104 protein-coding genes (1 of these 104 only partly in view) are annotated in these 115,343 nt (G+C 55.4%); 76 read left to right on the top strand and 28 right to left on the bottom strand.

Features of this window, described 5'->3' with window-relative positions; genetic code table 11:
* Window positions 1–64, bottom strand: the 5' end (the start) of a protein-coding gene (smrB, locus tag ACN9MQ_RS15865; RefSeq protein WP_014171047.1) for an endonuclease SmrB. It extends 488 nt beyond the left edge of the window; 64 of the gene's 552 nt are visible here — the first part of the coding sequence; its start codon is at window positions 62–64; its stop codon lies beyond the left edge, outside the window.
* A gap of 145 nt (window positions 65–209) precedes the next feature.
* Between smrB and prmB the strand changes: the two genes are divergently transcribed.
* Genes prmB through ACN9MQ_RS15835 form a run of 6 tightly spaced genes read left to right on the top strand, consistent with a single transcriptional unit; the run spans window position 210 to window position 4,761 of the window.
* Window positions 210–1,142 (top strand): 50S ribosomal protein L3 N(5)-glutamine methyltransferase, encoded by a 933-nt coding sequence (gene prmB / locus ACN9MQ_RS15860; RefSeq protein ID WP_014171046.1) that lies wholly within the window; start codon window positions 210–212, stop codon window positions 1,140–1,142.
* A 60-nt stretch (window positions 1,143–1,202) separates the two neighbouring features.
* Complete coding sequence (gene aroC, locus ACN9MQ_RS15855; protein WP_138014058.1) at window positions 1,203–2,288, top strand: chorismate synthase; 1,086 nt, start codon at window positions 1,203–1,205, stop codon at window positions 2,286–2,288.
* A gap of 2 nt (window positions 2,289–2,290) precedes the next feature.
* Complete coding sequence (mepA, locus tag ACN9MQ_RS15850) at window positions 2,291–3,115, top strand: penicillin-insensitive murein endopeptidase (RefSeq protein WP_014171044.1); 825 nt, start codon at window positions 2,291–2,293, stop codon at window positions 3,113–3,115.
* The gene (locus ACN9MQ_RS15845) at window positions 3,115–3,924 is read left to right on the top strand and encodes a sulfite exporter TauE/SafE family protein (RefSeq protein ID WP_014171043.1); all 810 of its coding nucleotides are present in this window, start codon (window positions 3,115–3,117) and stop codon (window positions 3,922–3,924) included. Before mepA ends, ACN9MQ_RS15845 begins: the two co-directional genes overlap by 1 nt.
* Entirely contained in the window at window positions 3,924–4,469 is a 546-nt protein-coding gene (locus tag ACN9MQ_RS15840; protein WP_151711854.1) for an elongation factor P hydroxylase, read from the top strand. The genes ACN9MQ_RS15845 and ACN9MQ_RS15840 overlap by 1 nt, the downstream gene beginning before the upstream one ends.
* A 13-nt stretch (window positions 4,470–4,482) precedes the next feature.
* Window positions 4,483–4,761 carry a YfcL family protein gene (locus ACN9MQ_RS15835; RefSeq protein WP_020883115.1) on the top strand — a complete coding sequence of 93 codons (279 nt, stop codon included), beginning with the start codon at window positions 4,483–4,485 and terminating at the stop codon, window positions 4,759–4,761.
* A gap of 49 nt (window positions 4,762–4,810) precedes the next feature.
* Here ACN9MQ_RS15835 and mnmC read toward each other — a convergent pair whose 3' ends face one another.
* Window positions 4,811–6,808, bottom strand: coding sequence for a bifunctional tRNA (5-methylaminomethyl-2-thiouridine)(34)-methyltransferase MnmD/FAD-dependent 5-carboxymethylaminomethyl-2-thiouridine(34) oxidoreductase MnmC (gene mnmC / locus ACN9MQ_RS15830; protein ID WP_426021356.1), 1,998 nt, complete (start codon window positions 6,806–6,808; stop codon window positions 4,811–4,813).
* 158 nt (window positions 6,809–6,966) lie between these two features.
* Between mnmC and fabB the strand changes: the two genes are divergently transcribed.
* Window positions 6,967–8,184: a beta-ketoacyl-ACP synthase I gene (gene fabB / locus ACN9MQ_RS15825; RefSeq protein ID WP_014171039.1), complete on the top strand. Its 1,218-nt coding sequence runs from the start codon at window positions 6,967–6,969 to the stop codon at window positions 8,182–8,184.
* A gap of 205 nt (window positions 8,185–8,389) precedes the next feature.
* Window positions 8,390–9,568: an MFS transporter gene (locus ACN9MQ_RS15820; protein WP_078774643.1), complete on the top strand. Its 1,179-nt coding sequence runs from the start codon at window positions 8,390–8,392 to the stop codon at window positions 9,566–9,568.
* 77 nt (window positions 9,569–9,645) lie between these two features.
* Here ACN9MQ_RS15820 and flk read toward each other — a convergent pair whose 3' ends face one another.
* Window positions 9,646–10,650: a flagella biosynthesis regulator Flk gene (flk, locus tag ACN9MQ_RS15815; RefSeq protein WP_426021357.1), complete on the bottom strand. Its 1,005-nt coding sequence runs from the start codon at window positions 10,648–10,650 to the stop codon at window positions 9,646–9,648.
* Window positions 10,651–10,763: 113 nt separating this feature from the next.
* Between flk and pdxB the strand changes: the two genes are divergently transcribed.
* The 15 genes from pdxB to hisP all read left to right on the top strand — a co-directional run bounded on the left by pdxB (window position 10,764) and on the right by hisP (window position 24,833).
* Entirely contained in the window at window positions 10,764–11,900 is a 1,137-nt protein-coding gene (gene pdxB / locus ACN9MQ_RS15810) for a 4-phosphoerythronate dehydrogenase PdxB (protein ID WP_025203570.1), read from the top strand.
* Window positions 11,901–11,967: 67 nt separating this feature from the next.
* Window positions 11,968–12,981 (top strand): aspartate-semialdehyde dehydrogenase, encoded by a 1,014-nt coding sequence (locus tag ACN9MQ_RS15805; RefSeq protein ID WP_426021358.1) that lies wholly within the window; start codon window positions 11,968–11,970, stop codon window positions 12,979–12,981.
* Window positions 12,981–13,793, top strand: coding sequence for a tRNA pseudouridine(38-40) synthase TruA (gene truA, locus ACN9MQ_RS15800; protein WP_025203571.1), 813 nt, complete (start codon window positions 12,981–12,983; stop codon window positions 13,791–13,793). Before ACN9MQ_RS15805 ends, truA begins: the two co-directional genes overlap by 1 nt.
* A 28-nt stretch (window positions 13,794–13,821) precedes the next feature.
* Window positions 13,822–14,481, top strand: a complete 660-nt coding sequence (locus ACN9MQ_RS15795; protein ID WP_020883122.1) for a DedA family protein — start codon at window positions 13,822–13,824, stop codon at window positions 14,479–14,481.
* Window positions 14,482–14,635: 154 nt separating this feature from the next.
* Entirely contained in the window at window positions 14,636–15,541 is a 906-nt protein-coding gene (gene accD, locus ACN9MQ_RS15790; protein WP_020883123.1) for an acetyl-CoA carboxylase, carboxyltransferase subunit beta, read from the top strand.
* A gap of 67 nt (window positions 15,542–15,608) precedes the next feature.
* Window positions 15,609–16,877 (top strand): bifunctional tetrahydrofolate synthase/dihydrofolate synthase, encoded by a 1,269-nt coding sequence (gene folC, locus ACN9MQ_RS15785; RefSeq protein ID WP_040018046.1) that lies wholly within the window; start codon window positions 15,609–15,611, stop codon window positions 16,875–16,877.
* A complete protein-coding gene (gene dedD, locus ACN9MQ_RS15780) occupies window positions 16,867–17,568 on the top strand; it encodes a cell division protein DedD (protein ID WP_014171030.1) in 702 nt (233 codons plus the stop codon). The genes folC and dedD overlap by 11 nt, the downstream gene beginning before the upstream one ends.
* Window positions 17,569–17,779: 211 nt before the next feature.
* Complete coding sequence (gene cvpA, locus ACN9MQ_RS15775; protein ID WP_000262116.1) at window positions 17,780–18,268, top strand: colicin V production protein; 489 nt, start codon at window positions 17,780–17,782, stop codon at window positions 18,266–18,268.
* A 36-nt stretch (window positions 18,269–18,304) separates the two neighbouring features.
* Entirely contained in the window at window positions 18,305–19,822 is a 1,518-nt protein-coding gene (gene purF, locus ACN9MQ_RS15770; RefSeq protein ID WP_014171028.1) for an amidophosphoribosyltransferase, read from the top strand.
* 89 nt (window positions 19,823–19,911) lie between these two features.
* A complete protein-coding gene (locus ACN9MQ_RS15765) occupies window positions 19,912–20,481 on the top strand; it encodes a UbiX family flavin prenyltransferase (RefSeq protein WP_014171027.1) in 570 nt (189 codons plus the stop codon).
* A 290-nt stretch (window positions 20,482–20,771) separates the two neighbouring features.
* A complete protein-coding gene (gene argT, locus ACN9MQ_RS15760) occupies window positions 20,772–21,554 on the top strand; it encodes a lysine/arginine/ornithine ABC transporter substrate-binding protein ArgT (protein ID WP_014171026.1) in 783 nt (260 codons plus the stop codon).
* Window positions 21,555–21,780: 226 nt separating this feature from the next.
* Window positions 21,781–22,563 carry a histidine ABC transporter substrate-binding protein HisJ gene (hisJ, locus tag ACN9MQ_RS15755; protein ID WP_020883126.1) on the top strand — a complete coding sequence of 261 codons (783 nt, stop codon included), beginning with the start codon at window positions 21,781–21,783 and terminating at the stop codon, window positions 22,561–22,563.
* 88 nt (window positions 22,564–22,651) lie between these two features.
* Window positions 22,652–23,338, top strand: coding sequence for a histidine ABC transporter permease HisQ (locus tag ACN9MQ_RS15750; RefSeq protein WP_020883127.1), 687 nt, complete (start codon window positions 22,652–22,654; stop codon window positions 23,336–23,338).
* Window positions 23,335–24,051 carry an ABC transporter permease gene (locus tag ACN9MQ_RS15745; protein WP_008502590.1) on the top strand — a complete coding sequence of 239 codons (717 nt, stop codon included), beginning with the start codon at window positions 23,335–23,337 and terminating at the stop codon, window positions 24,049–24,051. The genes ACN9MQ_RS15750 and ACN9MQ_RS15745 overlap by 4 nt, the downstream gene beginning before the upstream one ends.
* Before the next feature lie 8 nt (window positions 24,052–24,059).
* Window positions 24,060–24,833 (top strand): histidine ABC transporter ATP-binding protein HisP, encoded by a 774-nt coding sequence (hisP, locus tag ACN9MQ_RS15740; protein WP_020883129.1) that lies wholly within the window; start codon window positions 24,060–24,062, stop codon window positions 24,831–24,833.
* 47 nt (window positions 24,834–24,880) lie between these two features.
* Here hisP and ACN9MQ_RS15735 read toward each other — a convergent pair whose 3' ends face one another.
* From ACN9MQ_RS15735 to yfcG, 4 genes are all read right to left on the bottom strand, one after another.
* Window positions 24,881–25,390 carry a GNAT family N-acetyltransferase gene (locus ACN9MQ_RS15735; protein WP_251884742.1) on the bottom strand — a complete coding sequence of 170 codons (510 nt, stop codon included), beginning with the start codon at window positions 25,388–25,390 and terminating at the stop codon, window positions 24,881–24,883.
* Window positions 25,391–25,431: 41 nt separating this feature from the next.
* A complete protein-coding gene (locus ACN9MQ_RS15730; protein WP_014171021.1) occupies window positions 25,432–26,325 on the bottom strand; it encodes a TIGR01777 family oxidoreductase in 894 nt (297 codons plus the stop codon).
* A 13-nt stretch (window positions 26,326–26,338) separates the two neighbouring features.
* The gene (folX, locus tag ACN9MQ_RS15725; RefSeq protein WP_020883131.1) at window positions 26,339–26,707 is read right to left on the bottom strand and encodes a dihydroneopterin triphosphate 2'-epimerase; all 369 of its coding nucleotides are present in this window, start codon (window positions 26,705–26,707) and stop codon (window positions 26,339–26,341) included.
* A 74-nt stretch (window positions 26,708–26,781) separates the two neighbouring features.
* Window positions 26,782–27,411, bottom strand: a complete 630-nt coding sequence (yfcG, locus tag ACN9MQ_RS15720; protein ID WP_020883132.1) for a GSH-dependent disulfide bond oxidoreductase — start codon at window positions 27,409–27,411, stop codon at window positions 26,782–26,784.
* 140 nt (window positions 27,412–27,551) lie between these two features.
* Here yfcG and yfcF point away from each other — a divergent pair, with 140 nt between their 5' ends.
* The 3 genes from yfcF to yfcD are packed head-to-tail and all read left to right on the top strand — an operon-like array spanning window position 27,552 to window position 29,412.
* Window positions 27,552–28,196, top strand: coding sequence for a glutathione transferase (yfcF, locus tag ACN9MQ_RS15715; protein ID WP_044857736.1), 645 nt, complete (start codon window positions 27,552–27,554; stop codon window positions 28,194–28,196).
* Between the two features lie 54 nt (window positions 28,197–28,250).
* Window positions 28,251–28,802, top strand: coding sequence for a phosphodiesterase (gene yfcE, locus ACN9MQ_RS15710; protein ID WP_251884741.1), 552 nt, complete (start codon window positions 28,251–28,253; stop codon window positions 28,800–28,802).
* Window positions 28,803–28,857: 55 nt separating this feature from the next.
* Window positions 28,858–29,412: an NUDIX hydrolase YfcD gene (gene yfcD / locus ACN9MQ_RS15705; protein WP_426021360.1), complete on the top strand. Its 555-nt coding sequence runs from the start codon at window positions 28,858–28,860 to the stop codon at window positions 29,410–29,412.
* A 3-nt stretch (window positions 29,413–29,415) separates the two neighbouring features.
* Here the strand turns inward: yfcD and ACN9MQ_RS15700 are convergent, their stop codons facing one another.
* Window positions 29,416–30,435: a LacI family DNA-binding transcriptional regulator gene (locus ACN9MQ_RS15700; protein ID WP_014171015.1), complete on the bottom strand. Its 1,020-nt coding sequence runs from the start codon at window positions 30,433–30,435 to the stop codon at window positions 29,416–29,418.
* Between the two features lie 238 nt (window positions 30,436–30,673).
* On the opposite strand from ACN9MQ_RS15700, the gene ACN9MQ_RS15695 reads away from it, so the two are divergent.
* The 5 genes from ACN9MQ_RS15695 (at window position 30,674) to ACN9MQ_RS15675 (ending at window position 34,657) form a co-directional block, all read left to right on the top strand.
* On the top strand, window positions 30,674–31,117 hold the full coding sequence (locus ACN9MQ_RS15695) for a PTS sugar transporter subunit IIA (protein WP_047356573.1): 444 nt from the start codon (window positions 30,674–30,676) through the stop codon (window positions 31,115–31,117).
* An 81-nt stretch (window positions 31,118–31,198) separates the two neighbouring features.
* Window positions 31,199–31,471, top strand: coding sequence for a PTS sugar transporter subunit IIB (locus ACN9MQ_RS15690; protein WP_014171013.1), 273 nt, complete (start codon window positions 31,199–31,201; stop codon window positions 31,469–31,471).
* A 21-nt stretch (window positions 31,472–31,492) separates the two neighbouring features.
* Window positions 31,493–32,884, top strand: coding sequence for a PTS ascorbate transporter subunit IIC (locus ACN9MQ_RS15685; protein ID WP_020883137.1), 1,392 nt, complete (start codon window positions 31,493–31,495; stop codon window positions 32,882–32,884).
* Complete coding sequence (locus ACN9MQ_RS15680) at window positions 32,881–33,711, top strand: transketolase (RefSeq protein WP_426021361.1); 831 nt, start codon at window positions 32,881–32,883, stop codon at window positions 33,709–33,711. The genes ACN9MQ_RS15685 and ACN9MQ_RS15680 overlap by 4 nt, the downstream gene beginning before the upstream one ends.
* Complete coding sequence (locus ACN9MQ_RS15675) at window positions 33,704–34,657, top strand: transketolase family protein (protein WP_040018039.1); 954 nt, start codon at window positions 33,704–33,706, stop codon at window positions 34,655–34,657. The genes ACN9MQ_RS15680 and ACN9MQ_RS15675 overlap by 8 nt, the downstream gene beginning before the upstream one ends.
* A gap of 44 nt (window positions 34,658–34,701) precedes the next feature.
* Here ACN9MQ_RS15675 and pta read toward each other — a convergent pair whose 3' ends face one another.
* Window positions 34,702–36,843 carry a phosphate acetyltransferase gene (pta, locus tag ACN9MQ_RS15670; RefSeq protein ID WP_014171009.1) on the bottom strand — a complete coding sequence of 714 codons (2,142 nt, stop codon included), beginning with the start codon at window positions 36,841–36,843 and terminating at the stop codon, window positions 34,702–34,704.
* 76 nt (window positions 36,844–36,919) lie between these two features.
* Window positions 36,920–38,122, bottom strand: a complete 1,203-nt coding sequence (ackA, locus tag ACN9MQ_RS15665; protein ID WP_014171008.1) for an acetate kinase — start codon at window positions 38,120–38,122, stop codon at window positions 36,920–36,922.
* A 337-nt stretch (window positions 38,123–38,459) separates the two neighbouring features.
* Here ackA and yfbV point away from each other — a divergent pair, with 337 nt between their 5' ends.
* From yfbV to ACN9MQ_RS15645, 4 genes are all read left to right on the top strand, one after another.
* Window positions 38,460–38,915, top strand: coding sequence for a terminus macrodomain insulation protein YfbV (yfbV, locus tag ACN9MQ_RS15660; protein ID WP_008502875.1), 456 nt, complete (start codon window positions 38,460–38,462; stop codon window positions 38,913–38,915).
* Window positions 38,916–39,007: 92 nt separating this feature from the next.
* Window positions 39,008–39,502, top strand: a complete 495-nt coding sequence (locus ACN9MQ_RS15655) for a YfbU family protein (protein ID WP_020883140.1) — start codon at window positions 39,008–39,010, stop codon at window positions 39,500–39,502.
* Window positions 39,503–39,513: 11 nt separating this feature from the next.
* A complete protein-coding gene (locus ACN9MQ_RS15650) occupies window positions 39,514–40,173 on the top strand; it encodes a sugar phosphatase (RefSeq protein WP_068794839.1) in 660 nt (219 codons plus the stop codon).
* 75 nt (window positions 40,174–40,248) lie between these two features.
* Window positions 40,249–42,081, top strand: coding sequence for an SLC13 family permease (locus ACN9MQ_RS15645; RefSeq protein ID WP_014171004.1), 1,833 nt, complete (start codon window positions 40,249–40,251; stop codon window positions 42,079–42,081).
* A 40-nt stretch (window positions 42,082–42,121) separates the two neighbouring features.
* Here the strand turns inward: ACN9MQ_RS15645 and yfbR are convergent, their stop codons facing one another.
* Window positions 42,122–42,721, bottom strand: coding sequence for a 5'-deoxynucleotidase (gene yfbR / locus ACN9MQ_RS15640; protein WP_014171003.1), 600 nt, complete (start codon window positions 42,719–42,721; stop codon window positions 42,122–42,124).
* Window positions 42,722–42,815: 94 nt separating this feature from the next.
* Window positions 42,816–44,030 carry an alanine transaminase AlaA gene (gene alaA, locus ACN9MQ_RS15635; RefSeq protein ID WP_014171002.1) on the bottom strand — a complete coding sequence of 405 codons (1,215 nt, stop codon included), beginning with the start codon at window positions 44,028–44,030 and terminating at the stop codon, window positions 42,816–42,818.
* Between the two features lie 941 nt (window positions 44,031–44,971).
* Here alaA and lrhA point away from each other — a divergent pair.
* The 14 genes from lrhA (at window position 44,972) to nuoN (ending at window position 61,482) form a co-directional block, all read left to right on the top strand.
* Window positions 44,972–45,910, top strand: coding sequence for a transcriptional regulator LrhA (gene lrhA, locus ACN9MQ_RS15630; RefSeq protein ID WP_251884739.1), 939 nt, complete (start codon window positions 44,972–44,974; stop codon window positions 45,908–45,910).
* Window positions 45,911–46,540: 630 nt separating this feature from the next.
* Window positions 46,541–46,981, top strand: a complete 441-nt coding sequence (gene nuoA, locus ACN9MQ_RS15625; RefSeq protein ID WP_014171000.1) for an NADH-quinone oxidoreductase subunit NuoA — start codon at window positions 46,541–46,543, stop codon at window positions 46,979–46,981.
* Between the two features lie 15 nt (window positions 46,982–46,996).
* Entirely contained in the window at window positions 46,997–47,671 is a 675-nt protein-coding gene (nuoB, locus tag ACN9MQ_RS15620) for an NADH-quinone oxidoreductase subunit NuoB (protein WP_003861482.1), read from the top strand.
* A gap of 89 nt (window positions 47,672–47,760) precedes the next feature.
* Entirely contained in the window at window positions 47,761–49,563 is a 1,803-nt protein-coding gene (gene nuoC, locus ACN9MQ_RS15615) for an NADH-quinone oxidoreductase subunit C/D (protein WP_014170999.1), read from the top strand.
* Between the two features lie 2 nt (window positions 49,564–49,565).
* Window positions 49,566–50,066 (top strand): NADH-quinone oxidoreductase subunit NuoE, encoded by a 501-nt coding sequence (gene nuoE / locus ACN9MQ_RS15610; RefSeq protein WP_014170998.1) that lies wholly within the window; start codon window positions 49,566–49,568, stop codon window positions 50,064–50,066.
* Complete coding sequence (gene nuoF, locus ACN9MQ_RS15605) at window positions 50,063–51,400, top strand: NADH-quinone oxidoreductase subunit NuoF (protein ID WP_014170996.1); 1,338 nt, start codon at window positions 50,063–50,065, stop codon at window positions 51,398–51,400. The genes nuoE and nuoF overlap by 4 nt, the downstream gene beginning before the upstream one ends.
* A gap of 53 nt (window positions 51,401–51,453) precedes the next feature.
* Window positions 51,454–54,180 (top strand): NADH-quinone oxidoreductase subunit NuoG, encoded by a 2,727-nt coding sequence (nuoG, locus tag ACN9MQ_RS15600; RefSeq protein WP_020883144.1) that lies wholly within the window; start codon window positions 51,454–51,456, stop codon window positions 54,178–54,180.
* Window positions 54,177–55,154 carry an NADH-quinone oxidoreductase subunit NuoH gene (nuoH, locus tag ACN9MQ_RS15595; protein WP_014170994.1) on the top strand — a complete coding sequence of 326 codons (978 nt, stop codon included), beginning with the start codon at window positions 54,177–54,179 and terminating at the stop codon, window positions 55,152–55,154. Before nuoG ends, nuoH begins: the two co-directional genes overlap by 4 nt.
* Window positions 55,155–55,167: 13 nt before the next feature.
* Window positions 55,168–55,710 (top strand): NADH-quinone oxidoreductase subunit NuoI, encoded by a 543-nt coding sequence (gene nuoI, locus ACN9MQ_RS15590; protein ID WP_003861491.1) that lies wholly within the window; start codon window positions 55,168–55,170, stop codon window positions 55,708–55,710.
* 10 nt (window positions 55,711–55,720) lie between these two features.
* A complete protein-coding gene (gene nuoJ / locus ACN9MQ_RS15585) occupies window positions 55,721–56,275 on the top strand; it encodes an NADH-quinone oxidoreductase subunit J (protein WP_014170993.1) in 555 nt (184 codons plus the stop codon).
* A complete protein-coding gene (nuoK, locus tag ACN9MQ_RS15580) occupies window positions 56,272–56,574 on the top strand; it encodes an NADH-quinone oxidoreductase subunit NuoK (protein ID WP_003861496.1) in 303 nt (100 codons plus the stop codon). Before nuoJ ends, nuoK begins: the two co-directional genes overlap by 4 nt.
* Entirely contained in the window at window positions 56,571–58,412 is a 1,842-nt protein-coding gene (gene nuoL / locus ACN9MQ_RS15575; RefSeq protein WP_014170992.1) for an NADH-quinone oxidoreductase subunit L, read from the top strand. The genes nuoK and nuoL overlap by 4 nt, the downstream gene beginning before the upstream one ends.
* Before the next feature lie 76 nt (window positions 58,413–58,488).
* Window positions 58,489–60,018, top strand: coding sequence for an NADH-quinone oxidoreductase subunit M (nuoM, locus tag ACN9MQ_RS15570; RefSeq protein ID WP_014170991.1), 1,530 nt, complete (start codon window positions 58,489–58,491; stop codon window positions 60,016–60,018).
* 6 nt (window positions 60,019–60,024) lie between these two features.
* Window positions 60,025–61,482 (top strand): NADH-quinone oxidoreductase subunit NuoN, encoded by a 1,458-nt coding sequence (gene nuoN, locus ACN9MQ_RS15565; protein WP_014170990.1) that lies wholly within the window; start codon window positions 60,025–60,027, stop codon window positions 61,480–61,482.
* Window positions 61,483–61,584: 102 nt separating this feature from the next.
* Here nuoN and ACN9MQ_RS15560 read toward each other — a convergent pair whose 3' ends face one another.
* Both ACN9MQ_RS15560 and rbn read right to left on the bottom strand, forming a co-directional pair.
* On the bottom strand, window positions 61,585–62,589 hold the full coding sequence (locus tag ACN9MQ_RS15560) for a chemotaxis protein (RefSeq protein WP_014170989.1): 1,005 nt from the start codon (window positions 62,587–62,589) through the stop codon (window positions 61,585–61,587).
* A 64-nt stretch (window positions 62,590–62,653) separates the two neighbouring features.
* Window positions 62,654–63,571, bottom strand: coding sequence for a ribonuclease BN (gene rbn / locus ACN9MQ_RS15555; protein WP_113656092.1), 918 nt, complete (start codon window positions 63,569–63,571; stop codon window positions 62,654–62,656).
* A gap of 70 nt (window positions 63,572–63,641) precedes the next feature.
* Here rbn and ACN9MQ_RS15550 point away from each other — a divergent pair, with 70 nt between their 5' ends.
* The 8 genes from ACN9MQ_RS15550 (at window position 63,642) to menE (ending at window position 71,562) form a co-directional block, all read left to right on the top strand.
* Window positions 63,642–64,103, top strand: coding sequence for a GNAT family N-acetyltransferase (locus tag ACN9MQ_RS15550; RefSeq protein ID WP_014170987.1), 462 nt, complete (start codon window positions 63,642–63,644; stop codon window positions 64,101–64,103).
* Window positions 64,104–64,156: 53 nt separating this feature from the next.
* Window positions 64,157–64,462, top strand: a complete 306-nt coding sequence (gene elaB, locus ACN9MQ_RS15545) for a stress response protein ElaB (protein WP_020883147.1) — start codon at window positions 64,157–64,159, stop codon at window positions 64,460–64,462.
* 95 nt (window positions 64,463–64,557) lie between these two features.
* On the top strand, window positions 64,558–65,853 hold the full coding sequence (gene menF, locus ACN9MQ_RS15540) for an isochorismate synthase MenF (protein WP_020883148.1): 1,296 nt from the start codon (window positions 64,558–64,560) through the stop codon (window positions 65,851–65,853).
* Between the two features lie 88 nt (window positions 65,854–65,941).
* On the top strand, window positions 65,942–67,612 hold the full coding sequence (gene menD / locus ACN9MQ_RS15535; protein ID WP_426021363.1) for a 2-succinyl-5-enolpyruvyl-6-hydroxy-3-cyclohexene-1-carboxylic-acid synthase: 1,671 nt from the start codon (window positions 65,942–65,944) through the stop codon (window positions 67,610–67,612).
* Complete coding sequence (gene menH, locus ACN9MQ_RS15530; protein WP_426021364.1) at window positions 67,609–68,385, top strand: 2-succinyl-6-hydroxy-2,4-cyclohexadiene-1-carboxylate synthase; 777 nt, start codon at window positions 67,609–67,611, stop codon at window positions 68,383–68,385. Before menD ends, menH begins: the two co-directional genes overlap by 4 nt.
* The gene (gene menB, locus ACN9MQ_RS15525) at window positions 68,382–69,239 is read left to right on the top strand and encodes a 1,4-dihydroxy-2-naphthoyl-CoA synthase (protein ID WP_014170982.1); all 858 of its coding nucleotides are present in this window, start codon (window positions 68,382–68,384) and stop codon (window positions 69,237–69,239) included. The genes menH and menB overlap by 4 nt, the downstream gene beginning before the upstream one ends.
* A complete protein-coding gene (gene menC / locus ACN9MQ_RS15520; RefSeq protein ID WP_020883151.1) occupies window positions 69,239–70,204 on the top strand; it encodes an o-succinylbenzoate synthase in 966 nt (321 codons plus the stop codon). The genes menB and menC overlap by 1 nt, the downstream gene beginning before the upstream one ends.
* Complete coding sequence (menE, locus tag ACN9MQ_RS15515) at window positions 70,201–71,562, top strand: o-succinylbenzoate--CoA ligase (protein WP_020883152.1); 1,362 nt, start codon at window positions 70,201–70,203, stop codon at window positions 71,560–71,562. The genes menC and menE overlap by 4 nt, the downstream gene beginning before the upstream one ends.
* On the opposite strand, the gene ACN9MQ_RS15510 is transcribed toward menE, so the two are convergent.
* From ACN9MQ_RS15510 to ACN9MQ_RS15500, 3 genes are read right to left on the bottom strand one after another with little or no spacing between them, the layout of a single operon-like run.
* The gene (locus ACN9MQ_RS15510; protein WP_426262651.1) at window positions 71,563–73,077 is read right to left on the bottom strand and encodes a tripartite tricarboxylate transporter permease; all 1,515 of its coding nucleotides are present in this window, start codon (window positions 73,075–73,077) and stop codon (window positions 71,563–71,565) included.
* Between the two features lie 11 nt (window positions 73,078–73,088).
* Window positions 73,089–73,520, bottom strand: a complete 432-nt coding sequence (locus ACN9MQ_RS15505; RefSeq protein WP_020883153.1) for a tripartite tricarboxylate transporter TctB family protein — start codon at window positions 73,518–73,520, stop codon at window positions 73,089–73,091.
* A gap of 11 nt (window positions 73,521–73,531) precedes the next feature.
* The gene (locus tag ACN9MQ_RS15500; RefSeq protein ID WP_426262650.1) at window positions 73,532–74,512 is read right to left on the bottom strand and encodes a Bug family tripartite tricarboxylate transporter substrate binding protein; all 981 of its coding nucleotides are present in this window, start codon (window positions 74,510–74,512) and stop codon (window positions 73,532–73,534) included.
* Window positions 74,513–74,662: 150 nt separating this feature from the next.
* On the opposite strand from ACN9MQ_RS15500, the gene tctD reads away from it, so the two are divergent.
* The 4 genes from tctD (at window position 74,663) to ACN9MQ_RS15480 (ending at window position 78,696) form a co-directional block, all read left to right on the top strand.
* A complete protein-coding gene (tctD, locus tag ACN9MQ_RS15495; protein WP_014170976.1) occupies window positions 74,663–75,337 on the top strand; it encodes a transcriptional regulator TctD in 675 nt (224 codons plus the stop codon).
* Window positions 75,324–76,733 (top strand): sensor histidine kinase, encoded by a 1,410-nt coding sequence (locus ACN9MQ_RS15490; RefSeq protein ID WP_426021365.1) that lies wholly within the window; start codon window positions 75,324–75,326, stop codon window positions 76,731–76,733. Before tctD ends, ACN9MQ_RS15490 begins: the two co-directional genes overlap by 14 nt.
* A gap of 129 nt (window positions 76,734–76,862) precedes the next feature.
* The gene (locus ACN9MQ_RS15485; RefSeq protein ID WP_020883156.1) at window positions 76,863–77,402 is read left to right on the top strand and encodes a YfaZ family outer membrane protein; all 540 of its coding nucleotides are present in this window, start codon (window positions 76,863–76,865) and stop codon (window positions 77,400–77,402) included.
* 94 nt (window positions 77,403–77,496) lie between these two features.
* The gene (locus ACN9MQ_RS15480; RefSeq protein ID WP_025203597.1) at window positions 77,497–78,696 is read left to right on the top strand and encodes a nicotinamide mononucleotide deamidase-related protein YfaY; all 1,200 of its coding nucleotides are present in this window, start codon (window positions 77,497–77,499) and stop codon (window positions 78,694–78,696) included.
* 33 nt (window positions 78,697–78,729) lie between these two features.
* Here the strand turns inward: ACN9MQ_RS15480 and glpC are convergent, their stop codons facing one another.
* The 3 genes from glpC to glpA are packed head-to-tail and all read right to left on the bottom strand — an operon-like array spanning window position 78,730 to window position 82,752.
* Window positions 78,730–79,920, bottom strand: a complete 1,191-nt coding sequence (gene glpC, locus ACN9MQ_RS15475) for an anaerobic glycerol-3-phosphate dehydrogenase subunit GlpC (RefSeq protein ID WP_426021366.1) — start codon at window positions 79,918–79,920, stop codon at window positions 78,730–78,732.
* Window positions 79,917–81,134 (bottom strand): glycerol-3-phosphate dehydrogenase subunit GlpB, encoded by a 1,218-nt coding sequence (glpB, locus tag ACN9MQ_RS15470; protein WP_426262649.1) that lies wholly within the window; start codon window positions 81,132–81,134, stop codon window positions 79,917–79,919. The genes glpC and glpB overlap by 4 nt, the downstream gene beginning before the upstream one ends.
* Window positions 81,124–82,752: an anaerobic glycerol-3-phosphate dehydrogenase subunit A gene (glpA, locus tag ACN9MQ_RS15465; RefSeq protein WP_032678599.1), complete on the bottom strand. Its 1,629-nt coding sequence runs from the start codon at window positions 82,750–82,752 to the stop codon at window positions 81,124–81,126. Before glpA ends, glpB begins: the two co-directional genes overlap by 11 nt.
* A 255-nt stretch (window positions 82,753–83,007) precedes the next feature.
* On the opposite strand from glpA, the gene glpT reads away from it, so the two are divergent.
* Window positions 83,008–84,360 carry a glycerol-3-phosphate transporter gene (glpT, locus tag ACN9MQ_RS15460; protein WP_025203601.1) on the top strand — a complete coding sequence of 451 codons (1,353 nt, stop codon included), beginning with the start codon at window positions 83,008–83,010 and terminating at the stop codon, window positions 84,358–84,360.
* Window positions 84,361–84,371: 11 nt separating this feature from the next.
* Window positions 84,372–85,424 (top strand): glycerophosphodiester phosphodiesterase, encoded by a 1,053-nt coding sequence (glpQ, locus tag ACN9MQ_RS15455; protein WP_032678598.1) that lies wholly within the window; start codon window positions 84,372–84,374, stop codon window positions 85,422–85,424.
* Window positions 85,425–85,472: 48 nt separating this feature from the next.
* On the opposite strand, the gene yfaE is transcribed toward glpQ, so the two are convergent.
* The 4 genes from yfaE to ubiG all read right to left on the bottom strand — a co-directional run bounded on the left by yfaE (window position 85,473) and on the right by ubiG (window position 90,270).
* Window positions 85,473–85,727 carry a class I ribonucleotide reductase maintenance protein YfaE gene (gene yfaE / locus ACN9MQ_RS15450; protein WP_014170967.1) on the bottom strand — a complete coding sequence of 85 codons (255 nt, stop codon included), beginning with the start codon at window positions 85,725–85,727 and terminating at the stop codon, window positions 85,473–85,475.
* Window positions 85,727–86,857: a class Ia ribonucleoside-diphosphate reductase subunit beta gene (gene nrdB / locus ACN9MQ_RS15445; protein ID WP_014170966.1), complete on the bottom strand. Its 1,131-nt coding sequence runs from the start codon at window positions 86,855–86,857 to the stop codon at window positions 85,727–85,729. The genes yfaE and nrdB overlap by 1 nt, the downstream gene beginning before the upstream one ends.
* Window positions 86,858–86,908: 51 nt before the next feature.
* Window positions 86,909–89,194, bottom strand: a complete 2,286-nt coding sequence (gene nrdA, locus ACN9MQ_RS15440) for a class 1a ribonucleoside-diphosphate reductase subunit alpha (protein ID WP_020883162.1) — start codon at window positions 89,192–89,194, stop codon at window positions 86,909–86,911.
* A 347-nt stretch (window positions 89,195–89,541) separates the two neighbouring features.
* Window positions 89,542–90,270, bottom strand: a complete 729-nt coding sequence (gene ubiG / locus ACN9MQ_RS15435) for a bifunctional 2-polyprenyl-6-hydroxyphenol methylase/3-demethylubiquinol 3-O-methyltransferase UbiG (protein WP_014170964.1) — start codon at window positions 90,268–90,270, stop codon at window positions 89,542–89,544.
* Window positions 90,271–90,416: 146 nt separating this feature from the next.
* On the opposite strand from ubiG, the gene gyrA reads away from it, so the two are divergent.
* Together gyrA and rcsC are read left to right on the top strand one after the other, a co-directional pair.
* The gene (gyrA, locus tag ACN9MQ_RS15430) at window positions 90,417–93,053 is read left to right on the top strand and encodes a DNA topoisomerase (ATP-hydrolyzing) subunit A (protein ID WP_014170963.1); all 2,637 of its coding nucleotides are present in this window, start codon (window positions 90,417–90,419) and stop codon (window positions 93,051–93,053) included.
* 135 nt (window positions 93,054–93,188) lie between these two features.
* Window positions 93,189–96,035: a two-component system sensor histidine kinase RcsC gene (gene rcsC, locus ACN9MQ_RS15425; protein ID WP_014170962.1), complete on the top strand. Its 2,847-nt coding sequence runs from the start codon at window positions 93,189–93,191 to the stop codon at window positions 96,033–96,035.
* Between the two features lie 88 nt (window positions 96,036–96,123).
* On the opposite strand, the gene rcsB is transcribed toward rcsC, so the two are convergent.
* Window positions 96,124–96,774, bottom strand: coding sequence for a response regulator transcription factor RcsB (gene rcsB / locus ACN9MQ_RS15420; protein WP_006176468.1), 651 nt, complete (start codon window positions 96,772–96,774; stop codon window positions 96,124–96,126).
* Window positions 96,775–96,790: 16 nt separating this feature from the next.
* Window positions 96,791–99,463: a phosphotransferase RcsD gene (rcsD, locus tag ACN9MQ_RS15415; RefSeq protein ID WP_020883163.1), complete on the bottom strand. Its 2,673-nt coding sequence runs from the start codon at window positions 99,461–99,463 to the stop codon at window positions 96,791–96,793.
* A gap of 743 nt (window positions 99,464–100,206) precedes the next feature.
* On the opposite strand from rcsD, the gene ACN9MQ_RS15410 reads away from it, so the two are divergent.
* The 6 genes from ACN9MQ_RS15410 (at window position 100,207) to mgtE (ending at window position 107,575) form a co-directional block, all read left to right on the top strand.
* Window positions 100,207–101,322 carry a porin OmpC gene (locus tag ACN9MQ_RS15410; RefSeq protein ID WP_014170959.1) on the top strand — a complete coding sequence of 372 codons (1,116 nt, stop codon included), beginning with the start codon at window positions 100,207–100,209 and terminating at the stop codon, window positions 101,320–101,322.
* Window positions 101,323–101,435: 113 nt separating this feature from the next.
* The gene (gene apbE / locus ACN9MQ_RS15405; RefSeq protein ID WP_032678595.1) at window positions 101,436–102,491 is read left to right on the top strand and encodes an FAD:protein FMN transferase ApbE; all 1,056 of its coding nucleotides are present in this window, start codon (window positions 101,436–101,438) and stop codon (window positions 102,489–102,491) included.
* A 72-nt stretch (window positions 102,492–102,563) separates the two neighbouring features.
* The gene (ada, locus tag ACN9MQ_RS15400) at window positions 102,564–103,622 is read left to right on the top strand and encodes a bifunctional DNA-binding transcriptional regulator/O6-methylguanine-DNA methyltransferase Ada (RefSeq protein ID WP_063858288.1); all 1,059 of its coding nucleotides are present in this window, start codon (window positions 102,564–102,566) and stop codon (window positions 103,620–103,622) included.
* Entirely contained in the window at window positions 103,622–104,272 is a 651-nt protein-coding gene (alkB, locus tag ACN9MQ_RS15395; protein ID WP_020883168.1) for a DNA oxidative demethylase AlkB, read from the top strand. Before ada ends, alkB begins: the two co-directional genes overlap by 1 nt.
* Before the next feature lie 75 nt (window positions 104,273–104,347).
* Window positions 104,348–105,991, top strand: coding sequence for a multidrug ABC transporter permease/ATP-binding protein (locus ACN9MQ_RS15390; protein WP_047742945.1), 1,644 nt, complete (start codon window positions 104,348–104,350; stop codon window positions 105,989–105,991).
* A gap of 147 nt (window positions 105,992–106,138) precedes the next feature.
* Window positions 106,139–107,575, top strand: coding sequence for a magnesium transporter (mgtE, locus tag ACN9MQ_RS15385; protein ID WP_244047356.1), 1,437 nt, complete (start codon window positions 106,139–106,141; stop codon window positions 107,573–107,575).
* Here the strand turns inward: mgtE and ACN9MQ_RS15380 are convergent.
* Entirely contained in the window at window positions 107,538–108,827 is a 1,290-nt protein-coding gene (locus ACN9MQ_RS15380) for a SulP family inorganic anion transporter (RefSeq protein ID WP_244048013.1), read from the bottom strand. The two genes, mgtE and ACN9MQ_RS15380, sit on opposite strands and share 38 nt — an antisense overlap.
* A gap of 187 nt (window positions 108,828–109,014) precedes the next feature.
* On the opposite strand from ACN9MQ_RS15380, the gene mqo reads away from it, so the two are divergent.
* Window positions 109,015–110,667, top strand: a complete 1,653-nt coding sequence (mqo, locus tag ACN9MQ_RS15375; protein WP_014170951.1) for a malate dehydrogenase (quinone) — start codon at window positions 109,015–109,017, stop codon at window positions 110,665–110,667.
* Between the two features lie 93 nt (window positions 110,668–110,760).
* Here mqo and eco read toward each other — a convergent pair whose 3' ends face one another.
* Entirely contained in the window at window positions 110,761–111,264 is a 504-nt protein-coding gene (eco, locus tag ACN9MQ_RS15370) for a serine protease inhibitor ecotin (protein ID WP_025203609.1), read from the bottom strand.
* A 209-nt stretch (window positions 111,265–111,473) separates the two neighbouring features.
* Between eco and ACN9MQ_RS15365 the strand changes: the two genes are divergently transcribed.
* From ACN9MQ_RS15365 to ACN9MQ_RS15350, 4 genes are all read left to right on the top strand, one after another.
* Window positions 111,474–111,734, top strand: a complete 261-nt coding sequence (locus tag ACN9MQ_RS15365) for a DUF2534 family protein (protein ID WP_426262648.1) — start codon at window positions 111,474–111,476, stop codon at window positions 111,732–111,734.
* 135 nt (window positions 111,735–111,869) lie between these two features.
* Entirely contained in the window at window positions 111,870–113,057 is a 1,188-nt protein-coding gene (locus tag ACN9MQ_RS15360) for an MFS transporter (RefSeq protein ID WP_032680578.1), read from the top strand.
* Between the two features lie 624 nt (window positions 113,058–113,681).
* Window positions 113,682–114,641 (top strand): hypothetical protein, encoded by a 960-nt coding sequence (locus ACN9MQ_RS15355; RefSeq protein ID WP_047742938.1) that lies wholly within the window; start codon window positions 113,682–113,684, stop codon window positions 114,639–114,641.
* A 118-nt stretch (window positions 114,642–114,759) separates the two neighbouring features.
* Window positions 114,760–115,110 (top strand): hypothetical protein, encoded by a 351-nt coding sequence (locus ACN9MQ_RS15350; RefSeq protein WP_228176546.1) that lies wholly within the window; start codon window positions 114,760–114,762, stop codon window positions 115,108–115,110.
* The last annotated feature ends 233 nt before the right edge of the window (window positions 115,111–115,343 follow it).

Genomic DNA, 115,343 nt, shown 5'->3' with positions numbered 1-115,343 from the left:
TCCCGGTCATCAGCTGACGGAAGAGCGCCTGATCCTCCTCGCTAAGGGATGTTTTCTTTTTCATGGGTCATTCTCATCTCGTATTTCCGACAGTGTACCCGACTAAACGCATTTTTTAACCTCAAGCGCGACGCGTCATTGCTGATTTATCGCCGTCTTCATGGCAAACTAGCCGCCGAAAATTATGCGAGCATGCCCTGGAGGAAAGAGTGGATAAAATTTTTGTCGATGAAGCAGTAAACGAGCTGCATACCATACAGGACATGTTGCGCTGGTCGGTTAGCCGCTTCAGCGCCGCAAATATCTGGTACGGGCACGGTACCGATAATCCGTGGGATGAGGCCGTTCAACTGGTGCTGCCGTCCCTCTACCTGCCGCTCGATATTCCGGAAGACATGCGTACCGCACGCCTGACCTCCAGCGAAAAGCACCGTATCGTGGAGCGTGTTATCCGCCGCGTTAACGAGCGCATTCCGGTTGCCTATCTGACCAACAAAGCCTGGTTCTGTGGTCACGAGTTCTATGTTGATGAACGCGTTCTGGTGCCGCGCTCGCCGATTGGCGAACTGATCAACAACCACTTTGAAGGCCTGATTAACCATCAGCCAGAGCATATTCTTGATATGTGTACCGGCAGCGGCTGTATCGCGATTGCCTGTGCGTACGCCTTCCCGGAAGCGGAAGTGGATGCCGTGGATATCTCCACCGATGCGCTGGCTGTGACCGAGCACAATATTGAAGAGCACGGTCTGATCCATCACGTTACGCCAATCCGCTCCGATCTGTTCCGCGATCTGCCAACGCTGCAGTACGATCTGATCGTCACCAACCCGCCGTATGTTGATGCGGAAGACATGTCCGATCTGCCAAACGAATATCGCCACGAGCCGGAGCTGGGTCTGGCGTCAGGCTCTGATGGCCTGAAGCTTACCCGTCGCATTCTGGCCTGCGCGCCGGATTATCTGACCGACGACGGTGTTCTGATTTGTGAAGTGGGCAACAGCATGGTACATCTGATAGAGCAGTACCCGGATGTGCCGTTCACCTGGCTCGAGTTCGATAACGGCGGTGACGGCGTCTTTATGCTGACCAAAGCGCAGCTGCTTGACGCGCGCGAATACTTCAGCATTTACAAAGATTAATCCAGCGGGCTTCGGCCCGTTTCACAACGCTCAAACACAAATAACGACATCGGAGCCGTGATGGCAGGAAACAGTATTGGACAATTATTCCGGGTGACCACCTTTGGTGAATCGCACGGGCTGGCACTGGGCTGTATCGTTGACGGCGTACCGCCAGGCATCGAACTGACCGAAGCTGATTTACAGCACGACCTCGACCGTCGTCGTCCGGGGACTTCTCGCTACACCACGCAGCGTCGCGAGCCGGACCAGGTCAAAATTCTTTCCGGCATTTTCGAAGGCCGCACCACCGGCACCAGCATCGGGCTGCTGATTGAAAATACCGATCAGCGCTCGCAGGATTACGGCGCCATCAAAGATGTGTTCCGTCCTGGACACGCCGATTACACCTACGAACAAAAGTATGGCTTCCGTGATTATCGCGGCGGCGGACGTTCGTCTGCCCGCGAAACCGCGATGCGCGTTGCGGCAGGGGCTATCGCCAAAAAATACCTGCAGCAGAAATTTGGCATTGTGATCCGCGGCTGTCTGACCCAGATGGGCGATATTCCACTGGCTATCAAAGACTGGGATCTGGTCGAGCAAAATCCGTTCTTCTGTGCTGATGCAGATAAACTGGAAGCGCTGGACGAACTGATGCGTGGCCTGAAAAAAGAGGGCGACTCCATTGGTGCCAAAGTCACCGTCGTGGCTGATGGCGTACCGCCAGGCTGGGGTGAACCGGTATTTGACCGTCTGGATGCGGACATCGCTCACGCACTGATGAGCATCAACGCGGTGAAGGGCGTAGAAATTGGCGACGGTTTTGACGTCGTTGCGCTGCGGGGCAGCCAGAACCGCGACGAAATCACCAAAGACGGTTTCCAGAGCAACCACGCGGGCGGCATCCTCGGCGGTATCAGCAGCGGTCAGCAGATTATTGCCAATATTGCGCTGAAACCGACCTCCAGCATTACCGTGCCAGGCCACACGATTAACCGCTCTGGCGAAGAAGTTGAGATGATCACTAAAGGACGTCACGATCCCTGTGTGGGGATCCGTGCGGTGCCGATCGCAGAAGCGATGCTGGCGATTGTACTGATGGATCACTTCCTGCGCCAGCGCGCGCAGAATGCGGATGTGACGACCACCATTCCACGCTGGTAAACATGAAAAAAACCGTCATTGCTCTGCTGGCACTGCTTGCCAGTGGAGCCAGTCTGGCCGCGACGCCATGGCAGAAAATTACCCATCCTGTGGCGGGCAGCGCGCAGTCAATTGGCGCGTTCTCGAACGGCTGTATCGTTGGGGCACAGGAACTTCCGCTGCAGTCCGATACCTATCAGGTGATGCGTACCGACCAGCGTCGTTATTTTGGCCACCCGGATCTGGTGCTGTTTATCCAGCGTCTGGGAAACCAGGTGCATAACCTGGGGCTGGGCACGATGCTGATTGGCGATATGGGGATGCCTGCCGGCGGTCGGTTCAACGGCGGACACGCCAGTCACCAGACCGGTCTCGATGTCGATATCTTCCTGCAACTGCCGAAAGCGCGCTGGAGTTCAGCCCAGTTGCTGAAACCGCAGGCGCTGGATCTGGTGGCGCGCGACGGTAAAAACGTCGTGCCATCGTTGTGGACGCAGGACGTCTTCAGCATGATTAAGCTGGCGGCGAAAGATAACGATGTCACGCGGATTTTCGTGAACCCGGCCATCAAGCAGCAGCTCTGCCTGGATGCCGGCACCGATCGCGACTGGCTGCGTAAAGTGCGCCCGTGGTTCCAGCATCGTGCACATATGCACGTTCGTCTGCGCTGCCCGGCAAACAGCCTGGAATGTGAAGATCAGCCGTTACCCCCGCCAGGCGATGGCTGTGGTGCGGAACTGCAGAGCTGGTTTGAGCCGGCAAAACCTGGAACCTCTAAGCCTGAGAAGAAGACACCGCCTCCGTTGCCGCCTTCCTGCCAGGCGCTACTGGATGAGCATGTACTTTAATGGATAATTTCGTCGAACTGTTTATGGTGTCGCCGCTTCTGCTGGTGGTGCTTTTCTTTGTGGCGATGCTGGCCGGGTTTATTGATGCTCTGGCGGGCGGCGGTGGTTTGTTAACCGTACCGGCGCTGCTGGCCGCGGGCATGAGCCCGGCACAGGCGCTCGCCACTAACAAGCTTCAGGCGTGCGGCGGCTCGCTCTCCGCGTCGCTCTATTTTATTCGCCGTAAGGTCGTCAGTCTGGCTGACCAGAAGCTCAATATCCTGATGACCTTTATTGGTTCGACCTCGGGTGCACTGCTGGTTCAGCATGTACAGTCCGATATTCTGCGCCAGATCCTCCCCATTCTGGTTATCTGCATCGGTCTCTACTTTTTGTTGATGCCAAAGCTCGGGGAAGAAGACCGGCAGCGACGTCTGCATGGCCTGCCGTTCGCTCTTATCGCGGGTGGCTGCGTCGGGTTTTACGATGGCTTCTTTGGCCCCGGAGCAGGCTCGTTCTATGCCCTTGCGTTCGTGACGCTGGCCGGCTTTAATCTCGCTAAATCCACCGCCCACGCCAAAGTGCTCAATGCGACGTCAAACGTCGGCGGCCTGCTGCTGTTTATCATTGGTGGCAAAGTTATCTGGGCAACCGGATTTGTGATGATGGCAGGGCAGTTTTTAGGCGCACGTGCGGGCTCGCGTCTGGTATTAAGCAAAGGACAGAAGCTCATTCGCCCGATGATTGTTGTCGTCTCAGCGGTCATGAGTGCCAAACTGCTTTATGACAGCCATGGACAAGAGATCCTCACGTGGCTGGGAATGAATTAATGAACACAACCCATAAATACGAACAGCTGATTGAGATTTTTGATGGCTGTTTTGCTGATGATTTTAATACCCGTCTGATTAAAGGCGACGACGAACCGATCTATCTTCCTGCTGATGCGGACGTGCCGTATAACCGTATCGTGTTCGCGCATGGCTTTTACGCCAGCGGGTTACACGAGATTTCTCACTGGTGTATAGCGGGGAAAGCGCGTCGTGAGCAGGTGGACTTCGGCTACTGGTATTGTCCGGACGGCCGTGACGCCACCACGCAGAGCCAGTTTGAAGATGTGGAGGTGAAACCGCAGGCGCTGGAATGGTTATTCTGTGTGGCGGCAGGTTTCCCGTTCAACGTCAGCTGTGACAACCTCGAAGGAGAGGTCGAGCCAGACCGTATTGTCTTCCAGCGCCGCGTTCATGCGCAGGTGATGGAGTATCTTGAGAAAGGCATCCCGGAACGTCCGGCACGTCTGATCGAGGCCTTACAGAATTATTACCACACGCCGGAGATCACGGCGGAATGCTTCCCTTGGCCGGAAGATCTTTAACAGAGGAAAGAAGATGATCGCAGAATTTGAATCACGCATTCTGGCGTTAATTGATGACATGGTGGAACACGCCAGTGATGATGAGCTGTTCGCCAGCGGTTATCTGCGTGGTCACCTGACGCTGGCTGTCGCTGAGCTGGAAGCAGGGGACGATCACTCTGCCGAGGCCATTCATGATGAAGTGAGCCGCAGCCTGGAGAAAGCGATCCAGGCAGGGGAACTCTCTCCGCGTGACCAGTCATTAGTGCTGGGTATGTGGGACACCCTGTTCCAGCAGGCAAAAGCCAGGTAGTCATTTTCCTCCCTCTCCCGGTGGGAGAGGGAGGACATCGGCCCGCACGTTACTTCACCCTTTTTCCTTTCAGTAACTTCCGTACCCACAAACGGTTGGGATTGAGCCCCGCAAGCGTAACGCTGTCCAGCGGAACGGGCTCATCACTCATCTGTGCCGCCAGCACTTCGGCCAGCAACGGCGCTGAGCACAATCCCCGTGAACCGAGTCCCCCGAGCATAAACAGCTGCGGATAAACTGGCGCACTCACCGCGGTATCACGGTTTTCAGCAAGATCCTGATAGGCCTCAAGCGTTGCTTCATAGTCAGGCACATTTCCCGCCATCGGCAGATGGTCCCGGGTGGCGCAGCGTACGCCACAGCGCGCGTCACCGGCGCTGATATCAACCTCTTTTGCCCAGTCGGCCTGCGGGAAGCAGTTGAGCAGGCGCTGGCGATTTTGCTGCTGATCGTCTTCGCTGTAGCGCATGTCGGTCTCACCGCGATGGTAGCTGGCACCAATGCAGTGGTGGCCGTTGGACGGATTTTGTGGCGTCAGATAGCCGTCGTAGCAGAGTACCTGCTGCAGTTTTTCCAGCGCTGGCGAGGTGGGGATATGGCTGACCTGGCCGCCGACAGGGTAAAGCGGCAGCTTTTCCGTCTGGTTGAACTGGCTGATAGGGTGACCGTTGGCCAGCACTACGCAGGTATGCTGCGCCTCTTCGCCGGTGGTGAAATGCAGGTTCCAGTGCTCCGTGTGGTGAAGTGAGGCGACCTGGCGGGAATAGTGCACCGTCAACCCGCGCGACTGCGCCAGCGCAATGGCTGCCGTCGTCAGATCTGCCGGACACAGCCAGCCACCGAGCGGATAGTGGATACCGTCGCAGCCCGTATCGACGCCCGCGGTTTCGGTTATCTGCTGCGCATTCACCGCCCGGGCAATTTCGAGCGGCAGACCCAGCGACAACATGTGCGCGATTTTTTGCTGGCTCTTCTCATCCCAGCCCAGTTGCGTAACGCCACACCAGTCGTGGTCAAACGCCACAGGCAGGGCATCATACAGGCGCCGGGCAAAGGTAAAGGCTACCGGGAAAAACTGGCTCAGCGCCGGATCGTGAGCGCTTAACAGTGGGTAGAGCGCCCCCTGGCGGTTGCCGGAAGCGCCCTTTGCCGGCGCGTCGTCGGCGCAGTAGAGCGTTACCTGCCAGCCACGGTGTAAAAGCGCGAGCGAAAGCAGGGCGCTGGCAATCCCGCCGCCGACAATTGCTACCTCTCGTGATGTGCTGGCGCTGCGTGAAAACCAGGGCGTCTGAGCGGGGATCTCCAGCGTCTGATCCATTCTTCCGACCAGCATGTCGCGCTTGCGACCAAAACCTTTGGTCTTTTGCATGGTAAAGCCGGCCACCTGCAATCCGCGGCGGACAAAGCCTGCCGAGGTGAAGGTCGCGAGCGTTGCGCCAGGACGCGCCAGGCGTGCCATTGCGTTAAACAGATGCTGGCTCCACATGTCCGGATTCTTGGCGGGGGCAAAACCATCGAGGAACCATGCGTCCACTTTCTGGTTCATCGAATCATCAAGCTTATCGGTCAGATCATTGATGTCGCCGAGCCACAGATCCAGCGTGACGCGCCCGCCGTCCAGCAGCAGACGATGGCAACCGCCGAGGTGCGGCGGCCACTGCGCCTGAAGCTGCTCCGCCCATGGCGCAAGTTCCGGCCAGTGTTGATGGGCGAGACGAAGGTCATGCGCGGTGAGCGGAAATTTTTCAAAACTGATGAAATGTAATCTTTGCAGTGTAGCGTCAGGGTGAGCAGCGTGAAACTGATCGAACATCTGCCAGAGGGTGAGAAAATTCAGACCGGTACCAAACCCGCTCTCAGCGACCACGAACAGACTGCGCGGATGCGTGGGGAAACGGGCGTTTAACTGATTTCCGTCGAGGAAAACATAGCGGGTTTCTTCCAGTCCGTTATCATTAGAAAAGTAGACGTCATCAAAATCTCGGGAAACAGGTGTACCCTCAGCGTTGAATTCGAGGTTGGCGGGTTGTATAGCGTTTTGTTTCACGTAAGTTACTCGTCTGACAGGCAGTGACACGATCTTAACGATGTGCGTCCATCGGTGCAAATTTCCGCAGAAAATGTCTGATCGGACTTGTTCGGCGTACAAGTGTACGCTATTGTGCGACTCGAAACTTAATATAGTGCGACTTACAGAGGTATTGAATGAAACGTGCAGTGATTACTGGCCTGGGCATCGTTTCCAGCATCGGTAATAACCAGCAGGAAGTCCTGGCATCTCTGCGTGAAGGACGCTCCGGGATCACTTTCTCTGAAGAGTTTAAAGATTCAGGTATGCGTAGCCACGTATGGGGTAACGTCAAACTGGACACCACCGGTTTGATTGACCGTAAAGTGGTTCGTTTCATGAACGATGCCTCAATTTATGCTTATCTCTCCATGCAGGAAGCGATTGCGGATGCGGGTCTGAGCGCGGAAGTTTACCAGAACAACCCACGCGTAGGTCTGATCGCCGGTTCCGGTGGCTCATCTAAAGCGCAGGTCTTTGGTGCCGACGCAATGCGTAGCCCACGTGGTCTGAAAGCGGTAGGTCCTTATGTTGTGACTAAAGCCATGGGTTCAGCGGTTTCCGCTTGCCTGGCGACCCCGTTCAAAATCCACGGCGTTAACTACTCCATCAGCTCTGCCTGTGCGACCTCCGCACACTGCATCGGTAATGCGGTTGAGCAGATCCAGCTGGGTAAACAGGACATCGTGTTTGCTGGCGGCGGCGAAGAACTGGGTTGGGAAATGGCCTGTGAATTCGACGCAATGGGGGCACTGTCCACCAAATATAACGAAACTCCAGATAAAGCATCCCGTACCTATGATGCGCACCGTGACGGTTTCGTTATCGCAGGCGGCGGCGGTATGGTTGTGGTTGAAGAGCTGGAGCACGCGCTGGCGCGTGGTGCGCACATCTACGCTGAGATCGTGGGCTACGGTGCAACGTCTGACGGCGCTGACATGGTGGCTCCATCCGGTGAAGGCGCAGTGCGCTGCATGAAGATGGCGATGCACGGCGTTGACACACCAATCGACTACCTGAACTCCCACGGTACCTCTACTCCGGTAGGCGACGTGAAAGAGCTGGGTGCGATCCGTGAAGTGTTCGGCGACAACAGCCCGGCTATCTCCGCGACCAAAGCCATGACCGGTCACTCTCTGGGTGCTGCTGGCGTTCAGGAAGCGATCTACTCTCTGCTGATGCTGGAAAATGGCTTTATCGCCCCAAGCATCAACATTGACGAGATGGACGAGCAGGCCGCAGGTCTGAACATCGTGACCCAGCCAAAAGAAGCGACACTGACTACCGTCATGTCCAACAGCTTCGGTTTCGGCGGTACTAACGCCACGCTGGTGATGCGTAAGTACAACGCATAAGTTCTGACTGATTCAAAAGGGGAGCCTGACGGCTCCTTTTTTTATGCATTGACAAGCGGCTGATCTCGCAGGCAAACTTCCTACCTCAACATTATCCTCACGATAATGCGTAAGCGTTCAACGTCAACCAACGCACCTAAATCCTGGTTATCAGGAAGAGGGGGCGTGGTTTTTCCCCGCCTTACTCTTCATTTCGGAGTAAAGCATGACTGCAGTCACTCAAACAGAAACAACCTCTTCAGCGAACGTCTCGCTGTTTCGCATCGCGTTTGCGGTGTTCCTGACCTATATGACCGTCGGCCTGCCGCTGCCGGTGATCCCGCTGTTTGTTCATCAGGAGCTGGGCTATGGCAACACCATGGTCGGCGTCGCCGTGGGTATTCAGTTCCTGGCTACGGTATTAACCCGCGGTTACGCCGGACGTCTGGCGGATCAGCACGGGGCAAAACGCTCGGCGTTACAGGGCATGTTTGCCTGTGGTCTGGCGGGAGGTGCATGGCTGCTGGCCGCTCTCCTGCCGGTTGATGCTGCGTATAAATTTGCGCTGCTGATCGTGGGGCGTTTAATCCTGGGCTTTGGTGAAAGCCAGCTCCTGACCGGTACGCTGACATGGGGTATGGGACTGGTGGGGCCTGCACGCTCCGGCAAAGTCATGTCCTGGAATGGTATGGCCATTTATGGCGCGCTTGCCGCAGGCGCCCCGCTCGGGTTGCTTATCCACAGCCACTTTGGCTTTGCCGCGCTGGCAGCGACTACCCTGATGCTGCCTCTGCTGGCATGGGCATTCAACGGTCCGGTACGTAAAGTCCCTGCCCATAAAGGGGAGCGCCCGTCTTTGTGGAGCGTGGTGGGCCAAATCTGGCAGCCGGGCCTTGGCCTGGCCCTGCAGGGCGTCGGTTTTGCGGTAATCGGTACGTTCGTCTCGCTCTACTTTATGAGCCGCGGCTGGGCGATGGCAGGTTTTACGCTGACCGCCTTTGGTGGCGCATTTGTCTTAATGCGCGTGCTGTTCGGCTGGATGCCGGATCGTTTTGGTGGCGTGAAGGTTGCAGTGGCATCACTGGTGATTGAAACCCTGGGTTTGCTATTACTGTGGAGTGCACCCGTTGCGTCCGTAGCGTTGTTAGGCGCGGCGTTGACCGGCTGCGGATGTTCGCTTATTTTCCCGGCGCTGGGTGTGGAGGTGGTAAAACGTGTCGCCCCGCAGGTGCGTGGCACGGCGCTTGGCGGCTATGCGGCGTTTCAGGATATCTCATACGGGGTAACCGGGCCGCTGGCAGGTCTGTTAGCGACGTCGTTCGGGTATCCGTCTGTTTTCCTGGCGGGCGCGGTTGCAGCGGTTGTGGGCATTGTGGTGACGCTGGTGGCTTTTCGGCAGTCTTAGCTAGTTAAGTGCCGGGGCGACATGCCTTCCCCGGTGTGCTGTCGGCCCGGCAGGCGTAGCGCCACCGGGCGAAACCGTTATGCGACCAGCCAGAAAATCGCCAGTGCAATCATTAACGCAATAAACATCAACCCTGGACGGGCAGAGAGGGTTCTGAACGTTTCCACCACCGGCGCAAACAGCGGATTGTAGATTGGCTGAATGTTTCGTGCTTCCGGCACGCCCCCTTCGCGTTCGGCGCGGCGAACGAAAATCTGATTGAGCACATCCTGCACCTGCGCGGTGGTCAGTACCGTTTGCGGTGTGGCCTGCCAGGTTTGCTGGGCGTAATCACGAATGGCGTCAAATTCGTTCGGCTCCAGCGGCTGCTTAAGTGCCGCCTGAACCGTGTGCAGGGTTGGAGCGGTCTGGGTGCTGAGCGTCTGACGCGCCTGTAGCCAGGTCACCAGATGCGTAAACTGTTTCGCCGGGATCAGCTCGCCCGCTTTTACGCCGGAGAGTTCCAGCATTGATTGCCAGATAAGCTTCGTTGGTTCGCCGGTGGCGGCGGCCAGCTTGGTCACCATCTGCTTGAGCGTGTTGTGCTCGGCAGGCAGCAGCGGACGCTCGGTCGCAGGGCGTTGCTGAGGCTGTGGAATTGACAGCTGATTGGTTTGCAGCAGCGTCAGTACGGTTTTGAGCTGTTCCGGGGTCAGCTGGCTCAGGGCGGTCTGACCAAACTGCTGGCGAATAAAATCACTCACCGCCTGGCGGTTATTTCCCTGGCCCAACAGCTCGGTCAGCTGCGAGACAATCTGGCGTATGCTGTGATTCTGCTGTGCAGTATCAATCCGCTGGTTCAGGTTTTGCTCGGCAGCAGGGAAATGGCGCGACTGCAAAGGTGCGTCGTTCCTGACACCTAAATCGTGCTTTACCCCAGCCCAGACTTCCGCGTTTTGCTGCGACGTCAGCGCGATCAGACGCGTGATCAGTCGCTCCAGCACGGTGCGCTGTTGTGTGGATAGCGGTTGTTCGCCTGCAACGTTTGGCGTGACAGGGCCTTCACCCGGAGGGCGCGGCGGCGTACCTGAAATGGGCTGCATCGTCAAAAATCCTTAAAGTCAAAACTCAGCGTAAACCTGGCAGACGTATATGCCTGGCGGCCAGATTATGGCACACTTGACGGGTTTTCTTCCTCTCAAACAGGTACTCAGACGTGAAAATCCTCGTTGATGAAAATATGCCTTATGCCCGCGAGCTCTTTAGCCGCCTCGGCAACGTTAAGGCTGTCCCGGGTCGGCCGATCCCGGTAAACGAGCTGGATGATGCAGACGCGCTGATGGTGCGCTCGGTAACCAAAGTAAATGAGGCGTTGCTCTCCGGCAAAGCGGTGAAATTTGTCGGGACCGCAACGGCAGGGACGGATCATGTGGATGATAAATGGCTTAAGCAGGCGGGGATCGGTTTTTCAGCCGCGCCGGGCTGCAACGCCATTGCGGTCGTGGAATATGTCTTCTCCTCCCTGCTGATGCTGGCAGAGCGCGACGGTTTTGCGTTGCAGGACCGTACCGTCGGGATTGTTGGTGTGGGCAACGTGGGCGGGCGCCTGCATAAACGTCTTGAGGCGTTAGGCATTCGCACCCTGCTGTGCGATCCGCCGCGTAAAGACAACGGTGATGAAGGCGACTTCCGTTCGCTGGATGAACTGGTTGCACAGTGCGATGTGATCACTTTCCATACGCCACTGTTTAAAGAGGGGCCTTATAAGTCGCTGCACCTTGCTGACGAAGCCCTGATCCGTCGTCTGAAGCCTGGCACTATTCTGATAAATGCCTGCCGGGGCCCGGTGGTCGATAACCTTGCGTTGCTGAAATGTCTGGACGAGGGGCAAGCGCTTAGCGTGGTGCTGGACGTCTGGGAGCCGGAGCCTGAGCTTAACGTTGCGCTGCTTAACAAGGTGGACGTCGCAACGGCGCATATTGCCGGTTATACCCTTGAAGGAAAAGCCCGCGGCACGACGCAGGTCTTTGAGGCCTATAGCGCCTTTATCGGCCATCCACAGCAGGTGGCGCTGGATACCTTACTGCCTGCGCCTGAATTTGGCCGCATTACCCTGCACGGACCACTCGATCAGGCAACGCTGAAACGACTGGTCCATTTGGTGTATGATGTGCGCCGCGATGACGCGCTGCTGCGTAAAGTGGCGGGTATTCCGGGTGAGTTTGATAAGCTGCGCAAGAACTATGTTGAGCGCCGCGAGTGGTCTTCCCTGTATGTGATCTGCGACGACGCAACGGCTGCGACGCAGCTGCATAAACTGGGTTTTAACGCCGTTCATCACCCGGCACATTAATGTCTTCTTAATGCTCCCTGTTGGATACTCCGACAGGGACGCTTTTTTATTTCTGGAGTAAACCACCATGTCTGAAGGCTGGAACATTGCCATTTTAGGTGCCACGGGTGCCGTGGGTGAAGCCCTGCTCGAAACCCTTGCTGAGCGTCAGTTCCCGGTGGGTGATATCTATGCGCTGGCGCGTACAGATAGCGCGGGTGAACATCTGCGTTTTGGCGGTAAATCTGTCATGGTTCAGGATGCGGCCGGGTTCGACTGGACTCAGGCGCAGCTGGCGTTTTTTGCAGCCGGTGCTGAGGCTACGGCGTCTTACATTGAAGAGGCCACCAACTCGGGTTGTCTGGTGATTGATTTAAGCGGTCTGTTCGCGCTTGAGCCGGATGTGCCGCTGGTGGTGCCGGATGTGAACCCGTTTGTGCTGGCAGACTACCGTAACCGCAACGTTATCGCCGTACCGAACAGCCTGACCAGTCAGCTGCTTACCGCGCTGAAACCGCTGATCGATGAAGGCGGCCTGTCGCGTATCTTCGTCACCAGCCTGCTGTCTGCGTCTGCCAACGGCAAGCAAGCGGTTAACGCGCTGGCCGGGCAGAGCGCGAAATTGCTGAGCGGCGTTCCGATTGATGAAGACGACTATTTTGGTCGCCAGCTGGCGTTTAACATGCTGCCACTGCTGCCGGATCGCGAAGGCAGCGTGCGCGAAGATCGCCGTATTGTCGATGAAGTCCGCAAAATCCTGCAGGATGACGGCCTGATGATCTCTGCCAGCTGCGTGCAGTCTCCTGTCTTCTACGGCCACGCGCAGATGGTCGGTTTTGAAGCGCTGCGCCCGCTCGCCGCAGAAGAAGCGCGTGACGCGTTTGGTCGCGGTGAGGATATCGCCCTCTCCGAAGAGAGTGAGTTCCCGACGCAGGTTGGTGATGCGACCGGTAGTGCACATCTGTCTATTGGCTGCGTGCGTAACGATTACGGAATGCCTGAGCAGATCCAGTTCTGGTCAGTTGCCGATAACGTTCGCTTTGGCGGCGCGCTGATGGCGGTGAAAATTGCGGAGAAACTCGTGCAGGAGTACCTGTACTGATGTCAGAAGTGGATCACAAGCCCGTTCATAAAATTGCCCTCGGTATTGAGTACGATGGCAGTAAGTATTATGGCTGGCAGCGTCAAAATGAGGTGCGCAGCGTCCAGGAAAAACTGGAAAAAGCGCTCTCTCAGGTGGCGAACGAACCGATAAGCGTTTTCTGTGCCGGGCGTACGGATGCCGGCGTTCACGGCACGGGGCAGGTGGTTCATTTTGAAACCACCGCTGTGCGAAAGGACGCTGCATGGACGCTGGGGGTGAATGCGAATTTACCTGGAGACATTGCGGTTCGTTGGGTTAAAGATGTTCCCGATGATTTTCATGCGCGTTTCAGCGCCACCGCGCGCCGTTACCGCTATGTCATCTACAATCAGCGTCTGCGTCCGGCGGTGTTAAGCCAGGGCGTGACGCATTTTTATGAACCGCTTGATGCTGAACGTATGCATCGTGCGGCGCAGTGTCTGATTGGTGAAAATGACTTTACCTCGTTCCGTGCGGTGCAGTGCCAGTCCCGTACGCCGTGGCGTAATGTCATGCACATAAACGTCAGCCGTTATGGCGCGTATGTGGTGGTGGATATCAAAGCCAATGCCTTTGTACATCATATGGTGCGGAATATTGTGGGCAGCCTGATGGAAGTGGGTGCCGGACACCAGCCGGAGAGCTGGATTGCAGAACTGCTGGCAGCGAAGGACAGAACGCTTGCGGCAGCCACGGCGAAAGCGGAAGGGCTGTATCTGGTCTCGGTAGACTATCCGGATCGGTTTGACCTGCCGAAACCGCCAATGGGCCCGCTGTTTTTAGCGGACTAATCAAAGGTGCAATTAAGGCTTAGACAAAATGGACGTAATACGTTTTTTGATTGATTTCATCCTGCATATTGATGTTCACCTGGCGGAGCTGGTCGCGCAGTACGGCGTCTGGGTTTACGCTATTCTGTTCCTCATTCTGTTCTGTGAAACCGGTCTGGTTGTCACCCCGTTCCTGCCGGGGGATTCACTGCTGTTCGTGGCCGGCGCGTTATCCGCGTTACCGACTAACGATTTGAATGTGCATCTGATGGTTGTGTTGATGGTTATCGCCGCGATTATTGGTGATGCGGTGAACTACACGATTGGGCGGGTGTTTGGTGAGCGGCTTTTCAGCAATCCGGACTCGAAAATTTTCCGTCGCAGCTATCTCGATAAAACCCATGCGTTCTATGAACGCCATGGCGGCAAAACCATTATCCTTGCCCGTTTTGTGCCTATTGTGCGTACATTTGCACCGTTTGTGGCGGGAATGGGGCATATGTCCTATCGTCACTTTGCGGCATATAACGTTGTTGGCGCGCTGCTGTGGGTGCTGCTGTTTACCTATGCCGGCTACCTGTTTGGCGATCTCCCGGTGGTCCAGGAAAACCTTAAGTTACTGATTGTAGCGATTATTGTGCTTTCGGTACTGCCTGGGGTTATTGAGATTATTCGTCACCGACGTGCGGCAGCAAAGCAAGCGAAGTAAATGCATACTGGCGGTTCGACCACTTTTTTATCCAAAGTTTCGGGCTGTTATGTTTTAATGTGCAACATTCATGGTCTGTTGGAGGCAAAAATGGCATTATTCGCCTCTTATAGCAAAACTGGCATACGACCAGGTTCAGGCAGAAAGGTTATCAATGAGCTGGATTGAACGAATTAAAAGCAACATAACCCCGACTCGTAAAGCGAGCATTCCTGAAGGGGTATGGACGAAGTGTGATAGCTGCGGCCAGGTTCTGTACCGCGCAGAGCTGGAACGCAATCTTGAGGTGTGTCCGAAATGTGACCACCACATGCGTATGACGGCGCGTAATCGCCTGCATAGCCTGCTGGACGAAGGTTCTCTGGTAGAACTGGGTAGCGAGCTTGAGCCAAAAGACGTGCTGAAGTTCCGTGATTCCAAAAAATACAAAGACCGTCTGGCCTCTGCACAGAAAGAGACCGGCGAGAAAGACGCGCTGATCGTCATGAAAGGCACCCTGCACACGATGCCGGTGGTGGCTGCCGCGTTTGAGTTTTCCTTTATGGGTGGCTCAATGGGCTCTGTCGTGGGTGCGCGCTTCGTGCGTGCCGTTGAGCAGGCGCTGGAAGACAACTGCCCGCTGATCTGCTTCTCCGCCTCCGGTGGTGCACGTATGCAGGAAGCGCTGATGTCGCTGATGCAGATGGCGAAAACCTCTGCTGCGCTGGCGAAAATGCAGGAGCGCGGTTTGCCGTACATCTCCGTGCTGACCGACCCGACGATGGGTGGCGTTTCCGCAAGCTTTGCCATGCTGGGCGATCTGAACATCGCTGAGCCGAAAGCGCTGATCGGTTTTGCGGGTCCACGCGTTATCGAACAGACCGTACGTGAAAAACTGCCGCCGGGCTTCCAGCGCAGTGAGTTCCTCATCGAGAAAGGCGCTATCGACATGATCGTCCGCCGTCCGGAGATGCGCCTGAAACTGGCAAGCATCCTGGCGAAGCTGATGAATCTGCCAGCGCCGAACCCGGATGAGCCGCGCGAAGGCGTGGTGGTGCCGGATCAGGAACCCGAGGCCTGATAACTGAAAAGGGCAGGGCCGTATGGCGCTGCCCTTTTGCTTTCTCAACTGTTAATGACCGGGCATCATGGAAAATAAAAGCATTCCCCAAGCCACGTCGCCCCTGGCCGCGTGGCTTTCTTATCTGGAAAACCTGCACAGTAAAACCATCGATATGGGGCTTGAGCGCGTAAGCCAGGTTGCCGCGCGTCTCGACGTACTGAAACCAGCGCCGTTTGTGTTCACCGTTGCCGGAACGAACGGAAAAGGCACGACGTGCCGCACGCTGGAATCTGTCCTGATGGCAGCAGGCTATAAGGTTGGTGTTTACAGCTCTCCACACCTCGTGCGGTATACCGAGCGGGTGCGTGTGCAAAACCGCGAGCTGCCGGAATCAGCACATACTGCCTCTTTCGCGGAAATTGAAGCCGCGCGCGGTGAAATTTCATTAACCTATTTTGAATACGGCACCCTGTCGGCACTGTGGTTGTTTAAGCAGGCGCAGCTGGACGTGGTGATTCTGGAAGTCGGCCTCGGCGGGCGTCTTGATGCCACCAACATGGTGGATGCGGATGTGGCCGTCGTGACCAGCATTGCGCTGGATCATACCGACTGGCTGGGGCCGGATCGCGAAAGCATTGGTCGCGAGAAAGCCGGGATTTTCCGGGCGAATAAACCTGGCGTGGTCGGCGAGCCGGATATGCCGCACACCATTGCAGAGGTGGCGAATGAGACGGGTGCGCGTCTGCTGCGCCGTGGCGTAGACTGGCAGTATGAGGTTCAGGCAGACGGCTGGCGCTTTAGCGATGCGCAGGGCGCACTGGACAACCTGCCATTGCCGCAGGTGCCGCAGCCTAACGCGGCAACCGCGCTGGCGGCACTGCGCGCAAGCGGTCTGGCGGTGAGCGAGCAGGCGATTCGCGAGGGCATTGAGCGGGCGATCCTGCCCGGGCGTTTCCAGATTGTCAGCGAGTCACCGCGCCTGATCCTCGATGTGGCGCACAACCCGCATGCCGCGGCGTATCTCGCGGGACGTCTCAAATCGTTACCAAAAACCGGGCGCGTGCTGGCGGTTATCGGTATGCTTCATGATAAAGATATTGGCGGTACGCTGGCCTGCATGGAGAGTGTGGTCGATAGCTGGTATTGTGCTCCTCTGGAGGGGCCACGCGGGGCGACCGCTGAGCAGTTGATGGAACATCTCGGCAAAGGCGCAATCTATAATAGCGTGGCTCAGGCCTGGCATGCCGCGATGGCGGATGCTAAACCAGAAGATACCGTGCTGGTGTGTGGTTCGTTCCACACGGTGGCACATGTCATGGAAGTGATGGACGCGGGGAGAACCGGTGGCGAGTAAGTTTCAGAACCGTTTAGCAGGAACAATAGTGCTGGTGGCGCTGGGAGTCATTATTCTCCCGGGCCTGCTCGACGGGCAGAAAAAGCACTATCAGGATGAGTTTGCAGCCATTCCTCTGGTACCGAAACCGGGCGATCGCGACGAGCCGGATATGCTGCCTGCGGCGACACAGGCCCTTCCTGCTCAGCCGCCGGAAGGCGCAGCGGAAGAGGTTCGCGCGGGCGATGCGGCTGCGCCGTCTCTTGATCCGTCTCGTCTGGCGGCGAGCAACACCAACGATATCGATCCTGTACCGGTTCCGGTCGTGCAGCCTAAACCGGCTGAGAAACCGAAGCCGGTCGAAAAAACGCAGCCGAAACCGCAGCGTGATAAAACGAGCGAACAGCTTGCCGCAGCGACTGAGACACCGCCTCCGGCGAAACCGGCTCAGCAGGAAGCCGCACCGACGGGCAAAGCCTACGTCGTGCAGCTGGGTGCGCTGAAAAATGCCGATAAGGTCAATGAGGTGGTGGGTAAACTGCGCAGTGCGGGATATCGTGTTTACACTTCACCTTCCACGCCGGTACAGGGTAAAATTACCCGTATTCTCGTGGGGCCAGAAGCGTCCAAAGATAAGCTTAAAGGATCGCTGGGTGAGCTGAAGCAGATCTCCGGCCTGAGCGGTGTGGTGATGAGCTACAGCGCGAACTAACCCCTCCCTCACCCTTATCCTTTCTGCGAGGAGAGGGTGGGGGGAAGAGTGACGGCAGACGTCCACAGAGACGTAAAAAGCCACGGCGTTGAACATTTTTTCAGCGCCTTTTTTATTTACGCGCGGGAAGGAAATCCCTACGCAAACGTTTTCTTTTTCTGTTAGAATTCGCCCCGAACTGGATGACAGGGCGTTAAATCGTGGGACACATATGGTCTGGATTGATTACGCCATCATTGCGGTGATTGGTTTTTCCTGTCTGGTTAGCCTGATCCGTGGCTTTGTTCGTGAAGCGTTATCGCTGGTAACCTGGGGTTGTGCTTTCTTTGTTGCCAGTCATTACTACACTTACCTGTCTGTCTGGTTCACGGGCTTTGAAGATGAACTGGTCCGAAATGGAATCGCTATCGCGGTGCTGTTTATCGCGACGCTGATTGTCGGCGCTATCGTAAATTACGTGATAGGTCAGCTGGTCGAGAAAACCGGTCTGTCAGGAACAGACAGGGTACTCGGGATCTGTTTCGGCGCATTACGAGGCGTGCTGATTGTGGCCGCGATCCTGTTCTTCCTGGATACCTTTACCGGGTTCTCCAAAAGTGAAGACTGGCAAAAATCGCAGCTCATTCCAGAGTTCAGTTTCATCATCAGATGGTTCTTTGACTATCTGCAAAGCTCGTCGAGTTTCTTGCCCAGAGCGTAATGCGCTCTGAGATGTGGCTTAACGAGGAAAAGACGAATGTGCGGTATTGTCGGTATCGCCGGTTTCATGCCGGTAAACCAGTCGATTTATGACGCGTTAACGGTGCTTCAGCACCGTGGGCAGGATGCTGCGGGTATCATCACCATTGATGCAAACAACTGCTTCCGTTTACGTAAGGCGAATGGTCTGGTAAATGATGTGTTTGAAGCCCGCCATATGCAGCGTCTGCAAGGTAATATGGGGATCGGTCACGTTCGTTATCCTACTGCTGGCAGTTCCAGCGCCTCTGAGGCTCAGCCTTTCTACGTCAACTCACCGTATGGCATCACGCTTGCCCACAATGGCAACCTGACCAACGCGCACGAGCTGCGTAAGAAGTTGTTCGAAGAGAAACGTCGCCACATTAACACCACCTCTGATTCTGAAATTCTGCTCAATATCTTTGCCAGCGAGCTGGATAACTTCCGTCACTACCCGCTGGAAGCAGACAACATTTTTGCCGCCGTTGCCGCGACTAACCGCCAGATCCGTGGTGCGTATGCCTGCGTGGCGATGATTATCGGCCACGGGATGGTTGCCTTCCGCGATCCAAACGGCATCCGCCCGCTGGTACTCGGTAAGCGCGATCTCGGTGATGGTCGTACCGAATACATGGTTGCCTCTGAAAGCGTGGCGCTGGATACCCTGGGCTTCGAGTTCCTGCGTGATGTTGCGCCTGGCGAAGCGGTCTATATCACTGAGAAGGGCCAGCTGTTCACCCGCCAGTGTGCTGACAACCCGGTGAGCAATCCGTGCCTGTTTGAATATGTTTACTTCGCCCGTCCGGATTCGTTTATCGACAAGATTTCCGTTTACAGCGCGCGCGTGAACATGGGGACAAAACTTGGCGAGAAGATTGCCCGCGAATGGGACGATCTGGATATCGACGTCGTTATTCCTATTCCGGAAACGTCCTGCGATATCGCTCTGGAAATCGCCCGCATTCTGGACAAGCCATACCGTCAGGGGTTTGTGAAAAACCGCTACGTTGGTCGTACCTTTATCATGCCGGGTCAGCAGCTGCGCCGTAAGTCCGTGCGTCGTAAACTGAACGCAAACCGCGCTGAGTTCCGCGACAAAAACGTCCTGCTGGTGGATGACTCCATCGTTCGCGGCACCACCTCAGAACAGATTATTGAGATGGCGCGCGAAGCGGGTGCGAAGAAAGTGTATCTGGCCTCAGCCGCACCGGAAATTCGTTTCCCGAACGTGTACGGCATCGATATGCCAACCGCCAATGAGCTGATCGCTCACGGTCGTGAAGTGGACGAAATTCGTCAGATCATCGGTGCCGACGGCCTGATTTTCCAGGATCTGAACGATCTTATCGACGCAGTACGCGCTGAGAATCCGGATATTCAGCAGTTCGAATGCTCCGTGTTTAATGGCGTCTACGTGACGAAAGACGTTGACCAGCAGTACCTCGACTACCTTGATTCGCTGCGCAACGACGATGCGAAAGCCGTCCAGCTGCAAAACGATCTCGAAAGTTTAGAGATGCACAACGAAGGTTGATGTCTGTGCAAGTGAGGGCATTTGCCCTCACTTGCAACTCCCCGCAAAATCCTGCACAGTCTGCCCTGAAATCAGTTAGGGCGAAAATCATGAAACGACTCATTGTTGGGCTCAGTGGTGCCAGTGGCGCGATTTACGGCGTACGTCTGTTACAGGTGCTGCGCGACGTGGCAGAAGTGGAAACGCATCTGGTCATGAGCCAGGCGGCACGTCAGACCCTCTCTCTTGAAACCGACCTCTCACTGCGTGATGTCCAGGCGCTGGCGGATGTGGTTCACGATGCCCGCGATATCGCCGCCAGCATCTCCTCTGGCTCGTTTAAAACGGCCGGCATGGTTATCCTGCCATGTTCCATTAAAACGCTCTCCGGCATTGTAAACAGCTATACCGACACGCTGGTGACCCGCGCCGCGGACGTGGTGCTGAAGGAGCGTCGTCCTCTGGTTCTCTGCGTGCGGGAAACGCCGCTGCACCTGGGACATCTGCGTTTAATGACTCAGGCTGCTGAACTCGGCGCGGTGATCATGCCACCGGTACCGGCGTTCTATCACCGACCCGTTTCACTGGATGATGTGATTAATCAGACGGTTAACCGCGTTCTCGATCAGTTTGATATCGACCTGCCTGAAGACCTTTTCACCCGTTGGCAGGGTGCCTGAATCTGTGCACCCACAGCGTGCATGAAAAGATAACGTGCCCTGTTTCAGGGCAATTATGCAACGGCGATCATATCCTCGACATTTAATTCGCTTTTTCCCTTTTTCTCTTTCCGGTTCGTTCGGCAGACCTGCTATCTTTCACCATTAAGGCAATATCGCAACGTTTTATTAACATATTTAACGTCGAACTTTTCACCAGACGGCAATGTGGCATAAGACCTGCAAGAGAAGCCTGCAACACAACACACAACACAATACATAATAAAATCACGGTACTTGAGGGTAAATGTATGAAGAAGACGGTTCTGGCTCTGTCTTTGCTGGTGGGGTTAAGTGCGGCAGCAGGTAGCTACGCAGCGCTTCCACAGACAGTTCGTATCGGTACAGACGCAACCTACGCGCCATTCTCTTCCAAGGATGCGAAAGGCGATTTCGTTGGGTTTGATATCGATCTGGGAAATGAAATGTGCAAACGCATTGCGGTGAAATGCACATGGGTGGGCAGCGACTTTGATGCGTTAATCCCGTCGCTGAAAGCCAAGAAAATCGACGCCATTATCTCTTCTCTCTCTATCACCGAAAAACGTCAGCAGGAGATTGCCTTCTCTGACAAGCTTTACGCTGCAGATTCACGTCTGATTGCCGCTAAAGGCTCCCCGATTCAACCCACCATCGACTCGCTGAAAGGCAAGCATGTCGGCGTGCTTCAGGGCTCAACGCAGGAAGGGTTTGCCAATGCGAACTGGCGTGAAAAGGGCGTCGACGTGGTGGCGTACCAGAACCAGGATCTGATCTACTCTGACCTGGCGGCAGGCCGTCTGGATGCGGCATTCCAGGATGAAGTCGCCGCGAGCGAAGGCTTCCTGAAACAGCCTGCGGGCAAAGAGTACGCTTTTGCTGGCCCGTCCGTGAAAGACAAAAAGTACTTTGGTGACGGTACGGGTATCGGCCTGCGTAAGGACGATACCGAGCTGAAAGCCGCCTTCGACAAAGCGTTTGCTGAGCTGCGTAAAGACGGTACCTACGACAAACTGGCGAAGAAATACTTCGACTTCAACGTCTACGGTGACTAATACCTGACGACAATGCACTGCTGAGGTGCATTGTCGGGCGGGATGATCCAATATGGTGCAATTGATGCACTGTATTGGATCGCTGTGTGCATACTTACGCATTTATAATGCAAAAAATCCCGGCTCAAAGGCATTATTCTTTGCCTGACGGAGGGGATTGATGGCACATTAGCACCACCCCGTCGTCGTAAAAATCCCGTATGTAGACAGTTTGTTGAGGACAGATATGAAAAAACTAGTATTGTCACTTTCACTGGTGTTGGCCTTTTCCAGCGCCACCGCGGCATTCGCAGCAATTCCGCAGAAAATTCGAATCGGTACCGATCCTACCTATGCACCGTTCGAATCGAAGAATTCTAAAGGTGAATTGGTTGGTTTTGACATCGATCTGGCCAACGAACTGTGCAAACGCATCAAAGCGCAGTGTACCTACGTTGAGAACCCACTGGACGCGCTGATCCCGTCGCTGAAAGCGAAAAAAATCGACGTGATTATGTCCTCGCTCTCCATCACTGAAAAACGCCAGCAGGAGATTGCTTTCACGGACAAACTCTACGCGGCAGATTCACGTCTGGTTGTCGCCAAATCTTCCGACATTCAGCCCACTCTCGAGTCGCTGAAAGGCAAACGCGTGGGCGTGCTGCAGGGGACCACTCAGGAAACCTACGGTAACGAACACTGGGCACCGAAAGGGATTGAAATCGTCTCTTATCAGGGCCAGGAAAATATCTACGCTGACCTGACGGCAGGTCGCATTGACGCAGCGTTCCAGGATGAAGTCGCGGCGAGCGAAGGCTTCCTGAAGCAGCCGGTCGGCAAAGACTATAAGTTTGGCGGTCCATCCATCAAGGATGTGAAGTTGTTTGGTGTAGGCACCGGTATGGGCCTGCGCAAGGAAGACAACGAACTGCGTGAAGCGCTGAACAAAGCGTTTGCCGAAATGCGCGCTGACGGCACGTACGAGAAAATTGCGAAAAAATACTTCGATTTCAATGTTTACGGCGGCTAATCGCCCCGTCAAATAACGTGCAGCCCCTCCCACTGTGGGAGGGGAAAAGACACGGTTCCACCACTCACGATACGACAGGGCTCGCGGTATGCTGTACGGATTTTCTGGCGTTATTTTACAGGGCGCGCTTGTCACCCTTGAGCTGGCTCTCAGCTCCGTGGTGCTGGCGGTGCTGATAGGTCTGGCGGGCGCGGGGGCGAAGCTTTCGGCTAACAAGCCGCTGGCGCTGATTTTTGAAGGCTATACGACGCTGATTCGCGGTGTTCCCGATCTGGTGCTGATGCTTCTGATCTTTTACGGTCTGCAGATTGCGCTTAACAGCGTGACGGACGCAATGGGTATGGGACAAATCGATATCGACCCGATGGTGGCCGGTATTATTACGCTCGGTTTTATCTACGGGGCCTACTTCACCGAAACCTTCCGCGGCGCGTATATGGCTGTGCCGAAAGGCCACATTGAAGCGGCAACTGCATTCGGTTTCACCTCCTCACAGACGTTTCGTCGAATCATGTTCCCGGCCATGATGCGCTATGCGCTTCCAGGTATCGGTAACAACTGGCAGGTTATTCTTAAGGCAACCGCGCTGGTCTCTCTGCTTGGCCTGGAAGATGTGGTGAAAGCGACCCAGCTTGCCGGCAAAAGCACCTGGGAGCCGTTCTACTTTGCGGTGGTATGTGGCGTAATCTATCTGGTCTTTACGACCGCCTCCAATGGTGTGCTGCTTCTGCTCGAACGTCGCTACTCCGTGGGTGTGAAGAGGGCTGATCTGTGATTGAGATTATTCAGGAATACTGGAAATCGCTGCTGTGGACAGATGGCTATCGCTTCACCGGCGTCGCCATTACGCTCTGGCTTCTGATCTCCTCTGTGGTGATGGGCGGCATTCTGGCGGTATTTCTCGCCATTGGTCGTGTGTCGAACAATAAATTTATCCAGTTCCCAATCTGGCTGTTTACCTATGTGTTTCGCGGTACGCCGCTATACGTGCAGCTGCTGGTGTTCTATTCGGGGATGTACACGCTTGAGATCGTAAAAGGCACTGAAATGCTCAATGCGTTCTTCCGCAGCGGTCTGAACTGTACGGTGCTGGCATTGACGCTCAATACCTGCGCCTATACCACCGAGATTTTCGCAGGGGCGATTCGCTCTGTCCCGTACGGTGAGATTGAAGCGGCGCGTGCGTACGGCTTCTCCTCCGTGAAGCTTTACCGTTGCATCATTCTGCCATCGGCGCTGCGTATTGCGTTACCGGCGTACAGTAACGAAGTGATTCTGATGCTGCACTCCACGGCGCTGGCCTTTACCGCCACGGTGCCGGACTTACTGAAGATTGCCCGGGATATTAACTCGGCAACCTATCAGCCGTTTACCGCATTCGGTATTGCGGCAGTGCTTTATTTGATAATTTCATACGTCCTGATTAGCCTGTTCCGTAAGGCAGAAAAACGCTGGTTGCAGCATATAAAACCTTCTTCGACGCACTGAGAATGATGATGGCTGAGAACAAATTAAACGTTATTGATCTGCACAAACGCTACGGCGAACATGAAGTGCTGAAAGGGGTGTCGCTGCAGGCAAACGCGGGCGATGTCATCAGTATTATCGGCTCATCCGGCTCCGGTAAAAGTACTTTCCTGCGCTGCATTAACTTCCTCGAAAAACCGAGCGAAGGCTCAATTGTGGTGAGCGGGCAGAACATCAATCTGGTGCGTGACAAAGACGGCCAGCTGAAGGTGGCGGATAAAAATCAGCTACGTCTGTTGCGTACGCGCCTGACGATGGTTTTCCAGCACTTTAATCTCTGGAGCCATATGACGGTACTGGAGAACGTAATGGAAGCGCCAATCCAGGTGCTGGGTCTCAGCAAACAGGACGCCCGCGACCGTGCGGTGAAATACCTGGCGAAAGTGGGTATTGATGAGCGCCAGCAGATGAAGTACCCGGTACATCTGTCCGGCGGGCAGCAGCAGCGTGTATCCATTGCCCGCGCGCTGGCGATGGAGCCGGAAGTCTTGCTGTTCGACGAACCGACCTCCGCGCTGGACCCGGAACTCGTTGGCGAAGTGCTGCGCATCATGCAGAAGCTCGCCGAAGAGGGCAAAACGATGGTGGTGGTGACGCACGAGATGGGCTTTGCCCGGAACGTCTCTAACCACGTCATCTTCCTGCATCAGGGTAAAATCGAAGAGCAGGGGCATCCCGATGAGGTGTTAGCGAACCCGCAAAGCCCGCGTCTGCAGCAGTTCCTGAAGGGGTCTTTGAAGTAGGTTTTGCCTTTCCCCTCTCCCGGTGGGAGAGGGCCGGAGTGTGGGCATCAGACCGCACCACACTCCAGTCGATACACCCAGTCGTCATACCGCACACCGTTAATCTCATACGCTTTTTCCAGCACCTGCGTGCGCACAAAACCCGCTTTCTCCAGTACCCGGACTGACCCGCCGTTGTCTGCCAGCACATATGCGTTAATCGCCTTTACGCCCGTCTGGTTAAATGCGTAGTTACACACCGCGCGCAGTGCCTCACTGGCGATGCCCTGGCCCTGCGCGGCAGGCACGACCGTATAGCCGATATCCGCCTCTTCACGATTTTCAGCGCTAATTTGCAGGCCGATATCGCCCAGTGGGGTCTCTTCATCGCGTAAGCGGATAACGAACACATGCGCTGCCGTCAGACGTGCGGCAAACAGGCGTCGGGTCTCTTTTTCCGGGGCGATAGCGGCCATATACTGCATGATGGCGCGATCCTCGCGCAGGGCACGGAAAAAAGGCCAGTCAGTGGGTTCGAAGGGCGTGAGGTGGAGCCGGGGAGTGGTAATGGTTGCCATAGATATGCCATTTCGTCGGAACATGGCATATCACTGTAACATTATCTCACCACATCCCCCAGCGCCTCTTCTAAGTCATACCAGCGGAACGCAAACCCGGCCGCTTCCAGCCGTTTTGGCAGGGCCCGTTGCCCGCCTAATACCAGCACGGACGCTTCACCCATCATCAGGCGGATCACCGTAGCAGGCACGCGCAAAATCGCCGGGCGATGCAGGGCATGTCCGAGAGCATGGGCAAACTGTTCATTTCGTACCGGGTAGGGCGCAACCATATTAAACGGCCCGCGCAGATCGTTATCCAGCAGCCAGAGAATACCGTTGACCATATCGTCGATATGGATCCACGCCAGATACTGACGGCCATTGCCGATTGGCCCGCCAAGACCGAGCCTGAAAGGGGGGAGCATCTTCGCCAGAATGCCGCCTTTCGGGGCAAGGACCACACCGGTGCGTAGCAGGCAGACGCGGGTATGATCGCTTTGCGCAGCACAGGCGATACGCTCCCACTGGGCGCAAAGTTTATGGGTGAACTCGTTGTGCGGCGGCTCTTCTTCCGTTACCACCACCTCGCCGAGATCGCCGTAATACCCTACGGCAGAACCCGAAATGAGAACCGACGGCGGGGTATGACTGTTGCGGATAAGCTCAACCAGCTTCTCGGTAAGGGTCCACCGGCTGCTGCACAGGAGCTGTTTTTGTTCTTCCGTCCAGCGCTTATCGGCGATCGGTTCGCCTGCCAGGTTGATGACGGCGTCAAACCCGTCCAGATTCTGCTGCTCGGCCAGATTTCTCCAGATGTCGATACCTGCGCCCAGCACCTGGCGCGCTTTCTCTGGACTGCGCGTCACCACGGTAATGTCGTGATGCAACGCCTGCAGACGCGCAATGAGATGGCGACCAATCAGGCCGGTACCGCCGGTCAGCAAAATCTTCATACAACCTCCAGGGTTACGCCTGGCGTTGCCAGCTTAACGTCATCGAGACGGAATCGGCGTAACGCAGGGCGTGAAGTTTATCGATCTCTACTTCAGCATAAGTGACCCAGTGATGATCGCGTGCGATGTCGAGCACATCCTGAGTTAATTTTTCCAGTAAAGAGAAGCGGTTGTTTTCCACGTACTGGATGATTTTTTTGGTTATCGTGCGGTAGTTCAGCGCATCATTAATATCTTCGCTGGCCCGCGCTTTCTCAGCCGGGTAGTGGATAACCACATTAATCACGATATCCTGACGGTTGGCGATCTCTTCCTCTTTGATTCCGATGAAGGTGCGTAGGCGTAAATTTTTTATACGAATAATAGCGTCATGCTGTGACATTGCAGGTCTTCTCCGTGTCAGAATTTCCTTCACATAATACATGAGAGCCTCTCCGGCACACACCAGCCACCGGCTTAAATTTGCTGGATTTTTTGCATGGCGCGTTCGGTGGCCGGACGCGTGCGGATTCGTTCAAACCAGTTGTTCACCGCCGGGTAAGACGCCAGGTCAATGCGGTGCTTTTCATGGGTATTCACCCAGGGCCAGCAGGCAATGTCGGCGATGCTGTAATGATCCCCGCCGAGCCACGGTGCTTTCTCCAGCCGACGGTTCAGAACGCCGTATAACCGCTGGGTTTCCACCTGATAGCGTTCGATAGCATAAGGAATCGGCTGCGGCGCGTAGGCAGTAAAATGGTGGTTTTGTCCGAGCATCGGCCCCAGACCGCTTGTCTGCCAGAAAAGCCACTGCAGCGTGTGGTGACGCTCGCGCAGCTCTCCGCTCAGCAATTTGCCAGTCTTCTCTGCCAGATAGAGCAATATTTCTCCGGATTCAAACAGGCTCAACGGCTTGCCCCCATCGGCAGGATGGTTATCAATAATGGCCGGGATTTTATTGTTTGGCGATATAGCCAGAAAGAGAGGACTGAACTGATCGCCTTTGCTGATATCCACGCGAATGATCCTGTAATCCAGTTCGGCTTCCTCAAGAAAGAGGGTGATCTTATGGCCGTTCGGGGTGGGGGCATAATAAAGGTCGATCATTCTCAACTCCTGTCAGTGAAAATAGTGACGCCATGAAAAATGAGTATAGGTGGTTGTTGTAAATCGTGAGTTTTCATCAAGTGACAGCGAGGCAAAGAGATTATATGTTGAATGAAAACCGATCAGCCGATGAGGATGTTATGAACCAGCCCGTAATCACGTTATGGTCCGATGCAGATTTCTTTTCTCCCTATGTTCTGAGCGCGTATGTGGCGCTGGCCGAAAAAGGACTGTCATTTACGCTAAAGACGGTGGATCTGGACGGCGGTGAACATCTGAAACCACAGTGGCAGGGCTACGCCCTGACCCGTCGCGTGCCGGTGCTGGACATTGATGGCTTCGCGCTGAGTGAATCGTCGGCGATCGATGAGTATCTGGAAGATCGGTTCGCACCACCTGAGTGGGAGCGCATCTACCCTCACGACCTGCAAAAACGTGCCCGCGCACGTCAGATCCAGGCGTGGCTGCGCAGCGATCTGGTGCCGATTCGCGTGGAACGCTCCACGGATGTGGTGTTTGCCGGGGTGAAAAAACCGGCGCTGAGTAAAGACGGTGCGGCCAGTGCCCAAAAACTGATCGATACCGCGACTTCTCTGCTGGCTCATGGTAATCCGAATTTATTCGGCGAGTGGTGTATTGCCGATACCGATCTGGCGCTTATGCTGAACCGTCTGATCCTCAATGGGGATGAGGTGCCTCAGCTGCTGGTGGATTATGCCGCGTTTCAGTGGCAACGCGCCTCAGTGCAGCGCTATGTGGCACTCTCCGCTAAGCGGGCGGGCTGATATAGCCTGACGCTTCAGGTATGATAGGGCAGTCTGATTTCCAGGGAGTGACTGATGAAACTGATGTTTGCGTCTGATATCCATGGTTCGCTGCCCGCGACCGAGCGTGTTCTTTCTCTGTTTGCTCAAAGCGGGGCGCAATGGCTGGTGATTCTGGGGGATGTGTTAAATCATGGTCCGCGCAATGCGCTGCCGGAAGGCTATGCACCGGCGCAGGTAGCGGAAAAACTCAACCAGTATGCTTCGCGCATTATCGCCGTTCGCGGTAACTGCGACAGTGAAGTGGACCAGATGTTGCTGGATTTTCCCATCACTGCCCCCTGGCAACAGGTGCTGATGGAAAATAGCCGTCTGTTCCTGACCCATGGTCATCTTTTTAGCCCGGAAAATCTCCCGGCACTGGCGGCTGGCGATGTCCTGGTTTACGGTCATACTCATATTCCGGTGGCAGAAAAACGCGGCGAGATATATCACTTTAACCCCGGTTCGGTCAGCATACCGAAAGGTGGAAATTCAGCAAGCTATGGCATGCTCGATGAGAATACGTTAAGCGTAATCGCACTTAATGATCAGCAAGTTATTGCGCAAATAGCGATTAATCCGTAAGTTACACCTCAACTGCAAACGCGCCGAAAGAGCGCTTAGACGAGAAGGTTTCCCGATGGTGGAGCAGAGTCATTTGGCAAGTACAGAGTGGGTTGACATTGTCAACGAAGAGAATGAAGTGATCGCGCAGGCCAGCCGCGAACAAATGCGCGCGGAGCGTCTGCGTCACCGTGCGACATACATCGTTGTGCATGACGGGATGGGCAAAATTCTGGTTCAGCGCCGCACGGACACCAAAGATTTTCTCCCTGGTATGCTGGATGCAACTGCAGGCGGCGTTGTTCAGGCGGATGAAGTTCTGCTGGACTCCGCGCGTCGTGAAGCGGAAGAAGAGTTAGGGATTGCCGGTGTGCCGTTTGCCGAGCATGGTCAGTTCTATTTCGAGGACGAGCATTGCCGCGTCTGGGGCGGGCTGTTTAGCTGCGTTTCCCATGGCCCGTTCGCCCTGCAGGAAGAAGAAGTGAGCGAAGTGAACTGGATGACGCCGGAAGAAATTACCGCGCGTTGCGACGAGTTCACCCCGGATTCGTTAAAAGCGCTGGCGCTGTGGATGACCCGCAACGCTAAAAACGAATCCATGAAAGCGGAAAAAGAGGAAGAGGCGGAGTAAGCCTCAACAGCTCTCCCGCAGACACAGGCTGGACGCGATGGGTTTATGATCGCGCCAGTCTCCATCATTCAGACGTTCCAGTAACGCGCGTCCCGCTTCAATCCCAATCTTACGATGTGGCACAGCCATGGTCGTCAGCGGTGGCTGACAGACCCGGCTGACGTCGCTATCGCCAAAACCCACCACGGCCAGATCGTCCGGTACTTTTATGCGCCGACGCTGGCATTCATAAAGTGCCCCGCAGGCCAGTTCATCCGACACGCACACCAGTGCATCCAGCTCTGGCCACGCCAGCAGGAACTCCGGCAGTTGCGCCGCACCCGTGGAAAAACTCGGTGGCATGGCGGCGTTAATCACCCGGTTTGGTGACATATGGTGGCGAAGCATCGCTTTGTACCAGCCCTGTAAATGCTGCTGGAAAATCCACTGCTCCTGGTTAGCGCACAGCAGGCCAATATTCTGGTAGCCACGCTTAATAACCATCTCCGTGAGTTCGTACATCGCCGCGACGTTATCAATCCCGATATTCATATCAATAGGATCGGCGCGCATGGCCCCCATTTCCATGACCGGAATGGAGGCGTTTTTCAGCCAGTGGCGGACAGTATCGGAGTGTTCAACGCTGAGCAAAATCGCAGCGGCAATGTTCGAGGCCAGCAGCGTCTCCAGCAATTTTTCTTCCTGCTCGAGTCGATGCTGTGATTCGGCCAACATGATCTGGTAGCCGGCAGGCTGCAGCACCTGCTGAAGCCCGGCGAACATCTCCGAGCAACCGGATTCGGAGAGATTAGGAACGACCATCGCAATCGTCCATGACGATGCCGAGGCCAGCGCGCTGGCAGCGAGATTAGGCATGTAACCCAATTCCTGTACAGCGGCTTCTATTTTTTCTCGCAGTTTATCGGAAACCTGTTCAGGCGTGCGGAGTGCACGGGACACGGTCATCGTGCCCACCCCGGCAAGCTGTGCGACATCGGCGAGTGTCACTTTACCGGTACTGCGCCGTTTTCGGGTTAGAGACATACACCTTCCTGCTGACCAGACGCGTTTTTATTATCATCCTTCGTTTCACGTGAAACGCAGTATACGCCTTAAATCCCTTTTTTTGCTGTGAATTCACACCATGATTACAATTTGATAGCGCTATCACACTTCTGAATGTTAGCGATTGGTAGCGCTATCTTTGTGATCCCGATCGCAGTCAATATAGGATGTGTTGAATAAAGTTTGCTCATCTTTTGCATTGTGGCGGGACGGAGAAATGCTGAAAAAGTGGATATATGATACAACCATCACGCTGCAGGAGAGCGTGGAAAGCTGGCCGCAGGCGCTGGAAATATGTGCGAAACCGTTGCTGGATCTGCAGGTGATTGGCCCGGAATACGTGACGGCCATCGTTGAGCAGCATCATGCATTAGGACCTTATTATGTGCTGGCACCAGGGCTGGCCATGCCGCATGCGCGGCCGGAAGAGGGGGCCAAAGGATTAGGCCTCTCATTATTAAAACTGAAAAAGGGAGTCTCTTTTGGTGCCGGTGAGTTCGATCCCGTGGATGTTATTATTATGCTCGCGGCGCCGGATAAACACAGTCACATCGACATGATCTCTGCCCTCGCTGAATTATTTTCCAGCGACGACGATATGGCTGAATTGCATCAGGCGAATACCCTGGAGGATATTAAAACGATTATTGACCGCTTCTGATTTAATTCTCTCATCCGATTTATCACAACATTACGTTTAGCGTGATGGGGCGTGCTCTACTCAAAAAAAAAGGTGACAACAATGAAAATTATGGCTATTTGCGGTTCAGGCCTGGGCAGTAGTTTTATGGTCGAAATGAATATTAAAAAGGTGCTCAAGAAGCTGGCCATTGACGCCGACGTTGAACACTCCGATCTCTCCTCGGCAACGCCGGGTGCCGCCGATCTTTTCGTGATGGCGAAGGACATTGCCGCCAGTGCCAGCGTGCCGGAAAGCCAGCTGGTGGTGATCAACAACATCATTGATATCAACGAACTCGAAGCGCAGCTCCGCGCCTGGTTCGACAGACAATAATCCTGATAAGGCGAGGTGGATATGTTTATCCTTGAAACGCTGAATTTCGTTGTTGATATATTAAAAGTCCCGTCGGTTCTGGTGGGCTTAATAGCCTTAATTGGCCTGGTCGCTCAAAAGAAATCTTTTTCTGATGTGGTGAAAGGGACCATTAAAACCATACTCGGTTTTATTGTGCTCGGCGGCGGGGCTACGGTGCTGGTTGGGTCATTAAATCCGTTAGGCGGAATGTTTGAACACGCCTTTAATATTCAGGGCATTATTCCCAATAACGAGGCAATTGTTTCCATTGCGCTGGAGAAATACGGTGCCTCTACCGCGCTGATTATGGCATTCGGTATGGTGGCAAATATCATTGTCGCCCGCTTTACGCGTCTGAAGTATATCTTCCTGACCGGGCATCATACCTTCTACATGGCATGCATGATTGGGGTCATCCTCACCGTGGCGGGCTTTGAGGGCGTTGGTCTGGTCTTTACCGGGTCGCTGATCCTCGGTCTGGTGATGGCCTTCTTCCCGGCGCTGGCGCAGCGTTACATGAAGCGCATTACCGGCAACGATGACATCGCTTTTGGTCACTTCGGTACCCTGGGCTATGTTCTCTCCGGCTGGATTGGCAGCAAGTTCGGCAAAGGCTCTCGCTCGACTGAAGAGATGAACCTGCCGAAGAACCTGAGCTTCCTGCGCGACAGCTCTATCTCCATCTCGCTGACCATGATGATCATCTACCTGATCATGGCGGTGAGCGCCGGGCGTGACTACGTTGAGGCGACCTTTAGCGGCGGTCAGAACTACCTGGTCTATGCCATCATCATGGCCATCACATTCGCCGCGGGGGTGTTCATCATCCTGCAGGGTGTGCGCCTGATTCTGGCGGAAATCGTCCCGGCCTTTACCGGCTTTTCTGAAAAACTGGTGCCGAATGCACGTCCGGCTCTGGACTGCCCGGTAGTCTATCCGTATGCGCCAAATGCAGTGCTGATTGGCTTCCTGTTCAGCTTCCTTGGCGGGCTGGTGGGGCTGTTTATCTGTGGGCAATTCAGCTGGGTGCTGATTCTGCCTGGTGTGGTGCCGCACTTCTTCACCGGCGCCACCGCGGGCGTGTTTGGTAACGCCACCGGGGGACGTCGTGGAGCGATGATTGGTGCATTTGCCAACGGCCTGCTGATCACCTTCCTGCCGGTTCTGCTGCTGCCGGTGCTGGGGGCAATTGGATTTGCCAATACCACGTTCTCAGACGCTGACTTTGGCGCTGTCGGGATCGTGCTGGGTAACCTGGCGCGCTTCCTGTCGCCGCTTGCCATCACCGGCCTTGTTGTGGCGTTGTTCGCACTGCTGGTGGCCTACAACGTGTTCGCTAAAAACAAATCTGCGGGCGATAACGCGCAGGAAAACACCGGAGCCAAATCATGAATGAGAATGAGATAACCCATCTGGCGCGTCAGATCCGCCTTGAAACGCTGAAAATGCTGACCCAGCTGGGCTTTGGTCACTACGGCGGCAGTATGTCGGTTGTTGAAACCCTGGCCGTGTTGTACGGCGCAGTGATGAAAATTGATCCAGCCGACCCGGACTGGCCAGAGCGTGACTACTTTGTCTTGTCAAAAGGACATGCTGGCCCGGCGCTGTACAGCACCCTGGCGATCAAAGGCTACTTCCCGATGGAAGAGCTGAGCACGCTGAACCAGAACGGTACGCGTCTGCCGAGCCATCCGGACCGGCTAAAAACGCGCGGGGTGGATGCCACCACCGGCTCGCTGGGGCAGGGGATTTCCATCGCCGGTGGAATGGCGCTGTCGCATAAGCTGGCGGGACGCCCCAACCGGGTTTTCTGTATCGTCGGCGACGGCGAGCTGAACGAAGGGCAGTGCTGGGAAGCGTTCCAGTTTATTGCACACCATCGCCTGAATAACCTGACGATATTCGTTGACTGGAACAAACAGCAGCTTGATGGCGAACTCGACGACATTATCTGTGCGTTCGATCTGGAAGGAAAATTCCGTGCCTTCGGGTTTGACGTGGTGACGGTGAAAGGAGATGACATTCCGGCACTGCTGGAGGTGACATCGCTGGTTCCGGCGGCGGATGCTCGCCCGCTGGTGGTGATCCTCGACAGTATCAAAGGGCAGGGCGTGCCGTATCTGGAGCAACTGAGTAACTCGCACCATCTGCGATTAACCGCCGAGAGCAAGGCGGCCCTCAACGAGACGATTCGCCAACTGGAGGCTTCACATGATTAAGGTTGCACCTGCAGGTCAGAAAGACGCCGTTGAGATGCGTAAAGTCTACGCGGGGTTTGTGGCACAGCAGATTGAAGCCGGGAGCGACATTATCGCCCTCGAGGCGGATCTGATGAGTTCAATGGCGATGGATGGCGTGGCGCGTGATTATCCGCAGCATGTGATTAACTGCGGCATCATGGAAGCGAACGTTATGGGGACGGCGGCGGGGCTGTCGCTGACCGGACGCAAGCCGTTCGTGCATACCTTTACCGCCTTCGCCAGCCGTCGCTGTTTCGACCAGCTGTTTATGTCCCTGGACTACCAGCGTAACAATGTGAAGGTCATTGCCTCAGATGCCGGCGTGACGGCCTGTCATAACGGCGGCACGCATATGTCGTTTGAAGATATGGGCATCGTGCGGGGGCTGGCCCATTCGGTGGTGCTGGAAGTGACGGATGCGGTGATGTTTGAAGATGTACTGCGCCAGCTTATTGACCTCGACGGTTTCTACTGGGTGCGTACCATCCGTAAGCAGGCTCCGAGCGTGTATGCGCCGGGTTCGACATTTACGCTTGGCAAGGGCAACGTACTGCGCGAAGGCAGTGATATCACCCTGATTGCCAACGGCATTATGGTGGCGGAAGCGCTTGAAGCGGCGCGTCAGCTCGAACAGGAGGGCGTCAGCGCCGCGGTGATCGACATGTTTACCCTTAAGCCGATTGACCGGATGCTGGTGAAAAACTACGCCGAGAAAACCGGACGTATCGTGACCTGCGAAAACCACAGCATTCATAACGGGCTGGGATCGGCAGTGGCGGAAGTGCTGGTGGAAACCTGTCCGGTGCCGATGCGTCGGGTGGGCGTGAAGGAGCGTTACGGCCAGGTGGGGACACAGGACTTCCTGCAGAAGGAGTATGGCCTGACGGCACACGACATTGTGTCGGCGGCGAGGGAGTTGTTGTAAATAAAAAAGGCGACCCTCGGGTCGCCTTTTTAGTCAGTAACGTATTACTGCTGTTGTGAAGACTGGATCGCGGTCAGAGCGATGGTGTAGACGATATCGTCAACCAGCGCGCCCCGGGACAGGTCGTTCACAGGTTTGCGCATACCCTGCAGCATTGGCCCGATGGAGATCAGGTCTGCAGAACGCTGCACCGCTTTGTAGGTGGTGTTACCGGTGTTCAGATCCGGGAAGATGAACACGGTAGCGCGACCCGCAACCGGTGAGTTCGGTGCTTTGGATTTCGCAACGTCAGCCATAACCGCGGCATCATACTGCAGCGGACCGTCGATCATCAGGTCAGGACGTTTTTCCTGTGCCAGACGTGTCGCTTCACGGACTTTCTCTACATCGCTACCTGCACCAGAAGTACCGGTGGAGTAGGAGAGCATTGCCACGCGAGGTTCAATACCGAAGGCAATCGCGGAATCGGCAGACTGAATAGCAATCTCAGCCAGCTGCTCTGCAGTTGGATCCGGGTTGATCGCACAGTCACCGTAAACGTAAACCTGTTCAGGCAGCAGCATGAAGAACACGGAAGACACCAGAGAACTGCCTGGCGCCGTTTTGATCAGCTGCAGCGGTGGACGGATGGTGTTCGCCGTGGTGTGAACCGCACCGGAAACCAGACCGTCAACTTCGTCCTGCTCCAGCATCAGCGTGCCCAGCACAACGTTGTCTTCAAGCTGCTCACGCGCTACGGCTTCGGTCATGCCCTTGCTCTTACGCAGCTCAACCAGGCGCGCAACATAGCTTTCGCGAACCACTTCCGGGTCGACGATTTCAATACCTGCACCCAGCTCAACGCCCTGAGAGGCAGCAACGCGGTTAATTTCATCCGGGTTACCCAGCAGCACACAGGTCGCGATGCCGCGCTCTGCACAGATGGCAGCCGCTTTAACGGTACGTGGTTCGTCGCCTTCTGGCAGAACAACACGTTTGCCTGCTTTACGCGCCAGCTCGGTCAGCTGGTAACGGAAGGCCGGAGGAGACAGACGACGGCTGCGCTCGGAGGTTGCCGTCAGGGATTCAATCCAGTCTGCGTTGATGTAGCCCGCAACGTATTCCTGCACTTTCTCGATACGCTCATGGTCATCAACCGGCACTTCCAGGTTGAAGCTCTGCAGGCTCAGAGAGGTCTGCCAGGTGTTGGTGTTCACCATAAAGACTGGCAGGCCAGTGGCGAACGCACGTTCGCACAGCTTGCTTACGCGTGGATCCATCTCGTAAGCACCGGTCAGCAGAATGGCACCGATTTCCACCCCGTTCATCGCGGCCAGGCACGCAGCAACCAGCACGTCAGGACGGTCAGCGGAGGTCACGAGCAGGGAGCCTGCGCGGAAGTGTTCCAGCATGTGCGGAATGCTACGCGCACAGAAGGTCACAGACTTCACGCGGCGGGTGTTGATGTCGCCTTCGTTAATCACGGTAGCGTTCAGGTGACGCGCCATGTCGATTGCACGGGTAGCAATCAGGTCGAAGCTCCATGGCACCACGCCCAGTACTGGCAGCGGGCTGGAATCCTGCAGGGTAGCCGGATCAACTTTAACCACTTTCGCTTTAGAAGAGTCATCGAAGATTTCGGACAGGTCAGGACGGGTACGACCTTGTTCATCAACCGGTGCGTTCAGTTTGTTAACGATAACGCCAGTGATGTTGGTATTTTTCGCGCCGCCGAAGCTGCTGCGGGTCAGTTCGATACGCTCTTTCAGCTGTTCCTGGTTATCGGTACCCTGGGACATGACGAACACGATTTCCGCATTCAGCGTTTTCGCGATTTCGAAGTTCAGAGACTGTGCGAACTGGTGTTTGCGGGTCGGGACCAGGCCTTCAACCAGCACCACTTCCGCATCTTGCGTGTTAGCGTGGTAGTTGGCGATGATCTCTTCCATCAGCACGTCTTTCTGGTTGCTGGACAGCAGAGATTCAACGTGGCTCATCTTCAGCGGTTCAGCCGCTGGCAGATTGGAGTTCTTACGCACGATGGTGGTGGTCTGGTCTGGCGCATCGCCACCGGCACGAGGCTGGGCGATAGGCTTAAAGACGCTCAGACGAACGCCTTTGCGTTCCATAGCACGGATAACGCCAAGGCTGACGCTGGTCAGACCGACGCTGGTTCCGGTAGGGATCAGCATAATAGTACGGGACACGGTTTATCCTCTTTCGTTACCGCCGACAGGGGGCGGGCTACAAAACAGCACCGCCAGCATTGCTGGCGGTGTGGAATCAGGCAGTCAGGCGGTGCGCGTCTTGCGCGATGACCAGCTCTTCGTTAGTTGGGATAACGATAGCCGGACGGGTGCCTTCTTTGTTGATGAAGCCAGACTTGCCGAAGCGGGCAGCCAGGTTACGCTCGTGGTCAACTTCGAAGCCCAGAACACCCAGTTTACCCAGGGACAGTTCACGAACCATTGCCGCGTTCTCACCGATACCACCGGTGAAGATAACCGCGTCCAGACGACCGTCCATCAGCGCAGTGTAAGAGCCGATGTACTTCGCCAGACGGTGGCAGTAAACGTCCATTGCACGTTTAGCGTCTGCTTTTTCTGCGTAGTTGTCTTCAACATAACGGCAGTCGCTGGTGACTTCGGTCAGACCCAGCAGGCCAGACTCTTTGGTCAGCATTTTGTTGATCTGATCAACGCTCATGCCCAGGGTGTCGTGCAGGTGGAAGATGATCGCCGGGTCGATGTCACCGGAACGGGTACCCATCACCAGACCTTCCAGCGGGGTCAGACCCATGGATGTATCAACACATTTACCGTTGCGGATAGCAGAAACAGAACCACCGTTGCCCAGGTGGCAGGTGATGATGTTAACTTCTTCAACCGGCTTGTTCAGCACTTTAGCGGCTTCCTGAGTCACATAGAAGTGGCTGGTGCCGTGCGCGCCGTAGCGACGAACGCCGTGCTCTTTGTAGAGGCTGTACGGCAGGGCATAGAGGTAAGATTCTTCCGGCATGGTCTGGTGGAACGCAGTGTCGAACACAGCCACGTTTTTGTCTTTCAGCTGCGGGAAGGATTTCAGCGCTTCAGCGATACCGATCAGGTGAGCTGGGTTGTGCAGCGGTGCGAAAGAGGCAGAGTCTTTAATGCCCTGGATAACCGTTTCGTCGATAACGACGGAACGGGTGTATTTTTCGCCGCCGTGGACGATACGGTGACCAATCGCAGTCAGCTGAGCAGACAGTTCTGGTTTTTGTGCCAGAATAGTGTTAACGATAAAGTTCAGCGCTTCACTGTGAGCGGCGCCTGCACCTAAAGCCGCTTCCTGTTTGCTGCCGTCCATCTTCCACTTGATACGTGCTTCAGGCAGATGGAAACATTCGGCCAAACCAGAGAGGTATTCGTCACCGTTGAGCGCATCGATGATGGCGAATTTCAGTGAGGAGCTACCGCAGTTCAGAACCAGTACTAACTTACTCGACATGGAAGTACCTATTATTGATACGTGGCTAAAAAAACGTCAGGGAGTCTAAAAGCGTAACGCATAATGACTCAGACATTTATGATTAACATCATGCCAAACGAACATTGTGGCATGATGGAAGAAATACATATGATTTTATGCCATTTTGAACATTTTTCAGCCAATGGCATAATATGCGATAATTTGACGAGTTAATGGTTCTCGTCTAAGGGCCTATCAGGCTGGCACAGAATACCCGATACGGGGTGCTGATGACAAAATATTTTGAACGTTGTCATAGCCTGTTGTGGTTTTGCACGAAAATTTTAATTTTTATATGTGAAGTTGAGGTACAGCCATGTCGACACCAGAGAACCCGTCCGTGAATTTTTTCAGTCTGTTTCGTCGGGGACAGCATTACGCAAAGACGTGGCCAATGGAAAAGCGCCTTGCGCCCATGTTTATTGAGAATCGCACGATCCGCGCCACGCGCTATGCGATTCGCTTTATGCCACCTGTCGCCATCTTTACGCTCTGCTGGCAAATCGCGCTGGGCGGGCAGCTTGGCCCGGCCGTTGCGACGGCACTTTTCGCGTTAAGTCTGCCGATGCAGGGTCTGTGGTGGTTAGGTAAACGTTCTATCACGCCACTCCCGCCTTCTATTTTACACTGGTTTTATGAAGTTCGCGGGAAACTGGAGGAAGCCGGGCAGGCGCTTGCCCCGGTCGAAGGCAAGCCCGATTACCAGGCGCTGGCTGACACGCTCAAGCGTGCTTTTAAGCAACTCGACAAAACATTCCTCGATGACTTGTGATTGATCATCGAAACGACGAATAAAAGAAGGCACAGTAACTCACCGTTACCGTGTCTTTTTTTTACAGTGCAATGCGCTACAGGAGTCGAAAGATGGAAATGACCCATGCTCAACGTCTGATTTTGTCCAACCAGTACAAAATGATGACTATGCTTGATCCCGATAACGCTGAGCGCTACAGCCGCCTGCAGACAATCGTCGAACGTGGCTTTGGTTTGCAGATGCGTGAACTGGACCGTGAGTTTGGTGAGATGAAAGAAGAAACCTGCCGCACCGTGATCGACATTATGGAGATGTATCACGCCCTGCATGTTTCCTGGACCAATCTCAAAGATCAGCAGTCCATTGACGAACGTCGCGTCACCTTCCTGGGCTTTGATGCCGCAACGGAAGCGCGTTATCTGAGCTATGTGCGTTTTATGGTGAACACGGAAGGGCGCTATACCCATTTTGACGCGGGCACACACGGCTTCAATGCGCAGACCCCAATGTGGGAAAAATATCAGCGCATGCTGAGCGTCTGGCACGCCTGCCCGCGCCAGTACCATTTAAGTAACAATGAGATTCAACAAATTATTAATGCCTGACGGAGGTGCTTGTGCAGTGTAGAGGTTTTCTGTTTGATTTGGACGGTACGCTGGTGGATTCGCTGCCGGTTGTGGAGCGTTCATGGTGCCATTGGGCGGACAGACATGGCATTGACCATCAGGAAGTACTGAATTTTATCCATGGCAAACAGGCCATAACCTCATTGCGGCACTTCTTAGCAGGACGTTCTGAGGAAGAGATTCAGGCGGAGTTCAGCTATCTTGAGCACATTGAAGCCACCGACACGGATGGCATCACAGCGCTGCCGGGGGCGCTTGAACTGCTTGAACATCTGAACGAAGCCCAAATCCCGTGGGCGATCGTCACCTCCGGCTCGGTGCCCGTTGCCCATGCCCGCCACAAGGCCGCAGGGTTACCGACGCCCGAAGTGTTTATCACGGCAGAGCGCGTGAAGCGCGGCAAGCCTGAACCGGATGCCTTTTTACTCGGTGCCGAACTGCTTGGCCTTGCACCAGCCGATTGTGTGGTGGTGGAGGATGCGGCAGCAGGCGTCCTGGCGGGGTTGAACGCCGGAAGCCACGTCATCGCCGTTAATGTTCCGGCGGGTTCACCCCGCCTGAACGAGGCGGATCTGGTGCTTAACACGCTGATGGCCATTAACGTTGCGAAGGCACCGGACGGAGTTGTAACCGTCTCGCTTAAAATGTAATCCCATGATATAGCCCCACATTGTTGGGGCTTTTTTATGGCAAAATTTTGTCTCCTCCACTGACAAGGATATGTTGTGAACGGTGAACTGATTTGGGTCCTGAGCCTGCTTTTAATCGCCATCCTTCTCTTTGCCTCAGGCAAGGTGCGCATGGATGCCATCGCCTTGTTTGTCATCGTTGCCTTTGTGCTGAGCGGTACGCTGACGCTGCCGGAGGCTTTCTCCGGATTTAGTGATCCCAACGTTATCCTGATTGCCGCCCTGTTTATTATTGGCGACGGGCTGGTGCGCACCGGCGTGGCGACCATTATGGGGTCGTGGCTGGTCAAGGTGGCCGGCAACAGCGAAACCAAAATGTTGATCTACCTGATGCTGACGGTTGCCGGGCTGGGGGCGTTTATGAGCTCCACGGGCGTCGTCGCCATCTTTATCCCGGTGGTGCTGAGCGTCTCCATGCGGATGCAAACCTCGCCGTCGCGCCTGATGATGCCTCTGAGCTTTGCCGGTCTTATTAGCGGGATGATGACGCTGGTGGCGACCCCACCGAACCTGGTCGTCAACAGTGAGCTAATCCGCGAAGGGTTTGAAGGCTTTAGCTTTTTCAGCGTGACCCCACTTGGACTGGTGATTCTGGTGCTGGGCGTGGTCTACATGCTGTTAACCCGTTTTGCTCTGAAGGGGGAAAAACAGGATAAAAGCAAAGACGGCTGGAAACGACGGACCTTCCGCGATCTGATCAAAGAGTACCGTCTGACCGGGCGGGCGCGCCGTCTGGCTATCCGCCCCGGCTCGCCCCTCATTGGCCAGCGTCTTGACGACCTGAAGCTGCGCGAGCGCTATGGCGCGAACGTGATCGGCGTAGAGCGCTGGCGTCGTTTTCGGCGGGTGATTGTTAACGTCAACGGGGTGTCGGAATTCCGTGCACGCGACGTTTTGCTGATTGATATGTCCACCGCCGATGTCGATTTGCGCGAGTTTTGCAGTGAACAGTTGCTGGAACCCATGGTGCTACGTGGGGAGTATTTCTCAGACCAGGCGCTGGATGTCGGCATGGCCGAAGTGTCGCTGATCCCGGAATCAGAATTACTGGGTAAAACCGTGCGCGAAATCGGCTTCAGGACCCGCTATGGGCTAAACGTGGTGGGCTTAAAGCGTGATGGCGTGGCGATGGAAGGGGCGGTAGTGGATGAGCCTATCCTGCTCGGTGATATCTTCCTCGTCGTCGGCAACTGGAAACTGATCGGTCAGCTCGGGCAGAAAGGCCGCGACTTTGTGGTACTTAATATGCCGGTTGAAGAGAGCGATGCTTCTCCGGCGCACAGCCAGGCACCGCATGCGATTTTTTGCCTGGTGTTGATGGTCGCACTGATGCTGACTGACGAAATTCCAAACCCTATTGCGGCCATTATCGCCTGTCTTCTGATGGGGAAATTCCGCTGTATTGATGCCGAAAGTGCCTACAAAGCCATTCACTGGCCGAGCATCATTCTGATTGTCGGGATGATGCCCTTTGCCCTGGCGTTACAAAAAACCGGTGGGGTGGATTTGATCGTCAAGGGACTCATGGACGCAGGCGGTGGATACGGGCCTTACATGATGCTGGTCTGCCTGTTTATCATGTGCGCCACGATAGGCCTGTTTATCTCCAATACGGCCACGGCCGTCCTGATGGCACCTATTGCACTGGCGATGGCGAAATCAATGGGGGTTTCGCCGTACCCGTTTGCCATGATCGTCGCTATGGCGGCATCTGCAGCGTTTATGACTCCGGTCTCGTCACCGGTCAATACGCTGGTGCTTGGCCCGGGAAATTACAAATTCAGTGATTTTGTGAAGATAGGCGTGCCCTTCACCGTGCTGGTGATGGTGGTGTGCGTGATACTGATTCCCGTGCTGTTCCCGTTTTAAACCCTGAAGCCGGGTGGCGACGTCGCGACCCGGCATACCGTCAGAGAGGGGAGTCCTGACTGATCTCGTCCAGCGACAAATGGAAGCTCGGCACAAACACCTGCATGAAATAATCCATCTCTTCGCTGCGGCGTGATTCCAGCGTTTTTTCCAGACGCGTTTTCGCCAGCAGAAATTCGTTATTCCCCGCGGACAGCTCTTCCAGACATTTCAGGTAAGCGCATAGCGCATCCGCCTGCTTAACCAGCAATTTTTCCTCTTCCGTGTACTGATGCTCATCAATCAGCGGCTCAAAAATATCGCGCAGCTCGTCCGGCACCATGTCGATCAGTTTCTGCTGAGCAATCTTCTCAATGGCCTTATATTCCTGGGCTATCTGCGAGTTGAAATATTTCACGGGTGTCGGTAAATCCCCGGTCAGCACTTCCGAGGCATCGTGATACATCGCCAGCAGGGCAATACGTTCAGCGTTAACCTGCCCATTGAATTTCCGGTTTTTAATGGCAGCCAGAGCGTGAGCGACCATCGCAACCTGCAGACTGTGCTCCGACACATTCTCGGTGCGGACATTGCGCATCAGCGGCCAGCGGTTGATCAGTTTAAGGCGGGAGAGGTGGGCAAAGAAATGACTCTGACTCATAGGTTACCTTTTGTCTTCACTGCGACAGACTTCATTGTGCGGGGAGGGGAGGCAAGATGCAAATCAGGCTACCGGAAGTAGCCTGATTTTAAGATTACTGGTGGTAACCTGAGAGGAAACGTCCAAAGCGGCTGATGGCCATCTCGAGGTCATCTTCACGCGGCAGGGTAACGATACGCACGTGATCCGGCCACGGCCAGTTAAAGGCGGTACCCTGAACCAGCAGCACTTTTTCCTGCAGCAGGAAATCGAGCACCATCTTCTGGTCGTCATGAATATTAAAGCGTTTCGCGTCGATTTTCGGGAACATGTAGAGCGCGCCGTTCGGCTTCACGCAGGAGACGCCTGGAATATCGTTGATAAGCTCCCACGCGCGGTTACGCTGCTCATATAAACGCCCGCCCGGCACGATAAACTCGCTGATGCTCTGATAGCCGCCGAGTGCGGTCTGGATAGCATGCTGCGCCGGCACGTTGGCACATAAACGCATAGAGGCGAGCATTTCCAGCCCTTCAATATAGCCTTTCGCATGTTTTTTCGGGCCGTTTAAGACCATCCAGCCCTGACGGAAACCGGCCACACGGTAGGTTTTAGACAGGCCGTTAAAAGTCACGGTCAGCAGGTCCGGAGCCAGTGCGGCGATAGAGTGGTGCTGCGCCGCGTCATACAGGATCTTGTCGTAAATTTCGTCGGCAAAGATGATCAGGTTGTGCTGGCGGGCGATCTCCACGATCTCCATCAGCAGCTCTTTTGAGTAGACCGCGCCCGTTGGGTTGTTCGGGTTAATAATGACGATGCCGCGCGTGCGTGGGGTAATTTTCGCGCGAATATCATCGAGATCCGGGAACCAGTCAGAAGACTCATCGCAAAGATAGTGCACGGCTTTACCGCTGGACAGGGATACGGCCGCCGTCCACAGCGGATAATCCGGCGCGGGAACCAGCATTTCGTCGCCACTGTTCAGCAGCGCCTGCATGGCCTGCACGATCAGCTCAGAGACGCCGTTGCCGATATAGATATCTTCAACGGTAACATCACGCATATCGCGCGCCTGGTAGTGCTGCATGATGGCTTTTCGTGCGGAGTAAAGTCCTTTTGAATCGCAATAGCCTTGCGCAGTGGGCAGGTTGCGGATCACATCAACCAGAATCTCATCCGGCGCTTCAAAACCAAATGGCGCAGGGTTACCAATGTTGAGTTTCAGAACCTTATTGCCTTCTTCTTCAAGGCGTTTAGCCTCTTTCAGAACCGGGCCACGGATGTCGTAACAGACGTTATCTAGCTTGCTGGATTTTTCGATAGGGGACATGAACCTTTAACCTTTTCGCGATTGTTGCCACTCCCTGCCGTGGAAGTCAGCACGGAATAATGTACTCCCCCCTCGCTTCGTTTTGAAGGGCGGGCAGGAGAATATTTTGTGGAGTGAATGAAAATGGAGTGAATCTTTTTCGCTATCAGCGAACAATTTAACTGACGTAAAGTAAGGTTAATGGTGTGAAAGTAGGTTTATTGTGCTGTTAAATAATATAAATGTTGTATATTGTTCTGATAAAAATAAATAATATCCGCAACCTGCGTGGCAGTTACGCTGAGTGACCTTTCGTAAAACCTGAATGCTTCGTTACGTGGCGTTGTAATAGTGTGCATTGGCTAAAAGTTACTCATGTGAAATTAATGTTAAGTGTTATTAATGAATGGCCTTAATCTAAATTAAAATTTATTTATTATTAACCAACAAAATGCAACTTTAGTTAATTTTAATAAAATTAGTTGAGAAGCTTAACAACCCTCATAAATCCTCAATATTGCAATAAGACTTATAAATAAAGTGGATTTGGGTTAAGATGTCTTTCAGGAAAGCTGGGCACAGATACATATGTATTGTATTTGTGGAACAGGTTTTCTGAATTAATTGATTGTTATTGTTAGAGTTATCTCTGGCCGGAATGGGTTAAACATCTCCTGCTACGTTGACAGCACTGCGAGAAAGATGGCAGAAAGGGTGTATCACCCTTAATGGAATTTACATAAACCTGCAAACATCTAAATATCCTGAACGTTTAAGAGAATAAAAATAACGTCATGAAACGTGCTTTCTGACTGTTGATATTAAAACAGCACAATAACTATCTGTCAGGCAGTCTGCCGGGCCGGGATGCGAGGGAAAACCTTCAGAGGGAATTGCTTAACTGTTACACACACAGCTTCAACCCGGGCAGCTCCGCACGAGCAACCTGAAAGTGAAAAGATATGATAAATGCAAATCGTCCGATAATGAATCTCGACCTCGATCTGCTGAGAACGTTTGTTGCGGTCGCCGATCTCAACACTTTTGCAGCTGCTGCTGCCGCCGTTTGCCGAACCCAGTCCGCCGTTAGCCAGCAAATGCAACGGCTGGAACAACTGGTTGGTAAAGAGCTCTTTGCCCGTCACGGGCGTAATAAGCTCTTAACGGAACACGGTATTCAGCTTCTGGGTTATGCCAGGAAAATACTTCGCTTTAATGACGAAGCATGTATGTCATTAATGTATAGCAACCTGCAAGGGGTGCTAACGTTAGGTGCGTCTGATGAGTCAGCAGACACAATATTGCCATTTCTTCTCAATCGAATTAGTTCGGTTTATCCGAAGCTTGCGCTGGACGTTAGCGTAAAACGAAATGCTTTTATGATTGAGATGCTAAATGAGAATAAGGTCGATCTGGTGGTGACCACGCACCGTCCAGGGCAATTTAATTGCCTGACGTTGCGCACGTCTCCGACGCATTGGTATTGCGCCGCTGAATATGTGCTGCAAAAAGGTGAGCCAATTCCATTGGTATTACTGGATGATCCGAGTCCGTTCCGCGATATGGTGTTGTCGGCGCTCAATGAGGCCAGCATTCCATGGCGTCTGGCTTATGTGGCTTCCACATTGCCAGCGGTTCGTGCTGCCGTGAAAGCGGGGCTTGGGGTAACGGCCCGTCCGGTCGAAATGATGAGCCCGGATCTGCGCGTACTGGGTAAATCAGATGGTCTTCCTGCTTTGCCTGATACGGAGTATCTGCTCTGCCACAATACGTCCAGCAATAACGAACTGGCGAAAGTCGTGTTCGAGGCGATGGAAAACTACCATAATCCATGGCAGTTCGAACATGTTACCTCCGAAGGGGGGGATGATTCCCTGATCGTTGAAGGGGACTTTGAGTGATCGACAGCTCAAAATTCTGGTAACAATTTGTAAATGTAAAAAAAAGCCACTCACGCGATTTTCGCCTGCAGTGGCTTTTTTTTGGCAGTAATACCCGCGATCACCGCGTGGATTTTTAGGATAGTGTCTATTTATCAGTGAGATAAATGCTTTTGTTCAAATGTTGTGCGTTTCCCGTTCAGTCTCCCTCCAGCTCGCCTCAATGTTAATAAAACAGGAAATATGTTGCTGGTTTTTTGGGTGAATTAACAAAAGCGTGTCTCAGATCAAGAAAATACTCCTATTTGGGGGGAGGAATCGTTGGCAAATCCTGTCAAAATAGGAGGGTTATTTTTTTTACTTCCAAAACGGACACGATTCAACAACATGCATTTGACGTAAACTCAGGTACCCACCAGGGTTAAAGGGCACCAAATGTTAATGAGAATCGCTCGATGTAATTTAATGTGAAGAAACCTTTGTTAAAGTTGACAAAAGGTTATAGAAAGGAGTAAAAAACCCCATCATTTTGCTGTCTACGTCTCATTTCTGACAGTTAGTGTAAGGTTTTTCGTTCCTCCCCATGAATCGATGTGATGCCCATCTGCCAGCAAGAGCAGTGTCGTAGGTATCACTTTTGATGAGTAAGCAATGAGTATGTCAACATCCACAGAAGTCATCGCTCATCACTGGGCATTCGCAATCTTTCTTATTGTAGCCATTGGCCTGTGCTGCCTGATGTTAGTCGGCGGCTGGTTCCTGGGCGGTCGCGCCCGTGCAAGGCACAAGAACACACCTTTCGAATCAGGTATTGATTCAGTAGGTTCCGCTCGCTTACGCCTGTCTGCCAAGTTCTATCTGGTAGCCATGTTCTTCGTCATCTTTGACGTGGAAGCGCTTTACCTTTTCGCATGGTCAACTTCCATCCGCGAAAGTGGTTGGGTGGGCTTTGTCGAGGCCGCAATTTTCATTTTAGTGTTACTGGCCGGTCTGGTTTATCTGGTGCGTATTGGCGCGCTTGACTGGACGCCTGCGCGTTCACGTCGTGAACACATCAACCCGGAAAACAGTATCTCTAATCGTCAGCAGTAACAGCGAGGCAATAAGATGGATTATACGCTCACCCGCATAGATCCTAACGGTGAGAATGACCGTTACCCCCTGCAAAAACAGGAGATCGTAACCGACCCCCTGGAGCAAGAAGTCAATAAAAGCGTGTACATGGGCAAACTCGAGCATGCCATGCACGATATGGTCAACTGGGGTCGTAAGAACTCCATCTGGCCTTACAACTTTGGCCTTTCTTGCTGCTACGTTGAAATGGTGACGTCATTCACTGCGGTGCATGACGTTGCGCGTTTTGGGGCAGAGGTACTGCGTGCTTCCCCACGTCAGGCTGACCTGATGGTGGTGGCAGGTACATGCTTTACCAAGATGGCACCTGTTATTCAGCGTCTGTATGACCAGATGCTGGAGCCAAAATGGGTTATTTCCATGGGCGCATGTGCAAACTCTGGCGGTATGTACGACATTTATTCCGTCGTACAGGGCGTAGATAAGTTTATTCCAGTGGATGTTTACATCCCGGGTTGTCCGCCGCGTCCGGAAGCTTACATGCAGGCGCTGATGCTGCTGCAGGAGTCTATCGGTAAAGAACGTCGTCCGCTCTCTTGGGTGGTTGGCGATCAGGGTGTTTACCGCGCCAACATGCAGTCTGAGCGCGAGCGTAAACGCGGCGAACGTATTGCAGTAACCAATCTGCGTACGCCTGACGAAATTTAATTTGCGCCTGTGGGCATGGAGTAAACCTTCGCATATCACTACTCAAATAGCGCGAAGCCACGCCCTACAGTCACCACGGACCATTTGCAATGGTGAACAATATGACCGACTTAACCGCGCAAGAAGCCGCCTGGCAAACACGGGATCATCTGGATGACCCTGTCATTGGCGAACTGCGCAACCGTTTTGGGCCGGATGCCTTTACTGTTCAGGCGACCCGCACCGGGGTACCCGTTGTTTGGGTGAAGCGTGAGCAATTACTGGAAGTGGTCGATTTCCTCAAGAAATTGCCAAAACCTTACGTCATGCTGTTTGACTTACACGGCATGGATGAACGTCTGCGTACGCACCGCCAGGGTCTCCCTGCTGCGGATTTTTCCGTTTTCTACCACCTGATCTCAATAGACCGTAATACGGATATCATGCTCAAGGTGGCATTGTCTGAAAACGACATGCATCTGCCTACGATCACTAAACTTTTCCCGAACGCTAACTGGTATGAGCGTGAAACCTGGGAAATGTTCGGGATGACCTTCGACGGCCACCCGCATCTGACGCGCATCATGATGCCGCAGACGTGGACCGGCCACCCGCTGCGTAAAGACTACCCGGCACGTGCAACTGAATTCGACCCGTTTGAGCTGACGAAAGCCAAGCAGGATCTGGAGATGGAAGCGCTGACCTTCAAGCCGGAAGACTGGGGCATGAAACGCGGGACGGAAAACGAGGACTTCATGTTCCTCAACCTCGGTCCAAACCACCCCTCTGCGCACGGTGCTTTCCGTATTATTCTTCAGCTTGATGGCGAAGAGATTGTCGACTGCGTACCGGACATCGGTTACCACCACCGTGGTGCTGAGAAGATGGGCGAGCGTCAGTCCTGGCACAGCTACATTCCGTATACCGACCGTATCGAGTACCTCGGCGGTTGCGTAAACGAAATGCCTTACGTGCTGGCCGTTGAGAAACTGGCAGGTATCACCGTACCGGATCGCGTTAACGTCATCCGCGTGATGCTCTCCGAACTGTTCCGTATCAACAGCCACCTGCTGTATATCTCCACGTTCATTCAGGACGTTGGCGCGATGACACCGGTCTTCTTTGCCTTTACCGATCGTCAGAAAATCTACGATCTGGTAGAAGCCATCACCGGTTTCCGTATGCACCCGGCCTGGTTCCGTATCGGCGGTGTGGCACACGATCTGCCGCGCGGCTGGGAGCGTCTGCTGCGTGAATTCCTCGACTGGATGCCAAAACGTCTGGCTTCTTACGAGAAAGCCGCACTGCGTAATACCATCCTGAAAGGCCGTTCCCAGGGCGTTGCAGCCTACGGTGCGAAAGAAGCGCTGGAGTGGGGTACGACAGGTGCGGGTCTGCGCGCAACCGGTATTGATTTCGACGTGCGTAAAGCCCGTCCTTACTCTGGCTATGAGAACTTCGACTTCGAAGTCCCGGTTGGCGGCGGTGTTTCCGACTGCTACACCCGCGTGATGCTGAAAGTTGAAGAGTTGCGCCAGAGTCTGCGCATCCTTGAGCAGTGCCTCAACAACATGCCGGAAGGCCCGTTCAAGGCGGATCACCCGCTGACGACGCCGCCGCCGAAAGAGCGCACGCTGCAACATATCGAAACCCTGATCACCCACTTCCTGCAGGTTTCCTGGGGTCCGGTCATGCCGGCGCAAGAATCCTTCCAGATGATTGAAGCGACCAAGGGTATTAACAGTTACTACCTGACCAGTGACGGCAGCACCATGAGCTACCGTACCCGCGTGCGTACACCAAGCTTTGCGCACCTGCAGCAGATCCCGTCCGCCATCCGCGGCAGTCTGGTCTCCGACCTGATTGTGTATCTGGGTAGTATCGATTTTGTTATGTCAGATGTGGACCGCTAATTATGCACGAGAATCAACAACCACAAACCGAGGCTTTTGAGCTGAGTGAAGCAGAACGTGCCGCTATTGAGCACGAGATGCACCACTACGAAGACCCGCGTGCGGCGTCCATTGAAGCGCTGAAAATCGTACAGAAACAGCGTGGTTGGGTGCCGGATGGGGCGATCTATGAGATCGCAAAAGTGCTGGGCATTCCGGCAAGTGACGTAGAAGGCGTAGCCACGTTCTACAGCCAGATCTTCCGTCAGCCGGTCGGTCGCCATGTGATCCGCTACTGTGACAGCGTGGTTTGTCACATTACCGGTTATCAGGGCATTCAGGCAGCGATTGAGAAAAAGCTCAATATCAAGCCAGGCCAGACCACGTTCGATGGCCGCTTTACGCTGCTGCCAACCTGCTGCCTGGGGAACTGCGACAAGGGGCCGACCATGATGATTGATGAGGATACTCACAGTTATCTGACGCCGGAAGCCATTCCTGACCTGCTGGAGCAGTACAAATGAAAACTGTAATTCGTACTGCTGAAACTCATCCACTGACCTGGCGTCTGCGTGATGACAAACAGCCGGTATGGCTCGACGAATACCAGAGCAAAAACGGCTATGCCGGTGCGCGTAAAGCCCTGGGCGGCATGGCGCCGGACGACATCGTCAGTGCGGTCAAAGACGCCGGCCTGAAAGGGCGCGGCGGCGCAGGCTTTTCCACCGGTCTGAAGTGGAGCCTGATGCCAAAAGACGAATCCATGAACATCCGTTACCTGCTGTGTAACGCTGATGAAATGGAACCGGGCACCTATAAAGACCGCCTGCTGATGGAACAGCTGCCGCACCTGCTGGTGGAAGGCATGCTGATCTCCGCGTTCGCGCTGAAAGCGTACCGGGGTTACATCTTCCTGCGCGGTGAATACATCGAAGCGGCTGAAAACCTGCGTCGCGCGATTGCCGAAGCCACTGAAGCGGGCCTGCTGGGTAAAAACATCCTTGGCACCGGTTTTGACTTCGAGCTGTTCGTGCACACCGGGGCAGGGCGTTATATCTGTGGTGAAGAGACCGCACTGATTAACTCCCTGGAAGGCCGCCGTGCGAACCCACGTTCCAAGCCACCGTTCCCGGCAAGCTCTGGCGTCTGGGGTAAACCGACCTGTGTAAACAACGTCGAAACCCTGTGTAACGTCCCGGCAATCCTCGCCAATGGCGTGGAGTGGTATCAGGGCATCTCGAACAGTAAAGATGCCGGTACCAAGCTGATGGGCTTCTCCGGTCGCGTGAAAAACCCTGGCGTCTGGGAACTGCCGTTTGGCACCACTGCACGTGAAATTCTTGAAGACTACGCTGGCGGCATGCGTGATGGCCTGAAATTCAAAGCCTGGCAGCCAGGCGGTGCAGGGACCGACTTCCTGACCGAGGCCCATCTTGATCTGCCAATGGAATTCGAAAGCATTGGTAAAGCAGGCAGTCGTCTGGGTACGGCGCTGGCGATGGCCGTCGACCATGAGATCGGCATGGTATCGCTGGTGCGTAACCTCGAAGAGTTCTTTGCCCGCGAGTCCTGCGGCTGGTGTACACCGTGCCGTGATGGTCTGCCGTGGAGCGTGAAGATCCTGCGTGCTATCGAACGTGGCGAAGGCCAGCCTGGCGATATCGAGACACTTGAGCAACTGTGTCGATTCCTGGGCCCAGGGAAAACCTTCTGTGCCCACGCACCAGGCGCCGTTGAGCCACTGCAGAGCGCGATTAAATATTTCCGCGACGAATTCGAAGCAGGCATCAAGCAGCCGTTCAGCAATACCCATGCCATCAATGGGATTCAGCCGAACCTGCTGAAAGCGCGCTGGTAAAACAGAATTTTGATTAACGCTCAGTTACGACTGAGCCAACTGGAAGCATGCTAATGGCTACGATTCATGTAGACGGCAAAGAGTATGAGGTCAACGGGGCGGACAACCTGCTGGAAGCTTGTCTGTCGCTCGGCCTTGATATTCCGTATTTTTGCTGGCATCCGGCGCTGGGCAGCGTCGGTGCTTGCCGCCAGTGTGCGGTGAAGCAATATCAAAACGCGGAAGACACGCGTGGTCGCCTGGTGATGTCCTGTATGACGCCAGCCACCGAAGGCACTTTTATTTCGATTGATGACGAAGAAGCCAAACAGTTCCGTGAAAGCGTTGTGGAATGGTTGATGACCAACCACCCGCACGATTGCCCGGTCTGTGAAGAGGGCGGTAACTGCCACCTTCAGGATATGACCGTAATGACCGGTCACAGCTTCCGTCGCTATCGCTTTACCAAACGTACCCACCGCAATCAGGACCTGGGGCCGTTCATCTCTCACGAAATGAACCGCTGCATCGCCTGCTACCGCTGCGTGCGTTACTACAAAGATTACGCAGACGGACAAGATCTGGGCGTGTATGGCGCGCATGACAACGTCTACTTCGGTCGTCCGGAAGACGGTACGCTGGAAAGCGAATTCTCCGGTAACCTGGTCGAGATTTGTCCAACCGGCGTCTTCACCGATAAAACCCACTCCGAGCGTTACAACCGTAAGTGGGACATGCAGTTTGCACCAAGCATCTGCCAGCAGTGTTCGCTGGGCTGTAACACCAGCCCGGGTGAGCGCTATGGCGAACTGCGTCGTATTGAAAACCGTTATAACGGTACCGTTAACCATTACTTCCTGTGCGACCGCGGTCGTTTCGGCTACGGCTACGTGAACCTGAAAGACCGTCCACGTCAGCCCGTTCAACGCCGTGGTGATGACTTCATCACCCTGAACGCTGAACAGGCGATGCAGGGCGCGGCAGATATTCTGCGTCAGTCGAAGAAAGTGATCGGTATCGGCTCCCCGCGCGCCAGCATCGAAAGTAACTTCGCGCTGCGTGAGCTGGTTGGGGCGGAAAACTTCTACACCGGTATCGCTCAGGGCGAGCAGGAACGTCTGCAGCTGGTACTGAAAGTGCTGCGTGAAGGCGGTATTCATACCCCAGCGCTGCGTGAAATTGAATCTTATGATGCGGTTCTGGTGCTGGGTGAAGATTTGACGCAGACCGGCGCTCGCGCTGCCCTGGCGGTTCGTCAGGCGGTCAAAGGTAAAGCTCGTGAAATGGCGGCGGCTCAAAAAGTGGCTGACTGGCAGATTGCGGCAATCCTCAACATCGGTCAGCGTGCGAAGCATCCTCTGTTTGTGACCAACGTCGACAGCACGCGTCTGGACGATATCGCGGCATGGACCTACTGCGCGCCGGTTGAAGACCAGGCCCGTCTTGGCTTTGCGATTGCTCATGCGCTGGACAGCAATTCTCCGGCCGTTGAAGGTCTCGATCGCGACCTGCAGAACAAGGTTGATGTGATTGTTCAGGCCCTGGCGGGTGCGAAGAAACCCCTGATTGTTTCCGGGACTAACGCCGGTAGCGCAGAGATCATTCAGGCTGCCGCGAACGTGGCTAAAGCGCTGAAAGGCCGTGGTGCAGACGTTGGCGTGACCATGATTGCTCGTGCGGTGAACAGCATCGGTCTGGGAATGATTGGCGGTGGCTCTCTGGAAGCTGCGTTAAGCGAACTGGAATCCGGTGCTGCTGACGCCGTTGTGGTGCTGGAAAACGACCTGCATCGTCATGCTTCTGCCGCACGCGTTGACGCAGCGCTCTCCAAAGCGCCGCTTGTGATGGTTATTGACCATCAGCGCACCGCGATCATGGACAAAGCGCACCTGGTGCTCTCTGCGGCAAGCTTCGCGGAAAGCGACGGTACGGTTATCAACAACGAAGGCCGCGCACAGCGTTTCTTCCAGGTGTATGACCCGGCGTACTACGACAGCAACACCATAATGCTGGAAAGCTGGCGCTGGCTGCACTCTCTGCACAGCACCGTTCAGAGCCGTGAAGTGGACTGGACGCAGCTCGACCATGTTATCGACGCGGTCGTGGAAAAACTGCCTCAGCTGGCTGGCATCAAAGATGCGGCTCCTGACGCAAGCTTCCGTATTCGTGGCCAGAAACTGGCGCGTGAACCGCACCGTTACAGCGGTCGTACCGCGATGCGTGCCAACATCAGCGTTCACGAACCTCGTCAGCCGCAGGATAAAGACACGATGTTTGCCTTCTCAATGGAAGGGAACAACCAGCCGTCTGCACCGCGCTCTCAGGTTCCGTTCGCATGGGCACCAGGCTGGAACTCCCCGCAGGCATGGAACAAATTCCAGGCTGAAGTGGGCGGCTCTCTGCGCCACGGTGACCCGGGCGTGCGTCTGATTGAAGCTTCCGACACCGGTCTGGACTTCTTCACCACCGTGCCGGCGAGCTTCCAGGCGCAGGAAGGGAACTGGCGTATTGCGCCGTACTACCATCTGTTCGGCAGTGACGAATTGTCCCAGCGTTCTCCGGTATTCCAGAGCCGCATGCCGCAACCGTACATCAAGCTTAACCCGGCAGATGCCGCGAAGCTTGGCGTTAACGCGGGTGCGAACATCGCCTTTAGCTATGATGGCCAGACAATCAGCTTGCCGCTGATTATCTCTGAAAGTCTGACAGCAGGGCAGGTGGGTCTGCCGATGGGTATGCCTGGCATCGCGCCGGTACTGGCGGGTGCGCGTCTTGATAATCTGCAGGAGGCAAAAGCATGAGTTGGTTAACGCCGGATCTTATCGACATCCTGCTGAGCATTCTGAAAGCGATAGTTATCCTGCTGGTGGTCGTCACCTGTGGCGCGTTCATGAGCTTTGGTGAACGTCGTCTGCTCGGTCTGTTCCAGAACCGTTACGGACCGAACCGCGTGGGCTGGGGTGGTTCACTCCAGCTGGTAGCGGACATGATCAAGATGTTCTTTAAAGAGGACTGGATCCCGCGCTTCTCTGACCGCGTGATCTTTACTCTGGCACCGATGATCGCCTTTACCTCGCTGCTGCTGGCGTTCGCGATTGTTCCTGTCAGCCCGACCTGGGTGGTGGCTGACCTGAACATCGGCATTCTGTTCTTCCTGATGATGGCAGGCCTCGCCGTGTATGCGGTGCTGTTCGCGGGCTGGTCCAGTAACAACAAATACTCCCTGCTGGGTGCGATGCGTGCTTCTGCGCAGACGCTGAGCTACGAAGTATTCCTGGGGCTTTCCCTGATGGGCGTGGTGGCGCAAGCTGGTTCATTCAACATGACCGACATCGTCAACAACCAGGCTGACATCTGGAACGTTATCCCGCAGTTCTTTGGTTTTATTACCTTTGCTATCGCGGGCGTGGCGGTGTGTCACCGTCACCCGTTTGACCAGCCAGAAGCCGAACAGGAACTGGCCGACGGTTACCACATCGAATATTCCGGTATGAAATTCGGTTTGTTCTTCGTGGGCGAGTACATCGGTATTGTCACCATTTCCGCGTTGATGGTAACGCTGTTCTTTGGTGGCTGGCATGGCCCGTTCTTACCGCCGTTCATCTGGTTCGCGCTGAAAACCGCGTTCTTCATGATGATGTTCATTTTGATTCGCGCAGCGTTACCGCGTCCGCGTTATGACCAGGTAATGTCCTTCGGCTGGAAAGTGTGCCTGCCGCTGACGCTCATCAACTTGCTGGTAACGGCGGCTGTCATTCTCTGGCAGCAGCCATAAGGGGCTATAGACCATGACCTTAAAAGAATTATTGGTAGGTTTCGGCACTCAGGTACGCAGTATCTGGATGATCGGCCTGCACGCGTTTGCCAAACGCGAAACCCGGATGTACCCGGAAGAGCCGGTATATCTGCCGCCGCGCTACCGTGGCCGTATCGTGCTGACGCGCGATCCGGACGGTTCAGAGCGCTGCGTTGCCTGTAACCTGTGTGCGGTAGCGTGTCCGGTGGGCTGTATCTCTCTGCAGAAAGCAGAGACGGTAGATGGCCGCTGGTATCCTGAGTTCTTCCGCATCAACTTCTCACGCTGCATTTTCTGCGGTCTGTGTGAAGAAGCGTGCCCAACCACGGCGATTCAGCTGACCCCGGACTTCGAACTGGGTGAGTATAAGCGTCAGGACCTGGTGTACGAGAAAGAGGATCTGCTGATTTCCGGTCCGGGCAAATACCCGGAATATAACTTCTACCGGATGGCGGGTATGGCAATCGACGGCAAAGATAAGGGCGAAGCAGAGAACGAAGCTAAGCCTATCGACGTCAAGAGCCTGTTACCGTAAGGAGAGGGCAATGGAATTCGCTTTTTATATCTGTGGCCTTATCGCCATCCTGGCTACGCTGCGAGTGATTACGCACACCAATCCGGTGCATGCGCTGCTGTACTTAATTATCTCGCTGCTGGCTATTTCCGGGGTGTTCTTTGCGCTGGGCGCGCACTTTGCTGGTGCGCTGGAGATCATCGTCTACGCCGGGGCCATCATGGTGCTGTTCGTCTTCGTGGTGATGATGCTGAACCTGGGCGGCTCTGAAATTGAGCAGGAACGTCAGTGGTTAAAACCGCAGGTCTGGATTGGCCCGGCGATCCTGTCGGCCATCATGCTGGTGGTCATTGTTTACGCCATTCTGGGTGTGAATGATCAGGGCATCGACGGCACGCCAATCGGCGCTAAAGAGGTGGGTATTACGCTGTTTGGCCCATACGTCCTGGCGGTTGAACTGGCCTCTATGCTGCTGCTGGCGGGCCTGGTTGTTGCCTTCCACGTTGGCCGCGAAGAGCGTGCTGGTGAGTTGCTGAGCAACCGCACTGACGACCGCGCGAAAAGAAAAACGGAGGAACGCGCATGATCCCCTTAACACATGGACTGATCCTCGCTGCGATTTTATTCGTTCTGGGCTTAACCGGTCTGGTTATCCGCCGCAATCTGCTGTTTATGCTGATCGGTCTGGAAATCATGATTAACGCCTCCGCGCTGGCCTTCGTGGTCGCCGGAAGCTACTGGGGCCAGACCGATGGTCAGGTGATGTACATTCTCGCCATCAGCCTCGCGGCTGCCGAAGCGAGTATTGGCCTGGCGCTGTTACTGCAGCTCCATCGTCGCCGCCAGAACCTGAACATCGATTCAGTAAGTGAGTTGCGTGGATGAACATGCTTGCCTTAACCATTATTTTTCCGCTGATTGGCTTCGTGCTGCTGGCGTTTTCTCGTGGCCGCTGGTCTGAGAATCTGTCCGCCACCGTCGGCATGGGCTCTGTGGGTCTGGCTGCGCTGGTGACAGCGTATGCGGGTATCGACTTCTTTAATAACGGGCGTCAGGCCTTCAGCGTACCGCTGTGGACCTGGATGTCGGTCGGTGATTTCAACATCGGTTTCAACCTGGTGCTGGATGGTCTCTCTCTGACCATGCTCTCCGTGGTAACCGGCGTGGGCTTCCTGATCCACATGTTTGCCTCCTGGTATATGCGCGGTGAAGAGGGTTACTCCCGCTTCTTCGCCTACACCAACCTGTTTATCGCGAGCATGGTTGTTCTGGTGCTGGCCGATAACCTGCTGTTGATGTATCTCGGCTGGGAAGGCGTGGGTCTCTGCTCTTATCTGCTGATCGGCTTCTACTATACCGATCCGAAGAATGGCGCAGCGGCCATGAAAGCGTTTGTCGTGACCCGTGTGGGTGACGTATTCCTCGCCTTCGCGCTGTTCATTCTCTACAACGAACTGGGCACGCTGAATTTCCGCGAAATGGTGGAACTGGCGCCAGCGCATTTCGCTGCCGGCAATGACATGCTGTGGTGGGCAACGCTGATGCTGCTGGGTGGTGCCGTGGGTAAATCCGCGCAGCTGCCGTTGCAGACATGGCTGGCCGACGCGATGGCAGGTCCAACGCCTGTCTCCGCGCTGATCCACGCCGCAACCATGGTTACCGCTGGGGTCTACCTGATTGCGCGTACGCATGGTCTGTTCCTGATGACGCCGGAAATTCTGCATCTGGTGGGTATCGTTGGTGCGGTAACGCTGGTGCTGGCAGGCTTTGCCGCGCTGGTGCAAACCGACATCAAACGCGTTCTCGCGTACTCCACCATGAGCCAGATTGGTTATATGTTCCTGGCACTGGGTGTTCAGGCATGGGACGCAGCTATTTTCCACCTGATGACGCACGCGTTCTTTAAAGCGCTGCTGTTCCTCTCATCCGGTTCCGTGATTCTGGCCTGCCACCACGAGCAGAACATCTTCAAGATGGGCGGACTGCGTAAGTCCATTCCGCTGGTTTATGTCTGCTTCCTGGTGGGCGGCGCGGCGCTGGCGGCACTGCCGCTGATTACCGCGGGCTTCTTCAGTAAGGACGAAATCCTTGCCGGTGCCATGGCGAATGGTCATATCAATCTGATGGTTGCGGGTCTGGTCGGTGCGTTCATGACCTCCCTGTATACCTTCCGTATGATTTTCATCGTATTCCACGGTAAAGAACAAATTCACGCTCACGCAGGGAAGGGGATTACTCATCACCTGCCGCTGATTGTGCTGCTGGTACTCTCCACCTTCGTTGGCGCACTGATTGTGCCACCGCTGCAGGGCGTACTGCCGGACACCACCGAGCTTGAGCACGGTCGCGTTCTGACGCTTGAAATCACCTCGGGTGTGGTCGCTATCGCGGGCATCCTGATCGCAGCATGGCTGTGGCTGGGCAAACGTACGCTGGTGACTGCCGTTGCCAACAGTGCGCCAGGCCGCCTGCTGGGGACCTGGTGGTACAACGCGTGGGGCTTCGACTGGCTGTACGACATGATCTTCGTCAAGCCGTTCCTGGGCATTGCGTGGCTGCTAAAACGCGATCCGCTGAACTCCCTGATGAATATCCCGGCGATCCTTTCCCGCTTTGCAGGTAAAGGCCTGCTGTTCAGCGAGAACGGTTACCTGCGCTGGTATGTGGCGTCCATGAGCATCGGTGCGGTTGTCGTGCTGGCGCTGCTGATGGTGTTGCGTTGATCGTTAAGTGAATTTTATTCGAATTCGTTGAAAATCAGGCCCCTGCTGGGGGCCTTAAAAAGGAATGTAAATCGCCATGTTACTACCCTGGCTAATATTAATTCCCTTCATCGGCGGCTTCCTGTGCTGGCAGACTGAACGCTTTGGCGTGAAGATGCCGCGCTGGATCGCGCTGATCACCATGGGATTGACGCTCGCGCTTGGTCTGCAACTGTGGTTGCAGGGTGGCTACTCTCTGACGCAGTCTGCGGGGATTCCGCAGTGGCAGTCTGAATTTATTCTGCCGTGGATCCCGCGTTTTGGGATAACCATTCACCTGGCTATCGACGGTCTGTCGCTGCTGATGGTGGTGCTGACGGGTCTGCTCGGCGTTCTGGCGGTACTGTGCTCCTGGCGAGAAATTGAAAAATACCAGGGCTTCTTCCACCTGAACCTGATGTGGATCCTGGGCGGCGTTATCGGCGTGTTCCTTGCCATCGACATGTTCCTGTTCTTCTTCTTCTGGGAGATGATGCTGGTGCCGATGTACTTCCTGATCGCGCTGTGGGGCCATAAGGCGTCCGACGGTAAAACGCGTATCACGGCGGCAACCAAGTTCTTCATCTATACCCAGGCGAGCGGTCTGGTGATGTTGATTGCGATTCTGGCGCTGGTGTTTGTTCACCACACGGCGACCGGTATCTGGACCTTCAACTATGAAGACCTGCTGAAGACCCCGATGTCTCACGGTGTGGAATACCTGCTGATGCTGGGCTTCTTCATTGCCTTCGCGGTGAAAATGCCGGTGGTTCCCCTGCACGGCTGGCTGCCAGACGCGCACTCACAGGCGCCAACGGCGGGTTCCGTTGACCTGGCGGGGATCTTGCTGAAAACCGCGGCCTACGGTCTGCTGCGTTTCGCTCTGCCGCTGTTCCCGAATGCGTCCGCTGAGTTCGCGCCAATTGCGATGTGGCTTGGTGTGATCGGTATCTTCTACGGTGCCTGGATGGCCTTCACGCAGTACGACATTAAACGTCTGATTGCGTACACCTCCGTTTCTCACATGGGCTTTGTACTGATTGCCATCTACACCGGCAGCCAGCTGGCTTACCAGGGTGCGGTTATCCAGATGATTGCGCACGGTCTGTCCGCAGCCGGTCTATTCATCCTGTGTGGTCAGCTGTACGAACGTCTTCACACCCGTGACATGCGTATGATGGGCGGTCTGTGGAGCAAAATTAAATGGCTGCCAGCGCTCTCTATGTTCTTCGCGGTGGCCACGCTGGGTATGCCAGGCACCGGTAACTTCGTCGGCGAATTTATGATTCTGTTCGGCAGCTTCAAAGTGGTGCCGGTCATTACCGTGATCTCCACCTTTGGTCTGGTGTTCGCTTCCGTTTACTCGCTGGCGATGCTGCACCGCGCTTACTTCGGTAAAGCGAAGAGCGAAATTGCTGCAAAAGAACTGCCGGGGATGTCGCTGCGTGAGCTGTTCATCATCCTGCTGCTGGTCGTACTGCTGGTGCTGTTGGGCTTCTTCCCGCAGCCAATTCTGGATACCTCGCACTCCGCGATGGGGAATATCCAGCAGTGGTTTGTTAATTCTGCTTCTACTACAAGGCCGTAATTCGCCATGACAATAACTCCACAACAACTGATCGCGCTGCTACCGCTGCTGATCGTCGGATTGACGGTGGTGGTTGTGATGCTCTCCATTGCGTGGCGACGCAATCACTTCCTGAATGCCACGCTGTCGGTCATCGGTCTGAACGCCGCATTAGTCTCTCTCTGGTTTGTTGGCCAGGGCGGGGCGATGGACGTCACTCCACTGATGCGCGTTGACGGCTATGCCATGCTGTACTCGGGTCTGGTTCTGCTGGCGAGCCTGGCAACCTGTACGTTTGCGTACCCATGGCTGGAAGGCTACAACGACAACAAAGAAGAGTTTTACCTGCTGGTACTGATTGCCGCGCTGGGCGGTATTCTGCTGGCGAATGCGAACCATCTGGCTGCGCTGTTCCTCGGTATTGAGCTTATCTCTCTGCCGCTGTTCGGTCTGATTGGTTACGCTTTCCGTCAGAAACGTTCTCTGGAAGCGAGCATCAAGTACACCATTCTGTCTGCTGCCGCGTCGTCTTTCCTGCTGTTTGGTATCGCGCTGCTGTACGCACAGTCCGGAAACCTCTCTTTCATGGCGCTCGGCAAGAGCCTCGGCGACGGTATGCTGCACGAACCGCTGCTGCTGGCGGGTCTGGGCATGATGATTGTTGGCCTTGGCTTTAAGCTCTCTCTGGTTCCGTTCCACCTGTGGACGCCAGACGTCTACCAGGGCGCGCCTGCTCCAGTCTCAACCTTCCTGGCGACGGCGAGCAAAATCGCTATCTTCGGAGTGGTGATGCGTCTGTTCCTGTACGCGCCGGTGGGTGACAGCGAAGCGGTTCGCGTGGTGCTGGGTATCATCGCGTTTGCTTCCATCATCTTCGGTAACCTGATGGCGCTGAGCCAGACCAACATTAAACGTCTGCTGGGCTACTCATCTATCTCCCATCTGGGCTACCTGATGGTGGCACTGATTGCGCTGCAGAGCGGTGAGATGTCGATGGAGACCGTCGGTGTTTACCTGGCCGGTTACCTGTTCAGCAGCCTCGGCGCGTTCGGCGTGGTGAGCCTGATGTCCAGCCCGTACCGTGGTCCGGATGCAGATTCCCTGTTCTCCTACCGTGGTCTGTTCTGGCACCGTCCGATTCTGTCCGCCGTTATGACCGTAATGATGCTCTCTCTGGCCGGTATTCCGATGACGCTGGGCTTTATCGGTAAGTTCTACGTGCTGGCAGTGGGTGTGCAGGCACACCTGTGGTGGCTGACGGCGGGCGTGGTTATCGGCTCTGCAATCGGTCTCTACTACTACCTGCGTGTGGCCGTGAGTCTGTATCTGAGTGCACCTCAGCAGCTGAACCGCGATGCGCCGCGTAACTGGCAGTACAGCGCCGGTGGTATCGTGGTACTGATCTCCGCGCTGCTGGTACTGATCTTCGGTATCTATCCACAGCCGCTGATCACCATCGTGCAGCACGCGATGCCGCTGATGTAATCACGTTGCTGTTTGACCGCAGTGAATAAAAAAACCCGCCTCGGCGGGTTTTTTGTTGGCTTGCGGCCTTGCCCTGTCGGGAAGGCGTGAGCCTGCTGAAAGTTAAGCCAGCTGTTTACGGCTAATCAGCGGACCGTCAATCTTCTTCATTGACCGATCCAGAACTTCTTCAATGACTGACGACAGTTCATTGAGTTCAAACTTTGCCACGTAACCGTCGGCTTTCACCTTGCGAATATGATCTTCGTTAGCATTGCCGGAGAGGGAAGAGTGGATCACCACCGGAATATCTTTCAACAGTGGGTCGGTTTTGATTTTACGCGTCAGGGTAAAGCCGTCCATCTCCGGCATTTCCAGGTCGGTCAGCACCAGTGCAATCTTATCGGTAATCGGCACACCTTCAGCCTGAGCCTGTGCCGCCAGCACGCTAATTTTCTCCCACGCGTCTTTGCCGGTGATATGCAGCTGCGCCGGGATCTCCATCGCCTGCAGACCTTTTTCCAGCATCGAGCGTGCCACTTTAGAGTCTTCGGCGACAATCGCGACGGCACCGGGCTTGATGTGGAATTTCGTGGTCTTCAGATCCGTGGCATGCAGGTCGTGGTTGGCCGGGGTGATGTCATACAGGATCTGCTCAACGTCGAGCACCATCGCCAGCTCATTGGTATCGGTCTTCTCATCCAGACAGGCGATACTGGTGATGTACCGCCCGCTGACGGCAGTTTCCGCCGCGTGCACCTGCTTCCAGTCAAGACGCATGATGTTCTCAACGGATTCCACCGCAAAAGCCTGCACGCTGCGGGCATATTCCGTGATCAGCAGGATGTTCAGCCCGGTGGTTGGCTTACAGCCCGCCACGGCAGCCAGGTCGATTACCGGGATAACCTGATCGCGAATATTCACCATGCCCATCAGCGGTGATTTCATCCCGGCGGGTTTCGTGAACTCTGGCATCGGCACAATTTCACGCAGCTTAAAGACGTTAATGCCAAACAGCTCGGATTTATTTGCGTTCAGAGAGGTGCCAAGACGGAACAGCAACAGTTCAAAACGGTTCGACAGGGTGAGATTCGCCCTGTCATCAATATCTTTCTGGAAATTATCCATTCTACCCTCGAGAGAAATGCTGACCTTTTAATCGTTATCGGCACTCTGAGAGAAAAATGAAGGACTAAACGCTGACCTTAGCGAAATCTTCGGCCAGCTCACATTCCTGGAACCGTTCACGGCACTCTGCCAGCAGGCGTTCACAGCCCCGGGCATCGTAGCGCGAGCTGACATGGGTGACGATCAGTTTCCCGACGCCCGCGTCACGCGCAAGCTGCGCCGCCTGGTGCGTAGAGCTATGGCCCCGGCTGTTGGCTTTCTCTTCCATCGCCGCCTCGAGGGTGGCTTCATGCACCATGAGATCCACACCCTGTGCCAGCAGCAACGCCGCCGGGCACGGGGCCGTGTCGCCAAAAATCGCCAGTTTTTTCCCGGGCTGCGGGGCGGCGAGGTAATCCTGCCCGTTGATGACGCGCCCGTCTTCCAGCGTCACGGTTTCGCCCTGCTTCAGACGCTGGAACAGCGGCCCGGGTTTTATTCCGTCGGCCTGTAACGCCGACGCATTGAGCGCGCCGGGTTTATCCTGCTCCTCAATGCGATAACCATAGCACTCCACCGGATGGCTCAGGGGTTGGGCTGTCACCCGATAAACCCCGTCATCCAGCACCAGACCGGCGGTTATCTCCACCACCTCCAGGGGATAATCTGTCCATGAGCCGCTCAGGCGCAGCGTGGTGTCGACAAATTCCCGAATACCCGCAGGCCCGTAAATCGTCAGCGGGTTGGCATTGCCCGCCATTGAGCGGCTGCACAGCAGGCCAGGCAGGCCAAACAGATGGTCGCCATGCAGATGGGTAATGAAAATGTTATCCAGTTTGCCGGGATGATACGGGGTATGTAACAGCTGATGCTGTGTCCCTTCACCGCAGTCAAAAAGCCATAATCCACCCCGCGTCGGGTGCTGCAAATCCAGCAGAATCGCGGTCACATTTCGTGATCGGGTTGGCACTCCAGCGGACGTACCGAGAAAAATCAGTTCCATAACGTAATCAGCCCTTTGCCGAACGGGGAGGGGTTTAGTATAACGTGATGAACCCAGGAAGGAGACTGACATGATCCAGTGGCAAGATTTACACCATAGTGAGCTCACGGTAACGTCACTTTACGCGCTGCTTAAACTGCGTTGCGAAGTGTTTGTTGTTGAACAAACCTGTCCGTATCAGGATATCGATGGCGATGATCTTATTGGCGAGAATCGCCATATTCTTGGCTGGCGGGACAACGCGCTGGTGGCGTATGCGAGGATTCTGAAAAGCGAAGATGATTTTGAGCCTGTCGTGATTGGTCGCGTGATTATCAGCGGCAACGCGCGTGGTGAAAAACTGGGCTATCAGCTGATGGAAAAAACGCTGGAAGCGTGCCAAAAACAGTGGCCGGACAAGGCGTTATATCTGGGCGCGCAGGCGCACCTGCAACCGTTCTATGGGCATTTTGGGTTTACCCCCGTGACGGACGTGTACGATGAGGACGGTATTCCACACATCGGCATGGCGCGGGAAGCGAAACAGGCGTAATGGCGAGTCGTTGGCTATAGTTAGCGGACTGGTGTACTAACATGGAGAAAAATATGTCATTTCAATCCTGGGATACCCGTATCGATGACGACCTGGCCTTGCTGAGCGAAACGCTGGAAGAGGTGTTACGTTCGTCGGGCGACCCTGCCGATCAGAAATATATTGAGTTGAAAGCCCGTGCCGAAAAAGCACTGGATGATGTTAAAAATCGCGTCAGCCATGCTTCGGACAATTACTACTACCGCGCGAAAAAGGCGGTATACCGTGCCGATGATTACGTCCATGAAAAACCATGGCAAGGCATCGGGGTAGGGGCAGCTGTCGGACTGGTGCTGGGGCTGCTTTTAGCCCGCCGTTAACGTTCCTTATACGGTTAACCACTCCCTATACGTGGGTACTGCTATTTATGGTCAGTACCCCGTATAATATGCGGTTTTAACAGGGAGAGGTTCGCGTGAATTCGATTTCCACCGCGCTGGAGCATCTGCGTAGCCAGCTTACGCAAGCGTTACCCACTGCACCCGGTTTACATCACTTCGACGTCTCTTTCCCGTTAAACGACGCCTTCGATCCCCTGGCCTGGCTGGGCGTTCAGCATTGCTATCCTCAGTTTTACTGGCAACAGCGTAACGGTGATGAAGAACTTGCTGCGCTTGGTGCCGTCGCGCATTTCTCCTCTCTGGCATTTGCCTCACAGTTTTTGCAGGCGCATGATGCGGCCCGCGACACGCGTATCTGCGGCCTGAATGCGTTTAATCCCGAGCAGGGCAGTCTGTTTTTACCGCGTCTGCTGTGGCGACGTACCGCCGGACAGGCCACGTTACGCCTGCAGCTGTGGAGCGACAGTTCACTTCACGATGATGCCCGCGCCGCGCTGGATTTTCTCCAGCAACTCGGTGAGGCGAGACCCATTCGTCCACTGTCCGTTGAGGTTGTGCAGGAAAAGCATCATCCGGAACAACCCGAATGGCTGCGCCTTATCCGCAAGGCAACCCAGACCATCGCTCGCGGTGATTTTGAAAAGGTGGTGCTCGCCCGGGCAACCGACCTGCAGTTTAAGCACTCTGTTAACCCTGTCGCACTGATGGCTGCCAGCCGCGCCCTGAACCTGAACTGCTACCATTTCTGCATGGTGTTCGATGCCAGCAACGCGTTTCTCGGCTCGACCCCCGAGCGCCTGTGGCGCAGACGCGGCAAGCTGCTGCGCACGGAAGCGCTGGCAGGCACCGTCGCCAGCCATACCGATGATAAACAGGCCAAACGGCTGGGCGACTGGCTGATGAACGACGACAAAAATCAGCGTGAAAATATGCTGGTGGTGGAAGATATTTGCCAGCGGCTCCAGCACCATACCCAGACGCTGGAGGTGCTGCCCGCCCAGGTTGTTCGGCTGCGTAAAGTACAGCATCTGCGTCGCTGTATCTGGACCGAGCTCAAACACGCTGACGATGCACAATGCCTGCATGTTCTGCAGCCCACGGCGGCCGTCGCCGGTCTGCCGCGTCAGGCGGCGCGCGACTTTATCCACCACAACGAGCCGTTCGACCGCGAGTGGTACGCCGGTTCTGCCGGGTATTTATCCCCTGAACAAAGCGAGTTCTGCGTGGCGTTGCGTTCTGCCCGTGTTTACGAAGACGCCCTGCGGCTGTACGCCGGGGCGGGAATTGTCAGCGGCTCTGACCCGGAGCAGGAGTGGCAGGAGATAGAAAACAAAGCGGCCGGACTGCGCTCTCTGCTCCTAAGGGATTAAGACTGATTCGCGCAATCCCGATTCATATCAAAATTCCAATTTTTTCTATTATTTATACTGTGTCGTATTCTTGATACCGGACAATCTCATGTCAGTAAGTTCTTTTAACCGACGCTGGGCGGCGGTGATCCTTGAAGCCCTGACTCGCCATGGCGTCAGGCACGTGTGTATTGCACCGGGTTCTCGTTCAACCCCGCTGACGCTGGCGGCCGCTGAAAACCGGGCATTTATTCACCACACTCATTTTGATGAACGCGGTCTTGGCCATCTGGCGCTGGGGCTTGCGAAAGTCAGCAACGAGCCTGTGGCGGTGATTGTGACCTCCGGTACCGCGGTGGCAAACCTCTATCCGGCGCTGATCGAAGCCGGATTAACCGGGGAGAAACTGATCCTGCTGACCGCGGATCGTCCCCCCGAGCTTATCGACTGTGGCGCCAACCAGGCTATTCGTCAGCCGGGCATCTTTGCCTCGCATCCTTCACAGGCAATCGCGCTACCGCGTCCTACTCAGGATATTCCGGCAAGCTGGCTGGTCTCGACAATCGATCATGCCATCGGGACACTGCGCGGCGGGGCGCTGCATATTAACTGTCCGTTTGCCGAACCGCTGTATGGCGAAATGGATGACACCGGTCTTGAATGGCAGCGCACCCTGGGTGAGTGGTGGCAAAGTGAAAAGCCGTGGCTGCGTGCACAACCGCATCCTGAAAGCGCCAGACAACGTGACTGGTTCTTCTGGCGGCAGAAGCGTGGCGTGGTGGTTGCCGGGCGCATGAGCGCCGCGCAAGGCAAGCTGGTTGCGGAATGGGCGCAAACCCTTGGCTGGCCGCTGATTGGCGACGTGCTTTCCCAGACCGGTCAGCCGCTGCCGTGTGCCGATCTCTGGCTGGGGAATGCGAAGGCGGTCACCGAGCTTTCGCAGGCGCAGATTATTGTCCAGCTCGGCTCAAGCCTGACCGGTAAACGGTTACTGCAGTGGCAGGCAACCTGTGATCCAGAAGAGTACTGGCTGGTGGACTCGCTGGAAGGGCGGCTCGACCCGGCACACCATCGTGGTCGTCGTCTGGTCAGTGAGATTGACGCCTGGCTTGCACTCCATCCGGCTGAAAAACGCAAGCCCTGGGCCGTTGCGATCCCGGCGCTTTCGGAACAGGCCTGGGCGTTAACCCGGGCGAGCTGCGAAGCGTTCAGTGAGGCCGGGCTGGCACACCGTATTCGTCAGTATCTGCCCGAGCAGGGGCAGCTCTTTGTCGGCAACAGTCTGGTGGTTCGCCTGATAGATGCCTTTTCAAAGCTGCCAGCCGGTTACCCGGTCTACAGTAACCGGGGGGCCAGCGGCATTGACGGGTTGATCTCCACGGCGGCGGGCGTACAGCGTGCCAGCGCGAAGTCTACGCTGGCAATCGTCGGCGATCTCTCCGCGCTGTACGACCTCAATGCCCTGGCGCTGCTGCGTCAGGTTTCGGCACCGTTTGTGCTGATTGTGGTTAACAACAACGGTGGACAGATTTTCTCCCTGCTGCCCACCCCGCAGAGCGAACGTGAGCGTTTCTATCTGATGCCCCAGAACGTGCAGTTTGAACACGCCGCGGCAATGTTCAGCCTGAAATACCATCGCCCGGAAAGCTGGGAGGCGCTTGATGCGGCCCTGAGCAGCGCCTGGCGACAGCCCGGTGCGACGCTGATCGAACTGGTGGTGAACGATGCTGACGGCGGGCAGAAACTGCAAAGCCTGCTGGCCCAGGTAAGCCACCTGTGATCCTTACGGGCGTGCAGCAGGCTGGAAAGCCAGGTTATCCCTGGCTGGTCTTTTTGCACGGTTTTTCCGGGGATTGCCGCGAGTGGCAGACGGTCGGGGCGGCGCTGGGCGATTACCCGCGGCTGTATCTCGACCTGCCGGGGCACGGTGGTTCCGGCAATACTGGCGTGACCGGGTTCGAGGAGATGAGCGATTTTCTGACCCGGACTCTGCTTAGTTACAACATACTGAATTTCTGGCTGGTGGGGTACTCCCTCGGCGGCCGCATTGCGATGTTCCATGCCTGTCAGCAGCCAGAAGGGCTGAAGGGCATTATTGTGGAAGGCGGCCATCCCGGGCTACAGGATGTCGGTGAGCGGAGTGCGCGGCTGGCATCCGATCGCCGCTGGGCGCGGCGCTTTCGTACCGAGGCGCTCGACGTGGTTTTCACCGACTGGTACCGACAACCCGTATTTGCTTCCCTGACGGACGTTCAGCGGCAGGCGCTTATTCGCCTGCGTAGCCAGAACAATGGCGCGACTCTGGCGATGATGCTCGAGGCCACTTCGCTGGCCGTGCAGCCTGATTTGCGTGCGGGACTGAGCGCCTGCAACGTCGCTTTTGATTATTTATATGGTGAACGTGATGAGAAGTTCAAAGCCCTTGCGGCTGAACTGCACGCCGTACGCCATGCGATCCCCCATGCCGGACACAACGCCCACCGGGAAAATCCCGCTGCGGTTGCTGCGAGTCTGGCTCAGATACTGCGTCTTCGAATAAAGGACTCTCTATGATCTATCCTGATGAACACATGCTCTATGCGCCGGTTGAATGGCAAGACTGCTCCGAAGGTTACTCCGACATTCGTTACCACAAATCCGCAGACGGCATTGCCAAAATCACCATCAACCGCCCGCAGGTGCGTAACGCGTTCCGTCCGCTGACCGTCAAAGAGATGATTCAGGCGCTGGCAGACGCGCGCTATGACGACAACATCGGTGTTATCGTCCTGACCGGCGAAGGTGAAAAAGCGTTCTGTGCCGGTGGCGATCAGAAAGTGCGCGGCGATTACGGCGGATACCAGGATGACTCTGGCGTTCACCACCTGAACGTGCTCGATTTCCAGCGCCAGATCCGCACCTGTCCAAAACCGGTGGTGGCGATGGTGGCAGGCTACTCCATCGGCGGCGGCCATGTGCTTCACATGATGTGTGACCTGACCATTGCCGCAGAGAACGCCATCTTTGGCCAGACGGGCCCGAAAGTGGGTTCGTTCGATGGTGGCTGGGGGGCTTCCTACATGGCTCGCATTGTCGGTCAGAAAAAAGCCCGCGAAATCTGGTTCCTGTGCCGTCAGTACACTGCTCAGGAAGCGCTGGATATGGGTCTGGTGAACACCGTGGTGCCAATTGCCGACCTCGAGAAAGAGACCGTGCGCTGGTGTCGTGAAATGCTGCAAAACAGCCCAATGGCGCTGCGCTGCCTGAAAGCGGCCCTGAATGCCGACTGTGACGGTCAGGCAGGTCTGCAGGAGCTGGCAGGTAACGCCACCATGCTGTTCTACATGACCGAAGAAGGGCAGGAAGGTCGCAACGCCTTTAACGAAAAACGCCAGCCTGACTTCAGCAAATATAAACGGAATCCGTAATGCGTCGCGCGCAGGTTTACCGCTGGCAGATACCGATGGACGCGGGCGTGGTGCTGCGTGAACGGCGGTTAAAAACCCGTGATGGCATGCTGGTGCATCTGCAGCAGGGCGAGCAGGAAGGCTGGGGCGAGATTTCGCCGCTGCCGGGCTTTAGCCTTGAATCGCTGGAGGACGCGCAGGCGGTATTGCTGGCGTGGGCCAGTGAGTGGCGTGAGGGCGCGAACCCGGCGTTGCCGGAGGTGCCTTCCGCGGCTTTTGGTATTAGCTGCGCGCTGGCGGAGCTGGACGGTAGCTTGCCTGCAGAGACTAATTACCGCGCGGCACCGCTCTGTACGGGCGATCCGGATGAGCTGTTTGCGCTGCTCGCCGCCATGCCGGGCGAGAAAGTGGCGAAAATCAAAGTCGGTCTCTATGAAGCGGTGCGCGATGGGATGGTCGCTAACCTCTTACTGGAAGCATTGCCCGACCTGCATCTGCGTCTGGATGCTAACCGCGCCTGGACGCCGCTGAAGGCGCAGCAGTTCGCGAAGTACGTAAACCCGGCGTACCGCAGTCGCATCGCGTTTCTGGAAGAACCGTGTAAAACCCGCGACGATTCCCGGGCGTTTGCCCGTGAAACCGGCATTGCCATCGCGTGGGATGAAAGCCTGCGTGAAGACGGCTTTGCGTTTGTCGCCGAACCGGGTGTCCGCGCGGTGGTCATTAAACCGACGTTGACCGGCAGCCTTGCTAAGGTACGCGAACAGGTCGCGGCGGCCCATGCCGCCGGGCTGACGGCAGTCATCAGCTCTTCGATTGAGTCCAGCCTGGGGCTAACCCAACTGGCGCGCATTGCCGCCTGGTTAACGCCAGACACTGTCCCCGGTCTCGATACGCTGAACCTGATGCAAAATCAGCTTATCCGTCCGTGGCCAGACAGCACGCTGCCGCTCCTTGACGTTGAGGGGCTGGAGCCGTTGCTATGAGTTTTACCGACTGGCCGTGGCGACACTGGTGCGCGCAGTATGCTGATAAACCGGCCCTGAGGCTGAACGATGAGACGCTCAGCTGGCAACAGCTGTGTGCGCGCATCGACAGACTGGCCGCGGGCTTTCAGTTGCAGGGTGTACAGGAGGGCGACGGCGTACTGCTGCTGGCGCATAATCACCCGCAAACCCTGATGGCGTGGCTGGCATTGCTTCAGTGCGGGGCACGTATTCTTCCCGTTAACCCGCAGCTGCCGCATCCGCTGCTGGACGTGTTGCTCCCGCAGATGACGCTGCGCTTTGCCCTGGTGCTGGACGGCGTCTACGACGGGCTGGTGGCACTCAGCATGCGCGAGGCGCCGGGCGGGTGTCGCGTGGCGTGGCAACCGTCGCGGCTGGCTTCCATGACGCTGACATCCGGTTCAACCGGTTTACCCAAGGCGGCGGTCCATACCTGTGCCGCCCATCTTGCCAGTGCGCGCGGCGTGCTTTCGCTGATGCCCTACGACGATGAAGACGACTGGCTGCTCTCCCTGCCGCTGTTTCATGTCTCCGGGCAGGGGATTTTGTGGCGCTGGCTGCAGGTTGGCGCGCGCTTAACCGTCCGCGAGAAGCAGCCGCTGGCGCAGGCCCTGCAGGGCTGTACGCATGCCTCACTGGTACCGACGCAGCTCTGGCGTCTGCTTAATGCACACCAGCCTGTCGCGCTGAAAGCCGTACTGCTTGGCGGGGCCGCGATCCCCGTTGATCTGACTCAGCAGGCGAGCCAGCGGGGGATCCGCACTTTCTGTGGCTACGGTCTGACGGAGTTTGCCTCAACGGTTTGTGCCAAAGAGGCAGACGGTGAACCGGACGTCGGCGCTGCGTTGCCGGGCAGAGAGGTGCGGGTGGTTGACGGTGAAGTGTGGATCAAAGCGCAAAGTATGGCCGCAGGTTACTGGCGGGACGGTGCATTGATTCCGCTGACCAATGCTCAGGGCTGGTTTGCCACCCGCGATCGCGGGGAATGGCATGACGGGCGCCTGACGATCCTTGGCCGAATGGACAACCTCTTTTTCAGCGGGGGCGAAGGGATCCAGCCGGAAAGCCTTGAGCGGGTTATTGCCCGTCATCCGCAGATAAACCAGGCGTTTATCGTCCCACTCGATGACGCCGAGTTCGGTCAGCGTCCGGTGGCGGTGGTGGAGTGTGAACCGGGAACCGATATCACCGGCTTCCCGGCATGGGTGCAGGGTAAACTGGCGCGCTTTGAGCAGCCGGTGCACTGGCTGATGCTGCCGGCAGAGCTTAAAAATGGCGGGATTAAGATCTCCCGCCAGGCATTAAAACAGTGGGTCACCCGTCTGTTGAAAGGATAATCAACCGATATCCGGTGCCGGTTTGCGCTGGCGGCGACGCAGCAGACGCAATACCGGCGGAACCACAATCACCAGGATGGCCATCGCTAACAGCACCTTCGTCACGCTGCTGTCCCACAGAATAGACATATTGCCGTTGCTGATGGACAAGGCGCGGCGCAGGTTCTGCTCCAGCATCTCTCCCAGCACAAAGCCTAAAATCAGCGGTGACATCGGGAAGTGCATCTTACGCAGGATGTAGCCCAGTACGCCAAGCAGCACCATCAGCACCAGATCGAAAGTGGTGCTGTGTACCGCATACACCCCCACCGCAGAGACGGCCGCGATAGCCGGCACCAGGAACCACAGGGGAATTGTCAGCATCCGGGTGAACAGACCAATCAGCGGAATGTTCATGACCAGCAGCATCACGTTGGCGATCAGCAGCGCTGCAATCAACCCCCAGACAATATCCGGCTGCTCGGTAAACATGGCCGGTCCAGGCGTAATGTTATAGAGCGTCAGCGCGCCCATCATCACCGCCGTGGTGCCCGAGCCCGGTACGCCAAGGGTCAGCATCGGGATAAACGAACCGCAGGCCGAGGCGTTATTCGCAGCCTCTGGGGCCGCTACCCCACGAATGTCCCCCTTGCCGAAGCTGTCACTGTTGCCGCTGAGCTTTTTCTCGGTCATGTAAGTGATGGCGCTGGCGATGGTGGCCCCGGCCCCCGGCAGAATGCCGACGAAGAAGCCAATCACCGACGAACGCAGCGTCGCGCCGATACACTGTGCGCCCTCTTTGGCACTGAAAAGCATGCGGCCCGTTTTATGCACCAGCGTCTGTCCGCTGCTGGTATGTTCCAGCATCAATAAAATTTCAGAGACCGAGAACAGGCCAATCACGACTACGATAAACTGCACGCCGTCGGAAAGGTGCACGCTGTCAAAGGTAAAGCGATAAACCCCGGTGTTGGCATCCACGCCGACGGTGGCTAACCCTAAGCCAATCAGCGCGGACAAAAACGATTTCAGCGGATTCTGCGCCATCATGCTGCCGAGACAGGCGATGGCAAAGACCATCAGCGCAAAATACTCTGCCGGACCAAACGCCAGCGACCACTGGGCCAGCGCAGGGGCAAACAGAATGATACCGCCGATGGCAATCAGCGAACCACAAAACGAACTGACTGCGGAGATGGACAGCGCCACGCCACCGCGACCCTGCCGTGCCATCGGGTAGCCATCCAGCGCGGTCATAATGGCCGCCGCATCGCCGGGCACGTTCAGCAGGATGGACGAAATACGCCCGCCATATTCACAGCCGATATACACCGTCGCCAGCAGGATCAGCGCCGATTCCGCAGGCAGATGCAGGGCAAACGCCAGCGGGAGTAAAATGGCAACGCCGTTAATCGGCCCAAGGCCGGGCAGCAGACCCACAATGGTCCCGACAAAGCAGCCGATCAGGGCTATCACCAGGTTTTCCGGGGTCATCGCCACGGCGAACCCCTGCGAGAGATAAATCCAGGTATCCATAGCGTGCTCCGTTAATTAAACCATGCGCCGAGCGGTAAGGTCACATCCAGCAGGCGGTCAAAGGCAAACCACAGCAAGATCCCCATTACCGCGCCGGAAATCCCCGCCGCCGGGAGGGTGGCGTTAAACAGCATGCCGATCACCATCGTCAGGATGGCGGTTGCCACCGGAAAACCGAGCCACTCAAAACCCCAGGCGTACATCAGCAGAACAATGACCATCACCAGTAGACGCTGCAGAATACGGCGCGGTGGCCACTCTACGGTATCCGGATGACGGAGCAGCAGGGCCACTGAGCAGAGCAGCATCAGTCCAACAATGCCCATCGGGAAAGGGCGCGGCCCCACCGGTTCATAGCTGTATTCGCTGTGGATCTGCCAGGCGACGAACATCCCACCGACGCAGAGCAGCAGCCAAATCCCGGCAAAAATACGATCGCTCATACCGCCTCCGGTTATTTGGCAAGGCCAAAGGCTTTCGCCTGTTCGCGATAGTCATTGACCTGTTTTTTGACGTACTCATCCAGCGGCTTGCCGCTCAGGTTGAACTCAAACAGCCCGCGCAGATCGCGCTGCTTTTTAAACGCTTCGGTCTGCTGGAGTTTATTGAAGGTTTCGACCCACCACTGATATTCGGCATCGGTCACTTTTGGCCCGACGAAGAAACCGCGGATAATCGGCCAGACCAGGTCATAACCCTGTTCTTTTGCGGTAGGGACGTTCGCCAGCTGGCCCGGCATGCGGTTCTCAGAGAAGACCGCCAGCACGCGGATTTTATCGCCGTTCAGGTAGGGCACCATTTCACTGAGATCGCCGGATACCGCCTGAACGTGATTTCCCATCAGCGCCGTCACCGGTTCGCCGCCCCCTTCAAACGCCACGTAGCGCATCTTGTGAGGATCAACCTTCGCCTGCTGTGCCAGCAGGGCGGCTTTCATCCAGTCCTGGCTGCCGATGGAGGCACCGGCGCCAATCACCACGCTGTTCGGATCTTTTTCCATGGCGGTCAGCAGGTCTTTCAGGGATTTCCACGGTGAATCCGCGCGCACGGCAATCATGCCGTAGTCGGTACCGACGGTTGCCAGCCAGCGCACGTCATCCACGCCGTAGCGGCCAAACTTCCCCTGAGACAAGTTCAACAGCGAGCCACCGGAGAAAGCCACCACCGTGCCGGCTTCCGCAGGGCGTTGCGCGACAATCGCGTTGTACGCAACGGCACCCACGCCGCCGGGCATATAGGTCACGCGCATGGGTTTTGCGATAGCGCCGGTCTCCAGCATGCTGACCTGAATGAGTTTGCAGGTGAGATCGAAACCGCCGCCGGGTTTCGCCGGCGCGATGCACTCGGTGCGGGACGGGGCATCCTGCGCCTGAACGACAGAGGCACTTATCATCAATACGCTTGCAGCAAGAGTCGAAAGTAGTTGTTTTTTCATCGTTTATCCTCACGCCGGAGTTCCGGGAGTACGGGTACGGGGCTTTTTTCTGATTATGTGAACCACCTTGTAGCGGTTCCGTTGCGTGATTGTTAAAACAATAACCTTTCATTTCCCTTTCAATGCGACACCAACTTTACAGGATGTGATATGCGTCTCTTACTCGCGGAAGATAATCGTGAGCTGGCTCACTGGCTGGAGAAAGCGCTGGTGCAGGAGGGCTTTGCCGTGGACTGCGTTTCTGACGGGCGCGCTGCCGACCATCTGCTGCAGGGAGAAAGCTATGCGGTTGCCATTCTGGACATCGGAATGCCCGGCTTTGACGGTCTGGAGGTCGTGCATCGTCTGCGTAAACGCGGTCAGACGCTGCCCGTCCTGTTTCTCACCGCGCGCAGCAACGTGGCGGACCGGGTGAAAGGGCTCAACGCCGGGGCGGATGATTATCTGCCGAAACCGTTTGAGCTGGAGGAGCTTGACGCGCGGCTGCGCGCCCTGTTGCGCAGAAGCGAAGGGCGAACGCAGGAGCGTCAGCGCCTTGGGGAGCTGGAATATGACGACGAAGGCTTTTTCCTGCTGCGCGACGAGCCTCTGTCGCTCACGCCGCGTGAACTGTCGCTGCTGAAGGTGTTGATGCATCGCCGGACCCGCCCCGTTTCCCGGCAGCAGCTGTTCGATCAGGTGTTTAGCCTGAATGACGACGTCAGCCCGGAGAGTATCGATCTCTATATTCATCGTCTGCGCAAAAAGCTCAGCGGTAGCGGCGTGAGGGTCACCACCCTTCGCGGACTAGGTTATGTGCTGGAGTGCGGCGATGAGGTGGGTTAAGCCGCAGTCGCTTTACCTGCAACTGCTGCTGTTTCTTGGGCTTCCGTTGTTGTTGCTGTGGGGGTTGTCGGCATTTAACAGCTATGTCAGCGCATTGCAGGCGGCCACGCAGGCTTACGACCGCACGCTGTTATCCTCTGCCCGAACAATATCGGAGCGGCTGGAGGTTCACGACGGCAGGCTGGGCGTGAATGTACCCTGGGTGGTGCTCGACAGCTTTGAACTCAATATGAACGACCGGCTCTATTATAAAGTGGTCGATCCCGACGGGCGGGTGATCTCCGGTTATGACGATCTGCCCCGGATGCCCCCGGCAACATCCCGCACCACGCTCTATCCGGCGCTGGCCTGGTTTTATCACACCGAATACCGCGGGCAGGCGATCCGTGTCGCGCGTCTGCTGCAGCCCGTCAATGAAGGGAATATCGTCGGCATGGCGGAGATTTATGTCGCGGAGACGCTCCAGTCCCGCCGCTATCTCGCCAGTCAGTTGCTCTTTTCATCATGGGTCTCTCAGGGATTGCTGGTGCTGCTGACCCTGGTGTTGACCGCGTGGTTGCTGCGTCGCGTACTGCGCCCAATGCGCCAGCTCTCTTCGCTGATGGTGCGCCGTGATCCAGGCCTGCTCGCGCCGCTGCCGGAGTTGTTGCCCTGGTCTGAGACCCGGCTGCTGATTGTGGCGTTCAACCGCTATATCGACAGGCTGCGCGGCGTGCTGTCGCGTCAGGAACGCTTCAACGCGGATGCCTCGCATCAACTCAAAACCCCGCTGGCGGTGCTTAAAACCCAGGTCTCCGTGGCCCTGATGCGTCAGGATCCCGCCCTCTGGCAGGAGAGCCTGCGGGCAATGAATGCGACCCTGGATGACACCATTGTACTGACCGAACGGCTGCTGCAGCTTTCCGCGGTGAAGCGTAAGGAGCAGGGGGAGGGCCAGTTTGCACCGGTGGATTTGGTTCAGGTGGTGCAAAACTGCTGCTTCTCCCGGCTGGCGCAGGCGCGCAGTAAAGCGATTGACCTGGGCTATGACGGTCGGCAGCAGCCGGTCATGATCGAAGGCGATGACGTGCTGCTGGGGGAGTTGTGCGCCAACCTGCTGGAGAATGCGATCAAATATACCCCTGCAGAAGGGACAGTGACCGTGTTCCTGCGAACAGATCAGGGCGCCGTTGAGCTGAGCGTGGAGGACAGTGGTCCGGGCATTGAAGAGGACCAGATCCAGCAGGCGATGCTGCCTTTCCACCGGCTGGAAAACGTCGGAGATGCCGCCGGGTCAGGGATCGGGCTGGCGCTGGCCGCTGATATTGCCCGTCTGCACCGAAGTCCTTTGCAGCTGACGCGCAGCGAAACGCTGGGTGGCCTGAGCGTTAAAATGCGTTTTCTGCTGCTCACGTAAAAAAACACCGGGTATCAAATCGTTACAAACTACTTGTCTGCCGCACGCAGAGTGCTTGATCCCCGGGCGACTCAGGTTAAAATCTCGCGGTTTTGGGACTTCTCTATAAAATTGTGCGGGATCACGACAATGAAAAAAGTGGCATTAGTGGGCTTAGGCCTGATGGTTGTTTCTTCGGCGGCGAACGCCATCAGCTTCAACGGCTCGGCGGGTCAGGATTATACTCACCTCGGCTTTGGCCTTGGGACCGAGACCTCCGGTCTGGCGATGACCGGCGGCTGGACACATAACGATGACGATGGCGATGCGGCAAGCCTCGGTCTGGGTCTGAACATTCCGCTTGGCCCGTTCCTGGCCACCGTGGGCGGTAAGGGGATTTACACTAACCCGAACGACGGTGATGAAGGTTACGCGGCGGCGGTAGGCGGCGGCCTGCAGTGGAAAATTGGTGATAGCTTCGGCCTGTTCGGCGAGTATTACTACTCACCGGATTCGCTCTCCAGCGGTATCGACAGCTATGAAGAAGCCAACGCGGGCGCGCGCTGGACCATCATGCGTCCGATTACGATTGAAGCAGGCTATCGCTATCTGAACCTGGCGGGTAAAGACGGCAACCGCGACAACGCACTGGCTGACGGCCCGTACGTGGGGGTCAGCGCAGGGTTCTAATCACGCCGGCGCGGCATTCTGTCGCGCCAGTTTCTCTCTTCTCCCGACATCCATTTGCGCTATAGTGTTTTGACCATATAAGCGGGAGAACACAATGATTAACGTGGAGATGTTATCCACCGGCGACGAAGTGCTGCATGGACAAATTATTGATACCAATGCTGCCTGGCTTGCCGATCTTTTCTTTGAGCAAGGATTACCGTTAACGCGCCGCAATACGGTGGGCGACAATCTTGAGTCACTGGTGAATGTGCTGCGCGAGCGTAGCGAACACGCCGACGTGTTGATTGTGAACGGCGGGCTCGGTCCCACCAGCGACGATCTCAGCGCCCTGGCCGCCGCGACCGCAAAAGGTGAAGGGCTGGTGCTGCATGAAGAGTGGCTGGCGCAGATGGAGCGTTTCTTCTCCGAACGTGGCCGTGTTATGGCACCCAGCAACCGCAAGCAGGCGGAAATTCCCGCCAGCGCCGAACTGGTCGATAACCCCGTGGGTACCGCGTGTGGGTTTGCCATTACGCTGAACCGCTGCCTGATGTTCTTCACGCCGGGCGTACCGTCAGAATTTAAAGTGATGGTCGAGCAGCAGATCCTGCCGCGCCTTCGCGAACGTTTTACCCTGCCTGAGCCTCCGCTCTGCCTGCGTCTGACCACGTTTGGCCGCTCCGAAAGCGATCTGGCCCAGAGTCTTGATCATCTCTCCCTGCCACCCGGTGTCTCAATGGGCTACCGCTCCTCCATGCCCATCATTGAACTCAAGCTGACAGGGCCGGCCTCAGAGAAGGCGGCGATGCTGGCGCTCTGGCCGGAGGTGCAGCGCGTGGCCGGTGAAAGCCTGATCTTTGAAGGCACCGAGGGGCTGCCGGCGCAGATTGCGTCACATCTGCAGTCTCGGCAGCTGAGCGTGACCTTAAGCGAACAGTTCACCGGCGGCCTGCTGGCGCTACAGCTGTCGCGCGCCAGTGCGCCGCTGTTGGCCAGTGAAGTGGTGCCGTTCCAGCAGGAAACGCTGGCGCAGACCGCGCGCTGGGCTTCGGAAAGAAGAGTGAAACATTTTGCTGGCCTGGCGCTGTTTGTGGGGGGGCTGGATGAGGAACATCTCAACTTTGCGCTGGCGACGCCGGAAGGCACGTATGCTTTGCGGGTTAAAATGAGCATTACCCGCCACAGTCTGGCGGTACGTCAGGAGGTCTGCGCTATGATGGCGCTGAACATGCTGCGCCGCTGGCTGATGGGTAAAGAGGTAGCCAGCGAACACGGCTGGATTAATGTTGTCGAATCGCTGTTTGTTGAGTAATGCCTTTGCCGGGGCGTTTTGCCCCGGCACGGTTTAGCCCAGCGCCTTCGCCAGCAGAGTGATCGGATGCTCGCAGCGCTTGCTGGTAGACATCTCTATCTGCCACTTGCAGGTTTCGCAGTCGGTGACCACGATATCTGCGCCGCTCTCTTCAATCTGGCGAAACAGCGGGGCGCCGATCGCCTGTGACGTTTCGTAGTTTTCTCGCTTAAAGCCGTAAGTGCCCGCGATGCCGCAGCACCGCGAGTCCAGCACCGTCAACTCCAGCCCCGGAATGAGCCGCAACAGCTCAAGCGTATAGAGCGACCAGCCCATTTTCTCCATATGACACGGTGTGTGATACACCACTTTCAGCGGTAGTTCCCGCAGCGGCAGCGTCTGCCCGCTGTCCAGTTTGCGCCACAGGAAACGCGTCGCCAGCTCAATGTGCTCGCGCAGACCGGTGTTATCCACGTCCAGCAGGTGCGGATACTCATCACGCAGGGTGAAGGTACAGGTGGACGAGGTGGCCAGTACCGGAATTCCTTTATCAACGATGGCCTCGCGCAGGGATGTGACGTTGCTTTTGGCCTGTCTGCGCGCCTTATCGGTAAAACCGTTGGCAATCAACGGCACACCGCAGCACTTCTCTTTCTTCAGGAGCTGCACGCCGGTCCCCATCGCGTTGAGTACCTTCAGCAGATCTTTTCCCAGTTGCGGGTGGTTGTAGTTGACATAGCAGCCGTGGAAGAACGCGACCTGATCGGTGTACTGCGCCTGTTCCGCTGCCACGAATGTATACCAGCGCCGAAAGGTACCGTGAGAGTATTTTGGCAGGCTGCGGTGGTGGTCTATCTTCAGCGTCGCATCCAGCAGTTTTCGCACCGGCTTGAGAGACGTTGCAGCATTCACCAGCGGGGCAAAAGGCGTGGAGACACTGCCCATCAGGTCGGTGTGACTCAGGATCGCATCGCGCAGGGACGGCTTTTGCGTGCTGTAACGCGCGCGGGCTCGCTGGATGATATCGCCGATCTTCACGTCCGACGGACAGGCCACTTCGCAACGTTTACAGTTGATGCAGTATTTCAGCGCCTCATCGTACAGCGCACCGTCTTTAAGACGCAGGCGCTCGCCGTCAGGTCCGGCCTGTTTCGGGCCCGGGTAGCGCGGATTCACACCGCTGACCGGGCAGACGGTGGTACAAACTGTGCATTTGATGCAGCTTTCAAACCGGGTATCGTTCATTGCTCAGCCTCCATGCGCTGGCCAATTTGCTCTGCCACATACAGCGCCGTGATGGCGCAGACCCCGCCGCCGCAACCCTGAGCGATGGGATCGTATCCCCCCAGAAGAGAGCCAATGGCATAGAGATTACTGACCGGCTGACTAGAAAGTTGCGGGTGCAGTTGCTTATCGACAATCACGCCGAACTGCTGCCAGGGTTGTGGGGTGAAGAAATCACTCTGATACCAGTCCGCGCGGGAGGGCGTTTGCCGGACATCCAGCCCCATAATGGCCTCCTGGATGCCGTCCCGACGGCTCAGCAGCCCGTTGCTGAAGAAACTGCCGCTTGCCAGCACCGTATAACGCGCGCGAAGCGGAATATCAGCGTGATTACGCGTCCAGACTTCGCTCACCGAGCCATCCGTCAGGGTGATTTTTTTCACCTCGTCACCCGCCATCCACACGCCACCCTGAGCGATAAACCGACGCTGAAGCTGGGTATGCAGGCGAATGCCGGGGACAGAAGGGGGAAGCGTCGGCAGCAGGCCAAGCGAGCAGGGCAGGCGATCCGAGAGCCAGCGCCAGAGCCGGTTGTCGCTTAAGCCAAAGCAGGCGGGCATAAACAGCGTGTCGCAACCTTCGGCAAGCGGCCGGAGCGCGGCATACAGTAGCGGCCATTTATCGTCGTTATCGAGAAAACGGGCAATATTCACCGCGCGAAACTCGCTCGGGTTGTCGCGCAGGACGTCAAGCTCAGGAAGCTCTATCTCAGCCGTGTGTGCGTTCACGCCCTGGCGACAGAGCGATGCCGCAGCGAGGTGGGGCTGGAAATCAAGAAAACCGCTAATACCCACGACCAGGACCCGTCCTGCGTTGAAGGGGGCAACAGGCACCTCTTCCGGGCTGAGCCAGGCAGAGCGCAGGGTGCCGAGCGGGGTAACCCGATGATGATTTTTCCGGGCGTTACCCTGCAGCCGTGCGCCACACTCGGCCAGAAGGGTTTCGGCTTCATGGGCGAAGCGGTCGACGGTGTCTCTGCCCGTCAGGTTATAGGGATGCTCTGGCGGCAGGGCATCGCGATATGCCTCATCCAGCAGATCCAGCGAACCCGACGAGAAGTGCAGTGCGCTCTGGCCCCGGGTGATGATGGCGCAGCGCAGCCCCTGCTTCGTTAGCCTGATACCACAGAGCAGACCCGCCAGCCCACCACCGACAATCACGGTATCAAATTTCATCCTGTTGCTCCTTCTCAAGACCGCACAGCCCCTGGTAGACCCAGCGGGTAAACTCGCTTTCACGCAGGGCATCACCCCAGGCGACAGGCTGAATGCCTTTCCAGCGTTCGTTCAGGAAATCACTGAGTTGTGCCAGCGACTGGGTGGCAGTGGTGGTATGAAAACGTTGTAACAACCCGGCGGCACGGCAGGCGCACAGCTCACCCTGGCAGGTGCCCATGCCCACGCGGGTGCGCCGACGTAAATCAAGCAGGCTGTTGACGGTCAGATTCTCCACGGCGTATTGCACTTCACCCGCCGTGACGGCTTCGCATTCACACACCAGGCTACGGCTCAGCCGTCCTTCCCCCAGCCAGACCGGCGTGCGGTCTCCGTGGCGATAGATGGCGGAACCGCGCAGGGGGGCGGAAAGGGAGATGATTTTTTGCAGCGTTTTCTCGGTGGACTGACGCGAGCCGGGCAGAGGTTGCTCTGCGGTCACACACCGTTCGCTATTACCCAGCTTGCGGCAGACGGCATCGGTTGCCCACTCGGCCATCAGGCGGTAGGTCATCAGCTTGCCGCCGGTGATGGTGATAAACCCGTCCAGGCCATCGCGCGCGGCGTGGTCGAGCAGCACGATGCCACGGCTGACGTTGCGCCCGCTCGGGTCGTTATCGCTCGCCACCAGAGGGCGCACGCCGGCATAGGCGCGAAGAATTCGGGTCTGCGCCATCACAGGGGCCAGCTTTTCCCCTTCGCGCAGCAGGATATCCACCTCGTCGGCGGTCACGCGGTTGTAATCAATCTCGCTATAGTCCACGTGGGTTGAGGTGGTGCCGATAAGCGAAATGGTATCGCCCGGCACCAGGATGTCGGCATCAGAAGGTTTGCGGCAGCGGTTGATCACGTGGTTGTTAATGCGGTGGTCGAGGATCAGCAGCGAGCCTTTTGCCGGGAACATGCGCACAGACAGCTCGGCGTACTCCGCGATGCGTTGCCCCCAGATCCCCGCCGCGTTGACCACCACGGCGGCGTACAGTTCGCCATGCTCCTTATACTGCGTATCAAAAACACGTACGCCGCAGACGCGGTTCCCTTCCCGGATAAGCCCGGTCACTTCCTGCCCGGTCAGAACCTGTGCGCCGTGTTCACGGGCGTCCAGCATGTTCGCGGCGGTCAGGCGGAAAGGGTCAACCGTACCGTCCGGGACCTTCACCGCGCCGATAAGGGCCGGGTTGACAGACGGTTCCAGGCGACGCGCGAGTTCGGGGTCGATGACGTCAGCCTCAATCCCTGCAGCGCGGCAGGCGGTCACAAAGGTTGGCTGAAATGAGAGATCGTCTTCGGGAAGCGTAATGAACAGACCGTTGGTCGGTTCAATGCAGTGGCGGGCAATGCGTCTGAGGATCTGGTTTTCAGCAATGCATTCCCGCGCGGATTCGGGGTCGGTCACCGCGTAACGGGCACCACTGTGTAGCAGACCATGATTGCGCCCGGTTGCGCCCGTCGCAATGTCATGGCGCTCCAGAAGCGTGACGCTCAGCCCACGCAGGGCGCAGTCGCGTGCGATGCCGGCGCCGGTCGCGCCACCGCCAATGATAATCACATCGCTGTAGCGAGGATCGTGAATTGTCATTGTTATCCCTCTGTGTTCGTTTTTTACCATTTAGCCACATCAAAACTGTGGTTTGTTTGATTTCGAACATAAACGAACGAAATTCGAAAGTGAAACGTGATTCCATGCGCTTTTCTGCGCACATTGTCATATTTCTGTAACAATTTGTGCGTTGATTCACAGTAACAATCACCGTGATTTCTTAACATCGCCGCCTCTCTGGAGTGTGGGGCAGTTAAACCCCTGTAAATTCAATACCTGGCCACGGAGGCTGTCATGCTCAGTATCTTCAAACCTGCGCCGCATCGGGCGCGTCTGCCAGAGGCAGAAATTGATCCGCTATACCGTCGTCTGCGTTGGCAAATCTTCCTGGGGATCTTCTTCGGGTACGCGGCGTACTACCTGGTACGTAAAAACTTTGCGCTCGCCATGCCGTATCTGGTGGAGCAGGGCTTTTCTCGTGGCGATCTGGGGTTCGCGTTGTCGGGGATCTCTATCGCCTACGGTTTTTCCAAATTCATCATGGGTTCAGTGTCCGATCGCTCGAATCCACGCGTGTTCCTGCCTGCGGGTCTGATCCTGGCGGCAGCGGTGATGCTGTTCATGGGCTTTGTGCCATGGGCAACCTCCAGCATCGCCGTGATGTTCGTGCTGCTGTTCCTCTGTGGCTGGTTCCAGGGAATGGGGTGGCCGCCGTGCGGGCGCACCATGGTGCACTGGTGGTCGCAGAAAGAGCGTGGCGGCATCGTGTCGGTGTGGAACTGCGCGCATAACGTCGGTGGCGGTATTCCACCTCTGCTGTTCCTGCTGGGGATGGCGTGGTTTAACGACTGGAAAGCCGCGCTTTATATGCCTGCCTTTGGTGCCATTCTGGTGGCGGTTATCGCTTTCGCCCTGATGCGTGACACGCCGCAGTCCTGTGGCCTGCCGCCGATTGAAGAGTACAAAAACGACTATCCGGATGATTACAGCGAGCAGCATGAAGAAGAGCTGACGGCCAAACAGATCTTCATGAAGTACGTCCTGCCCAACAAACTGCTGTGGTATATCGCGGTGGCCAACGTCTTCGTGTACCTGCTGCGTTACGGCATCCTCGACTGGTCACCTACCTATCTGAAAGAGGTGAAGCATTTCGCGCTGGATAAATCCTCCTGGGCTTACTTCCTCTATGAGTACGCCGGGATCCCGGGGACGCTGATTTGCGGCTGGATGTCGGACAAAGTGTTCCGGGGTAACCGTGGTGCGACGGGCGTCTTCTTTATGACGCTGGTGACCATTGCCACCGTGGTTTACTGGCTCAACCCGCCGGGTAACCCGTCAATCGATATGGCCTGTATGATCGTCATCGGCTTCCTGATTTACGGCCCGGTGATGCTGATTGGTCTGCATGCCCTGGAGCTGGCGCCGAAGAAAGCGGCAGGTACGGCGGCCGGCTTTACCGGTCTGTTCGGTTACCTTGGCGGTTCGGTCGCGGCGAGCGCCATTGTGGGCTACACCGTTGACTTCTTCGGCTGGGACGGCGGCTTTATGGTGATGATTGGCGGTAGCGTGCTGGCGGTGCTGCTGTTGATTGTGGTGATGATTGGTGAAAAACGTCATCACGCCGAAATGCAGGCGCGTCGTCAATAAGGAGAAGGCTGATGAAATTAACTTACGTAGCAACGGGCCTGCTGCTGGCGGGCCTGATGACAGGCTCAGCGCTGGCTAACGAGAAAATGGTTATCGCCCATCGCGGCGCAAGCGGCTATCTGCCAGAGCACACGCTCCCGGCAAAAGCGATGGCCTATGCGCAGGGGGCAGATTATCTCGAGCAGGATCTGGTGATGACCCGTGACGACCAGCTGGTCGTCCTTCATGACCACTATCTTGACCGCGTGACGGACGTGGCTGAGCGTTTCCCGGCCCGCGCCCGCAAAGATGGTCGCTACTACGCCATTGACTTTACGCTGGATGAGATTCGTTCGCTGAAGTTTACCGAGGGTTTCGAGGTTGAAAACGGCAAGAAGGTGCAGGTCTATCCGGGACGTTTCCCGATGGGTAAATCTGATTTTCGCATTCATACCTTCGAAGAAGAGATTGAGTTTGTTCAGGGACTGAACCACTCAACCGGGAAAAACATCGGCATCTACCCGGAGATAAAAGCGCCGTGGTTCCACCATCAGGAAGGGAAGGACATTGCCGCGAAGACGCTGGACGTGCTGAAAAAGTACGGCTACACCAGCAAGCGCGACAAAGTCTATCTGCAGTGTTTTGACGCCGCTGAGCTGAAGCGCATCAAAACCGAGCTGGCGCCAAAGAGAGGGATGGATCTCAATCTGGTACAGCTGATTGCCTACACCGACTGGAATGAAACTCAGGAGAAACAGCCCGACGGCACGTGGGTGAATTACAACTACGACTGGATGTTTAAGCCGGGCGCAATGAAACAGATCGCGCAGTACGCCGACGGTATCGGACCGGATTACCATATGCTGGTGGCGGAAGGCTCAACGCCAGGCCACGTCAAGCTGACGGCAATGGTGAAAGAGGCGCACGCCAGTCATATGCAGGTTCATCCGTATACGGTGCGTGCGGACCAGCTACCGGCTTATGCGACGGACGTAAACCAGCTGTACGACGTGCTGTATAACCAGGCCGGGGTGGACGGGCTGTTCACCGATTTCCCCGATAAAGCCGTGCAGTTTTTGAAGTAAAAGAAAAAGGGCCGTAAGGCCCTTTTTTATGTCGCCCGGAGGGGCGGTTTACATCTCAATCTCTATATCGCCTTTTGCCCGGCAGCAGCAGGGCAAAATTTCACCTTCGTTGATGAAGGCCAGCGGTTCGGTCAGCCAGTCCACTTGTCCGGCGACTAAACGGCAGCGACATGATCCGCAATAGCCTGAGCGGCATTGATACTCCACTTCAACCTGATGCGCCTCAAGCGCAATCAACAGGGAAGGGTGTTCTTCCCGGCACAGCACTTCGGTACCGGAAAGGCTAAGCGTTACGCGGCTCATCAGAGCTGGAAGTCGCTCAGGTCGTCGGTGTTAACTTCAGAGTCAATCTGCCCGACCAGATAAGAACTGACTTCCACTTCCTGTGGCGCAACCTGCACGTTATCGGATACCAGCCAGGTGTTGATCCACGGAATTGGGTTAGAGCGGGTTTTGAACGGCAGCTCAAGCCCGACTGCCTGCATACGGATGTTGGTGATGTACTCAACATACTGGCACAGGATGTCTTTGTTCAGGCCAATCATGGAGCCGTCGCGGAACAGGTAGTCTGCCCACTCTTTCTCCTGCTGAGCAGCCAGCACGAACAGGTCATAGCACTCCTGTTTGCACTCTTCGGCAATCTCAGCCATCTCCGGATCGTCTGTACCGCTGCGCAGCAGGTTCAGCATATGCTGGGTGCCGGTCAGGTGCAGGGCTTCGTCACGGGCGATCAGACGGATGATTTTGGCATTACCTTCCATCAGCTTGCGTTCCGCAAACGCGAAGGAGCAGGCGAAGCTCACGTAGAAGCGGATGGCTTCCAGTGCGTTAACGCTCATCAGGCACAGGTAAAGCTGTTTCTTCAGCGCGCGCAGGCTCACGGTGACGGTTTTGCCGTTCACGGTGTGGGTGCCTTCGCCCAGCAGATGCCAGTAGCTGGTCATCTCGATCAGTTCGTCGTAGTAGTGCGCAATACCTTCAGCACGTTTCTGGATCTGCTCGTTAGTGACGATATCGTCAAACACCACCGCCGGATCGTTAACGATGTTGCGGATAATGTGGGTGTAAGAGCGGGAGTGGATGGTCTCAGAAAACGCCCAGGTTTCCACCCAGGTTTCCAGCTCCGGAATGGAGATCAGCGGCAGCAGCGCCACGTTCGGGCTACGGCCCTGAATGGAGTCCAGCAGCGTCTGGTACTTCAGGTTGCTGATGAAGATATGCTTTTCGTGCTCCGGCAACGCCTGGAAATCGATACGATCGCGAGAGACGTCAACTTCTTCCGGGCGCCAGAAGAAGGAGAGTTGCTTTTCAATCAGCTTTTCGAAGATGTCATATTTTTGCTGATCGTAGCGTGCCACGTTGACCGGTTGCCCGAAGAACATCGGCTCTTTGAGCTGGTCGTTTTTCGTCTGTGAAAAGGTGGTGTATGCCATGAATTGGAGTCCTGTCTTACGAAATAAAGGCGGGGATATCCCCGCCCTTCATTAGATCTTACATGCGCCGCTTTCGCAGCCATCGTCCTGAATTGACGGTGCCATGTCATCCTGAGCGTCTTCCGCACCATCACGGGTGTTGTGATAGTACAGGGTTTTCACACCAAATTTGTAGGCGGTGAGCAGGTCTTTCAACAGTTGCTGCATCGGTACCTTGCCAGACGGGAAGCGCGTCGGGTCGTAGTTGGTGTTAGCAGAAATCGACTGGTCGATAAACTTCTGCATGATCCCCACCAGCTGCAGGTAACCGTCGTTGTTTGGCATTTCCCACAGCAGCTCGTAGTTGTCTTTCAGCAGCTCGTAGTCAGGCACAACCTGACGCAGGATACCGTCTTTCGACGCTTTGATGCTGACGTGGCCGCGCGGTGGTTCAATACCGTTGGTGGCGTTAGAGATCTGCGAAGAGGTCTCAGACGGCATCAGGGCAGACAGCGTGGAGTTACGCAGGCCGTGAGTCTTGATGGATTCACGCAGCGCTTCCCAGTCCAGATGCAGCGGTTCGTTAGAAATCGCATCCAGGTCTTTCTTGTAGGTATCGATCGGCAGAATGCCTTTCGCATAGGTGGTTTCGTTGAACCACGGGCACGCGCCTTGCTCTTTCGCCAGCTCGTTGGAGGCTTTCAGCAGGTAGTACTGAATCGCTTCGAACGTTTCGTGGGTCAGGTTGTTCGCGCTGCCGTCGGAGTAACGCTTACCGTGTTTCGCCAGCCAGTAGGCAAAGTTGATAACGCCGATACCGAGGGTACGACGGCCCATTGCTCCACGTTTTGCCGCCGGGATTGGGTAGTCCTGGTAATCCAGCAGGGCATCCAGCGCACGCACGGCCAGCACCGCCAGCTCTTCCAGCTCTTCCAGGCTCTTGATAGCGCCCAGGTTGAAAGCAGAGAGGGTGCAGAGCGCGATTTCGCCGTTTTCGTCGTTAACATCTTCCAGCGGTTTGGTCGGCAGGGCGATTTCCAGGCACAAGTTAGACTGGCGCACTGGCGCAACCACCGGGTCAAACGGGCTATGGGTGTTGCAGTGGTCAACGTTCTGAATGTAGATACGGCCGGTAGAGGCACGTTCCTGCATCATCAGGGAGAACAGGTCAACCGCCTTAACGCGCTGTTTACGGATGCTGTCGTCTTTTTCGTATTTGGTGTACAGACGCTCGAACTCATCCTGATCGGCGAAGAACGCGTCATACAGGCCCGGGACGTCGGACGGGCTGAACAGGGTGATGTCTTCACCTTTCAGCAGACGGGTGTACATCAGCTTGTTGATCTGTACACCATAGTCCATGTGACGAACGCGGTTGCCTTCAACGCCACGGTTGTTTTTCAGTACCAGCAGGCTTTCCACTTCCAGGTGCCACATTGGGTAGAACAGGGTGGCTGCACCACCGCGTACGCCACCCTGAGAGCAGGATTTTACCGCGGTCTGGAAGTGTTTGTAGAACGGGATACAGCCGGTGTGGAACGCTTCACCGCCGCGAATTGGGCTACCCAGTGCACGGATGCGACCGGCGTTGATGCCGATACCGGCACGCTGAGAGACATATTTCACGATGGCGCTGGAGGTCGCGTTGATGGAATCCAGGCTGTCACCACACTCGATCAGGACGCATGAGCTGAACTGACGGGTTGGGGTACGCACGCCAGACATGATTGGCGTAGGCAGAGAAATCTTGAACGTGGAAACCGCATCGTAGAAACGCTTCACGTATTCCAGACGGGTGTCACGCGGGTAGTTAGAGAACAGGCAGGCGGCCACCAGAATATAGAGGAACTGGGCGCTTTCGTAGATCTCACCGGTCACACGGTTCTGAACCAGGTATTTGCCTTCGAGCTGCTTCACCGCCGCGTAAGAGAAGTTCATGTCGCGCCAGTGATCGATAAACCCGTTCATCTGCTCGAACTCTTCTTCCGTATAGTCTTCCAGCAGATGCGTGTCGTATTTGCCCAGCTCAACCATTTTCACCACGTGATCGTAAAGCTTTGGCGGCTCAAACTGGCCGTACGCTTTTTTACGCAGGTGGAAAATCGCCAGACGTGCAGCGAGGTACTGATAATCCGGGGCTTCACGGGAGATGAGATCCGCCGCAGCCTTGATGATGGTTTCGTGGATATCAGACGTCTTGATGCCATCGTAGAACTGAATGTGAGAGCGCAGTTCAACCTGGGAGATAGATACGTTATTCAGTCCTTCTGCTGCCCAGTCGAGAACACGATGGATTTTGTCCAGATTGATACGCTCGGTGGTACCGTCGCGCTTAGTCACCAGCAGACTCTGATTCATGTGGGTTTTACCTGTCCGTGAAATAAAAAATATCCCCCGCTTATCCACAGATCCGTCTTGTGACTAACTCTGTGGATAAATACTACATATAGGGGGTTTGCGATAAGAAAAACGCTATATGGTGAGTATTCTAGTATCGAATCTTTTCAGCACAAGGGTTGATTTTGACGTTAAATTGAGGTTGTCAAAGGGTAAAAAAGGCTAAGTCCTCGTACCGTAAGGCCTGGAAGAGATGTCAATAATTAAGAAAAAAAATTCAAAATTTGATCGAGTGCTGATTTCTTCAACGGGAGGTCAGAATTGCGCAACATGATGTCGCGCAATCTTTATAAGAATAATGGATGACGTCAGTCGTTTTTGGCGGTTGTATGCAACATATAGTTAACATCTACACCCGGTGCGAGTTTGAATTTATCGGTCAATGGATTGTAATGCAGACCGGTGATGTGCTGCTCCTTGAGCCACGTCTGATCAACCCAGCTCAGTAATTCAGCAGGCTTGATGAATTTCTTCACGTCGTGCGTGCCTTTTGGCACCATACGCAGCACATACTCCGCCCCGACGACCGCCATCAGCCAGGCTTTACCGTTTCGGTTGATCGTCGAGAAGAAGACCTGGCCGCCCGGTTTCACCAGTTTTGCACAGGCGTGAACCACGGACTGGGGGTCGGGAACGTGCTCCAGCATTTCCATACAGGTCACCACGTCGTACTGATGGGCATGCTTCGCCGCATGTTCTTCGACGGTTTCCTGCACATATTCCACCTGCACTCCAGATTCCAGCGCATGAAGACGGGCAACCTGCAGCGGTTCAAAGCCCATATCCAGACCGGTGACGGTGGCCCCTTCGCGCGCCATGCTTTCTGCCAGAATGCCGCCGCCGCAGCCGACGTCGAGCACTTTCTTACCGAACAGGCCGCCGGAACGCTCCGCGATATAGCCCAGACGCAGCGGGTTAATGCGGTGCAGAGGTTTAAACTCACCTTCGAGATCCCACCAGCGGGATGCCACCGCTTCGAATTTGGCAATCTCTTCATGGTCAACGTTGTGAGCCACCGGGGATTTTTCGGCATTCATGGGCGCTTTTACTCCTTATTTTGCAAGACTTCGGAGTATATCAGCCCGCGCGGTTGAATAAAGCTTATTGGTTTACCTCAATCACCGCGGCTGTGTTATAATTTGCGACCTTTGAATCCGGGATACAGTAGAGGGATAGCGGTTAGATGAGCGACCTTGCGAGAGAAATTACACCGGTTAACATCGAGGAAGAGCTGAAGAGCTCCTATCTGGACTATGCGATGTCGGTCATTGTTGGCCGTGCGCTGCCGGACGTCCGCGATGGCCTGAAGCCGGTACACCGTCGCGTACTATACGCCATGAACGTATTGGGCAATGACTGGAATAAAGCCTACAAAAAATCTGCCCGTGTCGTTGGTGACGTAATCGGTAAATACCATCCCCATGGTGATTCCGCGGTGTACGACACTATCGTCCGAATGGCGCAGCCATTCTCGCTGCGTTACATGCTGGTAGATGGTCAGGGTAACTTTGGTTCTATCGACGGCGACTCCGCCGCGGCAATGCGTTATACGGAAATCCGTCTGGCGAAAATTGCCCATGAGCTGATGGCTGACCTGGAAAAAGAGACGGTTGATTTCGTTGATAACTATGACGGCACGGAACGCATTCCGGACGTTATGCCAACGAAAATCCCTAACCTGCTGGTGAACGGTTCGTCCGGTATCGCCGTCGGTATGGCAACCAACATTCCACCGCATAACATCACGGAAGTGATCAACGGCTGCCTGGCCTATATTGAGGATGAAGACATCAGCATTGAAGGGCTGATGGAACACATCCCGGGTCCAGACTTCCCGACGGCGGCGATCATCAACGGTCGTCGTGGTATTGAAGAAGCGTACCGCACCGGACGTGGCAAGATTTATATCCGTGCCCGCGCCGAAGTGGAAGCGGACGCCAAAACCGGCCGTGAAACCATCATTGTTCACGAGATCCCGTATCAGGTGAACAAAGCGCGTCTGATTGAAAAAATCGCCGAGCTGGTAAAAGAAAAACGTGTTGAAGGCATCAGCGCGCTGCGTGACGAATCTGATAAAGACGGCATGCGCATCGTGATTGAAATCAAACGCGACGCGGTGGGCGAGGTTGTACTGAACAACCTGTATTCCCAGACTCAGCTCCAGGTCTCCTTCGGTATCAACATGGTTGCATTGCACCATGGTCAGCCGAAGATCATGAACCTGAAAGATATTCTGAGCGCGTTTGTGCGTCACCGCCGTGAAGTGGTGACTCGCCGTACTATTTTCGAACTGCGTAAAGCCCGCGACCGTGCGCATATCCTTGAAGCGCTGGCCGTTGCACTGGCAAACATCGACCCAATCATTGAGTTGATTCGCCGTGCACCAACCCCTGCGGAAGCGAAAGCGTCTCTGATTGCCCGTCCGTGGGATCTGGGCAACGTGGCCGCCATGCTGGAACGCGCTGGCGACGATGCTGCGCGTCCTGAATGGCTGGAGCCTGAGTTCGGCGTGCGTGACGGTCAGTACTACCTGACTGAACAGCAGGCCCAGGCGATTCTGGATCTGCGTCTGCAGAAACTGACCGGCCTTGAGCACGAAAAACTGCTCGACGAATACAAAGAACTGCTGGAACAGATTGCCGAGCTGCTGCATATCCTGGGTAGCGCAGAGCGCCTGATGGAAGTGATCCGTGAAGAGCTGGAACTGGTCCGCGATCAGTTCGGCGATGAGCGTCGCACCGAAATCACGGCGAACAGCTCTGATATCAACATTGAAGATCTGATCAACCGCGAAGATGTGGTGGTCACCCTGTCTCACCAGGGCTATGTGAAGTATCAGCCGCTGACCGACTACGAAGCACAGCGTCGTGGCGGTAAAGGCAAATCGGCAGCACGTATTAAAGAAGAAGACTTTATTGACCGTCTGCTGGTGGCAAACACCCATGACACGATCCTCTGCTTCTCAAGCCGTGGTCGTCTGTACTGGATGAAGGTCTATCAGCTGCCAGAAGCGAGCCGTGGTGCACGTGGTCGTCCAATCGTGAACCTGCTGCCGCTGGAAGCGAACGAACGTATCACCGCGATTCTGCCGGTACGTGAGTACGAAGAAGGCGTGAACGTCTTTATGGCGACCGCCAGCGGTACCGTGAAGAAAACCGCGCTGACCGAATTCAGCCGTCCACGTTCTGCCGGTATCATCGCGGTGAACCTGAACGACGGTGACGAACTGATTGGCGTTGACCTCACCTCCGGTTCCGATGAAGTGATGCTGTTCTCCGCCGCCGGTAAAGTGGTGCGCTTCAAAGAGAACGCGGTTCGTGCAATGGGCCGTACTGCAACAGGTGTTCGTGGTATCAAACTGGCCGGTGAAGATACCGTCGTTTCCCTGATCGTTCCGCGCGGTGAAGGTGCTATCCTGACCGTCACGCAGAACGGCTACGGTAAACGTACTGCCGAAAGCGAATACCCGACCAAGTCTCGTGGCACGCAGGGCGTTATCTCTATCAAGGTTACCGAGCGCAACGGATCCGTTGTGGGTGCGGTACAGGTAGACGATGCCGACCAGATCATGATGATCACGGATGCCGGTACGCTGGTGCGTACACGCGTATCTGAGATCAGCGTGGTTGGCCGTAATACTCAGGGTGTGATCCTCATCCGTACCGCGGAAGATGAGAACGTCGTGGGTCTGCAGCGTGTAGCTGAGCCTGTGGATGACGAAGAACTCGACTCCATCGACGGTAGCGTCGCAGAAGGTGATGATGAAATCGCACCAGAAGCCGATACCGAAGATGATGCAGCGGATGACGCTGACGAGTAATGTCTCCTGATGCAAAAAGGGCCGGTTTCCGGCCCTTTTCTTTTGCACAAGCAGATAAGTGAACGTTGCGACAAGGCGCGTTTACCGCTACCTTAACCACATTCTTTTTGACCCCGACGGCGGAGCCTCGCCCCTTTGAAATACCTCGTCTCCTTTCGTACCACGCTGAAAGTCTCTCGCTATCTGTTTCGGGCACTGGCGCTCTTGCTTTGGTTGCTGGTGGCATTATTGTCGGTGTTCTACATCGTTAACGCCCTTCATCAGAAAGAAGCTGAGATCCGCCAGGAGTTTAACTTAAGCTCCGATCAGGCCCAGCGCTATATTCAGCGAACGTCCGACGTGATGAAGGAGCTGAAGTACATTGCCGAGAATCGCCTGACCGCGGAAAACGGCATTCTTGCCATCCGTGGGCGTAATGACAAAACCGAAGTACCGAATTTCGAGCCGCTGTTTCCGGATTCCGATTGCTCTGCGATGGGCAGCACTTGGCGTGGTTCACTGGAGTCGCTCTCCTGGTTTATGCGCTACTGGCGTGACAACTTTTCCGCCGCCTATGATCTGAACCGCGTCTTCCTGATTGGCAGTGAAAATCTCTGCATGGCCGACTTTGGCCTGCGCGATGTGCCCGTTGAGCGCGATGATGCGCTGAAAAGCCTGCACGAACGTATTGTGAAATATCGCAATGCGCCGCAGGACGAGCGCGGGAATAACATCTTCTGGATAAGCCAGGGGCCACGCATGGGCGTGGGCTATTTCTACGCCCTCACGCCGGTCTATCTGGGCAATCGTCTGCAGGCGCTGCTGGGGATTGAACAGACCATTCGCATGGAAAACTTCTTCACGCCGGGCAGTCTGCCGATGGGCGTGACCATTCTGGATGAAAACGGACACACCCTGATCTCACTTGCCGGTCCGGATAATCGACTGAACGTCGACCCGCACTGGATGCAGGAGCGGTCGTGGTTTGGCTATACCTCAGGCTTCCGTGAGCTGGTGCTTAAAAAGAGCTTGCCGCCTTCGTCGCTGAGTATTGTCTATTCGCTGCCCGTGGATATGGTGCTTGAGCGGATCCGCATTCTTATCATGAACGCGATTTTGCTGAATCTGCTGGCCGGGGGGGCGCTGTTTACCCTGGCGCGAATGTATGAGCGCAAAATCTTCATACCCGCCGAAAGCGACGCCCAGCGGCTGGAAGAGCACGAGCAGTTTAACCGCAAGATTGTCGCCTCGGCGCCGGTGGGGATCTGCATCCTGCGCACGCAGGACGGGACCAATATCCTCAGTAACGAGCTGGCGCATAACTACCTGAACATGCTGACGCATGAGGACCGACAGAGGCTGACGCAGATTATCTGTGGCCAGCAGGTGAACTTCGTTGACGTGCTGACCAGCACGCACACGAACCTGCAAATCAGCTTTGTGCACTCCCGCTATCGTAATGAGAACGTAGCAATTTGCGTCCTGGTAGACGTCTCGGCGCGTGTGAAGATGGAAGAGTCCCTGCAGGAGATGGCGCAGGCCGCTGAGCAGGCCAGCCAGTCGAAATCCATGTTCCTTGCCACCGTCAGCCACGAGTTGCGTACCCCGCTGTACGGGATTATCGGTAACCTTGATCTTCTGCAGACCAAAGAGCTGCCGAAAGGGGTCGATCGCCTGGTGACGGCGATGAATAACTCCTCCAGCCTGCTGCTGAAAATCATCAGCGATATTCTCGATTTCTCCAAAATTGAGTCGGAGCAGCTGAAAATTGAGCCGCGGGAGTTCTCTCCGCGCGAGGTGATGAACCACATTAGCGCCAACTATCTGCCGCTGGTGGTGCGTAAACAGCTGGGCCTCTACTGCTTTATTGAGCCGGACGTGCCGCTGACGCTGCATGGCGATCCGATGCGTCTGCAGCAGGTCATTTCTAACCTGCTCAGTAACGCCATTAAATTTACCGATATCGGCTGCATTGTGTTGCACGTGTGTCGGGCAGGGGACTACCTGAGTATTCGTGTGCGTGATACCGGCGTGGGTATCCCGGCGAAGGAAGTGGTGCGTCTGTTTGACCCGTTCTTCCAGGTCGGTACCGGCGTACAGCGTAACTTCCAGGGGACCGGGTTGGGTCTGGCGATCTGTGAGAAGCTCGTGAGCATGATGGACGGCGATATCTCCGTTGATACCGAGCCAGGCATGGGCAGCCAGTTTACTATCCGCATTCCGCTCTATTCTGCCCAGTACCCGGCAAAAGCGGTGGTGGACGGCCTGAGCGATAAGCGCTGCTGGCTGGCAGTACACAATGCCTCACTGAATGATTACCTGACGGCGCTTCTTACCCACAGCGGCGTGCGCGTGTCCCGCTATGAAGGGCAAACGCCGGATGTCGACGACGTGCTGATCACCGACGAGGTGCTGGAACAACCCTGGCAGGGCAGAGGGGTGGTTCACTTCTGCCGTCGCCATATCGGTATTCCGGTCGAACGAGCTCCGGGTGAATGGGTGCACAGCGTGGCGACGCCGCATGAGCTCATGAGCCTGCTGGCACGTATTTACAGCGTGCAGCTGGAAGATAGCGACGGGGCGACGGAGTTGCCGTCACCGGATGCGCTGGCATCGCTGAATGACGATATGATGATTCTGGTGGTGGATGACCATCCGATTAACCGTCGCCTGCTGGCAGACCAGCTGGGTTCGCTTGGCTATCAGTGCAAAACCGCCAATGACGGCGTGGATGCGCTGAACGTGCTGAGTAAAAACCACATTGATATCGTTCTTAGCGACGTCAACATGCCGAATATGGATGGCTACCGTCTGACGCAGCGTATACGCCAGCTTGGCCTGACGTTGCCGGTCGTGGGCGTGACGGCGAATGCGCTGGCGGAAGAGAAACAGCGCTGTCTGGAGTCAGGGATGGACAGTTGTCTGTCGAAACCGGTGACGCTGGACGTCCTGAAACAGACGATCTCCGTGTATGCGGAGCGGGTCAGAAAAGCGAGAGTATAAAAAAAGGCCCGTCAGGGCCTTTTTTGTTGTTTCCCTCACACGCCGGGAGGGGGGAGGTGAGGCCATCAGGCCGCACACCCGGTAAAAATCAATCCTTATCCGACGCGCTCAGCGTAACGGAGGAGAGATAGTTCAGCAGCGCAATATCGTTATCCACACCCAGTTTCATCATTGCTGATTTCTTCTGGCTACTGATGGTTTTAATACTGCGGTTCAGCTTCTTGGCAATCTCGGTGACCAGGAAACCTTCGGCGAACAGGCGCAGAACTTCGCTCTCTTTCGGAGACAGGCGTTTGTCGCCATAGCCACCGGCACTGATTTTTTCCAGCAGACGAGAGACGCTTTCAGGCGTGAACTTCTTGCCTTTCTGCAGCGCAGCGAGCGCTTTTGGCAGATCGGTCGGCGCACCCTGTTTCAGTACAATCCCTTCGATATCCAGATCCAGCACGGCGCTCAGAATGGCCGGGTTGTTGTTCATGGTCAGAACAATGATCGAAATGTCCGGGAAGTGACGTTTGATATATTTGATGAGTGTGATCCCATCACCGTATTTGTCCCCAGGCATAGAGAGATCGGTGATGAGCACATGCGCATCAAGCTTTGGGAGGTTATTGATCAGTGCTGTAGAGTCTTCAAATTCACCGACTACATTCACCCACTCGATCTGTTCAAGTGATTTGCGAATACCGAACAGTACAATCGGATGGTCATCGGCAATAATTACGTTCATATTGTTCATGTATAAGGCTACCTTGCTACAGCAAGCTTTTGACGTAGGCGTCAATGTCGCTGATGTATTTTTCAATGCCAGAGGCATCTTTCTCACGAATTAGATGTTCCAGCGTTTCACATAACTGCTTGCCGGGAACCAGATTAAGCATGGCAAACACCCCTTTAAGCCGGTGTGCTGTCTGTGCCAGCGCTGCAAAATCATTCGCAGCGGACTCAGTATACAACCGCTTAACATCATCTGGTACTGTATCAACAAAGAGTGAATAGTATCCGCTGGCGTGAAGCTCGGCATTTTCATTGCCGCCTAACGGTGATTCCGCTATCTCTTCCTGCGCCAGTTGCTCTTCTATTAGTTGTAGTACAGCTTCCTGCATCGCATTGCTTATATTAAAGTTGACGCGCAGCTGGCCTGGGCCGATTTTTCGCACGCCTGGCTCATCATCGCTTAAAAGCAAGCCGGAGGCAGTAAGATTAGACGGATTATCAGTTAAAAACAGATCAAATTCTTGACTTGAGAGTCTTTCATCCGGCGTTATGCAGGCCGCGCCCCAGTTTTCTAACTGACGAACCACAATATTGCGGATCTCGTTCGAGGTCACATCCACCATCACGACCACATCATCCAGCAGGCGTTCTTCGTCTTCTTCCTGTGGATTCGCCGCCATTTTAACGTGCAGTGAGTAACGCGTGCCAAGTGATTCGCGGGCCTTGATATTCAGATGGCCACCGAGCTTACGTGCCAGCTGATCGCACAGCCAGAAGGTCAGGGCATTGGCCTTGCCGTAATGATCGCTCTGGGTGTCATTCAGGAACGGGAAATGCAGATTATCGATTTCGCTTGTCGTTACGCCTTCCCCGGTATCCAGGATGCGGAACGTCAGGCGATCTTCAGCCGACTCGTCGGTACTGACTTCCAGGGTGATCTTGCCGATCTGGGTGGTGGTGACGGCGTACTGAATAATCATCAGCAGAATGCGACGCAGCGCTTCGCGATCGCCGTGACGTTCATCATTCGCCGGTAAATGGTTATTGATCAGCAGCTGCAGCCCTTTGCGCTTAATCACGGGCAGGACCTCAGGCACCACTTCATCGATCAGATTCTGGATAGAGAAGAGAGTCGGCGTTCCTTTCCAGAAATCATTTTCGAGCATATTCGCCAGCTGGATCTCATCTACCATGCGCACCAGCGAGTCGGCCTGGCAGGCAAGCTGATGGCTTTCAGATGTATTCAGCGCCGCCGCCTGGGTCGCCAGCATTTTTAACGGCTTCTTGAAGGCATCACCAATATTCTGCATAAAGGCAGCGCGCCCCTGCTGGTTTTTCTCATACAGACGTTGTGCCTGCTTGAGCTTTTTATTCACCAGCACTTCACGATCCTGATCGCGGATGATGAAGATCTGCGTGCGGGAGGCGATCTGGCTGCGGAACTGTCGGATCTCATACAGCTCGTTATTAATGGTGGCCTGAATCACGCCCTGATGTTGATCCGCCATGGCGGTGATGTTCTGCAGATTGAGATGAGGCAGCAGGTGGTCAGCAATTTTATTGCTCATCACCGTACGGTTGGCTTCCTGATCGTGAACCAGCACCCCAAGCGGCAGCACGGAAATAATCTCTTCATTCAGCGCGCGCAACACGCGCAGTTCGTTACTGGTTCCTGCCGGGACCGGGGCGGCATCGCTTTGACGCCCTGACTGGAAGCGGAACGTGCTGTAGCCAAACAGCGCCAGCGCCAGCAGGCCGATATTCAGCAGCAGGGGCAGCAGGATATTTTGCAGCGTATCAAGCAGCAGGGTGCCGAACGGCACTTGCCACACCAGACGCATACCCGTTGAGTTCAGCGAAGAGGCAATTTCGATTTTCGAGCCGTTAAAGGAGATCGATACGCTCTCTGCGGCCTCTTTGTCCGATGCGGCACGCATATTCTGAGTGCTGCTGTCCGGCTCCAGACGGAAGCTGTCGAGCGGCATATCCGGTGGAATCAAGTCATTGATGGGCAAATCGAAGGCCACCACCGTCGCCAGATGGCCTGGCTGGTTAAAGGTGGTACGCAGCGTAAAGTAATGGCCATTCTGCCAGGCGAGGCGGCGCAGAGATGAGAAGCTCTCACGTTCATCAAGGGCGTTCGCCTGCTGCAGCATTTCTGCCCGGCGGGAATCGACAATGCTGCCCACGGTCGTCTCTTTGAAACCGGAAGAGAGATCTTTTAGCGGCAGGGTTGAGATCAGGATCATGCTGTTGTCCTGACCGTTGAGATAGTACATTGACCACGGCACCGTCTCGGCACCCCAAAGGGTATCAAGATAGGTTGAGATGCGTTGGGTCATCTCAAGCGTCGCGCTGTCATGAGAGCCGAAGATCAGCGCTTCGGTTTTGCGCTGTGGTTTTTCCAGATAATAGACGTCCTGCTTCAGGCGAGTCTCCTGAAGCCCGTCTCCGGAGGAGGTTGCCGGCGCGGCCGCGATGTTGTCGTAAATCTGCCAGGTTGCATAGCGCCAGGTATCAATGCGCTTGTGGACGGCGTGGGTGATATCAACAACCTGATAGCTCTTGTCCTTCAGCCAGGCGTTAACCGCGCTCTGAACCATAACCCCCATTGTGACTAGCAGCACAACGATCAAAAGAAGAAAGAAACGGGTGATGCTCCCGGGTAAGAGGGAGAATTTGCTCGGAGCGGTAGTTTCAGTCTGACTCATTGATATCTTTAACCCGTAATGGTCGTGCTCTATGGCGATAGGGCAGTATAAAGGGTAATACCTGAATTTCCAGCGTCACGCTCTTTGAACCCGCCACTTTTTCGACTGACAATATCGGAGAACGCCATTGCATGAAACATGTACAAAGCGAGTGAGCGTGTACAAATAAAAAACGATACATACCGGTAAATAGCACGAATTAACAAGAAATTGAGATTTGCAGTAATGACGCGGTTCTCGAGGAGAGAGGAAACGAATTTAGTTAATAGTCGTTACAATTTCAGTGCGGTAGCACAAAAAAACACATGCTACGTAAAGAAAGGTAAAAAAAAACCGAATGCCAGGCATTCGGTAGAATTAGGGATAAACAGACATTCAAATCTGAATGACGGTAATAAATAAAGTTAATGATGATAGCGAGAGTTATTTTAGAGATAACGGCCGATCTTGTTTTGTCATTCAGTGCTGTAAATATTTTTAATGTAGTTTACTGAATTTAAATGTTTTTTCTTCTCGCTTGATGATAAGTGCTAAATTCTTAAGCTCTCTGTGCTTTGTAAAAGTTCCTTGATATTTACATTCTGAAACATGTTTATCGTGAAATGAAACATTTTCAAAGTTTTCGTATCATATTCCCGTTGGATTATTCTGTAATTTTGCGGAGAATGAAATTGCCGACTGGTTAATGAGGGTTAATCAGTAAGCAGTGGCAATTATAAGGCATATAACAGAGGGTTAATAAAATGAAAGTTAAAGTACTGTCCCTCCTGGTACCAGCTCTGCTGGTGGCAGGCGCAGCAAATGCGGCTGAAATTTATAACAAAGATGGCAACAAATTAGATCTGTACGGCAAAGTTGATGGTCTGCACTATTTCTCTGACGACAAGAGCAATGATGGCGACCAGACTTACATGCGTCTTGGCTTCAAAGGCGAAACCCAGGTTAACGATCAGCTGACCGGTTACGGCCAGTGGGAATACCAGATTCAGGGCAACACCTCTGAAAGCGACAACCAGTCCTGGACGCGTGTAGCGTTCGCGGGTCTGAAATTCGCTGACGCGGGTTCTTTCGATTATGGTCGTAACTACGGTGTGATCTACGACGTAACGTCCTGGACTGACGTTCTGCCAGAATTTGGCGGCGACACCTACGGTGCAGACAACTTCCTGCAATCCCGTGCTAACGGCGTAGCAACCTACCGTAACCAGGACTTCTTCGGTCTGGTTGATGGCCTGAACTTTGCTCTGCAGTATCAGGGTAAAAACGGCAGCGTAAGCGGTGAAAACGATTCCGGTCGTAGCACCCTGAAACAGAACGGTGACGGTTACGGCGCGTCTGTGACCTACAACCTGGGCGAAGGCTTCAGCATCGGTGGTGCGATGTCTTCTTCTAAACGTACTGCTGACCAGAACGACACCACTAACCTGGCGCTGAAAGGCGAAGGCGATCGTGCTGAAGTTTACTCTGGTGGCCTGAAATACGACGCCAACAACATCTACCTGGCGGCGCAGTACTCTCAGACCTATAACGCAACCCGTTTCGGTAACTCTCAGAGCAGCAGCGACATTTACGGCTTTGCTAACAAAGCACAGAACTTCGAAGTGGTTGCTCAGTACCAGTTCGACTTCGGTCTGCGTCCATCCGTGGCTTACCTGCAGTCCAAAGGTAAAGACATCGAAGGTTACGGCGATCAGGATCTGCTGAAATATGTTGATGTTGGTGCGACTTACTACTTCAACAAAAACATGTCCACCTACGTTGATTACAAAATCAACCTGGTTGATGAAAATGAATTCACCCGTCAGGCGGGTATCGGTACTGATGATATCGTAGCGCTGGGTCTGGTTTACCAGTTCTAATCGCTTCATCGTGTGACAAAGGGGGCCTTATGGCCCCTTTTTCGTGCCTTTTCGGTTCTTACAATTCACCCTTTTGGTGTACTCTTGCCGCCCTGGCATGAGGATAATAATGAATGGACATGACTTTTTTACGCGCCAGCTTCCTGGCTATACTTTTTTTCCTGACAGCATGTGACTCTTCCACGCCTGTGGCCAAAACGGATGCTCCCGCGGCGACGGTGCTGGAAGGCAAAACGATGGGCACATTCTGGCGTGTCAGCGTGATGAATCTCGATAAGACACGCGCTGAAGAGCTTCGCAGCAAAATTCAGTCGCAGCTGGACGCCGACGATCAGCTTCTTTCGACCTACAAAAATGACTCTGCGCTGATGCGCTTTAACCTCTCCACCAGCACTTCCCTGTGGCCGGTGAGCGAAGCAATGGCCGATATCGTGACCGAATCAATGCGCGTGGGCTACAAGACCAACGGCGCGATGGACGTGACCGTGGGGCCGCTGGTTAACCTGTGGGGGTTTGGCCCGAACAAGCAGCCTGTCACCACGCCTGACCAGGCGGCGATAGATGACGCCCGCGCCCGGACAGGGTTGCAGCACCTGACGGTGATCAACCAGTACGGACAACAGTACTTGCAAAAAGATATTCCCGATCTGTTTGTTGATCTGTCGACGGTAGGGGAAGGGTATGCGGCAGATCATCTGGCCGCGCTGATGGCCCAGGAAGGTATTTCGCGTTACCTGGTGTCCGTGGGCGGTGCGTTAGTCAGCCGCGGCATGAATGCCAGCGGTAATCCGTGGCGAGTGGCGATTCAAAAACCGACCGACCAGCAAAACGCTGTACAGGCGATTGTGGATATCAACGGTCACGGTATCAGCACCTCCGGGAGCTACCGTAACTATTATGAGCTCGACGGGAAGCGGATTTCGCATGTCATCGATCCGCAGACCGGCCGCCCTATCGCGCATAATCTGGTCTCGGTGACGGTCATTGCCCCCACCGCGCTGGAAGCCGATGCCTGGGATACCGGTTTAATGGTCCTCGGTCCGGAGAAAGCCAAAGAGGTGGTCCGCCAGGAAGGACTGGCTGTCTATATGATCACCAAAGAGGCTGACGGCTTCAAAACCTGGAGTTCGCCGCAGTTCGACAGCTTCCTGGTGAGTGATAAGAATTAAAAAGCAAGGTTGCGGGTTTTTAATCAGTGGCACTCGGGCACGCTGTATGTATGCTTGTAAGAGGAGCTGATGATGAAAAACCCGACCTTTACTACCGATGACGATCGCTGGCTGGCCGTGCTGGCTCGCGATCCGCGTGCTGACGATCAGTTTGTCTTTGCCGTGCAAACGACGGGGATCGTCTGTCGTCCGTCCTGCCGTGCCCGCCACGCGTTACGTAAAAATGTCCGCTTCTACCCCGATGTAGATCATGCCCTTCAGGCAGGGTTTCGCCCGTGTAAACGCTGTAAGCCGGACAAACGCGATCCGCAGGAACAGACGCTGGCAAAAGTTGAACATGCCTGCCGTCTGCTGGAGCGCGATCCCGCGTTAACGCTGGAAATGCTGGCGCAGCAGGTCGCCATGAGTCCTTTCCACTTCCACCGCTTGTTTAAGTCCGTTACCGGTATGACGCCTAAAGCCTGGCAACAGGCGGCGCGGGTACAACGCCTGCGTACCGCGCTTGCGCAGGGGGACAAAATTACCGATGCCGTGCTGGCCGCCGGGTTTCCTGACAGCAGCAGCTATTATCGTCAAGCCAACGCTGCGCTGGGCATGACGGCGAAGCAGTACCGGAAAGGGGATGTGGCGGTGCGTTATGCGATTGGTGAGTGTTCGTTAGGCCGTTGCCTGGTGGGTGAAAGCGAGCGCGGGATCTGCGCGATTCTGCTGGGTGACGACGATGCGACATTAACCAGGGAGCTTTTGACGCTGTTTCCAAAAGCAGAGCGAGAAACGCTGGAAGGAGAATTCGCCCGGCGTATTGAGCGGGTGATTAGCGCTATCGATGACCATACCGTGCCGCTGGCACTTCCGCTGGATATTCGGGGCACCGCTTTCCAGCAGCGTGTGTGGCAGGCGCTTCGTGACATTCCCCGCGGTGAAACGGCAAGTTATCGCCAGGTGGCGCAGACGATCGGTAGCCCAGGCGCTGTGCGTGCGGTGGCGGGAGCCTGTGCCGCAAATAAACTGGCCGTTATCATCCCCTGCCACCGTGTTGTTCGTCACGACGGTGCGCTCTCGGGCTACCGCTGGGGGACAGAACGAAAGGCGTTGTTACTGAAACGTGAGGCAAAGAACCCGGAGGGATAATGCTCGATCTTTTTGCGGATGCGGAACCCTGGCAGGAGCCCCTTGCGCCCGGCGCGGTGATCCTGCGCCGCTTTGCGCTTTCCCGCGCGGCGGCGCTGCTTGCCGGCATCGATGAGGTAGCGGCGGTCTCGCCGTTTCGACACATGGTGACGCCCGGGGGGTACACCATGTCGGTGGCGATGACGAACTGCGGAGAACTGGGCTGGGCGACAAACGCGCAGGGCTATGTATATGCCCCGGGCGATCCTGTAACCGGCCAGCCATGGCCGCCGATGCCTGACGTTTTTCGGGCGCTCTGCCATGACGCCGCCGTTGAAGCGGGCTATGCCGACTTTCGCCCGGATGCCTGTCTGATTAACCGCTACGCCGTGGGGGCAAAGCTCTCGCTGCATCAGGACAAGGATGAACCCGATCTGCGCGCGCCGATCGTCTCGGTATCCTTAGGCCTGCCCGCGGTCTTCCAGTTTGGCGGATTACGCCGTAACGATCCGCTGAAACGGCTCATGCTGGAGCACGGTGATGTGGTGGTTTGGGGCAGGGAATCGCGGCTTTTTTATCACGGCATTCAGCCCCTCAAACCGGGAGTACATCCTCAGACCGGCGAGTTCCGCCTTAACCTGACGTTCCGGCAGGCATCCCGTGGCCAATAAAAATAAGAATTATTCTTGATGTAACCGTCCGGCAGTTTAAACTGCTGGCTGATTTTTATTGCCCGGATTGCCTGCATGCAACTACTTCTCCTCGTCTGGCGTCAGTATCGCTGGCCCTTCATTGCCGTCATGGCGTTAAGCCTCGCCAGCGCCGCGTTAGGTATCGGCCTGATCGCGTTTATTAACGTGCGCTTGATTGAAATGGTCGATACCTCACTCGCCGTCCTGCCGGAGTTTCTTGGCCTGCTACTGCTGTTGATGGCGGTGACGCTCGGCTCGCAGCTGGCGCTGACGGCGCTGGGACACCATTTCGTTTTCCGTCTGCGCAGTGAATTTATCAAGCGTATTCTGGACACGCAGGTAGAACGCGTTGAGCAGCTTGGAAGTGCTTCCCTGCTGGCAGGGCTGACCAGCGACGTGCGCGCCATTACCATTGCCTTCGTTCGTCTGCCGGAGCTGGTGCAGGGCATTATTTTGACCTTTGGTTCGGCGGCGTATCTCGCCTGGCTCTCCACAAAAATGCTGGCGGTCACTGCGCTGTGGATTGTTATCACCATCTGGGGCGGTTTTCTGCTGGTGTCGCGCGTCTATAAACACATGGCGGTGCTGCGTGAAACCGAGGATAAGCTCTATAACGATTACCAGACCGTGCTGGAAGGGCGTAAAGAGCTGACCCTGAATCGCGAGCGTGCCGAGCATATCTTTAACCATCTCTATATTCCCGATGCCCGCGAATACCGGCATCACATCATTCGCGCCGATACCTTCCACCTGAGCGCGGTGAACTGGTCGAACATTATGATGTTGGGCGCCATTGGCCTGGTCTTCTGGATGGCGAACAGTCTGGGATGGGCGGATACCAACGTCGCGGCGACCTATTCACTGACGCTGCTGTTTTTACGTACACCGCTCCTCTCCGCCGTGGGCGCATTGCCAACGTTGCTGAGCGCTCAGGTGGCGTTTAACAAGCTCAATAAATTCGATCTCGCACCGTTTAAAGCCGAATTCCCACGCCCGCAGGCCTTCCCGAACTGGCAAACCCTGGAGCTGCGTAACGTCATGTTCCGCTATCAGGACAACGCTTTTTCCGTCGGACCGGTAAACCTGACGATTCATCGCGGCGAACTGCTGTTCCTGATTGGCGGTAACGGTAGCGGGAAATCCACGCTGGCGATGCTGCTCACCGGTTTATATCAGCCGCAATCGGGCGAGATTTTGCTGGATGGTAAAGCGCTGAGCGCGGAGAAACCAGAGGATTATCGCAAGCTCTTCTCGGCGGTCTTCACCGATGTCTGGCTCTTTGATCAGCTGCTGGGGCCGGAAGGGCAGCAGGCTAACCCTGCGCTGGTGGAGAAATGGCTTGGGCAACTGCAGATGTCCCATAAGCTTGAGCTTCAGGACGGTAAAATCCTGAACCTGAAACTCTCGAAGGGGCAGAAAAAGCGCGTGGCATTGCTGTTGGCACTGGCTGAAGAGCGCGACATCATCCTGCTTGATGAGTGGGCGGCAGACCAGGACCCGCATTTCCGCCGCGAGTTTTATCAGGTGTTACTGCCGCTGATGAAGGCGATGGGCAAAACTATTTTCGCCATCAGCCATGACGATCACTACTTCATTCATGCCGACCGTCTGCTGGAGATGCGCGACGGTAAGCTCAGCGAGTTGACCGGCGAGGAGCGCGATGCGGCGTCTCGTGATGCGGTAGCGCGCACGGCCTGATGTCTCGTCTTCCCCTCTCCAACCGGGAGAGGGGATAAAATCGCGGCCGATGTGCCGCTTTTTTATGCATCCCGTCCCGTTGTTTATTCTTATTTACATATCCCCGCGCTATGCTTAATGCCATCTCATTTCATGGATTTATGATTGATGTCGGTATTAAAGAAAAACAGCGCCCGGCAGCGTGACCAGGAACGTGCGCGTCTCATCTGGCTTCTCACGACCGATAAAGCGGTCACGTCTGCGTTACTGGGCAAACTGACCCTGGCTGAGCAATATGATGTCGGCACTTTAGCCGACGATATTGCTGAGGTAGGTGCACTGGTTGCCCATTTGCCTCCGCCCGACCTGGCGGATACCCTCGAAGCACTTCCCTCGGAAGAGCGTCACGCCCTGTGGCGTTTGGTGCAGGATCACGAGCGCGGGCAGGTGCTGCTGGAGGCGTCGGAAAACGTCTGGGATGACCTTATCGATGAGATGAGCGACCGGGATATTCTTGATGCCCTGCAAACGCTGGATATCGACGAACAGATTTACCTTGTTCAACACCTGCCGCGTAACCTGACCGGCCGACTGCTGGCCTCGTTGCCTGCCGATGAACGGGCGCGCGTGCGCCAGGTGATGCACTACGATAAACACAGCGTTGGCGCAATTATGGAGTTTGGCGTCATCACGGTGCGCCCGGACGTCACGCTCGGCACGGTGCAGCGTTATTTACGCCGCCTGGGGAGTATGCCCGACAACACCGATAAACTGTTCGTAACCTCGCGGGATAAAACCTTGCTTGGTGAGCTGGAGCTGAAAACGATCCTGCTCAACAGCACTCAGCGGCGGGTGAGCGAGGTCATGGAAAACGAGCCGATGGTCTTCTCGCCGGAGGATGACGCGGAAAAAGCCGCGCGTACCTTCGAACGTGACAACCTCGTGAGTGCGGCGGTCGTGGACTCGGTCGGCAAGCTGATGGGACGTCTGACAATCGATGAGATCGTTGACGTGGTCTACGAAGAGACCGATAACGATCTGCGTGCGCTTGGGGGGATCAGCGCCGAAGATGACGTCCATGCCTCTGTGGGCAAGGCGGTCAAAACCCGCTGGGCCTGGCTTGCCATTAACCTCTGTACCGCGTTTATCGCCTCCCGCGTGATTGATGGCTTCGAACACACCATTTCGCAGCTGGTCGCGTTAGCCTCGCTGATGCCGATTGTGGCCGGGGTAGGCGGCAACACCGGCAACCAGACCATCACCATGATTGTTCGCGCGCTGGCGCTGGAGAACATTCAGCCGGGTAACTTTGCCTTCCTGATCTTCAGAGAGATGGGCGTGGCGCTGATTAATGGCCTGGTGTGGGGCGGAATTATGGGCGGCATTACCTGGTGGTTGTACGACGATATGGCATTAGGCGGCGTGATGATGCTGGCGATGGTGCTGAACCTGCTGGTTGCGTCGATGATGGGCGTCATCATCCCGTTGACGATGACAAAGCTCGGGCGCGACCCCGCAGTAGGGTCGAGCGTGATGATCACTGCCATCACCGATACGGGCGGCTTCTTTATTTTTCTTGGGCTGGCAACGCTTTTTCTTCTTTAACCCGACGCTTAATTCGGGCGGGAAGGAGTGCCATCACGATAATCCCGCCCAGCACGCCAATGGCCAGGTTGCCGGTTGAAACCGTGGCTGCAACGGTCACCAGCATCACGACCGTTTCCGCAATGGGGGCATTTTTCACCGTCGCGGGCTGCAGGCTATTCCAGCTGAAGGTTTTGACGGCGACAATCGCCATAATCCCGGCCAGCACGGCCATCGGGATGCGGGCCATCACTTCACTCAGCGCCGTCACCAGCACCAGAAGCACCAGACCGGCCGCAACAGTGGAAATGCGGCTGCGGCCTTTGCCCATCTCCACGTTGACGATGGTTTGACCAATCATGGCGCAGCCTGCGATACCGCCATACCAGCCGGCCAGAATGTTACCGATGCCCAGACCAATGCTTTCGCGGCGCTTGCCGGACGGGGTTGCCGTCAGCTCATCCACCAGTTTTGCCGTCAGCAGCGACTCCAGCAGACCCACAAACGCAATGCTTAATGCGCATGGCCAGATAATGCTCAGCGTATCGGTGTTCAGCGGGACAAGCAGCTGCGTCAGCCCGGGCAGGCCACCGCTCATAGTGCCTTCGTCACCCACGGTCGGCAGGATTTGCCCGGTGGTCACGGTAAACAGGGTTAACACCACAATGGCAATAAGCGGCGCGGGGATACTTTTGATATAGCGGGGCACCCAGAGGACGATCAGCAGCGTCAGCACGAACAGGCCCACAATCAGCGGGCTTCGGCTCCAGAAATGGGGAACCTGGGCGAAGAAAATCAAAATACCGAGCGCGTTAACAAACCCGGTCATCACCGACTGCGGAATAAAGCGCATCAGTCGCGCCATACCGAGCACGCCGAAGAGGATCTGGATCGCCCCGGCCAGCAGAACGGCCGGCAAAATGTACTGCACGCCATGCTGATGCACCATCGGGCCAATCACCAGCGCCACGGAACCCGCTGCCGCCGTGACCATTGCCGGGCGGCCGCCGAGCACGGACAGGGCAAGACACAGCACCACGGAAGCAATCAGGCTGACTTTAGGATCAACCCCTGCCACGACAGAAAACGAAATCACTTCAGGAATAAGCGCCAGGGCAGTAATCACGCCCGCCAGCGTTTCACGCATCAGCAGCCGGGGAGAGCGTAACACCGAGGCGACATGGCCTTCATGGGGTAAAGAAGAATCGGGTAATGACATAACACTTCGCAGGTTAGGGCAGGCTTCCGTGCGCGCGATCACAAAACGCAACATACTAGCCAGAAAAGCCGCCTTTTGCCAGCCGCATAGGTAATCCCTCACAAACAATCCATCATTAAATTTCACAATTACAATAATTTCTTAACCTTTAAACACCATTTAAAAGTTGTTACCGTTCCCGCGCAGCTTTTTTCACCTGCAATTTCCACGCATCACGCACTTTTACACTAAGGCATAAATTATGAAAAAAATGACTGCCATGCTCTTGTCTCTGGCCGTGGGGCTGAATACCGTCTCAATGGCGGCAAAAGCTGACACGCCAAAAGAGCAGGAAACGGACGTCCTTTTAATTGGTGGCGGTATTATGAGCGCCACGCTGGGAACCTATCTGCAAGAACTGCAGCCAGACTGGTCTATGACCATGGTCGAGCGCCTCGATGGCGTGGCGCAGGAGAGCTCGAACGGCTGGAACAACGCCGGTACGGGCCATTCGGCACTCATGGAACTGAACTACACACCGCAGAAAAAGGACGGTTCCATTAGTATCGAGAAGGCGGTTGAGATCAACGAAGCATTCCAGATTTCTCGCCAGTTCTGGTCTCACCAGGTGAACAGCGGCGTAATGCACGATCCGCACTCCTTCATCAACACCGTGCCGCACATGAGCTTTGTGTGGGGCGAGCAGAACGTTAACTTCCTGCGTGCGCGCTATGCGGCTCTGCAGCAGAGCACGCTGTTCCGCGGCATGAAATACTCCGAAGATCACGCGCAGATTAAAGAGTGGGCTCCGCTGGTCATGGAAGGTCGTGACCCGAACCAGAAAGTCGCCGCGACCCGTACTGAAATTGGTACTGACGTGAACTACGGCGAAATTACCCGCCAGCTGGTAGGTTCCCTGCAGAAAAAAGAGAACTTTAATCTGCAGCTCAGCACCGAAGTGCGTGGTTTCAAGCGCAATGCGGATAACAGCTGGAGCGTGACCGTTGCCGATCTGAAACACAATGAAGAAGAGCACGTCATCAAGGCGAAGTTTGTCTTTATTGGTGCGGGCGGCGCGGCGCTGAAACTGCTGCAGGAAACCGGTATTCCGGAAGCGGACGATTACGCAGGCTTCCCGGTGGGCGGTCAGTTCCTGGTGTCTGAAAACCCGGAAGTGGTGAATCGTCACCTGGCAAAAGTCTACGGTCAGGCTTCCGTTGGTGCGCCACCCATGTCCGTTCCGCACATCGACACCCGCGTGCTTGACGGTAAACGTGTGGTGCTGTTCGGGCCATTCGCGACCTTCTCCACGAAGTTCCTGAAAAACGGTTCCCTGTGGGACCTGCTGAGTGCGACCACCACCTCTAACGTTAAGCCCATGATGGACGTCGGTCTGGATAACTTCGATCTGGTGAAATACCTGATTAGCCAGGTGATGCTCTCTGACGATGAACGCTTTGACGCGCTGAAAGAGTACTATCCGCAGGCGAAGAAAGAAGACTGGCGTTTGTGGCAGGCGGGTCAGCGTGTGCAGATCATCAAACGCGATCCGAAAGAGGGCGGTGTACTGCGTCTGGGTACCGAAGTGGTCAGTGACAAAGAAGGCACTGTTGCTGCGCTGCTGGGTGCGTCACCGGGAGCTTCTACCGCTGCGCCAATCATGCTGCATCTGATGGAAAAAGTGTTTAAAGACAAAGTTGCCAGCCCGGAATGGCAGGCAAAACTGAAAACCATTATTCCTTCTTACGGCACTAAGCTGAACGGTAACGTTGACGCGACGGAACAGGAACTGGAATACACCAGCCGCGTTCTGCAGCTGCAATATGTGAAGCCGCAAGCTGCTGCTGACGCAGCACCAAAGGCAGAGCTGAAGCCTCAGGCGGAAAACAAACCGGTCGCGGATATCGCACTCTGATGTGAAAAAGCCGGGTAGCGTTAGCGCTTACCCGGCTTATTAAACCGCACAGTATCATGGCCGGGTCAGGCGAAATCGCCACACGGCTTATCCTTAACGGACTTCTGCGGTGCCCGTCTCTTCTTCCGCCTTCCACACGCGATATTTCACTTCCACGTTTGCAGGCGTATAAACGACGATTGGCAGCTTGCTGTTATAGCGCAGCAGACTGTTGTCACCCAGATACGCGGTAACAAATTTCTTCTCTTTCTTGCCATCCGGGCAGGCCATCATGGTCGAAACCGGAGACGTCACTTTATCAAAGACGTAATAGTCGTAGCCCCAACCTTCCAGGGTTTTGCTTTCCAGCTGACCGCCCAGACGGTGCTGGTTGCAGTCCACTTCCAGCGTCTGGCCAATTAACAGTTCCACTTTGAAATTCGCTTCATCCTGCTGAGCGGGTAACTGAATGACCTGACGCTTCATTCCTTTTTCCGCTTGCGGATAAGGCGCTACTTTTTCCAGAGGCTGCGCTTTAGGGGTGTCGCTGGCGAAAGCGCTGGTGCTAACGCATGCGGCGGCAATCAGGGCAATGGCAAATTTAGGTGCTTTTTTCACAGTCATTCCTTTATGTCAAACTATCAGGCACAGGTTAACATAATGTTCGTGAATGGTTAGTGTAATTTACTTACATTTTCAATATTGGCAGCGTATAAAACTCTATTCATGCGCAATGAGTGGTTGTTTGTACTGCATTGGAGTCTGGCGGCAGATCGTGTTATTTTAAGCGCCACATAATGTTATTCATCTGTGAAGGGAAGAGAGAGATGGTACGTGCAAAACTGAAAACACCTGAAGGCCGCAAGTTCCTGTTGGCGCTACTGGTTGTGTTTATGATTGCTGCCGCGTGTGTTGGGCGGGCAACCATTGTTGGCGTTATTGAACAGTACAACATTCCTCTCTCTGCCTGGACGACCAGCATGTATGTCCTGCAATCAGCGATGATCTTTGTTTATAGCCTGGTGTTCACCGTGCTGCTTGCCATTCCGCTGGGCATTTTCGTCCTGGGTGGGCGTGATAAACACTAAACGCCTTTCCTGCGATAAAAAAGCCAGCCTGAGCGCTGGCTTTTTTATTGGCTCGTTGTTCTTCCTCAGGTTTTTAATCCGTCGTATCCTATTCTGTAAGCAGTCAGGCCACTGTTTTCAGAGCAGGAGTTACAGATGCTTTCCAGATTTACGGTACTCAGCCGGATCCCTCGTGGGGTCTGGGTAGTGGGTGGCGTCAGTATGTTGATGGACATCTCGTCAGAGAGTATTCACAGCCTGCTTCCACTGTTTATGGTGACTACGCTGGGAACGAGCGTGTTGGTTATCGGCCTGATTGAAGGGCTCGCGGAGGCTACCGCTCTCTTTATCAAAGTCTTTTCGGGGGCGATTAGCGACTATCTTGGCAAGCGTAAAGGGCTGGCGCTACTCGGGTATGGCCTCGGTGCGCTGAGCAAACCCTTTTTCGCCCTCGCATCCTCTTCGGGGATGGTTTTAGGCGCGCGCCTGATGGATCGTGCGGGGAAGGGGATCCGCGGTGCTCCACGGGATGCGCTGGTTGCAGATATCACCCCGCCGGAACTGCGTGGGGCGGCATATGGCCTGCGTCAGTCTATGGATACCACCGGCGCATTTCTGGGGCCACTACTGGCCGTGGGGTTAATGCTGCTGCTACACAATGATTTTCGCGCGGTTTTCTGGATAGCCCTGATCCCCGGCTTTCTTTCGGTTGCGCTGCTGTATTTCGGCCTGAAGGAGCCGAAAACCCCTGTCGAACATAAACGCACTAATCCCATCAAAAGAGAGAATTTAACGCGGCTGGGAAAATCGTGCTGGTGGGTCATTGGCCTGGGGGCGGTATTCACACTGGCACGTTTTAGCGAGGCTTTTCTTGTCCTCCGTGCGCAACAGTCTGGCGTTCCCCTGGCCTTAATCCCGCTGGTGATGGTGGTGATGAACGTGATCTATTCTTTCTCGGCCTATCCGTTTGGCAAACTCTCTGATGGTATGAGCCATACCCGGCTTCTGCAGTGGGGGCTAGTCGTTTTGATTGCCGCTGATGTCGTTCTGGCCCTGAGTACCCACTGGACCGGTATTATTGTCGGCGTTGCGCTCTGGGGCATGCATATGGGGATGACTCAGGGGCTGCTGGCCGCTATGGTGGCCAAAACAGCACCTGCGGATTTGCGCGGTACGGCGTTTGGTCTTTTCAGTCTGGTCAGCGGGGTCGGGTTACTGATGGCCAGCGTGGGTGCCGGCGCTATCTGGGAACTGTGGGGCGCAGAATATACCTTTTATGCCGGCGCGGTGATTTGTTTGCTGACGCTGCTTTATCTGCGTAAAACGCCTGCCGAAGTGCGGTAAGAATACGGTTATTAAAATGCTTTTCTTTTTTTAGTCGTAAGAATCTGGGCTGGACAGCATTCATGCTGATTCAACCAGCCCTGTCATCAATTGCAATAAATTCCTGCCTCTGTAATTAGCCCCCCCGCTATACCGCCACGTTGTTCAATTATCACACCGCTTATCGCGTGAAATCCGGGTATGTATCCCTCTCTGTATTGCTGACGGTGTCTGGCTTGGGGCCACACGAGCTATGCAGGGACAGGGCGCTTTATCCAGGGGGAGGGATGCTTTTGTTACGTCAATGCACGTGCACTGAAACATTATTTCACTTTTTTTATGCAGGATAATGAACCGGAAAAATTCACCGTCTGAGTGTTATTCACTAAAAAAATGATTGGTTGCGATAACAATAGAGATGTTTTGAAGCGAATTAACAGGGAAATGTAGTGGCTGAGTTGATTGTTATTTCTACGATTTGAATTAGGGATATTGATAAATATCAAATGTGTAATCGTTTACAGTCGTTATTATGCGCGGTTTGAAGTGCTTGTTTCGTTTGTTGAAAAAAGTCCCCGACATGTGCCGGGGTAGTTAATTGTTGTTTCTGTTTTCCCTTAACATAAATTAAAGGTAATTATTGTAATGAACCGCCATTCTATCATTTCTTTATCCGTAATAATTGCGCTTTCATGCGGAAGTGTGAACGCCTTCGCTTCTAATTTCATGACCATGGATGAAAAAGCCACTGCTATTCAGTCGATTCGCAATGAAGCCAATCAGGCCATGGAGGATAAGCAGGCTGCATTAAAGGCTTACAATGCCGACCGTTCACCTGAAAATATGGCCCGTTTAGGGGACATCGAAAACAGCTTACGCACTGCAGGCGATCGTATTAATGCAGTACAGGCAACTGAAACGGCTCCCGATGCGCCGCGACCTGTAACACAAAGAACGCCGCAACCCCTGCAGCAGAAAACGCCACACATTACGGGCACGACTTACCGGAACGCTGTGATTTCAATGCAGCAAGTCACAACAGGGCCAGCCTTACCTGCAGGAACTGCCGTTAACACCCCTGACGCCACCAAAACGTCTGCAGTGGCTGCGCCACAAATCACAGGCACAACTTACCGCGCCGCAGTGGTGTCTATGCAGCAAGCGACAACAGGTCCAGCCTTACCCGCTGGCACGGCGGTTACTGCGCCCTCGCTTACTCATACTCCAGCCACCACGAAAGCCCCTGATAACGTTACAAGTGTTGCCATAACAAAAGACACGGGCTCGATTAACGTTGCTGTGTCCAGTATGAAGCCGGGGACGCCTGTGAATATCACGGTTAATGGTGTCACCACTACCACCACCGCAGGGGAGATCGCCAAAGTCGATCCGAATGTGCAAATCGCAGTTCCGCATGTAGACGCGTTGATCGTCTCTCAGCGTCAGGGAAGCGATCATAGCCGTAATAACTCACGACATGAGCATGGAACGGGGAACGGCAGCAACAATGCAGCCAACAGCAACAGCGCCCACGGCTTAGGCGGTGGCAATCATATTGGTGGTGGTAGCGCTCAGTCTGGCTCCAGAAACGTGGGTCACTGGTGATAGTAAATCTCTTGATGGGGTGGTTTTTGGGGGTTGTCAGTGGCTGGTGTATGGCTGGAATAGTGGCAAACCTGAAAGAAATCAGGCGACAACATGTCGAATTTGGGAAGTATTTTAAGTGAAACCCTTAAAAAAAGCGTTACTGATGAAAAAGGCTCAGTGGACATTCATCATTCTGGCAGCGGTGACTACAACAGCATGTAGCATTGCTTCTCAACCCGAAACGGATGCATTAAGCACCCGGCCTTTCATGGGGGGAAATGGTAAACGTGTTGCGGCAATGTCAGATTTTCAAATCTGCGAGGCGTTGGGCTATGCACAGGCCCACCACGAAACGAAAGTTTACAACACGCTTTCCGCATTGTTGGAGCAACGCCAACAGGCGGGCACGCTCAGGATCGCTCAGGGTGATTGCACCGCAGCAGCGCTAAACGTCATCAATGAGGAAAAGGCCAAAGTGAAACAGTAACGCATCAGGGGGCCTAAACGGGCCCCTTTTTTTCCAGTGAGTTACATGACACGAAATTCCCTTTGCAGAAATACAAAAACAACCCGGAAGGGTTGGTTTTCAAGATTATGTTGGTCGGAAAAACGCTTCTTGGGGATGTCCTCATGTGGCTTATGAAGACATTACAAACATCGCGGTGTGTTAATCAATGGGGAGCAGGGTAGGGTTAGATATGTATCAGCTCAGACTCGTTT

The sequence above is a fragment of the Enterobacter sp. R-25 genome (assembly GCF_049913205.1).
Lineage (GTDB): Bacteria > Pseudomonadota > Gammaproteobacteria > Enterobacterales > Enterobacteriaceae > Enterobacter > Enterobacter ludwigii.
Note: the sequence above shows the minus strand (reverse complement) of the source record. Positions and strands in the feature narration are given on the sequence as shown.

Coding starts and splice junctions, on each gene's coding strand:
- nuoE (WP_014170998.1), top strand. CDS start 49,566: ATGCACGAGAATCAACAACCACAAACCGAGGCTTTTGAGCTGAGTGAA.
- nuoJ (WP_014170993.1), top strand. CDS start 55,721: ATGGAATTCGCTTTTTATATCTGTGGCCTTATCGCCATCCTGGCTACG.
- purF (WP_014171028.1), top strand. CDS start 18,305: ATGTGCGGTATTGTCGGTATCGCCGGTTTCATGCCGGTAAACCAGTCG.
- nrdB (WP_014170966.1), bottom strand. CDS start 86,857: ATGGCATACACCACCTTTTCACAGACGAAAAACGACCAGCTCAAAGAG.
- flk (WP_426021357.1), bottom strand. CDS start 10,650: ATGCAGCCCATTTCAGGTACGCCGCCGCGCCCTCCGGGTGAAGGCCCT.
- rcsB (WP_006176468.1), bottom strand. CDS start 96,774: ATGAACAATATGAACGTAATTATTGCCGATGACCATCCGATTGTACTG.
- yfcD (WP_426021360.1), top strand. CDS start 28,858: ATGGTGGAGCAGAGTCATTTGGCAAGTACAGAGTGGGTTGACATTGTC.
- yfcG (WP_020883132.1), bottom strand. CDS start 27,411: ATGATCGACCTTTATTATGCCCCCACCCCGAACGGCCATAAGATCACC.
- ACN9MQ_RS15355 (WP_047742938.1), top strand. CDS start 113,682: ATGAACCGCCATTCTATCATTTCTTTATCCGTAATAATTGCGCTTTCA.
- rbn (WP_113656092.1), bottom strand. CDS start 63,571: ATGGAACTGATTTTTCTCGGTACGTCCGCTGGAGTGCCAACCCGATCA.
- nuoA (WP_014171000.1), top strand. CDS start 46,541: ATGAGTATGTCAACATCCACAGAAGTCATCGCTCATCACTGGGCATTC.
- ACN9MQ_RS15410 (WP_014170959.1), top strand. CDS start 100,207: ATGAAAGTTAAAGTACTGTCCCTCCTGGTACCAGCTCTGCTGGTGGCA.
- menE (WP_020883152.1), top strand. CDS start 70,201: ATGAGTTTTACCGACTGGCCGTGGCGACACTGGTGCGCGCAGTATGCT.
- hisJ (WP_020883126.1), top strand. CDS start 21,781: ATGAAAAAACTAGTATTGTCACTTTCACTGGTGTTGGCCTTTTCCAGC.
- ACN9MQ_RS15675 (WP_040018039.1), top strand. CDS start 33,704: ATGATTAAGGTTGCACCTGCAGGTCAGAAAGACGCCGTTGAGATGCGT.
- accD (WP_020883123.1), top strand. CDS start 14,636: ATGAGCTGGATTGAACGAATTAAAAGCAACATAACCCCGACTCGTAAA.
- rcsD (WP_020883163.1), bottom strand. CDS start 99,463: ATGAGTCAGACTGAAACTACCGCTCCGAGCAAATTCTCCCTCTTACCC.
- ACN9MQ_RS15845 (WP_014171043.1), top strand. CDS start 3,115: ATGGATAATTTCGTCGAACTGTTTATGGTGTCGCCGCTTCTGCTGGTG.
- menB (WP_014170982.1), top strand. CDS start 68,382: ATGATCTATCCTGATGAACACATGCTCTATGCGCCGGTTGAATGGCAA.
- glpT (WP_025203601.1), top strand. CDS start 83,008: ATGCTCAGTATCTTCAAACCTGCGCCGCATCGGGCGCGTCTGCCAGAG.
- ACN9MQ_RS15380 (WP_244048013.1), bottom strand. CDS start 108,827: ATGTTGCGTTTTGTGATCGCGCGCACGGAAGCCTGCCCTAACCTGCGA.
- ackA (WP_014171008.1), bottom strand. CDS start 38,122: ATGTCGAGTAAGTTAGTACTGGTTCTGAACTGCGGTAGCTCCTCACTG.
- nuoH (WP_014170994.1), top strand. CDS start 54,177: ATGAGTTGGTTAACGCCGGATCTTATCGACATCCTGCTGAGCATTCTG.
- ACN9MQ_RS15365 (WP_426262648.1), top strand. CDS start 111,474: ATGGTACGTGCAAAACTGAAAACACCTGAAGGCCGCAAGTTCCTGTTG.
- ACN9MQ_RS15505 (WP_020883153.1), bottom strand. CDS start 73,520: ATGAGCGATCGTATTTTTGCCGGGATTTGGCTGCTGCTCTGCGTCGGT.
- ACN9MQ_RS15485 (WP_020883156.1), top strand. CDS start 76,863: ATGAAAAAAGTGGCATTAGTGGGCTTAGGCCTGATGGTTGTTTCTTCG.
- nuoM (WP_014170991.1), top strand. CDS start 58,489: ATGTTACTACCCTGGCTAATATTAATTCCCTTCATCGGCGGCTTCCTG.
- fabB (WP_014171039.1), top strand. CDS start 6,967: ATGAAACGTGCAGTGATTACTGGCCTGGGCATCGTTTCCAGCATCGGT.
- hisP (WP_020883129.1), top strand. CDS start 24,060: ATGGCTGAGAACAAATTAAACGTTATTGATCTGCACAAACGCTACGGC.
- yfaE (WP_014170967.1), bottom strand. CDS start 85,727: ATGAGCCGCGTAACGCTTAGCCTTTCCGGTACCGAAGTGCTGTGCCGG.
- ACN9MQ_RS15655 (WP_020883140.1), top strand. CDS start 39,008: ATGGAAATGACCCATGCTCAACGTCTGATTTTGTCCAACCAGTACAAA.
- ACN9MQ_RS15690 (WP_014171013.1), top strand. CDS start 31,199: ATGAAAATTATGGCTATTTGCGGTTCAGGCCTGGGCAGTAGTTTTATG.
- elaB (WP_020883147.1), top strand. CDS start 64,157: ATGTCATTTCAATCCTGGGATACCCGTATCGATGACGACCTGGCCTTG.
- nuoI (WP_003861491.1), top strand. CDS start 55,168: ATGACCTTAAAAGAATTATTGGTAGGTTTCGGCACTCAGGTACGCAGT.
- apbE (WP_032678595.1), top strand. CDS start 101,436: ATGGACATGACTTTTTTACGCGCCAGCTTCCTGGCTATACTTTTTTTC.
- mepA (WP_014171044.1), top strand. CDS start 2,291: ATGAAAAAAACCGTCATTGCTCTGCTGGCACTGCTTGCCAGTGGAGCC.
- alaA (WP_014171002.1), bottom strand. CDS start 44,030: ATGTCCCCTATCGAAAAATCCAGCAAGCTAGATAACGTCTGTTACGAC.
- yfcE (WP_251884741.1), top strand. CDS start 28,251: ATGAAACTGATGTTTGCGTCTGATATCCATGGTTCGCTGCCCGCGACC.
- nuoB (WP_003861482.1), top strand. CDS start 46,997: ATGGATTATACGCTCACCCGCATAGATCCTAACGGTGAGAATGACCGT.
- nuoN (WP_014170990.1), top strand. CDS start 60,025: ATGACAATAACTCCACAACAACTGATCGCGCTGCTACCGCTGCTGATC.
- ACN9MQ_RS15390 (WP_047742945.1), top strand. CDS start 104,348: ATGCAACTACTTCTCCTCGTCTGGCGTCAGTATCGCTGGCCCTTCATT.
- menD (WP_426021363.1), top strand. CDS start 65,942: ATGTCAGTAAGTTCTTTTAACCGACGCTGGGCGGCGGTGATCCTTGAA.
- ACN9MQ_RS15805 (WP_426021358.1), top strand. CDS start 11,968: ATGTCTGAAGGCTGGAACATTGCCATTTTAGGTGCCACGGGTGCCGTG.
- glpQ (WP_032678598.1), top strand. CDS start 84,372: ATGAAATTAACTTACGTAGCAACGGGCCTGCTGCTGGCGGGCCTGATG.
- ubiG (WP_014170964.1), bottom strand. CDS start 90,270: ATGAATGCCGAAAAATCCCCGGTGGCTCACAACGTTGACCATGAAGAG.
- yfcF (WP_044857736.1), top strand. CDS start 27,552: ATGAACCAGCCCGTAATCACGTTATGGTCCGATGCAGATTTCTTTTCT.
- argT (WP_014171026.1), top strand. CDS start 20,772: ATGAAGAAGACGGTTCTGGCTCTGTCTTTGCTGGTGGGGTTAAGTGCG.
- ACN9MQ_RS15730 (WP_014171021.1), bottom strand. CDS start 26,325: ATGAAGATTTTGCTGACCGGCGGTACCGGCCTGATTGGTCGCCATCTC.
- truA (WP_025203571.1), top strand. CDS start 12,981: ATGTCAGAAGTGGATCACAAGCCCGTTCATAAAATTGCCCTCGGTATT.
- yfbV (WP_008502875.1), top strand. CDS start 38,460: ATGTCGACACCAGAGAACCCGTCCGTGAATTTTTTCAGTCTGTTTCGT.
- nuoL (WP_014170992.1), top strand. CDS start 56,571: ATGAACATGCTTGCCTTAACCATTATTTTTCCGCTGATTGGCTTCGTG.
- alkB (WP_020883168.1), top strand. CDS start 103,622: ATGCTCGATCTTTTTGCGGATGCGGAACCCTGGCAGGAGCCCCTTGCG.
- nrdA (WP_020883162.1), bottom strand. CDS start 89,194: ATGAATCAGAGTCTGCTGGTGACTAAGCGCGACGGTACCACCGAGCGT.
- ACN9MQ_RS15795 (WP_020883122.1), top strand. CDS start 13,822: ATGGACGTAATACGTTTTTTGATTGATTTCATCCTGCATATTGATGTT.
- folX (WP_020883131.1), bottom strand. CDS start 26,707: ATGTCACAGCATGACGCTATTATTCGTATAAAAAATTTACGCCTACGC.
- mqo (WP_014170951.1), top strand. CDS start 109,015: ATGAAAAAAATGACTGCCATGCTCTTGTCTCTGGCCGTGGGGCTGAAT.
- glpA (WP_032678599.1), bottom strand. CDS start 82,752: ATGACAATTCACGATCCTCGCTACAGCGATGTGATTATCATTGGCGGT.
- ACN9MQ_RS15840 (WP_151711854.1), top strand. CDS start 3,924: ATGAACACAACCCATAAATACGAACAGCTGATTGAGATTTTTGATGGC.
- folC (WP_040018046.1), top strand. CDS start 15,609: ATGGAAAATAAAAGCATTCCCCAAGCCACGTCGCCCCTGGCCGCGTGG.
- ACN9MQ_RS15500 (WP_426262650.1), bottom strand. CDS start 74,512: ATGAAAAAACAACTACTTTCGACTCTTGCTGCAAGCGTATTGATGATA.
- ACN9MQ_RS15680 (WP_426021361.1), top strand. CDS start 32,881: ATGAATGAGAATGAGATAACCCATCTGGCGCGTCAGATCCGCCTTGAA.
- ACN9MQ_RS15835 (WP_020883115.1), top strand. CDS start 4,483: ATGATCGCAGAATTTGAATCACGCATTCTGGCGTTAATTGATGACATG.
- ada (WP_063858288.1), top strand. CDS start 102,564: ATGAAAAACCCGACCTTTACTACCGATGACGATCGCTGGCTGGCCGTG.
- tctD (WP_014170976.1), top strand. CDS start 74,663: ATGCGTCTCTTACTCGCGGAAGATAATCGTGAGCTGGCTCACTGGCTG.
- ACN9MQ_RS15510 (WP_426262651.1), bottom strand. CDS start 73,077: ATGGATACCTGGATTTATCTCTCGCAGGGGTTCGCCGTGGCGATGACC.
- ACN9MQ_RS15750 (WP_020883127.1), top strand. CDS start 22,652: ATGCTGTACGGATTTTCTGGCGTTATTTTACAGGGCGCGCTTGTCACC.
- ACN9MQ_RS15700 (WP_014171015.1), bottom strand. CDS start 30,435: ATGTCTCTAACCCGAAAACGGCGCAGTACCGGTAAAGTGACACTCGCC.
- ACN9MQ_RS15480 (WP_025203597.1), top strand. CDS start 77,497: ATGATTAACGTGGAGATGTTATCCACCGGCGACGAAGTGCTGCATGGA.
- ACN9MQ_RS15685 (WP_020883137.1), top strand. CDS start 31,493: ATGTTTATCCTTGAAACGCTGAATTTCGTTGTTGATATATTAAAAGTC.
- lrhA (WP_251884739.1), top strand. CDS start 44,972: ATGATAAATGCAAATCGTCCGATAATGAATCTCGACCTCGATCTGCTG.
- ACN9MQ_RS15490 (WP_426021365.1), top strand. CDS start 75,324: ATGAGGTGGGTTAAGCCGCAGTCGCTTTACCTGCAACTGCTGCTGTTT.
- nuoF (WP_014170996.1), top strand. CDS start 50,063: ATGAAAACTGTAATTCGTACTGCTGAAACTCATCCACTGACCTGGCGT.
- yfbR (WP_014171003.1), bottom strand. CDS start 42,721: ATGAGTCAGAGTCATTTCTTTGCCCACCTCTCCCGCCTTAAACTGATC.
- menC (WP_020883151.1), top strand. CDS start 69,239: ATGCGTCGCGCGCAGGTTTACCGCTGGCAGATACCGATGGACGCGGGC.
- glpB (WP_426262649.1), bottom strand. CDS start 81,134: ATGAAATTTGATACCGTGATTGTCGGTGGTGGGCTGGCGGGTCTGCTC.
- nuoG (WP_020883144.1), top strand. CDS start 51,454: ATGGCTACGATTCATGTAGACGGCAAAGAGTATGAGGTCAACGGGGCG.
- mgtE (WP_244047356.1), top strand. CDS start 106,139: ATGTCGGTATTAAAGAAAAACAGCGCCCGGCAGCGTGACCAGGAACGT.
- cvpA (WP_000262116.1), top strand. CDS start 17,780: ATGGTCTGGATTGATTACGCCATCATTGCGGTGATTGGTTTTTCCTGT.
- ACN9MQ_RS15765 (WP_014171027.1), top strand. CDS start 19,912: ATGAAACGACTCATTGTTGGGCTCAGTGGTGCCAGTGGCGCGATTTAC.
- ACN9MQ_RS15735 (WP_251884742.1), bottom strand. CDS start 25,390: ATGGCAACCATTACCACTCCCCGGCTCCACCTCACGCCCTTCGAACCC.
- ACN9MQ_RS15550 (WP_014170987.1), top strand. CDS start 63,642: ATGATCCAGTGGCAAGATTTACACCATAGTGAGCTCACGGTAACGTCA.
- glpC (WP_426021366.1), bottom strand. CDS start 79,920: ATGAACGATACCCGGTTTGAAAGCTGCATCAAATGCACAGTTTGTACC.
- nuoC (WP_014170999.1), top strand. CDS start 47,761: ATGGTGAACAATATGACCGACTTAACCGCGCAAGAAGCCGCCTGGCAA.
- ACN9MQ_RS15695 (WP_047356573.1), top strand. CDS start 30,674: ATGCTGAAAAAGTGGATATATGATACAACCATCACGCTGCAGGAGAGC.
- ACN9MQ_RS15560 (WP_014170989.1), bottom strand. CDS start 62,589: ATGGATAATTTCCAGAAAGATATTGATGACAGGGCGAATCTCACCCTG.
- aroC (WP_138014058.1), top strand. CDS start 1,203: ATGGCAGGAAACAGTATTGGACAATTATTCCGGGTGACCACCTTTGGT.
- ACN9MQ_RS15360 (WP_032680578.1), top strand. CDS start 111,870: ATGCTTTCCAGATTTACGGTACTCAGCCGGATCCCTCGTGGGGTCTGG.
- ACN9MQ_RS15820 (WP_078774643.1), top strand. CDS start 8,390: ATGACTGCAGTCACTCAAACAGAAACAACCTCTTCAGCGAACGTCTCG.
- gyrA (WP_014170963.1), top strand. CDS start 90,417: ATGAGCGACCTTGCGAGAGAAATTACACCGGTTAACATCGAGGAAGAG.
- nuoK (WP_003861496.1), top strand. CDS start 56,272: ATGATCCCCTTAACACATGGACTGATCCTCGCTGCGATTTTATTCGTT.